This window comes from Comamonas sp. FG99, assembly GCF_057808605.1.
The window spans coordinates 1-95,243 of record NZ_JBMDII010000023.1; the positions used below are offsets into that span (position 1 = coordinate 1).

General features: G+C 68.2%; 90 protein-coding genes. 39 read left to right on the plus strand and 51 right to left on the minus strand.

Features of this window, described 5'->3' with window-relative positions; all coding sequences use genetic code 11:
* Positions 1 to 186: 186 nt before the first annotated feature.
* From ACODRX_RS15950 to ACODRX_RS16000, 11 genes are all read right to left on the minus strand, one after another.
* The gene (locus ACODRX_RS15950) at positions 187 to 1,002 is read right to left on the minus strand and encodes a 5'-methylthioadenosine/adenosylhomocysteine nucleosidase (RefSeq protein WP_488872508.1); all 816 of its coding nucleotides are present in this window, start codon (positions 1,000 to 1,002) and stop codon (positions 187 to 189) included.
* 75 nt (positions 1,003 to 1,077) lie between these two features.
* Positions 1,078 to 3,243 (minus strand): TonB-dependent receptor, encoded by a 2,166-nt coding sequence (locus ACODRX_RS15955; protein WP_488872509.1) that lies wholly within the window; start codon positions 3,241 to 3,243, stop codon positions 1,078 to 1,080.
* A gap of 195 nt (positions 3,244 to 3,438) precedes the next feature.
* Positions 3,439 to 5,130, minus strand: coding sequence for an AMP-binding protein (locus tag ACODRX_RS15960; RefSeq protein WP_488872510.1), 1,692 nt, complete (start codon positions 5,128 to 5,130; stop codon positions 3,439 to 3,441).
* 265 nt (positions 5,131 to 5,395) lie between these two features.
* Positions 5,396 to 6,226 carry a hypothetical protein gene (locus tag ACODRX_RS15965; RefSeq protein WP_488872511.1) on the minus strand — a complete coding sequence of 277 codons (831 nt, stop codon included), beginning with the start codon at positions 6,224 to 6,226 and terminating at the stop codon, positions 5,396 to 5,398.
* Positions 6,227 to 6,412: 186 nt separating this feature from the next.
* The gene (locus ACODRX_RS15970; RefSeq protein WP_488872512.1) at positions 6,413 to 7,615 is read right to left on the minus strand and encodes a M48 family metallopeptidase; all 1,203 of its coding nucleotides are present in this window, start codon (positions 7,613 to 7,615) and stop codon (positions 6,413 to 6,415) included.
* A gap of 49 nt (positions 7,616 to 7,664) precedes the next feature.
* A complete protein-coding gene (gorA, locus tag ACODRX_RS15975; protein WP_488872513.1) occupies positions 7,665 to 9,077 on the minus strand; it encodes a glutathione-disulfide reductase in 1,413 nt (470 codons plus the stop codon).
* 108 nt (positions 9,078 to 9,185) lie between these two features.
* Positions 9,186 to 10,250 (minus strand): class II fructose-bisphosphate aldolase, encoded by a 1,065-nt coding sequence (fba, locus tag ACODRX_RS15980; RefSeq protein WP_488872514.1) that lies wholly within the window; start codon positions 10,248 to 10,250, stop codon positions 9,186 to 9,188.
* A gap of 106 nt (positions 10,251 to 10,356) precedes the next feature.
* Positions 10,357 to 11,751 carry a histidine kinase dimerization/phospho-acceptor domain-containing protein gene (locus ACODRX_RS15985; RefSeq protein WP_488872515.1) on the minus strand — a complete coding sequence of 465 codons (1,395 nt, stop codon included), beginning with the start codon at positions 11,749 to 11,751 and terminating at the stop codon, positions 10,357 to 10,359.
* The gene (locus ACODRX_RS15990; protein WP_488872516.1) at positions 11,752 to 12,432 is read right to left on the minus strand and encodes a response regulator transcription factor; all 681 of its coding nucleotides are present in this window, start codon (positions 12,430 to 12,432) and stop codon (positions 11,752 to 11,754) included.
* 165 nt (positions 12,433 to 12,597) lie between these two features.
* The gene (gene pyk / locus ACODRX_RS15995) at positions 12,598 to 14,046 is read right to left on the minus strand and encodes a pyruvate kinase (protein WP_488872517.1); all 1,449 of its coding nucleotides are present in this window, start codon (positions 14,044 to 14,046) and stop codon (positions 12,598 to 12,600) included.
* Between the two features lie 226 nt (positions 14,047 to 14,272).
* Positions 14,273 to 15,688: an aminopeptidase P N-terminal domain-containing protein gene (locus ACODRX_RS16000; RefSeq protein ID WP_488872518.1), complete on the minus strand. Its 1,416-nt coding sequence runs from the start codon at positions 15,686 to 15,688 to the stop codon at positions 14,273 to 14,275.
* Between the two features lie 275 nt (positions 15,689 to 15,963).
* Between ACODRX_RS16000 and ACODRX_RS16005 the strand changes: the two genes are divergently transcribed.
* The 7 genes from ACODRX_RS16005 to mnmA all read left to right on the plus strand — a co-directional run bounded on the left by ACODRX_RS16005 (position 15,964) and on the right by mnmA (position 21,115).
* Positions 15,964 to 16,764 carry a transporter substrate-binding domain-containing protein gene (locus ACODRX_RS16005; protein ID WP_488872519.1) on the plus strand — a complete coding sequence of 267 codons (801 nt, stop codon included), beginning with the start codon at positions 15,964 to 15,966 and terminating at the stop codon, positions 16,762 to 16,764.
* Positions 16,764 to 17,417, plus strand: coding sequence for an amino acid ABC transporter permease (locus ACODRX_RS16010; protein WP_488872520.1), 654 nt, complete (start codon positions 16,764 to 16,766; stop codon positions 17,415 to 17,417). Before ACODRX_RS16005 ends, ACODRX_RS16010 begins: the two co-directional genes overlap by 1 nt.
* A gap of 12 nt (positions 17,418 to 17,429) precedes the next feature.
* Positions 17,430 to 18,080: an amino acid ABC transporter permease gene (locus ACODRX_RS16015; RefSeq protein WP_488872521.1), complete on the plus strand. Its 651-nt coding sequence runs from the start codon at positions 17,430 to 17,432 to the stop codon at positions 18,078 to 18,080.
* A 33-nt stretch (positions 18,081 to 18,113) separates the two neighbouring features.
* On the plus strand, positions 18,114 to 18,872 hold the full coding sequence (locus ACODRX_RS16020) for an amino acid ABC transporter ATP-binding protein (RefSeq protein ID WP_488872522.1): 759 nt from the start codon (positions 18,114 to 18,116) through the stop codon (positions 18,870 to 18,872).
* Between the two features lie 63 nt (positions 18,873 to 18,935).
* The gene (locus tag ACODRX_RS16025) at positions 18,936 to 19,439 is read left to right on the plus strand and encodes an NUDIX hydrolase (RefSeq protein ID WP_488872523.1); all 504 of its coding nucleotides are present in this window, start codon (positions 18,936 to 18,938) and stop codon (positions 19,437 to 19,439) included.
* Positions 19,415 to 19,915 carry a flavodoxin family protein gene (locus ACODRX_RS16030; protein WP_488872524.1) on the plus strand — a complete coding sequence of 167 codons (501 nt, stop codon included), beginning with the start codon at positions 19,415 to 19,417 and terminating at the stop codon, positions 19,913 to 19,915. Before ACODRX_RS16025 ends, ACODRX_RS16030 begins: the two co-directional genes overlap by 25 nt.
* A 48-nt stretch (positions 19,916 to 19,963) precedes the next feature.
* A complete protein-coding gene (gene mnmA / locus ACODRX_RS16035) occupies positions 19,964 to 21,115 on the plus strand; it encodes a tRNA 2-thiouridine(34) synthase MnmA (protein ID WP_488872525.1) in 1,152 nt (383 codons plus the stop codon).
* 27 nt (positions 21,116 to 21,142) lie between these two features.
* Here the strand turns inward: mnmA and ACODRX_RS16040 are convergent, their stop codons facing one another.
* From ACODRX_RS16040 to speB, 3 genes are all read right to left on the minus strand, one after another.
* The gene (locus tag ACODRX_RS16040) at positions 21,143 to 22,696 is read right to left on the minus strand and encodes an amino acid ABC transporter permease/ATP-binding protein (RefSeq protein WP_488872526.1); all 1,554 of its coding nucleotides are present in this window, start codon (positions 22,694 to 22,696) and stop codon (positions 21,143 to 21,145) included.
* Between the two features lie 38 nt (positions 22,697 to 22,734).
* Positions 22,735 to 23,565, minus strand: coding sequence for a transporter substrate-binding domain-containing protein (locus ACODRX_RS16045; protein WP_488872527.1), 831 nt, complete (start codon positions 23,563 to 23,565; stop codon positions 22,735 to 22,737).
* A 118-nt stretch (positions 23,566 to 23,683) separates the two neighbouring features.
* Positions 23,684 to 24,655, minus strand: a complete 972-nt coding sequence (speB, locus tag ACODRX_RS16050; RefSeq protein WP_488872528.1) for an agmatinase — start codon at positions 24,653 to 24,655, stop codon at positions 23,684 to 23,686.
* Positions 24,656 to 24,759: 104 nt separating this feature from the next.
* On the opposite strand from speB, the gene ACODRX_RS16055 reads away from it, so the two are divergent.
* The 3 genes from ACODRX_RS16055 (at position 24,760) to ACODRX_RS16065 (ending at position 26,517) form a co-directional block, all read left to right on the plus strand.
* Positions 24,760 to 25,641, plus strand: a complete 882-nt coding sequence (locus ACODRX_RS16055) for a LysR family transcriptional regulator (RefSeq protein WP_488872529.1) — start codon at positions 24,760 to 24,762, stop codon at positions 25,639 to 25,641.
* Between the two features lie 187 nt (positions 25,642 to 25,828).
* A complete protein-coding gene (locus tag ACODRX_RS16060) occupies positions 25,829 to 26,086 on the plus strand; it encodes a type II toxin-antitoxin system Phd/YefM family antitoxin (RefSeq protein WP_488872530.1) in 258 nt (85 codons plus the stop codon).
* A 2-nt stretch (positions 26,087 to 26,088) separates the two neighbouring features.
* Positions 26,089 to 26,517, plus strand: coding sequence for a type II toxin-antitoxin system VapC family toxin (locus ACODRX_RS16065; protein ID WP_488872531.1), 429 nt, complete (start codon positions 26,089 to 26,091; stop codon positions 26,515 to 26,517).
* A gap of 88 nt (positions 26,518 to 26,605) precedes the next feature.
* On the opposite strand, the gene ssb is transcribed toward ACODRX_RS16065, so the two are convergent.
* Positions 26,606 to 27,187, minus strand: a complete 582-nt coding sequence (gene ssb, locus ACODRX_RS16070) for a single-stranded DNA-binding protein (RefSeq protein ID WP_488872532.1) — start codon at positions 27,185 to 27,187, stop codon at positions 26,606 to 26,608.
* Between the two features lie 193 nt (positions 27,188 to 27,380).
* Between ssb and ACODRX_RS16075 the strand changes: the two genes are divergently transcribed.
* Together ACODRX_RS16075 and ACODRX_RS16080 are read left to right on the plus strand one after the other, a co-directional pair.
* Positions 27,381 to 29,063, plus strand: a complete 1,683-nt coding sequence (locus tag ACODRX_RS16075) for a GMC family oxidoreductase (RefSeq protein WP_488872533.1) — start codon at positions 27,381 to 27,383, stop codon at positions 29,061 to 29,063.
* A 272-nt stretch (positions 29,064 to 29,335) separates the two neighbouring features.
* Positions 29,336 to 30,094 (plus strand): sulfite exporter TauE/SafE family protein, encoded by a 759-nt coding sequence (locus ACODRX_RS16080; RefSeq protein ID WP_488872534.1) that lies wholly within the window; start codon positions 29,336 to 29,338, stop codon positions 30,092 to 30,094.
* 68 nt (positions 30,095 to 30,162) lie between these two features.
* Here the strand turns inward: ACODRX_RS16080 and ACODRX_RS16085 are convergent, their stop codons facing one another.
* From ACODRX_RS16085 to ACODRX_RS16125, 9 genes are all read right to left on the minus strand, one after another.
* Positions 30,163 to 31,809 carry a hypothetical protein gene (locus tag ACODRX_RS16085; protein WP_488872535.1) on the minus strand — a complete coding sequence of 549 codons (1,647 nt, stop codon included), beginning with the start codon at positions 31,807 to 31,809 and terminating at the stop codon, positions 30,163 to 30,165.
* 143 nt (positions 31,810 to 31,952) lie between these two features.
* The gene (locus ACODRX_RS16090; RefSeq protein WP_488872536.1) at positions 31,953 to 32,603 is read right to left on the minus strand and encodes a response regulator; all 651 of its coding nucleotides are present in this window, start codon (positions 32,601 to 32,603) and stop codon (positions 31,953 to 31,955) included.
* On the minus strand, positions 32,581 to 34,908 hold the full coding sequence (locus tag ACODRX_RS16095; RefSeq protein ID WP_488872537.1) for a hybrid sensor histidine kinase/response regulator: 2,328 nt from the start codon (positions 34,906 to 34,908) through the stop codon (positions 32,581 to 32,583). Before ACODRX_RS16095 ends, ACODRX_RS16090 begins: the two co-directional genes overlap by 23 nt.
* On the minus strand, positions 34,908 to 35,981 hold the full coding sequence (locus ACODRX_RS16100; protein WP_488872538.1) for an ABC transporter substrate-binding protein: 1,074 nt from the start codon (positions 35,979 to 35,981) through the stop codon (positions 34,908 to 34,910). Before ACODRX_RS16100 ends, ACODRX_RS16095 begins: the two co-directional genes overlap by 1 nt.
* A gap of 26 nt (positions 35,982 to 36,007) precedes the next feature.
* Positions 36,008 to 36,412 carry a hypothetical protein gene (locus ACODRX_RS16105; protein WP_488872539.1) on the minus strand — a complete coding sequence of 135 codons (405 nt, stop codon included), beginning with the start codon at positions 36,410 to 36,412 and terminating at the stop codon, positions 36,008 to 36,010.
* Between the two features lie 278 nt (positions 36,413 to 36,690).
* A complete protein-coding gene (mrdA, locus tag ACODRX_RS16110; RefSeq protein WP_488872540.1) occupies positions 36,691 to 38,634 on the minus strand; it encodes a penicillin-binding protein 2 in 1,944 nt (647 codons plus the stop codon).
* Between the two features lie 3 nt (positions 38,635 to 38,637).
* The gene (mreD, locus tag ACODRX_RS16115; protein ID WP_488872541.1) at positions 38,638 to 39,156 is read right to left on the minus strand and encodes a rod shape-determining protein MreD; all 519 of its coding nucleotides are present in this window, start codon (positions 39,154 to 39,156) and stop codon (positions 38,638 to 38,640) included.
* Between the two features lie 22 nt (positions 39,157 to 39,178).
* On the minus strand, positions 39,179 to 40,120 hold the full coding sequence (mreC, locus tag ACODRX_RS16120) for a rod shape-determining protein MreC (protein ID WP_488872542.1): 942 nt from the start codon (positions 40,118 to 40,120) through the stop codon (positions 39,179 to 39,181).
* Between the two features lie 106 nt (positions 40,121 to 40,226).
* A complete protein-coding gene (locus tag ACODRX_RS16125; protein WP_460483073.1) occupies positions 40,227 to 41,273 on the minus strand; it encodes a rod shape-determining protein in 1,047 nt (348 codons plus the stop codon).
* A gap of 212 nt (positions 41,274 to 41,485) precedes the next feature.
* Between ACODRX_RS16125 and gatC the strand changes: the two genes are divergently transcribed.
* The 11 genes from gatC to ACODRX_RS16180 all read left to right on the plus strand — a co-directional run bounded on the left by gatC (position 41,486) and on the right by ACODRX_RS16180 (position 50,430).
* Positions 41,486 to 41,794: an Asp-tRNA(Asn)/Glu-tRNA(Gln) amidotransferase subunit GatC gene (gatC, locus tag ACODRX_RS16130; RefSeq protein ID WP_488872543.1), complete on the plus strand. Its 309-nt coding sequence runs from the start codon at positions 41,486 to 41,488 to the stop codon at positions 41,792 to 41,794.
* 79 nt (positions 41,795 to 41,873) lie between these two features.
* A complete protein-coding gene (gatA, locus tag ACODRX_RS16135; protein WP_488872544.1) occupies positions 41,874 to 43,343 on the plus strand; it encodes an Asp-tRNA(Asn)/Glu-tRNA(Gln) amidotransferase subunit GatA in 1,470 nt (489 codons plus the stop codon).
* Between the two features lie 104 nt (positions 43,344 to 43,447).
* Positions 43,448 to 44,893 (plus strand): Asp-tRNA(Asn)/Glu-tRNA(Gln) amidotransferase subunit GatB, encoded by a 1,446-nt coding sequence (gene gatB / locus ACODRX_RS16140; RefSeq protein WP_488872545.1) that lies wholly within the window; start codon positions 43,448 to 43,450, stop codon positions 44,891 to 44,893.
* Positions 44,890 to 45,024 carry a hypothetical protein gene (locus tag ACODRX_RS16145; protein ID WP_488872546.1) on the plus strand — a complete coding sequence of 45 codons (135 nt, stop codon included), beginning with the start codon at positions 44,890 to 44,892 and terminating at the stop codon, positions 45,022 to 45,024. Before gatB ends, ACODRX_RS16145 begins: the two co-directional genes overlap by 4 nt.
* On the plus strand, positions 45,021 to 45,860 hold the full coding sequence (locus tag ACODRX_RS16150) for an alpha/beta hydrolase (protein WP_488872547.1): 840 nt from the start codon (positions 45,021 to 45,023) through the stop codon (positions 45,858 to 45,860). The genes ACODRX_RS16145 and ACODRX_RS16150 overlap by 4 nt, the downstream gene beginning before the upstream one ends.
* 115 nt (positions 45,861 to 45,975) lie before the next feature.
* On the plus strand, positions 45,976 to 47,235 hold the full coding sequence (gene sorA / locus ACODRX_RS16155; RefSeq protein ID WP_488872548.1) for a SorA family sulfite dehydrogenase catalytic subunit: 1,260 nt from the start codon (positions 45,976 to 45,978) through the stop codon (positions 47,233 to 47,235).
* 14 nt (positions 47,236 to 47,249) lie between these two features.
* Positions 47,250 to 47,582, plus strand: a complete 333-nt coding sequence (gene sorB, locus ACODRX_RS16160; protein ID WP_488872549.1) for a SorB family sulfite dehydrogenase c-type cytochrome subunit — start codon at positions 47,250 to 47,252, stop codon at positions 47,580 to 47,582.
* A gap of 96 nt (positions 47,583 to 47,678) precedes the next feature.
* Positions 47,679 to 48,104, plus strand: coding sequence for a PaaI family thioesterase (locus ACODRX_RS16165; RefSeq protein WP_488872550.1), 426 nt, complete (start codon positions 47,679 to 47,681; stop codon positions 48,102 to 48,104).
* A gap of 83 nt (positions 48,105 to 48,187) precedes the next feature.
* Positions 48,188 to 48,745, plus strand: coding sequence for a nitroreductase family protein (locus tag ACODRX_RS16170; protein WP_488872551.1), 558 nt, complete (start codon positions 48,188 to 48,190; stop codon positions 48,743 to 48,745).
* 129 nt (positions 48,746 to 48,874) lie between these two features.
* A complete protein-coding gene (locus ACODRX_RS16175) occupies positions 48,875 to 49,165 on the plus strand; it encodes a helix-turn-helix transcriptional regulator (protein ID WP_488872552.1) in 291 nt (96 codons plus the stop codon).
* A 2-nt stretch (positions 49,166 to 49,167) separates the two neighbouring features.
* Complete coding sequence (locus tag ACODRX_RS16180; RefSeq protein ID WP_488872553.1) at positions 49,168 to 50,430, plus strand: HipA domain-containing protein; 1,263 nt, start codon at positions 49,168 to 49,170, stop codon at positions 50,428 to 50,430.
* A 16-nt stretch (positions 50,431 to 50,446) separates the two neighbouring features.
* Here ACODRX_RS16180 and ACODRX_RS16185 read toward each other — a convergent pair whose 3' ends face one another.
* Positions 50,447 to 51,226 (minus strand): GntR family transcriptional regulator, encoded by a 780-nt coding sequence (locus ACODRX_RS16185; RefSeq protein WP_488872554.1) that lies wholly within the window; start codon positions 51,224 to 51,226, stop codon positions 50,447 to 50,449.
* Positions 51,227 to 51,361: 135 nt separating this feature from the next.
* On the opposite strand from ACODRX_RS16185, the gene ACODRX_RS16190 reads away from it, so the two are divergent.
* Complete coding sequence (locus ACODRX_RS16190) at positions 51,362 to 52,531, plus strand: acyl-CoA dehydrogenase family protein (RefSeq protein ID WP_488872555.1); 1,170 nt, start codon at positions 51,362 to 51,364, stop codon at positions 52,529 to 52,531.
* Between the two features lie 24 nt (positions 52,532 to 52,555).
* Here ACODRX_RS16190 and ACODRX_RS16195 read toward each other — a convergent pair whose 3' ends face one another.
* From ACODRX_RS16195 to ACODRX_RS16205, 3 genes are all read right to left on the minus strand, one after another.
* Positions 52,556 to 54,622 (minus strand): DUF7507 domain-containing protein, encoded by a 2,067-nt coding sequence (locus ACODRX_RS16195; RefSeq protein ID WP_488872556.1) that lies wholly within the window; start codon positions 54,620 to 54,622, stop codon positions 52,556 to 52,558.
* 114 nt (positions 54,623 to 54,736) lie between these two features.
* Positions 54,737 to 55,735 (minus strand): aldo/keto reductase, encoded by a 999-nt coding sequence (locus tag ACODRX_RS16200; protein WP_488872557.1) that lies wholly within the window; start codon positions 55,733 to 55,735, stop codon positions 54,737 to 54,739.
* Between the two features lie 23 nt (positions 55,736 to 55,758).
* Positions 55,759 to 56,487, minus strand: a complete 729-nt coding sequence (locus tag ACODRX_RS16205; protein WP_488872558.1) for a MarC family protein — start codon at positions 56,485 to 56,487, stop codon at positions 55,759 to 55,761.
* A 91-nt stretch (positions 56,488 to 56,578) separates the two neighbouring features.
* Between ACODRX_RS16205 and ACODRX_RS16210 the strand changes: the two genes are divergently transcribed.
* From ACODRX_RS16210 to ACODRX_RS16230, 5 genes are all read left to right on the plus strand, one after another.
* Positions 56,579 to 56,986 carry a glycerate kinase gene (locus tag ACODRX_RS16210; RefSeq protein WP_488872559.1) on the plus strand — a complete coding sequence of 136 codons (408 nt, stop codon included), beginning with the start codon at positions 56,579 to 56,581 and terminating at the stop codon, positions 56,984 to 56,986.
* 181 nt (positions 56,987 to 57,167) lie between these two features.
* Positions 57,168 to 58,103 carry a branched-chain amino acid transaminase gene (locus ACODRX_RS16215; protein ID WP_488872560.1) on the plus strand — a complete coding sequence of 312 codons (936 nt, stop codon included), beginning with the start codon at positions 57,168 to 57,170 and terminating at the stop codon, positions 58,101 to 58,103.
* A 5-nt stretch (positions 58,104 to 58,108) separates the two neighbouring features.
* On the plus strand, positions 58,109 to 58,315 hold the full coding sequence (locus tag ACODRX_RS16220) for a zinc-finger domain-containing protein (RefSeq protein WP_488872561.1): 207 nt from the start codon (positions 58,109 to 58,111) through the stop codon (positions 58,313 to 58,315).
* A 35-nt stretch (positions 58,316 to 58,350) separates the two neighbouring features.
* Complete coding sequence (locus ACODRX_RS16225; protein ID WP_488872562.1) at positions 58,351 to 59,157, plus strand: glycosyltransferase family 2 protein; 807 nt, start codon at positions 58,351 to 58,353, stop codon at positions 59,155 to 59,157.
* On the plus strand, positions 59,154 to 60,440 hold the full coding sequence (locus ACODRX_RS16230) for an O-antigen ligase family protein (RefSeq protein ID WP_488872563.1): 1,287 nt from the start codon (positions 59,154 to 59,156) through the stop codon (positions 60,438 to 60,440). The genes ACODRX_RS16225 and ACODRX_RS16230 overlap by 4 nt, the downstream gene beginning before the upstream one ends.
* A gap of 11 nt (positions 60,441 to 60,451) precedes the next feature.
* Here the strand turns inward: ACODRX_RS16230 and ACODRX_RS16235 are convergent, their stop codons facing one another.
* Together ACODRX_RS16235 and ACODRX_RS16240 are read right to left on the minus strand one after the other, a co-directional pair.
* On the minus strand, positions 60,452 to 61,507 hold the full coding sequence (locus ACODRX_RS16235) for an NAD(P)H-dependent flavin oxidoreductase (protein WP_488872564.1): 1,056 nt from the start codon (positions 61,505 to 61,507) through the stop codon (positions 60,452 to 60,454).
* On the minus strand, positions 61,491 to 62,381 hold the full coding sequence (locus ACODRX_RS16240; RefSeq protein WP_488872565.1) for a LysR substrate-binding domain-containing protein: 891 nt from the start codon (positions 62,379 to 62,381) through the stop codon (positions 61,491 to 61,493). Before ACODRX_RS16240 ends, ACODRX_RS16235 begins: the two co-directional genes overlap by 17 nt.
* A gap of 72 nt (positions 62,382 to 62,453) precedes the next feature.
* Between ACODRX_RS16240 and ACODRX_RS16245 the strand changes: the two genes are divergently transcribed.
* Complete coding sequence (locus tag ACODRX_RS16245) at positions 62,454 to 63,704, plus strand: YbfB/YjiJ family MFS transporter (RefSeq protein WP_488872566.1); 1,251 nt, start codon at positions 62,454 to 62,456, stop codon at positions 63,702 to 63,704.
* A 90-nt stretch (positions 63,705 to 63,794) separates the two neighbouring features.
* Here the strand turns inward: ACODRX_RS16245 and ACODRX_RS16250 are convergent, their stop codons facing one another.
* From ACODRX_RS16250 to ACODRX_RS16260, 3 genes are all read right to left on the minus strand, one after another.
* Entirely contained in the window at positions 63,795 to 65,045 is a 1,251-nt protein-coding gene (locus ACODRX_RS16250; protein ID WP_488872567.1) for a sensor histidine kinase, read from the minus strand.
* Between the two features lie 47 nt (positions 65,046 to 65,092).
* Positions 65,093 to 65,821 (minus strand): response regulator, encoded by a 729-nt coding sequence (locus ACODRX_RS16255; protein WP_488872568.1) that lies wholly within the window; start codon positions 65,819 to 65,821, stop codon positions 65,093 to 65,095.
* 111 nt (positions 65,822 to 65,932) lie between these two features.
* Positions 65,933 to 67,255, minus strand: coding sequence for an AmpG family muropeptide MFS transporter (locus tag ACODRX_RS16260; RefSeq protein ID WP_488872569.1), 1,323 nt, complete (start codon positions 67,253 to 67,255; stop codon positions 65,933 to 65,935).
* 78 nt (positions 67,256 to 67,333) lie between these two features.
* On the opposite strand from ACODRX_RS16260, the gene ACODRX_RS16265 reads away from it, so the two are divergent.
* Both ACODRX_RS16265 and ACODRX_RS16270 read left to right on the plus strand, forming a co-directional pair.
* The gene (locus ACODRX_RS16265; RefSeq protein ID WP_488872570.1) at positions 67,334 to 68,017 is read left to right on the plus strand and encodes a helix-turn-helix domain-containing protein; all 684 of its coding nucleotides are present in this window, start codon (positions 67,334 to 67,336) and stop codon (positions 68,015 to 68,017) included.
* Positions 68,018 to 68,275: 258 nt separating this feature from the next.
* Entirely contained in the window at positions 68,276 to 69,217 is a 942-nt protein-coding gene (locus tag ACODRX_RS16270; protein WP_488872571.1) for an EamA family transporter, read from the plus strand.
* Positions 69,218 to 69,235: 18 nt separating this feature from the next.
* Here ACODRX_RS16270 and ACODRX_RS16275 read toward each other — a convergent pair whose 3' ends face one another.
* Both ACODRX_RS16275 and pyrF read right to left on the minus strand, forming a co-directional pair.
* Complete coding sequence (locus ACODRX_RS16275; protein WP_488872572.1) at positions 69,236 to 70,222, minus strand: Bug family tripartite tricarboxylate transporter substrate binding protein; 987 nt, start codon at positions 70,220 to 70,222, stop codon at positions 69,236 to 69,238.
* Between the two features lie 16 nt (positions 70,223 to 70,238).
* Positions 70,239 to 71,066, minus strand: a complete 828-nt coding sequence (pyrF, locus tag ACODRX_RS16280) for an orotidine-5'-phosphate decarboxylase (RefSeq protein WP_488872573.1) — start codon at positions 71,064 to 71,066, stop codon at positions 70,239 to 70,241.
* Between the two features lie 77 nt (positions 71,067 to 71,143).
* Between pyrF and ACODRX_RS16285 the strand changes: the two genes are divergently transcribed.
* Positions 71,144 to 72,037, plus strand: a complete 894-nt coding sequence (locus tag ACODRX_RS16285; RefSeq protein ID WP_488872574.1) for a DMT family transporter — start codon at positions 71,144 to 71,146, stop codon at positions 72,035 to 72,037.
* Between the two features lie 32 nt (positions 72,038 to 72,069).
* Here ACODRX_RS16285 and ACODRX_RS16290 read toward each other — a convergent pair whose 3' ends face one another.
* From ACODRX_RS16290 to def, 6 genes are all read right to left on the minus strand, one after another.
* Complete coding sequence (locus tag ACODRX_RS16290; protein WP_488872575.1) at positions 72,070 to 73,263, minus strand: phosphoglycerate kinase; 1,194 nt, start codon at positions 73,261 to 73,263, stop codon at positions 72,070 to 72,072.
* Between the two features lie 139 nt (positions 73,264 to 73,402).
* Positions 73,403 to 73,735 carry an AzlD domain-containing protein gene (locus ACODRX_RS16295; RefSeq protein ID WP_488872576.1) on the minus strand — a complete coding sequence of 111 codons (333 nt, stop codon included), beginning with the start codon at positions 73,733 to 73,735 and terminating at the stop codon, positions 73,403 to 73,405.
* Positions 73,732 to 74,556, minus strand: coding sequence for an AzlC family ABC transporter permease (locus ACODRX_RS16300; protein WP_488872577.1), 825 nt, complete (start codon positions 74,554 to 74,556; stop codon positions 73,732 to 73,734). Before ACODRX_RS16300 ends, ACODRX_RS16295 begins: the two co-directional genes overlap by 4 nt.
* The gene (fmt, locus tag ACODRX_RS16305; RefSeq protein ID WP_488872578.1) at positions 74,553 to 75,536 is read right to left on the minus strand and encodes a methionyl-tRNA formyltransferase; all 984 of its coding nucleotides are present in this window, start codon (positions 75,534 to 75,536) and stop codon (positions 74,553 to 74,555) included. The genes ACODRX_RS16300 and fmt overlap by 4 nt, the downstream gene beginning before the upstream one ends.
* Positions 75,537 to 75,570: 34 nt before the next feature.
* Positions 75,571 to 76,071 (minus strand): hypothetical protein, encoded by a 501-nt coding sequence (locus tag ACODRX_RS16310; protein WP_488872579.1) that lies wholly within the window; start codon positions 76,069 to 76,071, stop codon positions 75,571 to 75,573.
* A gap of 3 nt (positions 76,072 to 76,074) precedes the next feature.
* Positions 76,075 to 76,590 carry a peptide deformylase gene (gene def / locus ACODRX_RS16315; RefSeq protein WP_488872580.1) on the minus strand — a complete coding sequence of 172 codons (516 nt, stop codon included), beginning with the start codon at positions 76,588 to 76,590 and terminating at the stop codon, positions 76,075 to 76,077.
* A 188-nt stretch (positions 76,591 to 76,778) separates the two neighbouring features.
* On the opposite strand from def, the gene ACODRX_RS16320 reads away from it, so the two are divergent.
* A complete protein-coding gene (locus ACODRX_RS16320; RefSeq protein WP_488872581.1) occupies positions 76,779 to 77,735 on the plus strand; it encodes a LysM peptidoglycan-binding domain-containing protein in 957 nt (318 codons plus the stop codon).
* A gap of 2 nt (positions 77,736 to 77,737) precedes the next feature.
* A complete protein-coding gene (gene dprA / locus ACODRX_RS16325; protein ID WP_488872582.1) occupies positions 77,738 to 78,904 on the plus strand; it encodes a DNA-processing protein DprA in 1,167 nt (388 codons plus the stop codon).
* 60 nt (positions 78,905 to 78,964) lie between these two features.
* Here the strand turns inward: dprA and secF are convergent, their stop codons facing one another.
* From secF to ACODRX_RS16345, 4 genes are all read right to left on the minus strand, one after another.
* Entirely contained in the window at positions 78,965 to 79,915 is a 951-nt protein-coding gene (gene secF / locus ACODRX_RS16330) for a protein translocase subunit SecF (RefSeq protein ID WP_488872583.1), read from the minus strand.
* A 16-nt stretch (positions 79,916 to 79,931) separates the two neighbouring features.
* The gene (secD, locus tag ACODRX_RS16335; RefSeq protein ID WP_488872584.1) at positions 79,932 to 81,824 is read right to left on the minus strand and encodes a protein translocase subunit SecD; all 1,893 of its coding nucleotides are present in this window, start codon (positions 81,822 to 81,824) and stop codon (positions 79,932 to 79,934) included.
* Between the two features lie 65 nt (positions 81,825 to 81,889).
* Entirely contained in the window at positions 81,890 to 82,222 is a 333-nt protein-coding gene (gene yajC, locus ACODRX_RS16340; RefSeq protein WP_488872585.1) for a preprotein translocase subunit YajC, read from the minus strand.
* A 212-nt stretch (positions 82,223 to 82,434) separates the two neighbouring features.
* Positions 82,435 to 86,025, minus strand: coding sequence for an indolepyruvate ferredoxin oxidoreductase family protein (locus ACODRX_RS16345; protein WP_488872586.1), 3,591 nt, complete (start codon positions 86,023 to 86,025; stop codon positions 82,435 to 82,437).
* Between the two features lie 202 nt (positions 86,026 to 86,227).
* On the opposite strand from ACODRX_RS16345, the gene ACODRX_RS16350 reads away from it, so the two are divergent.
* Positions 86,228 to 86,701 carry an Lrp/AsnC family transcriptional regulator gene (locus ACODRX_RS16350; RefSeq protein WP_488872587.1) on the plus strand — a complete coding sequence of 158 codons (474 nt, stop codon included), beginning with the start codon at positions 86,228 to 86,230 and terminating at the stop codon, positions 86,699 to 86,701.
* 107 nt (positions 86,702 to 86,808) lie between these two features.
* On the opposite strand, the gene ACODRX_RS16355 is transcribed toward ACODRX_RS16350, so the two are convergent.
* The gene (locus ACODRX_RS16355) at positions 86,809 to 87,816 is read right to left on the minus strand and encodes a zinc-dependent alcohol dehydrogenase family protein (protein ID WP_488872588.1); all 1,008 of its coding nucleotides are present in this window, start codon (positions 87,814 to 87,816) and stop codon (positions 86,809 to 86,811) included.
* Positions 87,817 to 87,958: 142 nt separating this feature from the next.
* On the opposite strand from ACODRX_RS16355, the gene ACODRX_RS16360 reads away from it, so the two are divergent.
* Positions 87,959 to 88,336, plus strand: a complete 378-nt coding sequence (locus ACODRX_RS16360) for a winged helix-turn-helix transcriptional regulator (RefSeq protein WP_488872589.1) — start codon at positions 87,959 to 87,961, stop codon at positions 88,334 to 88,336.
* A 19-nt stretch (positions 88,337 to 88,355) separates the two neighbouring features.
* On the opposite strand, the gene mltA is transcribed toward ACODRX_RS16360, so the two are convergent.
* Positions 88,356 to 89,561, minus strand: a complete 1,206-nt coding sequence (gene mltA, locus ACODRX_RS16365) for a murein transglycosylase A (protein WP_488872590.1) — start codon at positions 89,559 to 89,561, stop codon at positions 88,356 to 88,358.
* On the opposite strand from mltA, the gene ACODRX_RS16370 reads away from it, so the two are divergent.
* Together ACODRX_RS16370 and ACODRX_RS16375 are read left to right on the plus strand one after the other, a co-directional pair.
* Entirely contained in the window at positions 89,521 to 89,649 is a 129-nt protein-coding gene (locus ACODRX_RS16370) for a hypothetical protein (protein WP_488872591.1), read from the plus strand. The genes mltA and ACODRX_RS16370 overlap by 41 nt on opposite strands.
* A gap of 152 nt (positions 89,650 to 89,801) precedes the next feature.
* Positions 89,802 to 90,449: a YiaD family glycine zipper/OmpA-like lipoprotein gene (locus ACODRX_RS16375; protein WP_488872592.1), complete on the plus strand. Its 648-nt coding sequence runs from the start codon at positions 89,802 to 89,804 to the stop codon at positions 90,447 to 90,449.
* 43 nt (positions 90,450 to 90,492) lie between these two features.
* On the opposite strand, the gene ACODRX_RS16380 is transcribed toward ACODRX_RS16375, so the two are convergent.
* The 4 genes from ACODRX_RS16380 to ACODRX_RS16395 form a co-directional block, all read right to left on the minus strand.
* The gene (locus tag ACODRX_RS16380) at positions 90,493 to 91,137 is read right to left on the minus strand and encodes a response regulator transcription factor (RefSeq protein WP_488872593.1); all 645 of its coding nucleotides are present in this window, start codon (positions 91,135 to 91,137) and stop codon (positions 90,493 to 90,495) included.
* The gene (locus ACODRX_RS16385; RefSeq protein WP_488872594.1) at positions 91,137 to 93,185 is read right to left on the minus strand and encodes a sensor histidine kinase; all 2,049 of its coding nucleotides are present in this window, start codon (positions 93,183 to 93,185) and stop codon (positions 91,137 to 91,139) included. The genes ACODRX_RS16380 and ACODRX_RS16385 overlap by 1 nt, the downstream gene beginning before the upstream one ends.
* Positions 93,179 to 93,994 (minus strand): carbon-nitrogen hydrolase family protein, encoded by an 816-nt coding sequence (locus tag ACODRX_RS16390; RefSeq protein WP_488872595.1) that lies wholly within the window; start codon positions 93,992 to 93,994, stop codon positions 93,179 to 93,181. Before ACODRX_RS16390 ends, ACODRX_RS16385 begins: the two co-directional genes overlap by 7 nt.
* The coding region (locus ACODRX_RS16395; protein WP_488872596.1) for a YhdP family phospholipid transporter at positions 93,991 to 95,243 on the minus strand (1,253 nt) is incomplete at its 5' end. The genes ACODRX_RS16390 and ACODRX_RS16395, both read right to left, overlap by 4 nt.

Below are 95,243 nucleotides of genomic sequence, written 5' to 3' on the forward strand. Positions count from 1 at the left end.
CATCGCAGCTTGCCCCAGCGCCTTCAGGCGCTGGGGTCACGGATAGCCGGGGCGCATTTCTTTGCCCCCTTTCTTGCTGCGCGGCAAGAAAGGGGGTCGCCCGCCGGGGCGAGTCCCGGCCTCTGGCCTCAAAACAAGGCTCCATGCTTGCCCGCTACGCTGGAGCACCCGAGGAGCTCATGCCGTTCACTGGCCTAAGTGAACGGCATTACAGCTCAGCGGCAGGCTGCGCAGAAAGCCGTCGACGATGCGCAGCGCGTAGCGGCTGGCCACGCTGCGCACGAATTCGGCAAAGTCCACATGGGCGCTGTCGTCGGCGCGGTCGGAGATGGTGCGCATGGCGGCGAACGGCACGCCATAGTCCAGGCAGGCCTGGGCCACGGCGGCCCCCTCCATCTCCACCGCCAGCACCTCGTGGCCGGCGGCGCGCAGCCCCTGCGCCAGCGCGCGCGAGGCCGCGGCCGTGCCCACGAACTGGTCGCCGCTGGCAATCAGCCCGCAATGCGCGCGCGGCGGGTGCAAGGCATGGCGGGCGCGCAAGGCCGCGGTGTCGCCCGCCACGCAGGCCTGGGCCGCCGCCAGCAGCGCGCCCGACATGGCGGCATCGCAGGCCAGCCGCGTGCGGCCGTAGCCGGGCATTTCCCAGCGCGGGAACAGCGGCGAGGCGTCGAGGTCGTGCTGCAGGTAGTCGCTGGCGATCACCACGTCGCCGACCTGCACGCCCTCGCCCACGCCGCCCGCCACGCCGGTGAAGACGATGCGGCGCACGCCAAAGCGCTCGATCAGCGCGGCGGCGGTGGTGGCCGCCGCCACCTTGCCTATGCCCGACAGCGCGCAGACCAGCTCATGCCCATGCAGCCGGCCGCGCCAGAACTGCCGCCCCGCATGGGCCACGGCGTCTGCGCCGTGCATGGCCTGCACCAGGCCGTGCTGCTCCTGCGGCAGCGCGCTGAGTATCGCGATCGCGGGATTGGCGGCAGGGGCGGCGGAGGCAAGGGTCATGATGGCAGGCGTCTGAAGGCGGGGCGGCCGCCATTCTCGCCCGAAACACCTCGCCGCGCGGCAAGATGCCCGGGCTCAGAAGTCCACCGCGACCGAGGCCGATACGGTACGCCCCTGCCCCAGCGTGGCGATGGGCGTGGTGTCGCTGAATACGCCGGAGAAATAGCGGCGGTTGAACAGGTTGGCCAGGTTCAGGCGGAACACCGTCTTGTACCCGGACAGCTGGGTGGCGTAGCGCGCGCCGACTTCCACCTCGCTCCAGCCGGGCAGCTGCAGCGTATTGGCCGCATTGAGCTTCTGGCTGGAGCTGGCGACGATGCGGCCGCTCAGCGTCAGGCCGGGGGCGGCATCCCATTCGGCGCCCAGGTTGCCCTGCCAGCGCGGCGCGCCCACGGCTTGGTAGCCGTCGTAGGCGCCCTTGGCGGTGCGGGTCTGCACGCCCTGCGTATAGGCGGCGCCGCCCAGCAGGCGCACGCCCCGCGCCACCTCGCCGAAGGTATTCCATTCCAGGCCGCGGATGCGCTTCTCGCCTTCGTCCGAGGCGTCGTTGCCGTTGACCGATATGAGCATGGGCTTGGTGATCTCGAACAGGCTGGCCGTGTTCGCGAAGCTGCCGGCATTCCACTTGATGCCGACTTCCTTTTGCTTGGTCTTGTACGGCGCGAAGGTGAAGTTGCGCACATAGGTGGGCGTGGAGATGGTGTCGCCCTTGCTCAGGCCCTGCACATAGTTGGCATACAGCGAAATGCCCGGGCCCCAGGGCTTGAGCACCACCGCGACGGCCGGCGTCACCGCGCTCTTGTCGTAGCTGCCGGTCACCGAGCCGTTGGCCGCGCTGAAGTTGGTGGTCTTGACGGTCTGGTGGCGTGCGCCCAGCGTCAGGCGCAGCCGGTCGTCCAGGAAGGTCATGGTGTCCACCAGCGCCACGCTGGACAGCGTGTTCTCGGCACTCTTGGGCGAGCTTGCGGGCAGCGCCGGCATGTCGTGGTAGACCGGCGCGTAGATGTTGGTGGTGAAGGCGGAGGTGGCGCTGGCCGCGCCGGACTCCATCTCCAGCCGCGAGGCCTGCAGCACCAGCTCGTGGCCCACCGCGCCGGTATTGAAGTTCATGCGCAGCCCCGCCTCGGAGGAGACGCTGTCGTCATAGCCCAGCGAGGCCACGGTGACCGTGTTCGTGCTGGTGCCGCTGGCGTTGAGGCTGCGCACGTGCGAGCCGTTGATGAAGCCCGAATAATTGTGCTTGCGCACGCCGATGCCGGCGAAGGCGGACAGGTTCGGGTTGAACGTGTATTCCGCGCGCGCGATGACGGCCTTGCTCTGCAGATCGGCCCACGCGGCAGGGAACTGGTTCACGCTGGCGTCCGGCGCCCGCAGCACGACCGTGGGCATCCAGAACATGGCCGGCGTGCCGCCCTTGTAAGACTCTTTGCTGTAGTAGGCGTCGATCGAGGCCTTCAGCCCGCCGCTGCGGTAGTCGAGCGCGGCCGAGAGGAATTCGCGCTTCTTGGACTGGCCGTCCAGCTCGGTATCGCCATTGGTGAACGCGCCATTGATGCGCAGGCCCCATTCCTTGGACTCGCCGAAGCGGCGGCCCAGGTCGAACTTGACGCCGAGCTGGCTCTGCGACTGGTAGTCCAGCGAGGCGCGGTTCAGCGGCTCGTCATCGGCGCGCTTGGGCACCAGGTTGACCATGCCGCCCACCGCGCCGCTGGGGGACATGCCCGAGAACAGCGCGCTGGGCCCCTTGAGCAGCTCCACCCGCTCGAACATCTCGACCGGCGTGTGGCCGACCGGCATGAGGCCGTACATGCCGTTGATGGCCAGGTCGTTCTGGTTGACGTCGAAGCCGCGAATGCGGAAGTTCTCGTAGGCATGGCCGCTGGACGTGGTGAAGCGCACCGAGGGGTCGTTGCTCAGCACGTCGCCGACGGTGCGGGCGCCCTGGTTCTCGATCAGCTCGGAGGTATAGCTGGTCACGTTGAACGGCGCGTCCATCACGTCCACATTGCCCAGCGCGCCCAGGCGCGCGCCCTTGGCCACCTGCCCGCCGGCATAGGTGCCGGGCAGGGCCTCGGGCTGCACGGTGTCGGCGGTCACCGTCACCGCCGGCAACGAGGCCTCGCCCTGGGCCGCCGTCTGCGCCTGCGCGGCCACCGACACCAGCATGGCGCCCGCACATGCCAGCGGCGTGGTACGGCGAGAAAATTGGCGCCCCTGCACGCCACCCTGCTTTCGAGACATATTGGATCTTCCTGTTGTGTTTTGGATTCTTGGCTTCCCGGCGCAGCAGCCGTGTGCGCCTTCAATACGCACAACGACAATAATGCAAATGAGAATTGTTTCTATTCTAGTTTGAAACAAAACGAATCCCGGGCGCCGCAGCGGCGCCTGAGCGCAAAAAACAACAGTCTCCGGACTGGCGGCCGGCCGCGCGGGCTACGCCTTCATCTTCGCCAGCTCTTCGTCGCGCAGCTCGCGGCGCAGGATCTTGCCCACCGGCGTCTTGGGCAGCGCATCGCGGAACTCGATGTACTTGGGGCGCTTGTAGCCGGTCAGGCGCTCGCTGCAGAAGGCGCGCAGCTGGGCCTCGGTGAGATCGGCCGACTTGCGCACCACCACCAGCTTGATGGCCTCGCCGGTCTTGTCGTCGGGCACGCCGATCACCGCGCATTCGGCCACGCCCGGGCAGGCCGATGCCACGTCCTCCACCTCGTTGGGGTAGACGTTGAAGCCGCTGACCAGCACCATGTCCTTCTTGCGATCAACGATGTGAAAGCGCCCGTCGGCATCCATCACGCCGATGTCGCCGGTGCGGAAGAACCCGTCCTCGGTCATCACCTTGGCGGTTTCGTCGGGCCGCTGCCAGTAGCCGGCCATCACCTGCGGCCCGCGGATCGCGACCTCGCCGCGCTCGCCCTGCGGCACGGCATGGCCGGCGTCGTCGAGGATGGCCATGTCGGTGCTGGGCATGGGCAGGCCGATCGAGCCGTTCACCGGCTGGCCCACCACGCTGCAGCTGGCGACCGGGCTGGTCTCGGACAGGCCGTAGCCCTCGATGATGGGCGTGCCGGTGCGCGCCAGCCACTGCTCGGCCACCGCGCTTTGCACCGCCGCGCCGCCGCCCACCACCACGCGCAGGTGGCTCCAGTCCACCGTGTCGAAGTCCGGGTGGTTCATCAGCCCGTTGAACAAGGTGTTGACCGCCGGAAAGGTGTGGAAGGGCTGGTGCCGCAGCTCGGCCAAAGTGGCCTTGATGTCGCGCGGGTTGGGAATCAGCAGCACATGGTGGCCACAGCGCAGCGACAGCAGCAGGCAGACCGTGAACGCGAAGATATGGTAGAGCGGCAGCGCGCACACGCACAGCGGCTGCACCTCGGCCGGGATGGTCTTGAGCGCCGGCGCATACCAGGCCTGGACCTGCATCACATTGGCCCCCAGGTTGCGGTGCAGCAGCACCGCGCCCTTGGCCACGCCGGTGGTGCCGCCGGTGTACTGCAGCGCGGCCACGTCGTCCAGGTGCACCTCGGGCGGAGTGAACTTGTGCTGCTCGCCCTGGCGCAGCGCGGCATTGAAGGCGATGCTGCGCGTGAGCTGGAACGGCGGCACCAGCTTTTTGGAATGCCGCACCACCCAGTTGACGAGCGCGCCCTTGAACAGGCCCAGCATGTCGCCCATGCTGCAGACGATGACCTGCGCGAGCTGCGCATGCTGCGGGCATTGCTGCACCGTGGCGCAGAAGTTCTCCAGCACGATCATCACCTTGGCGCCGCTGTCGACGAGCTGGTGCTCCAGCTCGTGCGGGGTGTAGAGCGGGTTGACGTTGACCACCACCAGCCCGGCGCGCAGCACCGCCGCCACCGCCACCGCGTACTGGGGCACGTTGGGCATCATCAGCGCCACGCGGTCGCCCTTGGCCAGCGGCAGGGTCTGCAGGTAGGCGGCCAGCGCCAGGCTGAACTGGTCCAGCTGGCGGTAGCTCCAGCTGTTGCCCATGAAGTGCAGCGCCTCGCGGTCCGCATGCTGGATGAAGGCCTGGTTCAGCAACTGCGCCAGCGTGGGAATGTTGGCCAGGTCGATGTCCGCAGGTACATCGGCGGGATAGCCCTGCAGCCAGGGGCGTTGAGTCATGCACGGTCTCCTGATGGAATGGCGGCGCCTGGCGAGCCACGGGGGCTGAGCCGCTCCTGTACGCGAAGCGAGGCGCTATGAATTTCTGCAAAACCGGTATTGTGCGCAACCCGCGCCATTCGCGATTCTGGAATTACCCTGGGATCGGCTGCTGTTACGCGGCATCCGGTTTCGCCATCCAGCGAGAACGCGCCGCGCAGCCGCAGGCTGTACCGATAGTACGGCCAGGCGCAGCAACCAAGTTAGCGTTGGATGGCGAAACCGTTCAAGGCTGGTCCGGCGGCACGGGCTGGCCCGCCCGCGCCCGCCGGCCGGCCCGCGGGTTCGCCACCTGGGTGTCCTGCGCCTCCTGCGTCTGGTAGTAGGGCTTTTGCTCGATGGAGTAGGGGAACGGCGGCACGTTGAACACCCCGTTCATGAAGCCGGTGCTTTGGCGCACGGCCAGCGACAGGTCCTGCGCCCAGGTCAGCAGCGGCCGGCCGGCCGAGAAGAAGTCGATGCTGTTGTGGGTTTCGGGCCGCACCAGGCGGTGGTCGGCCAGCACCTGCACCTCGACGTAGCCGCCATTGCCGGTGGTGTACTGGTAGGACACGTGCGACATGGGCCGCGCGAAATAGATGCCGGCCGCATTCAGCCGCGCCTCCATCCGCGCATCGTTCTGCGCCAGCCACTGTTCGCTGTTGGCGGTGCGCTTGATGCGCAGGCAGTCCACGCGCCCCACGTTCAAGCCCTGGGTGCGCTCCACCAGCACGCCCTGCTGCTTGGGGCAGTCCTGCGTCCAGACCGTGGGCTGGCGATTCAGGTCGTCCACGTTGGAGCGCACCGCCATCACCGCCACCAGCTCGCCCAGCGAAGTGCGCATCTGCCAGACCTTGGCCTGCAGCGGCTCGTCGTGGGCCAGGTCGCTCGGCGCGACCGGGATCAGGTCGCTGTCCGAGCCCCAGTAGCGCCACTGCATCTGCGGCGCCTCGTCGAACGCCACCTGCGTGCGGCCGACCGGGTAGGTCTGGGGCGTGACCGGCGCACACGCCACCAGAGCCATGGCAGCAGACGACAGCGCCAGCACCGCCATCATCTTGCGAACAGCAAAAACCATAAACACCAATCCTGTAGAGCGAGCCCGGGCCTGCGGCGCAGGCCCGGCCGGGAAATACCGCCGCCATGATAGCAAGCGCCAGGCCGGCACCGGCGGCGAAGCATTGTCGCCCGGCATTGCGCAGGCATTGCGGCTAATCGTGAAGAAATGTTGTGCTGGCGAGCCGCCGGCCCCCATCCAGCGGCCCTAGTCCAGATCGTCGTCGCCGTCCTCCCGGCATTCGTCGGGCAGGGCCTCGGCCACCGGGCCGCTGCCGCTGCAGTGCCAGACGACCTTGCCGTCCTGCTCCGACGGCACCATCGTGAAGGCGCCGCGCTGCAGGTGGTAGGTAAGGCTCATGGTGTCGCTGTCGTATTCCCACTCGCCCGCCTGGGCGAGCGTGACGCCGGCGCTGGGCAGGTCGTCGGGCACGTCCTGCCTCTGCTCGTAGTAGCTGCCCAGCGTGGCGCGCAGCGGCGCGGCCTCGAGCCACAGGCGCTGCAGCCCGGCGCGCTCCTGGTAGCGCTGCAGCTCGGGCATGCCCACCGCCACGAGCAGGCCCGCGCCGGCGGCCACCAGCGCCAGCGTGAACAGGCCGGCCGCGCCGCCCACGCGCCCGATGTAAGGCACGCAGCCGGCCAGCAGGTACGACCAGGGGTTGCGCCCCGGCATCCGGGTGTCGGGGTTGAGCATGCGCACCACGCGCTTGGTCAGCCAGGGGTAGCCGGATATCAGCTCATGGAAGTCGGGGAAGAAGCCGCGGTTGGCCAGGGTCTGGCGCGCGTAGGTGGCGAGGTTGACCTGCTGCCATTTCTCGGCACCGGCGGCCAGCACCGCCAGCGCGCGCGCCGCCGACTCGCTGTGCTCGCAGCAGGCGCGCCCGTGCATGTCGCAGGTGTATTCCTTGGCGCGCGAATAGGCCGCGCCCAGCAGTGGCAGCCACAGCGCCGGCATGCGCCAGAAGTGGCCGGTGAGGTGGCCGCGGCGGATATGCCCCAGCTCATGGCCGAAATAGAAGTTGATGCCGTCGGGCAGCGCGCGCAGCGCGTCCAGCGTATCGGCCAGCACGATGACGTAGTTGCGCCCCAGAAAGCGCGTGGCAAATGCATTCATCATGCCGCCGCCCTGCAGCACATAGGCCTCGGGCGGGTCGTTGACGCCGAGCTTCTGGCAGCACTGCAGGTATTGCAGGTACAGCTCGGGCAGCTGGTCTTCGGACAGCCGCACGCCCGTGCCGCGCAGCCAGGCGATCAGGCCGGACTGGGCGAACAGGTAGCCGACGAAGCCCAGCAGCACATAGGCCAGCGCCACGCCGAGCGTGCCCAGCACCAGCAGCAGCCAGACGATGAGGCCCAGCACCAGTGTGATGGCGCCCAGCGGCTTCTCGCGCGGATAGACCAGCGGATCCATGCATTCCCCTCCAAATCCGCCCCATCATACGGAGGAAATACGGGCCGATTCAGCGCCGCGCCACTTCCCGCAAGGTAACAAACTCCTCGGCGCTGGTCGGGTGGATGCCGATGGTTTCGTCGAACACCGCCTTGGTCGCGCCGGCGCGCAGCGCCACCGCAAAGCCCTGGGTGATCTCGCCGGCATCGGCGCCCACCATGTGCAGGCCCAGCACGCGGTCGCTGGCGTCATCCACCACCAGCTTGACCAGGGTGCGCTCGCTGCTGCCGCTGAGCGTGTGGCGCAGCGGCTTGAAGTCGCTGCGGTAGATGCGCAGCGCGCCATGCCTTTCGCGCGCGGCCTCTTCGGAGAGGCCCACGCTGCCGATCGGCGGATGGGTGAACACCGCGGTGGGAATGAGTGCGTAGTCCACCGTGCGCGCCGCCTTGCCCGGCTGCGGGCCGAACACATGGTCCACCCAGGCCATGGCCTCGGCCAACGCCACCGGCGTGAGCTCCAGGCGGCCAACCACGTCGCCCAGGGCGTGCACACCCGCAACACTGGTGGCATAGTGCTCGTCCACCACGATGGCGCCGTGCTCATCCTGGCGCACGCCCACGCGCTCCAGCCCCAGGCCCTCGACATTGGGCCTGCGGCCAGTGGCATAGAGCACCGCGTCGCAGCGCAGCTCGCCGCCCTCCTTCAGCTGCAGCACGCGCTCGCCGCTCGCGGCATCGAGCGCGATCGCCGCCACGTCGCTGCGCACGCGGATGTCGACGCCGGCCTTGCGCATCTCGCCGGCGGCGAAGTCGCTCACCTCGCGGTCGAAGCCGCGCAGCACCTGCTCGCCGCGGTACAGCAGCGTGACCTGCACGCCCAGGCCGTGGAAGATGCTGGCCATCTCGCAGGCGATGTAGCCGCCGCCCACCACCACCAGGCGGCGCGGCAGCTCGGGCAGCTCGAACATGTCGTCGGACACCAGCGCATGCTCGCGCCCCGGCAGCTCGGGCACCCAGGGCCGCCCGCCGGTGGCGATCAGGATGTGGCGCGCGCTGAGCCGCTGCTCCTGCATCCGGCCATTGGGCTTGGCGGTGACGAGCACGCTGTGCGCATCGAGCAGCGCGCCGTGGCCGGCCAGGCGCTGCACCTGCGCGCCGCTCATCAGCCCTTCGTAGATGCCGTTGAGGCGGCCGATCTCCTTGGCCCGCGCGGCCTTGAGTGCCGGCCAGTCGAGCGCCAGGCCTTCGGGCACCTGCCAGCCGTAGCCGCGCGCCTCGGCAAAGGCCTCGGCATAGCCGGCGCCGTAGCTGTAGAGCTTCTTGGGAATGCAGCCCACGTTCACGCAGGTGCCGCCCATGGCGCCCGACTCGACCAGCGCCACGCGCGCGCCGCGCCCGGCGGCCATGCGCGCGGCGCGCACGCCGCCCGAGCCGCCGCCGATCACGATGAGGTCGTAGTCATGGGATGTGGAGGAAGTGCTCATGTCTTGTCTCGCCTGGCATCAAAACAAGCCATTGTGGCCATCCAGCAAAAAACCGCCCTCACGGGCGGTTTCTCGGGGGGCCGGCGCGGCAGGCGCCGGTGGGCGGGCTTACTGCACCACCTGCGCCAGCTCGCCGGCGGCGTACTTGCGCGCCATGTCGGCCAGCGGCACGCCCTTGACCTTGGGGCCCTGGCCTTCGCAGCCGAACTCCAGGTAGCGCTGCTTGCACACCAGGCGGGCGGCTTCGCGCGCGGGCTTCATCCATTCGCGCATGTCGAACTTGTCGGGGTTCTCGGCCTGGAACTTGCGCACCGCGCCGGTCATGGCCAGGCGGATGTCGGTGTCGATGTTGATCTTGCGCACGCCGTGCTTGATGGCTTCCTGGATCTCCTCCACCGGCACGCCGTAGGTTTCCTTCATCTTGCCGCCGAACTGGTTGATGATGGCCAGCAGCTCCTGCGGCACCGACGAGGAGCCGTGCATCACCAGGTGGGTGTTGGGCAGGCGGGCGTGGATTTCCTTGACCCGCTGGATCGACAGGATGTCGCCCGTGGGCTTGCGGCTGAACTTGTAGGCGCCGTGGCTGGTGCCGATGGCGATCGCCAGCGCGTCGAGCTGGGTGGCCTTGACGAACTGGGCGGCTTCCTCGGGGTCGGTCAGCAGCGCCGAGTGGTCCAGCACGCCTTCGGCGCCCACGCCGTCTTCCTCGCCGGCCATGCCGGTCTCCAGCGAGCCCAGGCAGCCCAGCTCGCCCTCGACGGTGGCGCCGATCTGGTGCGCCATGGCCACGACATCGCGCGTGACCTTGACGTTGTAGTCGAAGTCGGCCGGGGTCTTGCCGTCCTCGCGCAGCGAGCCGTCCATCATCACCGAGCCAAAGCCCAGGTTCAGCGCGCCCTGGCAGATGGCGGGCGAGGTGCCGTGGTCCTGGTGCATGACCAGCGGCACATGGGGATAGGCCTCGACGGCGGCCTGGATCAGGTGCTTGATGAAGCTTTCGCCCGCGTACTTGCGCGCGCCGGCGCTGGCCTGCAGGATCACCGGCGCGCCCACTTCGTCCGCGGCCGCCATCACTGCCTGCACCTGCTCCAGGTTGTTCACGTTGAAAGCGGGAATGCCGTAGTTGTTGGCTGCGGCATGGTCGAGCAATTCGCGCATCGAGACGAGAGCCATGGTGGAGAGTCCGTTAGAGAAATAGTGGGGAAAGAGCCGGAGCCTGGGCTTCGGCCACGAGGGCTACGGGAGCCGCGGCGTGGTAACCGCTTGGTAACCCATCATTTTAACCATGCGCCGCAACCCCGCCCTGCGGCAAAGTCAGGCGGTAGCAGGTGGTATGTGGCGGCGGCGCGGCCTGTGGGCCGAAGCGCCCGCCGTGCAGCTGGGCCACGCGGGCGACGATTTCATGGCCCAGGTGCAGGCTGTCCACCGGCTCGGGCGGGCGGGCGGCGCCGTCGCGCCCGCCGTCGTCGCAGACCTGCAGCCAGCATTCGCCGCTGGCGCCCGTGCGGCCGCCCTGCACTTCGATCTGCGTGCCCCGCGGCGTGTGGCGCAGCGCGTTTTCGACCAGGTTGCGCAGCGCCATCTCCAGCAGCAGCGCATGGCCGGATACCGCCAGCGGCTCGGGCAGCTCCACCGACAGGCTGCTGCCGTGCTGCCAGGCCGCCTGGGCGTAGTCGGCGGCCACGCCGCGCGCCAGCCGGCCCAGCTCGACGGTGGCGGCCTGCTGGGTCATCTGCACCCGCCCGGCCCGCGCCAGCGCCAGGATCTGCTGCAGCACATGGCCGGCGCGCAGCGCATCGGCCTGGATGCGCTGCGCCGCGGCCGCCTGCTCTTCGGCCGGCAGGCCGCCTTGCAGGGCCTGGGCGTGCAGGCTGATGGACGACAGCGGCGTGCGCAGCTCGTGCGCCACCTCGTTGGCCAGCTTGCGCTCGTGCTCGACCGCCGCCTCGCTGCGGTCGAGCAAGGTGTTGATCGCCTGCGTGACCGCATGGAACTCGCGCCAGTTGTCGGCGCGGCGCAGGCGCTGGCCTTCGGCCAGCTCGAGCCGCTCCACGTCGGCGGACAGCTGCTGCAGCGGCTTGAGGCCGGTGCGTATCGTCAGGCCCAGCACCAGCGTCACCACCGGCAGCAGCCACAGGCCGGGCAGGATCATCTGGCCGGCGATGTCTTCGGCCAGGTCGTCGCGCTCCTTGAGCGCGACCAGCACCGTGACCCGGTGGCTGCGCTCGGCGTCCCACTGGGTGAAGCTGCGCCAGACTTCGCCCTCGTGGCCAAGCGCCGCCTGCGAGAAGCCTTCGCGCTGCGCGCCGAATTCCACCACCGGCGCGGCGCCCGCATGCATGGCCAGGCGGCCGGCCGCATCCCACAGCTGGATGTCCATGGACTGCTGGTAGTCATGCGCGCGCAGGCCCGGCACGGTGACGCGGCGCGTGGGCGCCAGCTCGGCGCCGGTTCCCGGGCGCAGCGGCATGTTCAGCACCAGCGCGGCCACGCTGGCCAGGTGGCCGTCGGTGAGCTCGTCGGCCTCTTGCACGCCGGCCTGGTAGGCCCAGAAGACGAAGCAGCCCCACACCAGCACCAGCGCCGCCAGAATCCATAGCAGCAGCCGCGTCTGCAGGCGCGGCAGCCCCTGGGCGGGGCCCAGCCAGCTGGTGGCGGCCTGTGGCTCGGCCATCTATACCTGCGGCATGAAGTAGCCCACGCCGCGCATGGTGTGGATGTAGTCCGCCCCCAGCTTCTTGCGCAGGTGGTGGATGTGCACCTCGACCGCGTTGCTCTCCACCGACGCGTCGAAGCTGTAGAGCCGCTCCTCCAGCTGCTGGCGCGACAGCACCCGGCCGCGCGCCTCCAGCAGGATCAGCAAAATGGTGAAGGCGCGCGGCGGCAGCTCCACCGCCTCGCCAGCCAGGCGCACCTGGTGCAGCGCCGGGTCGAGCACCAGCTCGCGGTACTGGATCAGCGGGTTGGCGCGCCCGGCGGCGCGGCGCAGCAGCGCGCGCAGCCGGGCCTGCAGCTCCTGTGCGTCGAAGGGCTTGGCCAGGTAGTCGTCGGCGCCCAGGTCCAGGCCTTCGATGCGGTGGTGCACGCCGTCGCGCGCGGTGAGGATGATGACCGGCGTGGCCGGATCGGGCCGGCTGGTGCCCGGCGGCGCATTGCGCAGGCGCTGCAGCAGGCTGGTGCCGTCGCCGTCGGGCAGGCCCAGGTCGAGCAGCACCGCATCGAAGCTTTCGGTGGTCAGCGCATTCCAGGCCGCGGCCAGCGTGCCGCACCAGTCCACCGCATGGCCGCGCTGGCGCAGGTTGGCGCGCAGGCCCTCGGCAATCCCAGCGTCGTCTTCGACCATCAGTATCCGCATGCAGCGCATTGTGCATGAAGCGCGCGGGCCGGCCGGATTGGCTTCAATAGAAAAAACAATAGCTGCCAGCGTTTACCACACAATATTTTCAGATAGTTTTGTATCCAAAAACATGGCGCAGCAAGCGCTGGCAGCTATCAGGATTGCAGTACGGCTTTTAGCCTTTTATTCCACGCGGCAGATCTTCATCATGTTGGTGCCGCCGGGCGAGCCCATGGGTTCGCCGCAGGTGATGGCGTAGACATCGCCGCTTTGCACGATGTCGCGGCTCTTGAGGTGGGCCTCGGCCTGCAGCAGCGCGGTGTCGCGGTCGGCGCTGGTGTCCATCAGCAGCGGGCGCACGTTGCGGTACAGGGCCATGCGGCGCTGGGTGGCGATCTTGGGCGTGAGCGCGTAGATCGGGATCTGGGTGCGGTGGCGGCTCATCCACAGCGCGGTGGAGCCGCTGTCGGTCATCGCCACCAGCGCCTTGGCGCCCAGGTGCGTGGCGGTGAAGAGCGCGCCCAGCGCGATGCTCTGGTCGATGCGCTGGAAGGTCTTGCCGACGAAGTCGGTGTCCACGTCCCAGTCGGCGGCGGCCTCGGCGGCGGCGCAGATGGCGACCATCTCCTGCACGGTCTCGAGCGGGAACTTGCCGGCCGCAGTCTCGGCGCTGAGCATCACCGCGTCGGTGCCGTCGAGCACCGCGTTGGCCACGTCGCTCACCTCGGCGCGGGTGGGCACGGGGTTGGTGATCATGCTCTCCATCATCTGCGTGGCGGTGATGACGGCCTTGTCCATCTCGCGCGCCATGCGGATCATCTTCTTTTGCAGCGCGGGCACCGCGGCATGGCCCACTTCCACCGCCAGGTCGCCGCGCGCCACCATGATGCCGTCGGACACGCGCAGGATTTCCTCCAGGCGCGGCACGGCCTCGGCGCGCTCGATCTTGGCGATCAGGCCCGGGCGGTGGCGGAATTCGGCCGCTGCCACCAGGCAGAGCTGGCGCGCCATTTCCATGTCGGAGGCGTTCTTGGGGAAGCTCACCGCCACGTAGTCGGCCTGGAAGCTCATCGCGGTCTTGATGTCTTCCATGTCCTTGGCAGTGAGCGCCGGCGCCGTGAGGCCGCCGCCCTGCTTGTTGATGCCCTTGTTGTTGGACAGCTCGCCGCCGAGCTTGACGGTGGTGTGCACCGCTTCGCCGCGCACCGCATCCACGATGAGCACGATCAGGCCGTCGTTGAGCAGCAGCACGTCGCCGGGCTTGACGTCGCGCGGCAGCTCCTTGTAGTCGAGGCCCACGCCGTCGATGTCGCCCGGCTCGGTGCGGCTGGCATCGAGCACGAAGCGCGCGCCCGGCTCCAGGAAAACCTTGCCCTCGGCGAACTTGCCGACGCGGATCTTGGGGCCCTGCAGGTCGGCCATGATGGCGACTTCGCGCCCGGCGCGCTGCGCGGCGGCGCGCACCATGTTGGCACGGTCCACATGGTCCTGCGCCTTGCCGTGGCTGAAGTTCAGGCGCACCACGTTGACGCCGGCGCGGATCATCTCCTCCAGGATCTGCGGGTCGCTGGAGGCGGGGCCCAGGGTGGCAACAATCTTGGTGGCACGGCGGGTTTTGGTCGGTGCGTTCATGGCTTGTCTCGGTCGGGTGGTGGACTGGCGCCGGCAGCACAGGCCGGCGCCTTGTAATTCAGTTTCTATTCTGCGGCCATTCCGGTTACATAGGGGCTTCAATCGGCAGGCCCCCGCCGCAGCAGATTCTCAATCAAATCCACAAATAAACCATACCCTGATTACGCAAACAGCTATCAAATCAGAAGCAAATAACAGATATGCCAGCGCGCATGGTGCGGCTTGTTTACGACAGCTCGGGCGCGGCCGCGCCTTCGCGCATCAGCGCCTCGATCTCGTCGGCGCGCACCGGCACGCCGCGGGTCATCAGCTCGCAGCCGTCGTCGGTGATGAGCGCGTCGTCCTCGATGCGGATGCCGATGTTGTGGAACTGCTCGGGCACGCCCTCGGCCGGGCGCACGTAGATGCCGGGCTCGATGGTGGTGACCATGCCGGCGCGCAGTATGCGGCTCGGGCGGTTCAGGATCAGCTCGCCCGACAGCGGGTCGCGCCGCTCGCTGATGTGGCCGATCTCGGACGGCTCCACGTAGCTGCCGCAGTCGTGCACGTCCATGCCCATCCAGTGGCCGGTGCGATGCATGTAGAACGGGAAGTAGCTGCGGTTGTCGATCACGTCCTGCACGCTGCCGACCTTGTTCTTGTCGAGCAGGCCCAGATCGAGCATGCCCTGCGCCAGCACCGCCACGGTGGCATCGTGCGGGTCGTTGAAGCGCTGGCCGGGCCGGGTGACGGCCACGGCCGCGTCCTGGCTGGCCAGCACCAGCTCGTACAGCGCGCGCTGCGGGCCGCTGAAGCGGCCGTTGGCCGGGAAGGTGCGGGTGATGTCGCTGGCATAGCCGTCGAGCTCGCAGCCGGCGTCGATCAGCACCAGCTCGCCGCTCTTGATTGGCGCCGCATCGGCGCGGTAATGCAGCACGCAGGCATTGGCGCCGGCCGCGACGATGGAGCCGTAGGCGGTGTACTGCGAGCCGTGCTCGCGGAAGGCGTGCAGCAGCTCGGCGTCGAGGTGGTATTCGCGCACGTCCTGGCCGGCGCGCAGCATGCGGGCCGAGCGCTGCATGGCCAGCACATGGGCGCGCGCGCTGATGGCACAGGCGCGGCGGATGGTGGCCTGCTCGTGCGCATCCTTGAGCAGGCGCATCTCGTCGAGCACGGCGCACAGGTCGCGCTGCTGCTCGGGCACCAGCGCACCGAAGCGGCTGCGCGCGCGCACCACGTTGAGCCAGCGGGCCACGCGCCCTTCAAAGCCGCTGTGGATGGCGAACGGATACCAGACCACGGCACGGTTTTCCAGCATCCTGGGCAGGCGCAGGTCCAGCTCGGCGAACGAGAAAGCCTCGTCCAAGCCCAGCGCCGCCACCGCCGCGTCGGGGCCGAGGCGGTAGCCGTCCCAGATCTCGCGCTCCAGGTCCTTGGGTGCGCAAAACAGCGTGCTCTTGCCATCGGCCGCGATCACCAGGCAGGCATTGGGCTCGGTGAAGCCGGTGAGGTAGTAGAAATAGCTGTCGTGGCGGTACTGGTAGTCGCTGTCGCGGTTGCGCAGGTGCTCGGCTGCCGTGGGGATGATGGCGATGCCGCCGTCGCCGAGCTGCCGGGCGACGCGGGCGCGGCGCTCGGCATGGATGGTTGTATCGGGTTGCATGGGCCCTATCGTAGCGCTTTGGCAGTGTTCGTGGCGGCAGGGCATTGGCGCCCCCGCACGGCGTTCACCTCCCCAACTTGGTGCGGCCCGCATCTGACTGCCTGCCAAGCCCATATGGCGCGATGCGGCTCCATGCGGCGCCTGCCCGCCCCCGGTGCGTTCGAGATCAATGATCTCCATGGAAACAAGGCCTTGCATTGAATTCCGCGCAAAACGTTTTCGCCCTGGCACGCAAACTGCTAGCCGGAAATCCATTCCATTGACCGGAGGTTTCCATGTTTCTGACCAAGCGCACCATCCTGACCTGCCTGCTGGCCACCCTTGGCTCGGCCCTGGGCGCCAGCGCGGCCTGGGCCGATGACGGCGCCCTCAAGCTTGTGCTGGAGAAGAAGTCCATCACCATCGGCATTCCCACCGATTACCCGCCCTACGGCTACATGGGCCCGGACTTCAAGCCCACCGGGGTGGACGTGGCGGTGGCGCAGCTGATCGCCGACAAGCTTGGCGTCAAGGCCAACCTGGTGCCGGTGACCACGCCCAACCGCATCCCGTTCCTGGAGGCCAAGAAGATCGACCTGATCGTCTCGGCGCTGGGCAAGACGCCCGAGCGCGAGAAGGTGATCGATTTCTCGGTGCCCTACGCGCCCTTCTTCCAGGCGGTCTTCGGCCCGAAGAACCTCGTGGCCAAGTCGTTCGACGACCTGGCGGGCAAGAGCATCGCGGTCACGCGCGGCACCATCCAGGACGATGCGCTAGTCAAGATCGCGCCGCCCACGCTGAAGATCCAGCGCTTCGAGGACGACAACGCCACCATGGCCGCCTTCATGACGCAGCAGACCCAGTTCGTGGCCGTGGGCGCGGCGGTGGCCGCCGCCGCGCTGCAGAAGAATCCCAAGGTCGAGGCCGAATACAAGCTGCTCATCAAGGACTCGCCCAACTACGTCGGCATCCGCAAGGGCGAGACCTCGCTGCTGGACAAGGTCAACTCCATCCTGCGCGCCGCGCGCAAGGACGGCACGCTCGAAGGCTATTCGCAAAAGTGGCTGGGCCGCGGCCTGGGCAACATCCCCGAGTAATGGAGTTCTCCCCCATCCTCGCCGCATGGCCCATGCTGCTCAAGGGCCTGCTGCTGACCGGCCTGCTCACGCTGTGCGCGGTGCCGCTGGGCCTGGGCCTGGGCATCTGCTGCGCCTGGAGCCGGGTGCACGGCCCGCTGTGGCTGCGCACGCTGGTGGCGGCGTATGTGGAGCTGTTTCGCAATACGCCCTTCATCATCCAGCTGTTCTTCCTGTTCTTCGGGCTGCCGTCGCTGGGCCTGCGCCTGCCGCCCGAGGCCGCCAGCATCCTGGCGATGATGCTGAACCTGGGCGCCTATGCCTGCGAGCAGATCCGCGCCGGCATCGAGGCCACGCCGCAAGGCCAGATCGAGGCGGCGCAATGCCTGGCGCTGTCGCCCTGGCAGATCTTCTCGCGCGTGGTGCTGCCGCCCGCGCTGGGGCGGGTATGGCCGGCGGTGGTGGGGCAGATCGTCATCGTGATGCTCGGCTCGTCGGTGTGCAGCCAGATCTCTACCGAAGAGATCTCGTATGCCGCCAACCTTATCGCCAGCCGCAGCTTCCGCAGCTTCGAGGCCTACATCACCGTCACCCTCGTCTACCTGGCCCTGGCGGTCATGCTGCGCTGGCTGCTCAGCTGGATCGGCCCGCGCTTCATCTTCGCCAGGCGCTGAAAGGAGTCCACCATGGTCGAGTTCAGCAATGCCATGATCGCCACCCAGCTGCTGCTGGCCCTGCGCTGGACGGTGGGGCTGTCGCTCATCGCCTTCGCGGCCGGCGGCGTGCTGGGCCTGCTGCTGCTGACGCTGCGGCTCAGCCACCTGCCCGGCGGCGAGCGCGTGGTCGCGCTGTATGTGCAGCTCTTTCAGGGCACGCCGCTGCTGATGCAGATCTTCCTGGCCTACTTCGGCCTGGCCATGCTGGGGCTGGATGCATCGCCCCTGCTGGCCGCCAGCGTATGCCTGGCGCTGTACGCCGCCGCCTACCTGAGCGACATCTGGTACGGCTCGGTGCGCTCGGTGCCCAAGGGCCAGTGGGAGGCATCGGCCTGCCTGGCGCTGAGCTTCACCGAGCAGCTGCGCCATGTGATCCTGCCGCAGGCGCTGCGCCTGTCCATCGCGCCCACCACCGGCTTCGCGGTGCAGATCGTCAAGGCCACCGCGCTGACCAGCGTGATCGGCTTCGTCGAGATCACCAAGGTCGGGCAGCTCATCGCCAACGCCACCTACGAGCCCTTCAAGATCTACGGCCTGGTCGCGGCGCTGTACTTCGCGCTGTGCTTTCCGCTGTCGATCTGGAGCCAGCGGCTGGAAAAGCGCCTGCGGCCCCGGCGCTGAAGATCGATACCGCCACCAACCCCAGACCCCATCATGAGCACCACCATCCAAGCGCCCACCCAGCCGCTGGTCGAGATACGCCAGCTGCGCAAACGCTACGGCAGCAACGAAGTCCTCAAGGGCGTGGACCTGCAGATAGAGCGCGGCGAAGTCGTCTGCATCATCGGCAAGAGCGGCTCGGGCAAAAGCACCCTGCTGCGCTGCATCAACGGGCTGGAGGACTACCAGGAAGGCAAGCTGCTCGTCTACGGCACGCAGGTGGACAACCAGAACCCCCAGCAGCTGCGCGAGCTGCGCCGCAACGTGGGCATGATCTTCCAGAGCTTCAACCTCTTTCCGCACCTGAGTACCGGCAAGAACGTGATGCTCGCGCCGCGCCTGGTCAACGGCGAGCCGGGCGAGTCCGCGCAGCAGACTGCCCGGCGCCTGCTGGCGCGCGTCGGCCTGGCCGACAAATTCGACGCCATGCCCGATCAGCTCTCCGGCGGCCAGCAGCAGCGCGTGGCGATTGCCCGCGCGCTGGCGATGGGGCCGGAGATCCTGCTGTGCGACGAGGTGACCTCGGCGCTCGATCCCGAGCTGGTCGGCGAAGTGCTGAGCGTGGTGGAAAACCTGGCCGAGCAGGGCATGACCCTCATCATGGTCACCCACGAAATGAACTTCGCCCGCAAGGTCAGCGACCGCATCGTCTTCATGCACCACGGCAAGGTGCACGAATCGGGAGCGCCCGAACAGCTCTTCGGCAACCCGCAGACCGCCGAGCTGCGGCAATTCCTCGGCAGCACGCACTGAGCGCGGCCCACCCGGCGAATCAGCAAATCGTGCCTTGCGGCGACTTGCCCCATAATCGCGCCCATGCCCAACCGCTGGAAACCCAATGTCACCGTGGCAGCCGTCATCGAGCGAGATGGCCGCTTCCTGCTCGTCGAGGAGGACACCTCCGACGGCCTGCGGCTGAACATGCCGGCCGGCCACCTCGACCCCGGTGAATCGCTGGTGCAGGCCTGCGCCCGCGAGGTGCTCGAGGAAACCGCCCATGACTTCAAGCCCACCGCGCTGCTGGGCGTGTACATGAACCGCTTCGTGCGCACCAGGAGCGGTGCCGACACCACCTACATGCGCTTTTCGTTCACCGGCACGCTGGGCAGCCTGCACGAGGGCCGGCCGCTGGACGACGGCGTGCTGCGCACCGTCTGGCTCAGCGCCGACGAAATGCGTGCCGAAAGCCAGCGCATGCGCAGCCCGCTGGTGCTGCAGTCGCTGGGCGACTACCTGGCCGGCCAGCGCTTTCCGCTCAGCCTGATCTACACCGACCCCTCGGTGCTGCAGGAGCCATGCCCGGCCGCCCCACGCTCCTGATCGTCTACCACTCGCTGACCGGCGGCACGCGCCAGATGGCGGAGGCCGCGCGCTGCGGCGCCGCCGCCGAGGCCGGCGTGCAGGTGCGCCTGCTGCAGGCGGCGCAGGCCCAGCCCGCCGACGTGCTGGCCGCGCAGGGCTACCTCTTCGCCACGCCCGAGAACCTGGCCGCCATCAGCGGCATGATGAAGGACTTCTTCGACCGCAGCTACTACGCGGCGCTGGAGCACATCAACGGCCGGCCCTATGCCAGCCTGGTATGCGCCGGCAGCGACGGGCACAACGCCGCGCGCCAGATCGAGCGCATCGCCACCGGCTGGCGGCTCAAGCCCATTGCCGAGCCGCTGATCGTCTGCACCCATGCGCAGACGCCCGAGGCGATCCTGGCCCCCAAGCAGATCGCCGCCGCCGAGCTCCAGGCCTGCCACGCGCTGGGCGAGGCGCTGGCCGCCGGGCTGGCGCTCGGCGTTTTTTAGAAAACCCGCTGCCGGCAGGCGCCGGCCACCCGGGCGGATAATTGCGCCATGGCAAAACAACGTATCGTGGTGGGACTCTCCGGCGGGGTGGACTCGGCCGTCACCGCCTACCTGCTCAAGCAGCAGGGGCATGAGGTGGTCGGCATCTTCATGAAGAACTGGGAAGACGATGACGACAGCGAATACTGCTCGTCCAACATCGACTTCGTGGACGCGGCCGCGGTGGCCGACGTGATCGGCATCGAGATCGAGCATGTGAACTTTGCCGCCGACTACAAGGACCGGGTGTTCGCCGAGTTCCTGCGCGAATACCAGGCCGGCCGCACGCCCAACCCCGACGTGCTGTGCAATGCCGAGATCAAGTTCAAGGCCTTCCTCGACCACGCCATGCGCCTGGGCGCCGAGAAGATCGCCACCGGCCACTACGCCCGCGTGCGCCAGAACCCCGACACGCAGCTTTTCGAGCTGCTCAAGGGGCTGGACCCGGCCAAGGACCAGAGCTACTTTTTGCACCGCCTGAACCAGGCGCAGCTGGCCAAGTCGCTGTTTCCGGTGGGCGAGCTGAAGAAAACCCAGGTGCGCCAGATCGCCGAGGACATCGCCCTGCCCAATGCCAGGAAGAAGGACTCCACCGGCATCTGCTTCATCGGCGAGCGGCCGTTCCGCGATTTCCTCAACCGCTATATCAGCAAGGAGCCCGGCGCCATCGTCGACGAGCAGGGCCGCAAGATCGGCCGCCACGAAGGCCTGTCGTTCTACACGCTGGGCCAGCGCCAGGGCCTGGGCATCGGCGGCGTCAAGGAAAAAGGCGCGCCGCGCGGCGGTGGCGAGCATGCGCCGTGGTTCGTGGCGCGCAAGGACATGCAGAAAAACCAGCTCGTCGCGGTGCAGGGCCACGAGCATCCCTGGCTGCTGTCGCACCGGCTGCAGGCGCTGGACGCCTCGTGGTGCGCCGGCCATGCGCCCGCCCCGGGCCGCTACGCCGCCAAGACGCGCTACCGCCAGGCCGACGCCGCCTGCACGCTCGCCCAGGGCGACGCCGAGCGCTTCAGCCTGCAGTTCCCCGAGGCGCAATGGGCCGTCACGCCCGGCCAGTCGGCCGTGCTGTACGACGGCGAGGTCTGCCTGGGCGGCGGCATCATAGAGACGGTGGATGCGGCGGCGCAGCAGGCGCCTGAAAAGATGGCGCTCGGCGTCTGAGGGACCCCGAACAGCCCATTGCCAAGCCTAGGCGGCGGCTGCCGCGCCCCGGGCCGGCAAGCGGATCGATGGCTTTTCCACGCCCATGAAGCGCCGCAGGCGCAGGAAGACGGGGGCATCGTTGTGCGCATCGAGAATCTCAGCGGGAGAGGCATCGACCTGAACGACCCCGCGATCCATGAACACCACGCGGTCGGAAATCGAGAGCGCGAACTCCATTTCATGCGTCACGATCAGCATCGTCATGCCCTCGCGCGCCAGGTCCTGGATGACACGCAGCACGTCGCCGACGAGTTCGGGGTCCAGCGCCGATGTGGGTTCGTCGAAAAGCATCACGTCCGGCGACATGGCCAGCGCACGCGCGATGGCGACCCGCTGCTGCTGCCCGCCCGAGAGCTGATGCGGGTACTTTTCCATGTGCGCGAGCAGTCCGACCTTGTCGAGCAGCCGCAACGCCTGCGTTCGACTGGGGCGGCCGTGGTAGCGCGGCGCCAGCATGACGTTGTCGAGAATCGTTCGATGGGGAAAGAGGTTGAAATTCTGGAACACCATCCCGATGCGGCGCAGGCGCTGGTGCGCATCTGGCGCGATGCCGGCGCCATCGGCGTCGAAAAGCGTCTCTCCAAAAAGCGAGATCCGCCCCCGGTCTATGCGCTCCAGCCCATTGACGGTGCGAATCATCGACGTCTTGCCCGAGCCGGAAGGCCCGATGATCGAGATGACTTCGCCTGCGCGCACCCGAAGGCTGACCCCCTTGAGGACTTCGTGCGCGCCATAGGCCTTGTGGATGCCGTCAATGGCCAAGGCGGGCAGCACGGCCAGGTCGCCGCCGGGCTTTTTCGGCCCTGATGCAGGCAGGCCCTCGCGGATCGCCGCGCATGCCTGCTCGCCGAGGGTGCCCGGCTTGCGTGCCTGCAGATCGAGGCGGCGCTCCAGCAAGCGAAACAGCAAGCCGAAGGCGGAGACGATCATCACGTAGTACACGGCCACGGCCAGCAGTGTCTCCAGCACCTGGAAGGTCTGCGCATACAGGCACTGCCCGGTCATCAGCAACTCGGGCAACGAGATCACCGACACCAAAGAGGTCAGCTTGACGATCGTGACGTACTCGTTGATCAAGGTCGGCAGCGCAACGCGGATGGCCTGCGGGATCACGATCAATCGCTTGATGCCCACAAAGCCAATGCCCAGCGCGCGCCCCGCCTCCCGCTGCCCAGGCGACACCGAGAGCAGTCCGGAGCGGTGGATCTCCGCCATATAGGCAGTCTCGGTCACGATCATCGCGATCAGGCCCGAGATGAACGGATTGCCCAGGAGCGGGCCGCTCGCGGGAATCAGCTGCGGCAGGTTGTAGACGAAAACGAGCAGAACCAGCAGCGGCACGCTGCGGAAGAACCAGATATAGCACGCTGCGGGCAGGTACAGCCAGCGCCTTGGAGAAAGCCTCGCGCTGGCCACCAGGAAGCCGAATACGGCCCCGATCGACCATGACAAGGTGCTGAGTACGACGACCGTCACGCATGCCCGCCAGAAGGCCGCCATCTCGAACAGGGAAAAGAAGTAATGCCAATCGAAGGCCATGCGTACGCTCCCGAAGCTGCTGGACAAATGAGGCTTGACTACTGCGCCGCGGGTACGGCTTCGAGCTCGTATTTCTTGATCAGCGCCGCATACTCGCCGCTCGCCCGCAGGCGCCCGAGAGCCTGCTCGATCGCCTGGCGCAGCGGCGTATTGCCCTTCTTGATGTAGATGCCCAATGTCTGCGGATAGATCAGCTCGGGTGAACTGATCGCAAGGCGGTTGCGCGTACGCTCGGCAAACATGCGCGCAGTGCCTGCAATCTCGATCTGCGCCTCGACGTTCCTCGACAGCAGCGCCTGCGTCACCTCCGGGCCGGTCGGAAACTCGCTGACGCGCACCGGCGGCTTGCCATGGCCCACGCAGTAGGCTTCGGACAGCTTCTTGATCGCGCTGATCCAGGCCGTGCCTTGCTGCAAGCCGACCTTCAGGCCGCAAAGATCCCGCTCCGTCTTGGGTTGAACCGGGCCGCCTTTGGCGACAAGAATGAGGGCGCCGGTGCTGGCATAGGGAATCGCGTCGGCGATCGCGCTACGCTCAGGCGTGATGTACAGGGCGGAGATCACGGTGTCGAACTGGCCGGCACCCAGCCCCAGGATCAGGCCCGCCATCTTGGTGTCCATGAAGATCGGCCTGGCCTTCATCTCGCGCGCGAGGAGCTCGGCCAACTCCGGATCAAAGCCGACGATCTTGTCGCCCTGCCACGACTCGAAAGGCGGATAGGCAACCTCGATACCCACCTTGAGCTCACCCGCAGCCATCAGGGGAGCACTCTGTGCGCCAGCATGGCCGGGCATCCACGCGGCACAAGCCGCGAGCAAGCCCCAAGGGATGTGGCGGCGCAGGGAACCTGCCTTCTTGAAAATCGTCATGGCTATCTCCTTGGTGGGGCTACAGGGGAAGGCTGGGTAGATTTCGCGCAGTCCGCGGCAGACGGCGCTTCGCATGGGCTTGGAAGCCGGCGGGCGGGGAAGCTGCTGCGCCCCGCTGCTACGCGGCCGTTTCTGCAGTGCGTCGCCGATGCGCATCCGCCAGGACGCACAGCAGCTCGAACATGATCGTGGCCCCCACCAGCGATGTCGCGCCTCCGACATCGAAGGGGGGAGCAACCTCGACGACATCCGCCCCAATCAGGTCGAGGCCTTGAAGGCCTCTTATCAGCTGCTGGGCCTGCAGCGTCGTCATCCCCCCGATCTCGGGCGTGCCAGTGCCCGGCGCGAAGGCGGGATCGAGCACGTCGACGTCGAAGCTGACATAGGTCGGCAGATCGCCCACGGTGCGCCGTGCTTCGGCGAGCACCGCATCGACCCCCAGGCGGCTGAACTCCTCCATGTGGATGACGCGTATGCCGGCTTCCTCGGCGAAGCGTTCATCCTCCGCCGAATAAACCGAGCCCCGTATACCGATCTGCACCGTGCGCAGCGGATCGATCAGCTTTTCCTCGACCGCGCGGCGAAACGGTGTTCCATGCGTGTACATCTGATCGCCGAAGTAGCGGTCGTTGGTGTCGGAATGCGCATCGAAGTGGATCAGGCCCACCGGCCCGCCAGCGGCAATGGCCCGAAGAATCGGCAGCGCGACCAGGTGATCGCCGCCGACCGACAGCGGCACCGTGCCGGCGGCATGCACCTTGCGATAGAACGCCTCGATGCCAGCAAGGGACGCCATCAGGTCAATGGGATTCACCGGCGCATCGCCAAGATCGGCAACCCGCGCAAGATCGTATGGCGCGATATGGCTGACGTGATGCACGCGGCGCATCAGGCTCGATTGGCTGCGCACCTCCCTCGGCCCATGGCGGGCCCCCGCCCGATTGGTGGTGCCCCCATCCCACGGAATGCCAATCAGCCCGATGTCCAGCTCGGATGGATCGCCGCACATCGGCAGCCGCATGAAGGTAGGCAGGCCCGCGAATCGAGGAATCACCGAGGCATCTTGAGGTTGGGGGTTGGGCTGGTTCATGGTGGTCGCTGGAGTGCTTTGCTGCAGGGCATTGTGGGTTTGCCCCCTGGCACGACAAATAGCGCACTCGAAATAATCACTTCAGAGAAATCAAAACTATCGCCATGACCGCACCGACCGTTCCCGATCTGAAGCTGCTGCGCATATTCATCGCGGTGGCACGCCACAGCGGGTTCGCCAATGCCCAGGAAGAGCTCAACCTGACCACTTCGGCCATCAGCACCTACATGAGCCAGCTCGAAGCGCAGTTGGGTTTCGTGCTCTGCCAGCGCGGGCGCGGCGGTTTCGCGCTGACCGCGAAAGGTGAAATGCTCCTGGGCGAAGCACTTCGATTGCGTGGAGAGCTGGAGGCCTTCGGCCACTACACGGCGGCGCTCAAGGGGGATCTGAGCGGCAAGCTGAACATCGGCGTCATCGACTCGACCGTCACCGACGCGGCGCTGCCATTGGCCACCGCCCTCGGCACATTCAGCAAGACGCATCCCGCGGTCTACCTGAGCCTGTTCGTGCGCTCACCCTACGACCTGCAGCGGGGCGTGCTGGAAAACACCTACGATCTCGCGATCGGCTTTTTCCCCACGCCGATGAGCGGGCTCATCAGCCATCCGCTCTACCAGGAACAGCAGCGGCTCTATTGCGGCAACCAGCACCCGCTGTTCCACGACCTTGGCGCAACACCCGAGCAGATCATGGAGCAACCGGTGGTACGGCGCAGCTACTGGAGCCGATCCGACATGGGACGGCATGGTTTCAAACGAAGTGTTGCGACCGTGGAAAGCATGGAGGCCGAGCTGATCCTTCTGCTGTCAGGCGGCTACATTGGCTACCTGCCCGAGCACTATGCACAAAGCTGGGTCGACCAGGGACGCCTGCGGGTCTTGCTGCCAGAAACCTTCGGCTACCAGTCCCCGTTCTCCTTGATCACGCGCCGGGGCCGCAGCCGCGAGGCTGCGATTCGCACCATGTGCGACCTGCTGGTGCCATAGCAAGGCCTTGCCAATCTCGCAGTTGTTAGCACCCGGGAAATAGCTGGCAGCATTTGAGGCCGGCGCGGTTACCGGGCTCACATCCCATCGCCTCGAAGTTGCATCAGCCACTCCCGCGCACAATTGCATGTACATTGCTACATCAGCTAAAATGTAGCAACATACAAGCACTTGATGGAGGTGCGCCATGCAGATTTCGACTTTCAGCAGCCGCGAGTTCAACCAGCATGTGGCCGCCGCCAAGAAAGCGGCCAGCGGTGAAGATGTGGTCTATATCTTGGACAGGGGCCAGCCCGCGCATGTCCTCATGAGCATCGAGAAATTTCGTGAGCTGTCCGGCCAGAAGCAGGACATTCTCCAGATGCTGGCCATGCCCGAAGCGGCGGATATCGATCTTGATATCGAACGCGCCCAGGATCTGCCGCGTTCCGTGGACCTATCCTGAAGATGTACCTGCTCGACTCCAATATCATTTCCGAGTTTCGCAAAGCGCCCTCAGGCCGGGCGAATCCAGGCGTGGTTGCCTGGGCGCGAACCGTGCCGCCTGAATCCCTCTTCATCAGCGCCATCACCTTGATGGAGCTGGAAAAGGGCGTGCAGCTGAAAGCTCGTACAGATCCCGCGGCTGGGGACGTGCTGCACCGCTGGCTAGCGGAACAGGTGCGCCCAGCTTTCGCGGGCCGAGTGCTGGCAGTGGACGAGTCCGTGGCCTTGGAGAATGCGGGCTACCATGTCCCCAACCCGCGCCCCCTGGCCGACAGCCTGATCGCCGCCACGGCCAAGGTTCACGGTCTCTGCCTGGTTACGCGCAACGTGAAAGACTTCGCCCCCTTCAAGCAAATGCATGGGCTGCGGATTTTGAATCCCTGGACATAGCACCCCAACCTGGCGGACAGAGCCCACAAAGAAGAGAAGCCCGCATGCTCCTTGGCCTGCGGGCTTTGCGCTGTCGCCAGGCCAGGCTTCAGAACGGGATATCGTCGTCCATGTCGTCGAAGCCCGAGGCCGCGCGCGGTGCCGGGGCCGGCATGGGCGCGGGGGCCGGGCGCGGCGCCGGTGCGGGGCGCGGCGCCATGGCCGGGGCGGGCGCGCGGCGCTGCTGGTAGCCGCCCTGGTCGCCATAGCCGCCCTGGCCACCGCCCTGCCCGCCACCCTGGTCGCCATAGCCGTAGTCGTCGCCACCGCCCTGGTTGCCCTGGCCCATGCCCTGGCGGCTGCCCAGCATCTGCATGGTGTCGGCGCGGATTTCGGTGGCGTAGCGCTCCTGGCCGGTCTGCTGGTCGGTCCACTTGCGGGTGCGCAGGCTGCCTTCCACATAGACCTGGCTGCCCTTGCGCAGGTACTGGCCCACGATCTCGGCCAGGCGGCCATTGAACACCACGCGGTGCCACTCGGTGGCTTCCTTGTTCTCGCCGGTGTTCTTGTCGCGCCAGCGGTCGGTGGTGGCGATGGTGACGTTGGCTACCTGGTCGCCGCTGGGGAAGGTGCGCATCTCGGGGTCGCGCCCGAGGTTGCCGACGATGATGACTTTGTTGACCGATGCCATGGTGGTGTATTCCTCTTGAAAAAACAGGCGCCTGCTCGGCGGTGGCTGAAAGCGCCCATCACAAATTTGCAAGCCGCATATCCTACCGCATTGCCGCGGGCGCCGCGCACGGGTTCTGTGCGCCAGCGCAGAGGCACCAGGCGCCCGCAGCCGTTACGATGCCAGCATCCGCTTTTGCTGCTGCCCATTCCTCATGCAAGCTTCAGACAACACGACCTTCGACTACATCGTGATCGGCGCCGGCACCGCGGGCTCGCTGCTCGCCAATCGGCTCAGCAGCCAGCCGCGCAACCGGGTGCTGCTGCTCGAGGCGGGCCCCAAGGACGACTACCACTGGATCCATATTCCGGTGGGCTATCTGTACTGCATCGGCAACCCGCGCACCGACTGGCGCTACCAGACCGAGGCCGAGCCGGGCCTCAACGGCCGCGCGCTGCTGTACCCGCGCGGCAAGACGCTGGGCGGCTGCAGCAGCATCAACGGCATGATCTACATGCGCGGCCAGTCGCGCGACTACGACCACTGGGCCGAGCTGACCGGCGACGCCCGCTGGCGCTGGAATGAGAGCCTGGCGTATTTCCGCCGCCACGAAGACCACTGGCGCCTCGACGAGGAAGGCAATGCCAGCCCCAGCTTCGCACAGCTGCACGGCAACCGCCGCACCGGCAGCACCGGCGAATGGCGCGTGGAGCGCCAGCGCCTGCGCTGGGACATCCTCGATGCCTTCGCCCAGGCCGCGCAGCAGGCGGGCATACCGGCCACCGACGACTTCAACCGCGGCACCAACGAGGGCGTGGGCTATTTCGAGGTCAACCAGAAGGCCGGCTGGCGCTGGAACACGGCCAAGGCCTTTCTGCGCCCGACCTGCTACGGCCGGCCCAATGTGGAGCTGTGGACCGGTGCCCAGGTCATGCGGCTGCTGTTCGACAACACGGCCGGCGGCGAGCCGGTGTGCACCGGCGCCGAGGTCTGGACCGGCACCGAGACGGTGACCGTGCGCGCCACCAAGGAAGTGATCCTGAGCGCGGGCGCCGTCAATTCGCCGCAGATCCTGCAGCTGTCGGGCATTGGCCCCGGCGAGCTGCTGCAGCGGCACGGCATAGCCGTGATGGTGGAGCACCCCGGCGTGGGCGCCAACCTGCAGGACCACCTGCAGATCCGCGCGGTGTTCAAGGTGCAGGACGTGCCCACGCTCAACACCATGGCGAATTCGCTGTGGGGCAAGGCCAAGATCGGGCTGGAGTACCTCGCCCGGCGCAGCGGCCCGATGAGCATGGCGCCTTCGCAGCTCGGCGCCTTCACCCGCAGCAGCGCGGAGCATGCCTTTCCCAACCTCGAATACCATGTGCAGCCGCTGTCGCTGGATGCGTTCGGCCAGCCGCTGCACGGTTTTCCGGCCTTCACCGCCAGCGTGTGCAACCTCAACCCCACCAGCCGGGGCAAGGTAGAGATCAAGAGCAACCGTTTCCAGGACGCGCCGGCGATCGCGCCCAACTACCTCAGCACCGGAGAGGACCGCCAGGTCGCGGCCGACAGCCTGCGCCTGACGCGCCACATCGCCGCCCAGCCCGCGCTGGCCCGCTACCGGCCCGAGGAATACAAGCCCGGCGTGCAGTACCAGAGCGACGAGGAGCTGGCCCGGCTGGCCGGCGACATCGCCACCACCATCTTCCACCCGGTGGGCACCACCAAAATGGGGCACGATGGCGATCCCCTGGCCGTGCTGGACAGCGAAATGCGCCTGCGCGGCGTGCGCCGCCTGCGCGTGGTGGACGCCGGCGCCATGCCCACCATCACCAGCGGCAATACCAATTCGCCCACGCTGATGATGGCCGAGCGCGCCGCCGAATGGATTCTGGCGGCGCATGCCCTATAGGCCGCGGGAATAGCACCGATACGCCCCGGGAATGGCCCTGATCGGGTTAATCCCGATGCACCGACGCAGTGCAGCCCCTACATTAACGGCACTCGACGCACCCAAGCGGTGCCAACGAGAGGACCGAGGAGACAAACCTACCATTCGAACATGCACCAAACATCGGCAAAGATGTACTTTCTTGAAGCGCCTTCGGGCGCTTTTTCTTTTTTCTGGTGCGAATCCGGGCGGCGCGGCCCGGGCGCGCCATGGGCGGTGCGACAATTCCGGGCATGGAATGGATCGTGGTTACGCTCGCCTCGCTGCTCGCGGGCTTTGTGGATGCAGTGGTGGGCGGCGGCGGCCTGATCCTGGTTCCGGCCCTGTTTTCGGCATTTCCCTCGGCCCCGCCGGCCACCTTGCTGGGCACCAACAAGAGCGCCTCGGTCTGGGGCACGCTGTTCTCGGCGCGGCAGTACAGCCGCCGCGTGCAGTTCCGCTGGGGCGCGATCGCGCCCGCCATCGTCGCGAGCTTCTCCTGCTCGCTGCTGGGCGCCTGGGCGGTGACCCAGGTCTCTGCCGACTTCCTGCGCAAGCTGCTGCCGCTCATCCTGGTGGCGCTGCTGGTCTATACCCTGGCCAAGAAGCAGCTCGGCCAGCACCATGCGCCGCGCTACGAGGGCCGCCAGGAGGCCTGGGTCGCGGTGCTGATCGGAACGGGTGTCGGCTTCTACGACGGCTTCTTCGGCCCTGGCGCGGGCAGCTTCTTCGTCTTCCTGCTGGTTCGGCTGCTGGGCTACGACTTCCTGAACGCCTCGGCCAGCGCCAAGCTGCTCAACATCGCCACCAACGCGGCGGCGCTGATCCTGTTCAGCGCCAAGGGCCATGTCTGGTGGCACATGGCCCTGCCGCTGGCCGTGGCCAACGTGGCGGGCAGCCTGCTCGGCACCCATGTGGCGCTGAAGAAGGGCTCGGGCTTTGTGCGCGGCATGTTCGTAGTGGTGGTGAGCGTGCTGATCGTCAAGACCGGCTATGACGCTTTTCTGCGCTAACCCCCACCAGCACCAGCCGCTCCCGGCCTGATGGCAAGCCCCGCGCAAGGCGGGGCTGCCCACGGGGCCTACAGGCCCAGCTGCGCCCTCATTGCATCCCAGGCAGCCTGGTTCAGGCGGTTGGTCAGCGAGCGGCGCGAGGCCAGGTCGGGCTTGAGTTCGTGCGCGCGGTAGACCCATTGGTTGCCGCTGCCGCCCCAATCCACCTGCGCATAGACGACCTGGTAGTTGACTGCCGGGGTTGCCGGATGGCCGGCAAAGCGCAGCAACCGCTGGCCGTTCACGGTATCGATGGCGTAGGTGCCGATGGTAGTTGCCACGCAGTTGGATGCCACCGTCTGGGCGGCGTTCAGATCGCAGTCATAGAAAGCAGCCACGCCAGGGCTGGTGAACGAGACGCGCAGGTTCTTGGATGCGCCGGTGGAGAGCCCCATGCTCAGCGTGCCGCCGGGTGCCGGCAGCTTGACACCCGCGCTCGGGTAGCTGGCGATGACCGCCTCCAGCGTATTGCGGTCCTGCGACAGGCCGCGGCGCGACACATCATCGATCATGATGCTGGAGCCCAGCACCACATTGGTGCGCTGCAACTCCTCCGCACTCGCGGGGAATGCGGCGCCGCCCAACGCCCCTTTCAGGGCCTGTGTCGACGTACTGGTATTGATGGTGTTGGCAGGCATGCCCTGCCAGCGCTCCACCAGCGCGGCCATGGCCTCGCCGGCCACGCTGGTGGCGCGCGTCAAACCCAGCGAGGTTTCACCGCCGCAATACGTCGAGCGGCTTGGATTGCCAAGCGTGTCCTGAATGGGTACGCTGCGGCCGCAGACTGTCCAGCCGCCGGGCGCGAGATAGGCTCTGGCGCCATAAAGCGAATCGTCCGTCAGGTCCACGCCGCCGCTTTTACCGAGGCGGGCATCGATCGTCTGCGAACCGGCGCCGCCCTCTGCCTTGGCCTGCCGCTCCAGCATGCGCACGTAGTAGTCGCCCGCGCCGCCGTAGTCCAGTACGCGCAGCGTGCTCGATCCCGCCACAGCCGCCTTCTGCTCGCCCACCCGCAGCGCAACCCTCTCCCTCAGCATGCCCGATACCAGCGCCGCGGCGGTGCGGGCGCTGTCCTTCACATCGGCCTCGCTCCAGGCCGGATCGTCCTGGTAGGCATCGATCTTGCCAGTGGCAATCGCCAGTTGCAGCGCGACATTGTCGCGCGCCGCGGCCTCGGCCATGCCCGCAGCCACGCCCGCCTGCACCAGCGTGGTCAGCGGATTGATGGCGCCGGCCGAGCCGGCCGGGCGCTGCAGCACATAGTCGGCGCTGGTGGCGGCCACCTGCGGCGTGGCCGAGTCGATGGCCGTGCCCGCGGCCGCCACATCGCCCGTGCGCACCGGCGCGATCAGGCGCGCCGCCTCCACCTGCGCCTGCGGCAGCTTGGCCGGGTCGTAGCTCAGCGTGTACCGGCCATCGGCCCCGGTGGGCGCAGAGGCCGGCTCACCGGTATCGCAGGCATCGTTGCCATTGAGATCCAGGCACACGACCACGTTCTTGAGCATGCCGATGCGTGCCACCTCCCCGGACATGGAGACCGGCGCCGGCGTGGGCGCGGGGGGCGGCGTGGGCGCGGGGGCCGGCGCATCGCTGCCACTGCCGCCGCAGGCGGTCAGCGCCATTGCTGCAACGCTTGCGAAAGCGTGGGCCAGCAAGTCTTTCTTGCGGATATCCATGGGTCTCTCTCCTGATCGCTGTTTTCGGGTTTCTCGTCATGCGCGGCAGCCAGCACCTCCAGCGTGAGCGTCCTCGCTGTATCCAACGGTAAAAGAAACCTGCTGCGCCTGCATCACCCATACGGGTGATGCAGGGCAAGCCCTCAGCAAACGTCTTCGCCCAGCACCAGGCCCATGCGGTTGGCGGCCACGATCGCCTGCGTGCGCGTGGTGACGGCGAGTGCGCGCAGCACCGCGCTGACATGGGTTTTCGCGGTGTTCTGGCTGAGGCCCAGCTCGCGCGCGATCAGCTTCATCGGCTTGCCCTCCAGGATCAGCCGCAGCACCTGCGTCTGGCGGGGGGTGAGCCCAAGCTCGGCCGGGCTGGTGCACGGGCGCCGCGGCATGGGCAGCGCCATGCCCGCCAGGCTGAGCGACGGCACGTAGATGCCGTGCGCCAGGATGGTGCGCAGCGCCTCGAACATCTGGTTCGACGAGGCCGATTTGGGGATGAAGCCCATCGCGCCCAGCTGGATCGTGCGCAGCACGGTGACCTGGTCTTCCAGCGAAGACAGCATGACCAGCGGCACGCCGGGATGGCGCTCGCGCAGCATCTCCAGCGCCTGCAGCCCGTGCGTGCCCGGCAGCATGAAGTCGAGCAGGATCAGCTCGACGGCCGCGCCCCCGCCAAGAACCGCCAGCGCCTCGTCGAGGTTCGACGCATGCCAGACCTGCACCGCCGGATCGAGCTCCTTGAGCAGCAGCGCAACACCTTCGCGGAACAAGGCGTGATCATCGACCAGCAGGATCTTCATGTTCCGAGTCTGCATCGGTTTGCTCCGGCCTGCCTCCCCCGGATGGGTGAGCTTCCAGCAAGGCTTCGATTGCCGCCAGCAGCCGCTCGGCGCCGACCGGCTTGTGCAGCAGCGGCAGGCCTGCGTCGGTGACGCGCCGCAGGTCGGCGGCCGCAATGTCGCCGGTGATGATGATCGCCGGCACCGCCTGGCCTATGCACGCACGTACCTGCCCGACCGCCGCCAGGCCGTCGTGGCGGTCGCGCAGCCGGTAGTCGCACAGGATCAGGTCGGGATGGCGCAGATGCTCGCCAAGCCGGGCCAGGCATTGCTCGGCCGAAGCTGCGATGAGCACATGCGCCCCCCAGCTGTGGCACAGCGCCTGCATGGCGCGGCGCGTACCGGCTTCGTCGTCGATCACCGCGATGAACGCACCAACGATACGCCGCCCGCCCACAAGGGCATCGGGCCGGGCCGGCGCCAGCGGCGGCACCTCGGCCCACGGCAGCAGGATAGAAAAACAGGTGCCGCGGCCGGGCGTGGAGCGCAGCGCATACGGGTGCTCCAGCAGCTCCAGCGTACGCTTGACGATGGCCAGGCCCAGCCCGAGACCCTTGCCGCGGTCGCGCTCCGGGTTATCGATCTGAAAGAATTCCTCGAACACATGCGGCAGCTGCTGCGGCGCGATGCCGACGCCGGTATCCCAGACCTGCAGTTCGACGCCGCCGCTGCGCCGCCGGCACCCGAGCAGGATCTTGCCGCGCTCGGTATAGCGGATCGCGTTCGACACCAGGTTGCCCAGCACCCGCTCCAGCAGCATGGTGTCGGTGCGTACCGCGCAGCGCGTGGGCGCCACCGCCAGTTGCAGCTGCTTGCGCGCGGCTTGCGGCCCATGGCTGGCCCCCACCCGGTGCAGCAGTTGCGCCAGCGCATGGTCGGCGAGGTTGGGCCGGGACATGCCGGCATCCAGCTTGGAGATGTCGAGCAGGCTGCCGAACAGGGCTTCCATGGCGGAAACCGATACCTGGATGCTGTCCACCAGCCTGCCCACCTCGGGCGCAACCGGCTGCCGACGCAGCACGCCCACCAGCAGGCTGATGGTGTGCAGCGGCTGGCGCAGGTCGTGGCTGGCCGAGGCCAGGAAGCGCGTCTTGGCCTTGCTGGCCTGCTCGGCCTCCTCGCGCTTGGCGCGCAGCAGCGCATTCGCCCCGAGCAGTTCGCGCGTGCGCTCGGCCACGCGGGCTTCGAGCAGCTGGTACGAGTCGTGCAAGTGCGCGGCCATCTGGTTGAAGCGGGCGGCAAGCTGGCCCAGCTCGTCGTTGCGCGCCAGCTCGATCCTGTGGTCGAGCCGGCCTTGGCCGATGCGGTCGGCGCCCTCGGCGAGCTGCTGGATAGGCCGCACCACCCGGCGCGCCAACACGATGCCAACGGCCGAGCCCGCCAGCACCGCGAACAAGAGTATCAACAGCGCGGTAGCCAGCGCGCGGTGCAAGGGCGCATAGGCCTCGCCGCGCGGCTGCTCGGTGATCAGCTGCCAGCGGGGCACGCTCAGCGGCGCGGCCCGGGCGACCATGGCGCGGCCCCCGGGCGCCTCGAATTCAATCAGCGCGCCCCCGGCAGCCACCTGCCCGTCGGCCGCACGCACCGGCGCCCGCTCGGCCAGGTCGGGGCGCGCCAGCACCTGCAGAAAGTCGGGATGCGCCAGCAGCCGCCCATCGCCATCGACCACATAGGCATAGCCCTCGCGGCCAAAGCGGGTGTCGTTGATGATATTGCGCAGCTGTGCCAGATCGAGCTGCGCGGCGAGCACGCCGCTTTCCAGCCGCCGGCCGCGACGCGCCATCACCACGCGCGGCTGGTTGACTTCGAACGTGGCGGGGCCAAACCATGGGGCCGTGGCACGCGCGTGCAGGAATTCGGGCGACTGGCTGCGATCCTCGTGCAGGCCGCTACGATCCAGCCCCATGCGCGAGACGCGCACGCGCTCGATGCCCTGCTGGTCAAGCCAATAGAGCTCCTGGATCGCGGCCGACTGCTTCATCAGCCGGTACAGCTCCATCTGGATCTCGGCATCCGCGCCGCCGATATGGCCAGAGTCCAGCAGCGACAGGCTGGAGCGCAGCAGCGCATCGGCCTCGCCGATGAAGCGGTCGATGCGGGCCGAGGCCTTGGTGGCCTCGAGCGCCTGCAGCATCTCCACCGCGGTGCGGGTCTCGCGCCGGATCAGCCATAGCTGCGCGATGCCGCTGGCCAGCAACGCCAGCGTGACCAGCATCGCAAAAGACAAGGCGTAGGTGCGCCACAGGCTGTGGCGGGGCAGGCGCATCAGGGTACTTTCCCCGCACCGGCGCCGGCATTGCCGCCGACGGGCAGCGCAGGCGCCTGCGATCTGACCAAGCGATCGGCGCGCGCGATCAGCGCGGCTGGCAGCTTCACGCCCAATTGCTGCGCGGTATCGAGATTGATGTTCAGCCCCGCCTCATACAGCTGCTGCACCGGCAGCTCGGCCACGGGACGGCCGCGCAGCAGCTGATCGACGTAGTGCGCCGCGCGGGCGCAGAAATTGATGCGCCCGATGACGCCATAGCTGAGCAGGCCGCCATAGCGGTTGCTGAACCAGGTGTTGTGCGAAATCGCCGGCAACCGCAGCCGCAGGGCCTGCCGCGCATGCTCGGCGAGCAGCGGCGGCGAGTCGGGCCGCACCATCACCGCATCGACCTGGAGCCGGGCCAGCTGCTCCCAGGCGCCGGCAATGCCGGCCTCGCCCGAAAAGTGCACCCGCAACAGCTGCGCGCCGGCCCGCTGCACCATGTCCTGGATGGGACCGATACCGCCTGGCTTCACATGCAGCGGGTTGCCATTGTTCTCGATCATGCCGATGCGGCGGGCGCCCGGGAACGCCTGCAGCAGCACCTCCATCGGCTTGATCACATGCTGGCCCGTCAGGCTCAGCGCAACGCCGGTCACATTGGCCAGCGGACGCGCCTGCGCATCGACGACCCGGCCGAGGTTGCCGGTGCCGATGGCGACGATCGGCAACTCCTGCGTGGCCTGCATCAGGGCTTCGAGCGGCGCGACCTCGTTGCTCAAGAGTACGTCGGGGCGGCGCGCCGCCAGCGCCTGGGCCATGGGCTTGAGCCGCGCCGGCTCGTGGCCCGCGTCTTGCCATTCGAGCCTCAGCTGTCCGTCGAACGACCAGCCGGCCTTTTCCAGGGCCGCCCGCAGCTCGGCCATGCAGGCCCACTCGGAGTCGCTCGGGCCGTTGCCCAGGTAGGCGATGACGCGGGGCTCAGGGGCCTGCGCTGCAAGCGGCGGGCTCGCCGCCAGCAGTGCAGCGGCCGCCAGCGCGGCAATCGCACATGGCAAGGCACATGGCAGGGCGCATGGCGGGTCAGCCATGCGGCGCTGGGTTGGGGCACGAGAGGCTATTTGCGCGGCTCCATCTTGATCACGTTGCCGCTCGTCTGCTTGAGATAGAGGTCGGCACCGACCAGCCGCACGTCATTGCAGACCGCGGGCAGGCGCTTGAAATCCATGCAGACGCGGCCGGGCTCGGCGCGCCAGCTGCCGGTGTCCGCGCCGCCGGGGTAGAAGATGGCCAGGCCATTGGCTTGCTTCGCATAGTCCACCCGCAGGATGCCGTTGCGCGCCGGCACGTCGAACGACTTGCCGGCCAGCGCAGCCGAAACCTCCTGCGCGGTCGGCACACGGTTGCCGGCGGGGAATTCCGTCATCGGCGGCGTGGAGGCGCAGCCCCACAGCAAGGCACTGGCCAGCGCCGCAGCGGCGGTGAAAGCCTGGCCCGGCAGGCTTTTCTTACGGGTATTCATGGATGGCTCTCCTGGTAAGTGATGATGTCGATCGGCGCTGGCCGGCAATGGCTCCGGTGCATGGCCGCGCTGGCTACCACGGTAGAAGAAGCGCCTGCGGGCCGCATCACCCGAACGGGTGATGGACGGCGCCGGCGCCATCAGGAGAATTGTGTTATGTGAGACTTGACAATGGCATCACTTTAGATGCCCGCCGCGACGCGGGCAATACCGCAGTTGCGGTATTGCCGGTACCCGCCATTTCTGCTTGGCGGGCGCGCGCAGCAGCGCCCTGAAGCTCAGGGCTCGCTGCCCGGCAGCGGCACGTCCTGCGCGCGGCGCGGCATGCCTATGGGCGCATTGGCCTGGCCGCGCTGCATGGCGGCGATGTCGGCCTCGCTGGGGTAGTCGCCCTGCAGCCAGTAGTCGACGATGCGCCGCGCGATCGGCGCGGCGGTGGCGGCGCCGAAGCCGGCGTTCTCGACGATCACGCCCACCGCGATCTGCGGGTCCTGCGCCGGCGCGAAGGCCTCGTACAGCGCATGGTCGCGCTGGCGCTCGGCCAGCCGGGCGGCATTGTATTTTTCGTTCTGGCCAATGCTGATGGCCTGGGCCGTGCCCGTCTTGCCGCCCGAGAGGTAGCGCGCGCCGGCAAAGGCCCGCGAGCCGGTGCCGGCCTGCACCACCGACACCATGCCGCGCTTGACCGCATCGATGTTGGCCTGCTTGTAGCCCAGGTTGACCGGCGGCGGCAGCTCGACCAGCGTGCGCTCGCCATTGACCGCATCCACCAGCCGCTTGCCGACATGCGGCGTAAAGCTGATGCCGTTGTTCACCAGCGTGGCCAGCGCATGCGTGAGCTGCAGGATGGTGAAGCTGTTGTAGCCCTGGCCGATGCCCAGCGAAATGGTTTCGCCGGCGAACCATTGCTGCTGCGCCGGGCGCTTGTAGGTGTTGCGCTTCCACTCCTTGCTGGGCAGCACGCCGCGCACTTCGCCCGGCAGGTCGACGCCGGTGATCTGGCCGAAGCCCAGCGGCTTCATGAAGTCGTGGATGGCGTCGACCCCCATTTCGTTGGCCAGCGTGTAGAAGTACACGTTGCTCGAATGCTGGATCGCGCGGTTCAGGTCCACCGGCCCCAGCGCATGGCCCGAGCGGAAGGTGTGGCCGCCGAAGGTCCACGAGCCGCCGTCCTGGATGATGGTCTGCGCGCTGCGCTTGCCGGTCTCCAGCCCGGCCAGGCCCATGAAGGGCTTGTAGGTGGAGCCCGGCGGGTAGGTGCCGCGCAGCGCGCGGTTGAGCAGCGGGCGGTCGATGGACTCGTTCAGCGCCTTCCAGTTCTCCTGGTCTATGCCTTCGACGAACAGGTTGGGGTCGTAGGTGGGCTTGCTCACCATGGCCAGGATCTCGCCGCTGCGCGGATCGATGGCGACGGCCACGCCACGGCGTTCGCCGAACAGGTCCTCGATCATCTTCTGCAGCTTGATGTCGACGGACAGCACCACGCTCGATCCGGGCGTGGCCGGGTTGCTGCCGAGCTTGCGCACCGCAAAGCCGCCGGCGGTGGTTTCGAGCCGCTCGAAACCGGTCTGGCCGTGCAGCTGCTGCTCGTAGCTGGCCTCGACGCCGGTCTTGCCGATGTATTCGGTGCCGCGGTAGTTGGCGGCGTCGTCGGAGTCGTCGATGCGCTCTTTCTCGCGCTGGTTGATGCGGCCGATGTAGCCGATGATGTGCGCGCCCACCTCGCCCAGCGGGTAGGTGCGGAACTGCCGCGCCTTCACGTCCACGCCGGGAAAGCGGTAGCGCTGCGCGGCAAAGCGCGCGACTTCGTCCTCGGTGAGCCGCGAGCGTATCGGCAGCGAGTCGAAGTTGCGCGAGTCCTCCTGCAGGCGCTTGAAGCGGCGCCGGTCGCGCGGCGTGATCTCGATGAGCTTAGACAGCTCGTCGATGGTCTCGTCCAGGTCGCCCACCTTGTAGGGCGTGATCTCCAGCGTGTAGGCCGAGTAGTTGGTGGCCAGCACCACGCCGTTGCGGTCGTAGATCTGCCCCCGGCTGGGCACGATGGGCACGACCGCGGTGCGGTTGCTCTCGGCCTGCGCGGCCAGGTCTTCGTAGCGCTCCACCTGCAGCACATACAGCCGCGCCACCAGCAGGCAGAACGCCAGCAGTACCACCAGGCCGATCACCACCACCCGCACGCGAAAGCGCACCAGGTCTCGTTCGGCGTTGTGGATCTCGGTCATGCGCTACAGCGGGCGGTCGTCGTCGCTCGCCAGCGGCTGGCGCTGCGGCAGCAGCAGCAGCCAGCCCAGCAGCGGCCACAGCAACGCCTGCCACAGCCCCGGCGTGAGCGCGCCCCAGCCGGGAAAGCCCCCGCGCATCAGCATGCGCATCAAGAGCTGCAGCACATCGGCCGCGATGAACAGCGGCAGCATCTGCACCGCCTGCTCCAGCAGGTTGAGCCACACCATGCGCCGGCGCAGCAGCCCCACGCCGAACATCACCAGCGCATACACGATGGCATGCTGCCCGAGCAACGCGGCCTGGTGCACGTCCATGCACAGGCCGAGCACGAAAGCCCAGCCCATGCCCACGCGCTGCGGCTCGCGCACGCCCCAGATGGCCAGCACCAGCAGCAGCATGTCGGGCACCCATACCCCGCGGCCCAGCGGCAGCAGGTTGCACATCAGCGCCAGCAGCAGCGTGACGGCGATGAATCCCGGGTTGACCGGCAGCAGCAGCGGCTGCCCGCGCGGCATGATCATGGCAGCATCTCCCTTGGCGGTTTCATCCTCGCCGTCCCTTGCGCGGCGTCGAGGCCGGGCCGTCGGGCTTTTTCTCGGGCGGCGGCGGCTTGGCCGGCAGTGCGTCTTCGCCCAAGGGCTTGAGCACCATCACGAACTGCACGCCATGCACCTGCGCCAGCGGTTCGCAGTACACGCGCGAGAACTGCGAATCGGCCCGGCGCTCGATGCGCGCGATCCTGGCCACCGGCAGGCCGGGCGCGTACACGCCGTCCACGCCGCTGGTGGTGAGCAGGTCGCCCTCCTGGATATCGGCATTGCTGGGCATGAAGCGCAGCTCCATGCCTCCGCCCGAGCTGGCCAGCGGATCGCCGTAGGCCACGCCGCGCGCGCCGGTGCGCGGGTTGAGCACCGGAATGCTCTGCTCGCGGTCGATCACCAGCGTGACCTCGCTGGTCATGGTGAACACCCGCGTCACCTGCCCCAGCACGCCCAGCTCGTCCATCACCGGCGAGCCGAGGGCAACGCCGGCGACTTCGCCCTTGTCGATCACCACGCGGCGGGTATAGGCATCGGCGGTTTCGTAGATCACCTGCGCGGCGACCGCCGAGGTGGCCAGGCGCGGGCGCAGCTCGAGCAGTGCGCGCAGCCGCTGGTTCTCCAGCTGCATGGCTTCGACCTGGTTGGCGCGCAGGCCCCATTCGGTCATCTTCTTCTCGGCGTTCTGCACACGGCCCTGGGCCTCGGCCAGCGACTCGAAGTAGCGCGCGCCCTCGTGCACCAGCTGCACCGGCTGCAGCATCACCCATTGCAGCGGATACAGCACGGTGGCGACCGCGCGGCGCACCGGATCGGTGAGCTTGAAGCGCACGTCCGCCACCATCAGGAACAGCGCCAGCGCGCCATAGACCGCCAGCCGTATCAGCGGCGACGGACCTTGCTGGCGAAACGCCGGTACACCACTGTCAAAGGAGTTGGTGGGCATGCGGGCTCATCTATAAACCAAAAGCGCAGGCCGCTATGGTAACCATAGTGACCTGCGCCTGCCATTATTGCGCCGAGCGGCGTTTCTGGCTCCGGGGAATCGTCAATTATTCACTGGTGAAGATACTGCTGCCCTTGCGGTCCAGCGTATCCAGGGCCATGCCGCAGCCGCGCACCACGCAGGTCAGGGGCTCCTCGGCCACCAGCACCGGCAGGCCGGTTTCCTCGGCCAGCAGGCGGTCCAGGTCGCGCAACAGCGCGCCGCCACCGGTCAGCATCATGCCGCGGTCGGCAATGTCGGCGCCCAGCTCGGGCGGAGTCTGCTCCAGCGCGTTCTTGACCGACGAGACGATCTGGTTGAGCGGCTCGGTCAGGGCCTCCAGCACTTCGTTGGAGCTGATGGTGAAGCTACGCGGCACGCCTTCGGAGAGGTTGCGGCCCTTGACTTCGATCTCGCGCACCTCGGAGCCGGGGAAGGCCGAGCCGATGCTTTTCTTGATGAGCTCGGCCGTGGGCTCGCCGATCATCATGCCGTAGTTGCGGCGGATGTAGTTGATGATGGCCTCGTCGAACTTGTCGCCGCCCACGCGCACGCTGCCCTTGTAGACCATGCCGCCCAGCGAGATCACGCCGACCTCGGTGGTGCCGCCGCCGATGTCGACCACCATCGAGCCCGAGGCCTCGGACACCGGCAGCCCGGCGCCGATGCCGGCGGCCATGGGCTCCTCGATCAGCTCGACGATGGTGGCGCCGGCCTTCAGCGCCGCGTCCTTGATCGCGCGGCGCTCCACCTGGGTGGAGCCGCAGGGCACGCAGATGATGATGCGCGGGCTGGGCGTGAACAGCGTGCGCGGGTGCACCATCTTGATGAACTGCTTGATCATCTGCTCGGTGATCAGGAAGTCGGCGATCACGCCGTCCTTCATCGGGCGGATGGCCTCGATGTTGCCGGGAACCTTGCCCAGCATGGCCTTGGCCTCGCGGCCCACGGCCTGGATCACCTTGCGGCCGTGCGTGCCGCCCTCGTGGCGGATGGCGACCACCGAGGGCTCGTCCAGCACGATGCCCTTGTCGCGGGCAAAGATCAGCGTGTTGGCGGTGCCCAGGTCAATGGCCAGGTCGGTGGAAAAGTAGCGGCGGAACGCTCCGAACATTCAGGATTCCTCTGGGCACAAGCGGCACTTCGGCGCGCTGTCGCCCGGTTCTTGGATCAAAATAAGGGGTGCAGATGGAAGGATTGGCGCAAAAGACCGAGGTTAAGCCCATGCTGCGCCAAAGGCGGGATAATACCGCATCCCCTGTGAATAACTCGCTTGACCGGGTACCCGTTATGGGGTATTTACGACCGGTTTACACATACCCAGCTATGGCACTCACCCAAGACGACATCGGCCGCATCGCCAACCTGGCGCGGCTTGAACTCTCCGGCCCCGAAAGCGAGCGCATGCTCGCGCAACTGAACAGCTTTTTCGACGTGGTGGAGCAAATGCGCGCCGTGGACACCGCGGGCGTCACTCCGCTGGCGCATCCGGTGGCCGCCATCGAGCAGGTGCGGCTGCGCCTGCGCGAAGACCTGGCGAGCGAGCCCCAGGGCCCGGACGTGCGCGCGGCCAACCAAAAGAGCGCGCCGGCTGTGGAAAAGGGCATGTTCCTGGTGCCCAAGGTCATCGAATAGGCTGCCCAGCCCCCTCCCCGCCCGATCCGGGCCGCAGGCCGCAGCGCCTGCCGCCCCACCCCATGACAACGAGATCCGCATGAGCATTCCTACCGATTTGCACGAGATGAGCGTGGCCCGGCTGGCCCAGGCGCTCAAGGGCCGCGAGCTGTCCGCCACCGAGGCGGCACAGCACTTCCTGGCCCGTGCCGCCGCGCACCAGCACCTGGGCGCCTACGTGTCCATCAACGAAGAAGTGACGCTGGCCCAGGCCAAGGCCGCCGACGCCCAACTCGCCGCCGGCACGGCCGCGCCGCTGGCCGGCGTGCCGATCGCGCACAAGGACCTGTTCGTCACCAAGGACTTTCCCACCACCGCCGCCAGCAAGATGCTGGCCGGCTACCGCTCGCCGTTCGACGCCACCATGGTCAGCCGCCTGGCCGAGGCCGGCTGCGTGACGCTGGGCAAGCTGAACATGGACGAATTCGCCATGGGCTCGGCCAACGAGAACTCGGCCATCGCCAAGGTGGCCAATCCCTGGGATACCAGCCGCGTGCCCGGCGGCTCGTCCGGCGGCTCGGCCGCCGCGGTGGCCGCGCTTCTCACGCCCGCCGCCACCGGCAGCGACACCGGCGGCTCCATCCGCCAGCCCGCGTCGTTTTGCGGCATCACCGGCATCAAGCCCACCTATGGCCGCGCCAGCCGCTACGGCATGATCGCCTTCGCCTCCAGCCTGGACCAGGCCGGCCCCATGGCCCGCAGCGCCGAAGACTGCGCGCTGCTGCTGTCGGCCATGTGCGGCCCCGATGCGGACCGTGACTCCACCAGCCTGGACATGCCCGCCGAAGACTTCAGCGCCCGGCTGAACGACAGCCTCGACGGCCTGCGCATCGGCATCCCCGCCGAATTCTTCGGCGACGGCCTGGCCGACGACGTGCGCGCCGCCGTGGACGGCGCGCTCAAGGAATACGAGAAGCTCGGCGCCAAGCTGGTGCCCATCAGCCTGCCGCGCACCGAGCTGTCGATCCCCGTGTACTACATCATCGCGCCGGCCGAGGCCTCGTCGAACCTGTCGCGCTTCGACGGCGTGAAATTCGGCCACCGCGCCAAGGACTACGCCGATCTGCTCGACATGTACAAGAAGACCCGCGCCCAAGGCTTTGGCGACGAGGTCAAGCGCCGCATCATGATCGGCACCTATGTGCTCTCGCACGGCTACTACGACGCCTACTACCTGCAGGCGCAGAAGATCCGCCGCATGATCGCCGACGACTTCCAGGCCGCGTTCCAGCAGTGCGACCTGATCGCCGGCCCCGCCGCGCCCACCGTGGCCTGGCAGCTCGGCGGCAAGAGCGACCCGCTGGCCAACTACCTGGCCGATATCTACACCCTGCCCGCCTCGCTGGCCGGCCTGCCCGGCCTCTCGGTGCCGGCCGGTTTCGGCGAAGGAGGCATGCCCGTGGGCCTGCAGCTCATCGGCAACTACTTTGCCGAAGGCCGGCTGCTCAACGCCGCGCACCGCCTGCAGCAAGCCACCGACCACCACCTGCGCCAGCCCGCTGGCATCTGAAAACCATAGCTGGCAGCGCTTGATACATATTGTTTTCAATAACAAAACCATCTGAAATCAATATACAACAAGCGCTAGCAGCTCACTTTTTTATATCGCCTGATATGACCGCCCAACTCATCAACGGCTACGAAGTGGTGATCGGCTTCGAGACCCACACGCAGCTCGCCACCCAGTCCAAGATCTTCAGCCGCGCCAGCACCGCCTTCGGCGCCGAGCCCAACACCCAGGCCTGCGCGGTGGACCTGGCCCTGCCCGGCACGCTGCCGGTCATGAACCGCAAGGCGGTGGAATGCGCCATCAAGCTCGGGCTGGCCCTGGGCTCGCACATCGCGCCCACCAGCATCTTCGCGCGCAAGAACTACTTCTACCCCGACCTGCCCAAGGGCTACCAGATCAGCCAGTTCGAGATCCCGGTGGTGCAAGGTGGCGAAGTGGGCTTCTTCGTTGGCGACGAGAAAAAAACCGTGCGTCTGGTGCGCGCCCACCTGGAGGAAGACGCCGGCAAATCGGTGCACGACGAATTCATCGGCCAGTCGGGCATCGATCTGAACCGCGCCGGCACGCCGCTCCTGGAGATCGTGACCGAGCCCGACATGCGCTCCACCGCCGAGGCCGTGGCCTACGCCAAGGAGCTGCACAAGATCGTCACCTGGATCGGCATCTGCGACGGCAACATGCAGGAAGGCTCGTTTCGCTGCGACGCCAACGTCTCGGTGCGCAAGCCCGGTGCGCCGTTGGGCACGCGCCGCGAGATCAAGAACCTCAACAGCTTCAAGAACATGCAGATCGCGATCGACTACGAGATCCGCTGGCAGATCGAGGAGCTGGAGGACGGCCGCGCCATCCAGCAGGCCACTGTGCTGTTCGACCCCGACAGCGGCGAGACCCGCGCGATGCGCACCAAGGAAGACTCGGCCGACTACCGCTACTTCCCCGACCCCGACCTGCCGCCGCTGGTGGTGGCCGAGAGCTGGGTGCAGCAGGTCAAGGCCGCCATGCCCGAGCTGCCGCGCCAGCGCGCCGAGCGCTTCGTCGCCGACTACCAGCTGCCCGAATACGACGCCACCACGCTGACGCAAAGCCAGGCCATGGCCGACTACTTCGAGGCCGCCGCCAAGGCCTGCGGCCAGCCCAAGCTGGCCAGCAACTGGGTGATGGGCGAGATCTCGCGCCGCCTGAACCACGAGGAAATCGGCATGGACGCGGTGAAGGTCAGCGCCGTGCAGCTCGGCGCGCTGATCGCCCGCATCCAGGACGGCACCATCAGCAACAACGCCGCCAAGCAGGTGTTCGAGGCGCTGTGGACAGGCGAAGGCCAGGACGTGGACGCCGTGATCGACGCCAAGGGCCTCAAGCAGATGAGCGACAGCGGTGCGCTGGAGCAGATCATCGACGCGGTGATCGCCGCCAATGCCGCGAACGTCGAGCAGTACAAGGCCGGCAAGGACAAGGCCTTCAACGCCCTGGTCGGCCAGGTGATGAAGGCCTCGAAGGGCAAGGCCAATCCGGGGCAGGTGAACGAGATGCTGAAGGCCAAGCTGGGGTGAGCATGCCCGAGCGCTGCTCGCTGGGCAAATTGCTGCTGCTGGTGCAAGGCCTGGGCCTGGGCATGGAGGTGAGCGGCTGGTCCGATGAAGGCGTAACGCAGCCCGAGGCACCGGACAGCGGCCCCCCATGACCAGCCTGCCCGCCACCATCGCCCTCTGGGGCGCGGCCATTGCCGCGCTGCTCTATCTCGCCGCATGCCTGCTGATGCTCGTGCTGCAGCGCCGGCTGATGTACTGGCCGCAGCTCACGCGCGTGGAGGCGGCGCAAACCAATCTGGCGCTGGCGCGCGGCGGCGTGGTGCTGCGCGGCTGGCAAAGCCACCCCGGCCCGGCACCGGCCGCCGACGCGGCGATCTACTTGGGCGGCAATGCCGAAGCCATAGAAGGCAACCTGGCGCGCCTGCGCGCATGGCTGCCGGCGCACAGCCTGTACCTGCTGGCCTACCGCGGCTACGGCGCAAGCGATGGCGTGCCCACCGAGGCCATGCTGGAGCAGGACGCCATCGCGCTGTTCGACGAAGTGCGGCGGCGCCACCCGCTCGGGCGCATTGCCGTCATCGGCCGCAGCCTGGGCAGCGGCGTTGCGGCGGCGCTGGCCGCGGCCCGGCCGGTGGCGCAGCTGGCACTGGTCACGCCTTTCGACAACATGCTGAACACGGTGCGCGACCACTATGGCTGGCTGCCGGTGGCGCTGCTGCTGCGCGACCGCTACCCCAGCGACGAGCGGCTGCGGCGCTATGCCGGGCCGGTGCTGGTGCTGCGCGCGGGGCAGGACACGCTGGTGCGGCCGGCGCGCACCGATGCGCTGCTGCAGTCGCTGCAGGGCCGCGGCGGCCCGCCGGCGCAGGTGGCGGCCTTTGCCAAGGCCGGCCACCTGGACATTCTGGATGCGCCCGGCTTCGGCGCTACGCTGCGGGCGTTCGTGCAGCAGGGTGGCTCCATGGATTGGTGCGGCGTGGCTCCATGAGCGGGCTATCGGCAACGCCCCAAGCTGCGTAACATGGGCAACCGCAGCCCTATGCGTGCAGGCATGCACAGGGCTGCGCTGTCGGTTCATAACCAGCATTCTCAGGAGACCACCGATGAAAAGCCACGCCCATCCGCCCCCAACCGCACTGCCGGCCCACGGCAGCCGCCGCCACTGGCTGCAGGCCGCCGGCGCGGGCGCAGCACTGCTGAGCCCCACCATGCGGGCACTGGCCGCCACCACGGCGCCCGCGCAAGTCACGCTGCCGTTTGCCAACGGCGTGCGCGAGATGGTGAGCTTTCCGCAAAAGCGCCCGCTGATCCTGCAAACCAGCCGCCCGCCGCAGCTGGAGACGCCGTTCGAGGTGTTCAACGACGGGCTGATCACGCCCAACGACGCATTTTTCGTGCGCTACCACTGGAGCGGCATTCCCACCGACATCAAGCCCGAGGAATTCCGCGTCAGCATCGGCGGCCTGGTGAACACCCCGCTCACGCTGTCGCTGGCCGAGTTGAAAGCCCTGGGCGAACCGGTGAGCCTCGTGGCGGTGCACCAGTGCTCGGGCAACAGCCGGGGCTTTTTTGCGCCGCGCGCCAATGGCGGGCAGCTGGGCAACGGCGCCATGGGCAATGCCAAGTGGACCGGAGTGCCGCTCAAGCGCGTGCTGGAGAAGGCCGGCCTCAAGCCCGGCGCGGTGCAGGTCAGCTTCAACGGCATGGACAAGCCCCCGATCGACGGCGGCCCGGACTTCGTGAAGGCGCTGGACATCGACCACGCGATGGACGGCGAGGTCATGCTGGCCTGGGCGATGAACGACCAGGACCTGCCCATGCTCAACGGCTACCCGCTGCGCCTGGTCGTGCCCGGCTACTACGGCACCTACTGGATCAAGCACGTCAACGACATCCAGGTGCTGGACAAGGTGTTCGACGGCTTCTGGATGGCTTCGGCCTACCGCATCCCGGCCAATGCCTGCGCCTGCACGCCGCAGGGCAAGGGACCTACCAAGACCGTGCCGATCAACCGCTTCAACACGCGCTCGTTCATCACCAGCCACCAGGACGGCGCCCGGCTCAAGGCCGGCAAGGAGGTGGTGCTGCGCGGCATCGCCTTCGACGGCGGCCAGGGCATTGCCGAGGTCAGCATCTCCAGCGACGGCGGCAAGAGCTGGCAGGCGGCCAAGCTGGGCGACGAGGTCAGCCGCTACTCGTTCCGCGAGTGGAAGGCCAGCTTCAAGCCTCCAAAGAAGGGCACCTACGAGCTCAAGGTGCGCGCGGTCAACCGCGCCGGCCAGGGCCAGCCGATGGAGGCGCTGTGGAACCCCGCGGGCTACATGCGCAATGTGGTGGAAACCGTGCGCGTGAGCGTGGTGTGAGGAGGAGGCCGATCATGAAAACCACCATCCTGAAGAGCGCCTTCCTGCTGGCCGCGGGCCTGGGCCTGGGCCAAGCCCAGGCGCTGGAGATCACGCTGCCGGCCGAGACCGCCATCTACAAGGAAAGCACCCTGCCCGGCTACCAGCTGGCGCTGGCCAACTGCCTGATGTGCCACTCGGCCCAGTATGTCCAGACCCAGCCCCACACCTCGCCGCGCAGCTACTGGGAGGCCACGGTCAAGAAAATGAAGACGCCGTTTGGCGCGCCCTTCCCCGAAGCCGACATCGCGCCCATCGTGGACTACCTGGTCAAGACCTACGGCGCCGAGAGCGCGGCAGCCAAGTAGGCGACAGGCCGGGGCGGCCGCACTGCGCCACCCCGGCCTTTATCGCGCAAAATCGCCGCTGGCGCCGCCCTGCGCGCCGGCAGCTTTTCCCTATCCATGACCGACACCACCCACCACTCCGAGCCCGACCATGTGATCTTCGGCCTGCCCATGGCCATGGCCGCGGCCTTCCAGCTCAAGGGCGAAGCCATCGGCGGCGACAGCGCGCGCGTGCGCATGCCCTACCAGCAGCAATACACCAACAGCCGCGGCGACATGCACGGCGGCGCCATCGCCACGCTGCTGGACGTGGGCCTGTCGTGCGCGGCGCGCGCGCACGACCCCGCCCGCTATGGCGTGGTGACGGTGGACCTCACCATCCACTACATCGCGCCCGCCGCGGGCGACGTGATCTGCACCGCGGTATGCGAAAAGCGCGGCAAGAGCCTGTCCTTCGTGCGCGGCGAGCTGCGCAACGACGCCGGCGACCTGCTGGGCATGGCCACGGGCACGTTCAAGCTGGTGGAGCGCGTTCGCGGCTGATCGCAGCTGAGGGCATGGCGCGGCTGCCGCGCAGCCCTGGCGAGGCTATGGCATGCTTGGCGCTTTTGTACGAGCCAAGCACCATGCAAGCACCCCGCCATTCCCCGCATCCCATCCACAGCCAGTTCCTCGACCGCTTCTCGCCCCGGGCCTTCTCGGGCCGGCCGCTCAGCGCGCAGCAGATCGAACAGATGGTGGAGGCCGCGCGCTGGGCGCCCTCGGCCAGCAACAAGCAACCCTGGCACTTTGCCTATTCGCTGCACGGCGATGCGCATTGGGCGGAATTCTCTACCATCCCCAATGAAGGCAACCGCCGCTGGTGCCTGAATGCGGGCGCGTTGCTGGTGGTGCTGTCCGACCGCAGCGCCTCGGGCAAGCACAGCTTCGACACCGGCTGCGCCTGGGGCTACCTGGCGCTGCAGGCCCACCACATGGGCCTGGCCACGCACGCCATGGGCGGCATCGATGCCGAGGCCGCCCGCCGGGTGCTGCGGCTTGGCGAGCAATGGGCGGTGGAATGCCTGGTGGCCATCGGCGAGCGCGGCGACAAGGCCACGCTGCCGCCGGACCTGGCCGAGCGCGAAACACCGTCGCCGCGCAAGCCCCTGGGCGAGATCCTGTCGGCCGGCCCGCTGGCCTGAGCAGCGCAAACCCAATCGATTACCGATCGGGAACAAATCCCTCTCAACTCCGCTGAAAATCCCGCTCGGTAATCAAAAAGCCGCAATACCCGCTATAGTCGAGCATTATTCCCGTACGGTAATCATGCCATGACCACCTTCGACTCCACGCCGCTCACGCCCCAGGGCATAGGCGCCATCGTGCGGGCGCGGCGCAAGCGGCTGGGGCTGACCAGCGCCGACCTGGCCGGGCTGGCAGGCACGGGCAACCGTTTCGTCGTGGAACTGGAAGCCGGCAAGCCCACGCTGCAATTGCAGAAGGTGCTGGACGTGCTGCAGGTGCTGGGCATAGACCTGATCGCCCAGCCGCGCACGCTGCTGGCGGGCGAGAGTGGGCCGGCCCCCTACCACACTGGCCCAGCCGCCGCGAAGGGGGCCTGAACATGGCGGCGCCGGCAGCGCAGCTGCAGGTATTCAAGGACGGCATTTGCCTGGGCTTGCTGCGCAGCGCGCCCGAGTTCGGCTTTGCCTATGCCGAGGCCTACCTGGCCACACCTTCGGCAGGGCTGCTTGGCCAGTTGCCGCTGCAGCCCGGCTGGCACGCAGGCGCCGCAGTGCAGGCGCTGTTCGAGAACCTGCTGCCCGAAGGCCGCATGCGCGAGCTGCTGCAAATGCGGGCCCAGACCACCACGCTTTTCGGCATGCTGCGCGCAGTGGCTGGCGACACGGTGGGCGCCTATGTGCTGGTGCCGCAAGGCCGCCTGCCCGACGATGAGCACTATGCGCCCACCAGCTGGGCAGCGCTGCGCGATCACCTGCAGGGGCAGGCCAGCCTGCCGGCATTGCAGGACACGCGCATTTCGCTATCCGGCGCGCAGTACAAGCTGTCGGTGGCACTGTGGGATGCATCGGCGGCGCCCTGGGAGGCCGCAGTATTCCTGCCCGAGAACACCGCGCCCAGCACGCACATCGTCAAGCCCGACATGCGGCTCGAAGGCGTATGGCAGTCCGCCGCCAACGAAGCCTTTGTGATGCAGCTGGCAAGCCGCTGCGGCCTGCGCGTGGCCGAGACCTTCTATGAGCCGCTCACGCAGGCCTGCGTGGTGCGGCGTTTCGACCGCGTGGGCGCGGCGGCGGGCCTGATGCGGCGGCTGCCGCAGCTCGACATGTGCCAGCTGCACGGCCTGCCGTCCACGCTCAAGTACGAGGCCGACGGCGGCCCGTCGCTCGCGCAGTGCGCCGCCCAGGTGCGCGACAGCAGCGCGGTGCCGGCCGAGGACTTGCAGCAGCTGGCGCGCTGGGTTTTCTTCAACCTGTTCGCCGGCAACCTCGACGCACATGCCAAGAACCTGTCCATGCAGCAGACCGAGGCCGGGGCATGGCGCCTGGCGCCGTTCTACGACCTGATGTGCACCCGGCTCTATCCCGGCCTGGCCGGCACCCTGGCCATGCGCATCGGCGGCGCGGCCACGCCTGCGCAAGCGGATGCAAACGCGCTCGCCCGCCTGGCCAAGGATTTGCGCCTGTCTCCCACCCTGCTGCGGCGCACCGCCCAGGACGTCGCCACCCGGCTGCTGGCCCAGCTGCCCGCGCAGCCGCCCGGCATGCCGCTGCTGCAGCCCCGGGCCCAGGCGCTGCTGCAGCGGCTGCGCCAAAGGCTGGCATCGCAGACTGGCCAGTACCTGCGGCGCTGGGGCTGGAATTAACACCAGGACTCACACCCTAACGCCGGATCACCGCCTTGTAGCTGAACCTGTCGGGCCGGAAGAACATCTCGGCAAACAGCAGCGGCCGGTCCTCGATGTCGTGCGGCACGAAGCTCATGCGCAGCAGCGGGGCCGCGGGCGCAACACCCAGCGCCCGGCCGCGCTCCACCCCCGCGGCCACCGCACTGGCCTCGATATGGGTGCTGTCCAGCCGGTAGCCGAGCCGCGCCTCGAGCACGGCCATCGCGTCCGCGGTTTCCAGATCGTGCGCCAGCAGCCTTTGCGCCAGCTCGGGCTGCATCACCAGCCTGCCGATCACCACCGCCTCGCCGTCGGCCAGGCGCACGGTGGAGATCGAGGTCAGCTGCGCGCCAGCCCCGGTGCGCAGCACATGCGCCAGGCGGGCCGTGGCCTTGACGGTGCGCACCGAAAGAATCCGCCCCTCGGCGCTGTGCCCCTTGGCGCGCATATGGTCGTAGAAGCCGGTGAGCATGCCCAGGCGCGGCGCATTCGCGGGCTGGGTGACAAAGCTGCCCCTGCCGTTGAAGGTCTCGATCAGCCCCTCGGCCTGCAGCGCCGACAGCGCCTGCCGCACCGTGATGCGGCTCACCTCGAACTGCGACTGCAGCTGCGACTCCGACGGCAGCTTCTGCCCCGGGGCGAGGCGCCCTTGCAGGATGCCCTGGCGCAGGCTGTGCTGCACCTGCGCGAACAGCGGCAGTTCGGATTCGGAAGGCCCGGCCTCAGCCGGCGAACCGGGGGGCTCCCGGCGGTCATTGAGCTTGGATGAAGGCATGGTGTGACCCGCACTATAAAGCGAAAACACGGCGCATCGCATTGGGCCCGTCACATGCTGTCATAACAGGTATTGCTCAACAAGGCCAATCAACCTATCATGACAGGTACGCCATATTGACCAAGACATCCAGCGATGAAGACACGCACAGACCACGAATTCCAGGCCCTGATCGCCAGGCTGCGGGATTTCATCCAGACCCAGGTGATCCCGCAGGAGCAGCTGCTCGCGGCCGGCGATGCCGGCGCGGTGCATGCGGCCACGCTGGAGCTGCAGCGCCAGGCGCTGGCGCGCGGCCTCGGCCCGGCACGGGGCCGCGCCGCCGACGGCGGGCTGGTGCTGTCGTGGGAGGAGTGCTGCAGCTACCTCGAAGAAGCGGGCCGCAGCTTTCTCGGCCCGGCCGCGCTGCAATGCGCACCGCCCACCCAGCCCGACATCTTCGCGCTGGAGAAACTCGGCTCGCCCGAGCAGCAGCGCCGCTACCTGGAGCCGCTGCGCCTGGGGCGGCTGCGCTCGTGCTTCGCGATGACCGAGCCGGCGCCCGGCGTGGGGTCCGATCCGCGCATGCTGGAAACCACCGCACGGCGGCTGGACAACGGCGGCTGGGAGCTCAACGGCCACAAATGGTTCATCACCGGCGCGGTGCAGGCCCAGGTGGCGATCGTGGTGGCGCGTACCGAGGCCGGCGCCTCCTGGTTCCTGGTGGATACCGACACCCCCGGCTACCGCCTGGTGCGCGACATACCCAACCTGGAGCCGTTCGCGCTGAGCAGCCATGGAGAAATCGTGCTGGAGAACTGCCGCGTGCGCGCCGAGGCGCTGATCGGCGAGGAAGGCCGCGGGCTGGAATACGCCCAGCTGCGGCTAGAAGGCGCGCGGCTGTTCCATTGCATGCGCTTCATCGGCCTGGCCTCGCGCGCCATGGACATCGCGCAGGACTACGCCGCGCGCCGCGAGTCCTACGGCGCCAGGCTCGGCGACCACCAGATGGTGCAGGCCATGATCGCCGATGCGCATATCCAGCTCTATGCGGCGCGCATGGTCACGCGCGACGTCGCCCGGCGCCTGGACGCGGGCGAATCCATCCGCCACCATTCGTCGATGGCCAAGGTCTTCGTCTCGGAAGCCGTGGGCGCGGTGGCCGATTCGGCGGTGCAGATCTGCGGCGCGCTCGGCATCTCCAGCGACACGCCGGTGTCCATGATCTACCGCCAGGTGCGGCCGTTCCGCATCTACGACGGCGCCTCCGAGGTGCACCGCAGCGCGATCGCCAAGCGCGCGCTGCTGCACCGCATTTCCGCCTGAGCGAGCTCTACGGCGCTGCGTGCACTAGCGCTTGGCCGCAGCCTGCAGCCGCACAGCAGCGGCCAGCACGCCCAAGGCAGCCATCAGCAGGGCCCAGGCCGCATTCGCCGGCACCGGAGTGGGAGAAGAAGCCGGCGTATTCGCTACCTGGCTCGACGCCTGGGCGCTGCAGGAATCGGCACTGCCATTGCAGCTGCCGCCAGCCGCAGGATCAAGGCCCAGCACCGCAGTATTGGTGATGGTGCCGCTGGCCGCCTTGTCCACCACCGCCTGGATGGTATAGACCAGCGACTGCCCCGCGGGCCAGCTGGCGATGCTGGCTGCCAGCGGCAGGCTGCCCGATGCCGCCGGGCAGGCGCTGCCCACGCAGGTCCAGGTGCCCGAGGCAATGCCCGCCGGCAGTGCGTCGGCCAGCTGCGCGCCCTGGATCGCGACCGTGCCGGTATTGGTTGCGGTCACCGTGTAGACCAGGCTCTGGCCGGGCTTGACCTGCTCGCTCGCATTCACCTGCTTGGCCAGGCTCGCCACCGGCCGGGCCGACAGCAGCACATCGGCCGAGGCCTGGCAGGGCGCGCTGCTGCTGGCCTGGGTGGCCGCGTTGTAGCAGCTGGCGGCCAGCGCTTCGGGCGGCGCGAGCTGGGCGGTGTTGGTGACGGTGGACTGCCCGGCATACGCCGGATCGACCACCGCATTCACGGTGAACAGCAGGCGGCTGTGCGCGGGCAGCTGGGTGATCGTCTGCGAGAAGCTGTTGCCGCTGAAGCTGCCGGAGGCCGGCGAGGGGCAAAGCGCCTGGCTGCCGGGCGGCGACTGGCAGGTCCAGGTGCCATCGACCAGCCCCGTAGGCAAGGTGTCGGAAATCTGGCTGCCAGATGCATCCACCGAGCCCACATTGCTGGCTTCGAGCGTGTAGCTGAGCGCCGCGCCGGGGAAGAACGGCCCGCTGCCGCTGGCCTGCTTGGTCAGCGCCACCACCGCGCCGGTGGACACACTGGCGCTGGATTCACACGGAGATGGCATGGCCGGCGTGGGCTTGCAGGCATCGGGCGCCGAGGCTGGCGGCGCCAGGGTGGCGGTATTGGTGATCACGCCGCTCGCGGGCAGATTCGCTTGCTGGGCCACCAGCGCATTGATGGTGAACACCAGTTCGCTGCCACTGGGGAACTGCCCCAGCGTCGCATTCAATGGCAGGCTGCCGCTGGCGGGCGTCGGGCAGGCCGCGGCTCCGCCCGAAGGCACCTGGCAGCTCCAGCTGCCCGAGGCCAGCCCTGGCGGCAGCGCATCGCTGAGCTGCGTGCCGCTGGCATCGGTGGTGCCGGCATTGCGCACCTTCAGCGTGAACGGCACCGACTGGCCGGCTTGCACCGGCTGGGTCTGCGTGGTGGTCTTCTCGACACTGATCGGCGCCGCGCACAGGCCACTGCCGCTGGCCTGCACCAGCAGGCCGGTGGGCATCAGGTAGTTGGAGGTCTGCAGCAGGATGGTATTGCTGCCCGTCTGCCAATGCTGGTTGATCAGCAGCGGATAGCGGCCTGCCGCCGAAAAGCCCGACACCCCTTCCGTGTAGACGTTATTGGGCGTGAAGTCCTTGTAGAGCTGCCCGTTGACGTACACCTTTTGCAGGAGGTCATCGGCATACATGTCGAAATTCAGGTTGAAAGTGCTCGGATCCACCGAAGGGTCGAGCGTGAAGGTATAGCGGTAGAGGATCGGCTGGTAGGTCCTGCTGCCCTGGCCATTGGGCCACGCCACCCATTGCGCATTGCCGAACGGCGAATCGACCCAGGCCCACGGTGCCTGGTTGCCGGTGACCGTGGCGGGCATCCAGCTGAAGCCAACGGCCGGGTCCGGCGGCGGATTGAACGCCGCGTTGTTCGCGGTGGAAATGCCGACTTCCCAGTTGTTGTCGCTGCTGTTTATGGCCAACGTGGGGCTGTTGACCGAAAAGCCGTTGCTGCCATCGATGCCGGTATTGAAGACCGAGGTGTCCGTGGTGCACGACACGACCGGCTGCACCGCCCACGCTGCCGCACCGAGCATGCATGCCGCGCCCACCAGCATGCCACGCGCCAGAGTGTGTACCTTGCCCATACCGCCGCCCTATCGAGAAATCAACCAATTGGGGGCCAATTTTATTTACTTAATTAATAAATAATTACTCATCAATGTTAAAAATCAATAATCAAGCACGGCCTCCAGGGCGGCTCAGCGCCCCGACTCCCACAGATAGGCCGGGTCGTTGTAGCCCGGGGTGGAGGGATGGCCGGGCGTGACCAGGCCGTCGATGAAGGCCTCGTCGTCCGGCGTGAACGCGTAGTCCGCCGCGGGCGCATAGTCCTGCCACTGCTGCAGCGTGCGCGGCCCGGCGATGACCGCGCTGACCGCGCGGTGCGCCAGCACCCAGGCGGTGGCGAACTGCGCGGCGGTGAGGCCGCGCGCGCGGGCATGCTGCTGCACCTGCTGGGCGATGGCGAGCGATTCCTGGCGGAACTCGGTCTGCATCATGCGCCGGTCCTGGCGGCCGGCGCGGCTGTCGGCCGGTGGCTGCTGGCCCGGCAGGTATTTGCCGCTGAGCACGCCGCGCGCCACCGGGCTGAACGGCACCACGCCGATGCCGTAGTGCTGGCAGGCGGGCAGGATGTCGGTCTCGGGCCCGCGGTTGAGCAGGTTGTAGTAGGGCTGGCAGACCACCGGCTGCGGCATGCCGATCTGGCGTGCCAGGTGCGCCGCCTCGGCAATGCGCCAGCCGCGGAAGTTGGAGATGCCCCAGTAGTGGATCTTGCCCGCGTCGAGCAGCGCCTTGAGCGCCCGCAAGGGCTCCTCCAGGTTCAGTCCCACATAGTCGCGGTGCAGGTAGAGGATGTCGATGTGCCCGGTCTGCAGCCGCCGCAGGCTGGCCTCGGCCTCGCGCAACACCCAGGCGCGCGAGTAGTGGCCGTGGTTGGGCTGCGCGTCCATGGCGTTGCCGAGCTTGGTGGCGACGATCCAGTCGTCGCGCTGGCCCTGCAGCAGCCGGCCCAGCATGGATTCGGAGCCGCCCTTGCTGTAGACATCGGCGGTGTCGACGAAGTTGACGCCGCGCTCGCGCGCATCGGCCAGGATGTCCGCGGCGGCGGCCTCGTCGGTCTGGTCGGCGAACATCATCGTGCCCAGGCACAGCGCGGATACTTTCAGGGGGCTGCTGCCCAGTTGGCGGTATTGCATGGAATCTCCCAGGAGTGGAACGATCAGCGTGCACGCACGCCGGAATGCTGGAACGCCTCCAGCACGCCGTGCCGGATCGCGTCGCTGATAAGGTTGCCCATGCCGCTCCAGGCAATTTGTATGCCCAGGCATAGCAGGATGAAGGCCGAGATGCGCAGGAAAACGACGGTACCGGTCTCGCCCAGGGGCCGCAGCAGCTTGTCGGCATAGCGGTTGCACAGCAGCAGCACCCCGCCCACGACCACGCTGCCCAGGGCGGCGCCGACCACGCTGACGACGGTGGCGACCGGCTCGCGGTCGATCAGGCTCACGCCCACGGTGATGGTGGCGGCCAGACTGCCCGGCCCGTAGGTGAGCGGGAAGGTCAGCGGGTAGAAGGCCCGGCGGCGCGCCATCTCGGGGGTGAAGGCGTCGGCCAGCTTCTCGGTGCGGCCTTCGGACGAGCTGGCGTTGATCATGTTCCAGCCGATATAGGCCACCAGCAGGCCGCCGCCCACGCGCACGATGTCGATCGACAGGCCGAACACGTCCAGCATGTACGAGCCGACCAGCATGAAGAAGATGGTCAGCAGCGTGACATTGACCGCGATGCGCGTGGCCAGGCGGCGGCGGGTGGCGACCGAGGCGCCCTCGGTCAGCGTCAGGAAGACCGCCGAGGCGCTCACCGGATTGAGAATGGGCAGCATGGTGGCCACCACCAGCAGAAAGCTCTTGCTGAAGGCGGCGAACAGGGTGGCGAAGCTCAGGGACATGCGCGGCGAAGGTGGACAGGAAAGCGACTGGCACGAAGTGTAGGAGATATATTGCCGCCCCGGCGCGCTTGCGCATTGCACAATAGCGCCCATGAACGTGCGAAACCTGTTGATCCCGCTGGGCCTGCTGATCCTGCTGTGGGCGGCCTACCAGAACTACCAATGGATGGGGGTGCTGGCCGTCTCCGGCGGCATCATGATGTGGCTGCTGCTGCACTTCACCCGGCTGCTCACCGTGATGAAGCGGGCCGCCGAGCGGCCCATTGGCTATGTGGGCAGCGCGGTGATGCTCAATGCCAAGCTCAAGCCCCGCCTGCCGCTGGTGCATGTGGTTGCCATGACGCGCTCGCTGGGCGAGCGCCTCTCGCCCGAAGGCGAGCAGCCCGAGGTCTTCCGCTGGCGCGATGGCACCGAATCCTTCGTGAGCTGCGAATTCGTGCAGGGCCGGCTCACCCGCTGGACGCTGGAGCGCCCGGCGCAGGATGCCGGCAATTCATGAATTTTGTGCCTGTTTTTGTAACATTTTCGGAAATCGGCGTATATCCCAGCAAGCAACGCTGTCGGCTTTGTCACACAGGGGCGCAACGGCTCGTAAAATCAGGCCCACTTCACCAATCCAAGCCGCCCGGTGCCCGTGACCATGGTCGCGCCAGGCGGCTTTCCACCACCACAGGTGTGTCATGAATATTGCTCCCTCCATGTCCGACCGCGACGGCAAGATCTGGATGGACGGCCAATTGGTCGACTGGCGCGATGCCAAGATCCACGTGCTCACGCACACGCTGCACTATGGCTGCGGCGCGTTCGAGGGCGTGCGCGCCTACCAGACGGCGGACGGCACGGCCATCTTCCGCCTGCACGACCATACCAAGCGGCTGTTCAACAGCGCCAAGATCCTGCGCATGCAGATCCCGTTCACGCCCGAGCAGGTGAACCAGGCGCAGATCGACGTGGTGCGCGCCAACGGGCTGGATTCGTGCTACCTGCGCCCGCTGACCTGGATCGGCGACCGCAAGCTGGGCGTCTCGCCCAAGGGCAACACCATCCACCTGATGGTCGCGGCCTGGGCCTGGGGCGCCTACCTGGGCGAGGAAGGCATGAAGCGCGGCATCCGCGTCAAGACCAGCAGCTACACGCGCCACCACGTCAACATCACCATGAGCCAGGCCAAGGCGGTGAGCAACTACACCAACTCCATCCTGGCCAACACCGAGGCGCTGGACGACGGCTACGACGAGGCCGTGCTGCTGGATGCGGCGGGCTTCGTGTCCGAAGGCTCGGGCGAGAACATCTTCGTGGTCCGCGATGGCGTGGTCTACACGCCCGACCTGTCGGCCGGCGCGCTCAACGGCATCACCCGCAACACCGTGTTCCACATCTGCCAGGACCTGGGCCTGCAGGTGGTGGAAAAGCGCATCACGCGCGACGAAATCTATATCTCTGACGAAGTGTTCTTCAGCGGCACCGCGGCCGAGATCACGCCGATCCGCGAGATGGACCGCGTGAGCATCGGCACGGGCGAGCGCGGCCCGATCACCGAGAAGATACAGAACGCATTTTTTGACATCGTGAATGGGCGCAATCCGAAATACGCCCATTGGCTGACGAAAGTTTGATCACCATGACGCAGGCAGTTGTAGAGTTATTGGCCAAGGATCTGAATGCCCAGGGCGGCGTGTTCTGCCCCAGCCCCAAGGCCGACATGAAGCTGTGGAACAGCCACCCCAAGGTCTACCTGGACGTGGCCCACACCGGCAGCGCCAAGTGCCCGTACTGCGGTACCGAATACCGCCTGAAGGCCGGCGAGCATTTCCAGGGTGGCCATTGACTGCAGGCACGATCTGAAGCAGCCATCGAGGGCATGTGTCGTCCGTTCCCATCGCTGAAGCCCCGCAGGCGCCCACGCTCACCGTCGCTATCCTGACGCTGAACGAGGAGCACAACATCGAGGCCTGCATCCGCAGCGCCTCCTTCGCCGACCAGATCTTGGTGGTGGACAGCGGCAGCACCGACCGCACGACCGCCATTGCAAGCACCCTGGGCGCCCAGGTCTACCGGTATGCCGACTGGCAGGGCTTTGCCGTGCAGCGCAACCGGCTGCTGGCGCACGCCACCGGCGACTATGTGTTCTTCCTCGACGCCGACGAGGTCATCTCGCCCGCCTTCCAGCGCGAACTGCAGGGCATCATGGGCTCGGGCGAGCAGGCGGTGTGGATGATCCGCTGGCGCATCGTGGCGTTCGGGCGGGAGCTCAAGTACCTGCGCTCCACCTCGGCGGTGGAGCGCCTGTTCTGGCGCGGCCTGCTGCGCGAATACTCGGGCGTGGTGCACGAGGAGGCCCAGCTCAGCCGCGAAGGCGTGGCACGCCACCTGATGCGCACGCCGCTGCTGCACCACTCCCGCGACACCGTGCATTCCAGCCTCGGCAAGCTGACCCAGTACGCCATGCTTGGCGCCGCCAAGCGCGCCAAGCTGGGCAAACAAGGCGGCATCCTGCGTGGCATGGCCTCTGGCGGAGCCATGTTCCTGCGGCTCTATATCTGGCACCTTGGCATCCTCTGCGGCGGCGCCGGCTTTCTGTACTGCATGTTCGTCGCACTGGAAGGATTTTTCCGCTACGTGGCACTGGCCTACGATCGCCCGCACCTGAGCGAGGACGTGCGCCGATGACGCGGCCCACGGCCACACCGCCGGCGGCTTCGGCCTGGGCCGGCCGCAGCACCCAGCTCGCCACCTTCATGGTGCCGGGCATCGCGCTGAGCCTGCCATCCGGCTACTCCTGGGGCCCGGCCCTGCTGGTGCTGACGGCCCTGGCCTTTGCGCGCCGCTGGTGGCCCCTGCCCTGGGACCGCCGCGCCAAGGCGCTGGCGGTGCTCTTCGCCGCGATGGGCATGCTGTGGACGCTGAGCTTCGACGGCTGGGGCCTGACGCCGCGCAGCGACCAGATCTACAAATACCTGCTCGCGCTGGCCGGGCTGGGCCTGGTGCAATGGCAGGCCCCCCAGGTGCGCCCGCTGGGCTGGGGCCTGCTCGCCGGCGCGCTGGGCGCCGGCGCGGTGGCGCTGGCGCAATGCGGCTGGCAGGGGCTGCCGCGCGCCAGCGGCTTCACCAATGCGATCCAGTTCGCCGGGCTGGCCTTCGTGCTCACGCTGGGCTGCTGCTTCGGCGTCATGCTGCTGTGGCGCTCGCTGGCGCTGTGGCAGCGGGCCCTGGGCGTGCTGTGCAGCCTGGCCGGCGTGGTGGCGGTGCTGCTGTCCGACACCCGGGGCGCTTGGATCATGGCGCCGCTGGTGCTGGGCCTGGGCGCGGTGCTGCTGTGGCGCTGCGGCCTGCGCCAGCAGGTGCTGGCCGGCCTGGCCAGCCTGGTGGTGGTGGGCGGCGCCCTGGGCCTGCTGCGCGGCGCCGACATCGAACGCCGCTACGACATGGCGCTCAACGAGGTCAGCCAGTATGAACAGGACGGCGAAGCCAACACCTCGGTGGGGCAGCGCCTGGCGCACTGGAAGCTGGCCTGGAACATGGGCTGGGAACGCCCGCTGACCGGCTGGGGCATGCAGGGCTACAGCAACGAGAAGGCGCGCCGCGCAGCGGCCGGCCTGGTCGACCCCTTCGTGCTGCAATTCGGCCATGCGCACAACGAACTGCTCGACCAATTCGCCAAGCGCGGCCTGGTGGGCGTGGCGCTGATGCTGCTGTTCTACAGCATCCCCATCGCGATCTTCTGGCCTTCGCGCCGGCGCATGCTGGCCTGCGGCCGCAAGCCCATGGACCGGCAGATCCTGTTCCTGCGCGTGCTGGGCGTGATGCTGCCGGTGAGCTATGCCGGCTTCGGGCTGACGCAGGTATTCTTCGCGCACAACAGCGGCCACCTGTTCTATGTCTACATGCTGGTGCTGCTGCTCGGCGCGCTGATCGGGCGCGAGAGGGCACTGCACGCGGCTACTGCCGCGTGATTTCCGGTACCTCAGGCCACCAGCGCCTTCGCAACCTGGATCTCTTGCGCCAGTTGCGATAACAGCTCGGCCGCCGGCATGGGCCGCGCCTGCGCCACCCCCTGCCCGGCCCACAGCGACAGGTACTGTGCATCACCCTTTTCAGCCGCCAGGCGCCGCAGCGGGCCGGTCAACGCGTTCTGTATCGGATACGGCGCAATCGCATCCTCATCGGGTGCCAGCGCCTCCATCATCGCGTTGACGATGCCGCGCGCCGGGCGGCCCGAGATGGTGCGGGTGGTACGCGTATCGCAGGCCTGGGCGCCCGCCAATGCCGCGCGGTAGGCCGGGTTGATGCCGGATTCGGGGCACACCAGGAAGGCGGTGCCCATCTGCACCGCCTGCGCGCCCAGGGCCAGCGCGGCGGCGATGCCCGCGCCGTCCATGATGCCGCCGGCCGCAATCACCGGCACCGCGAGCCGCTGCACGCAGTCGCGCACCAGCGGCAGCGTGGCGATCATCGAGGCTTCGTAGCTGCCCAGGAAGGTGCCGCGGTGCCCGCCCGCCTCGCAGCCCGAGGCGCAGACCGCATCAGCCCCCACCGCCTGCCAGGCCAGCGCCTCCTGCACCGTGGTGGCCGTGCCGATCACCGTGCAACCGGCATCGTGCAGGCGCTGCACCTGGCCGGCCGTAAGGATGCCGAAGGTGAAGCTCGCCACCGCCGGGCGCAGCTCGATCAGCACTTCCAGCTGCGTGGCGAAATCCTCGCACCACTGCGCCGGCAGTGCGGGCTCGGCATCGAAGCGGGCATACAGCGGCGCGAGCCGGCGCAGCGCCGCCTCCAGCTGCGCGGCATCGGGCTTGGGCGTGGGCTGCACGAAGAGATTCAGCGCAAAAGGCCGGTCGGTGGCGGCGCGCACCGCCGCCGCGGCCGCGCGCATGGCCTGCGGCGAGCGCATGCCGCAACCCAGCGAGCCCAGCCCCCCGCCGGCCGACACGGCGGCGGCCAGCGCCGGGCTGTCGGCACCGGTCATCGGGCCCTGGATGATGGGCAGGCGCAGGCCCAGGGTATCAAGCAGACGGGGCATCGTTTTCTCCTGTGGAAAGCAGACAAGCAAGCAGCGCATCGAGCGCCGGTGACTGGTATTCGGCGCGCCGCACCAGCATGGTGGTGCAGGCCGGCAGCGGCACGGCCTGCACCGGCGGCGCGGTGCGCATCAATTGCAGGATGGAGCGCGGCGCCACCGCCGCGCAGCTGCCGGCGGCCACGCAGGCGACGATGGCATGGTAGGAGGCCAGCTCCAGCACCGACCAGCGGCCCGCGCCCGGGGCGCCGCCATGCATCTCGCGCATCCACGCCTCGCCCAGGCGGCGGTAGGTGCAGCCCTCGCTGAACGCCGCCAGCGTATCGAGCGCCAGCGGCCGCGCCGCCAGATCCAGGCCCTGGGGCACGATCACGCACAGCGCCTCTTCGTACAGCGGCGTGCAGGCCAGCGGCGCCTGGGCATCGATCTCGGGCGCGGGCCAGGCCACCAGCGCCGCATCCAGCTCGAAGGCCAGCACCCGCTCCACCAGCTGGCGCGAGGGCGCGGTGGACAGCTCCAGTTGCACCTGGGGCCAGGCCTGGTGAAAGCGCGCCAGCGGCTGCGGCAGCCGCGCGGCGGCGGTGCTCTCCATCGAGCCCAGGCGCAGCCGCCCCTGCGGCAGGCCGGGCTGCAGCGCCTGGCGCGCCTCCTCGGCCAGGGCCAGCAGGCGCGTGGCATAGCTCTGCAGCAGCAGGCCTTGCGGCGTGGGCACCATGCGCCGCGCCTCGCGCACGAACAGCGGCACACCCAGCGACTCTTCGAGCTGCTGGATGCGCGTGGTCACATTCGACTGCGCCCGCGCCAGCTGCTCGGCCGCGCGCGTGATGCTGCCGGCTCGGGCCACCTGCAGAAAGATTTCGAGGGAAGGTAAATCCATGGCGACAACACAAACTATCTTTTTTTAGGATGATAAATTAATATTCAATCTCAAATCAAGATTTATTCAAGCATGACCACCCTTGCCTCCCCCCGCAGCAGCACCTGGAGCCAGTCCCCCGTTGCCGTGGCCGCCACCGGCATGCTGGCGCTGGCCGCCGCGCTGGGCATCGGCCGCTTCGCCTTCACGCCGCTGCTGCCGATGATGCTGCACGACGGCACGCTCACCCTGGTGCAGGGCAGCTGGCTGGCGATGACCAACTACATCGGCTACCTGCTGGGCGCGGTGCTGTGCACCGTGCTGCCCTGGGTGGCGCCGGGTTTCGTGCAGCGCTGGCATCCAGCGCGCATGGTGCGCTGGGGGCTGGCCAGCTGCGTGCTGCTCACCGCGGTGATGGCCTGGCCGCTGCCCGCCGCCTGGCCGGCGCTGCGGCTGCTGGCCGGGGTGGTGAGCGCCATGGTATTCCTGAATGCGACGCAGTGGTGCATGACACAGCTGCAGCTGCTGGGCCGCCCGGCGGTGGGCGGCATGATCTTCTGCGGCCCGGGCCTGGGCATCGCGCTGACCGGCCTGGCCACCAGCGCCATGGTCGCCTGGCACTGGAGCGCGGCCTCGGGCTGGACGGCCTTCGCCGTGCTGGCGCTGCTGCTCGCACTGCCGGCGGCGGCCGTGATCCAGGGGCGGCATGCGGCGCCGGCGGCGCCAGCGGCGGCCGGCGCCAATGCCGCGGCACGGCCCACCGCCGAAGGCCCCTGGGACCGCGCGCTGCTGACCGCGGCCTACGGGCTGGCCGGTCTGGGCTATATCGTGACCGCGACCTTCCTGCCGGTGATCGCGCGCACTGCGCTGCCCGGCGGCTCGGTCTGGCCCGACCTGTTCTGGCCCATCTTCGGCATCGGCGTGATGGCGGGCGCCTATCTGTCCACTCACCTGCCGGCGCGCTGGGACCGGCGCTGGCTGCTGATGGCCGGCTACGCCATGCAGGCGGGCGCCATCCTCATCTGCCTGCTGCTGCCCACGCGCACTGGCTTCGCGCTCAGCAGCCTGCTGCTCGGCCTGCCGTTCACCGCCCTCACCTTCTTCGCGCTGCACGAGGCGCGGCGCATCTGGCCCACGGCGATCAGCAGCTTTCCCGGACTGATCACCGCCGCCTACGGCGTGGGCCAGATCGTCGGCCCGCCGATGGTGGCCTGGTGCCTGGCGCATAGCGGCAGCGAGCAAATGGGTTTCTACTATGGGCTGGGCGCCGCGGCGCTGGCGCTGGTGGCCGGCATGGGCCTGTATGCGCTGATGCTGTGGCGGCATCCGCCACGGCGGCATTGACATCAAATTTGATAGCTTTTAACGCCCTTCAGTATTGGTTTTCAATATGAAAACCACCTAAAAACCATACTCCATCAGCGCTAACAGCTATTATTTTCCACTTGGCTGCGTCGCCTGCGCGGCGCCGCTGAGCGGCAGCCGCAGCACGAACACCGCGCCGCCACCCTCGCGCGCCTCGCAATGCACGGTGCCGTCGTGGCGCTCGGAGATCGAGCGCACCAGAGCCAGCCCCAGGCCCACGCCGCCATGCTTTTCGCTGGCGCCGGGCATGCGGTAGAACGGCTCGAAGATGCGCTCGCGCTGCTCGGGCGGCACGCCCGGCCCGCGGTCGGCCACGCGGATCTCGGCATAACGCCCCTGGCGCGACAGCGCCAAGGTGATCGGCCCCTGGCTGTAGCGGCGCGCGTTCTCGAGCAGGTTGCGCACCGCGCGGCGCAGCAGCTTGGAGATGCCGCGCACCTCCATTTCATCGCCCTGCACCTCCAGCTCGGCATCGACGCGCACCGCCTCTTCGGCGCACAGGCCGATCAGGTCGACCGTCTCGGCCGTGCCCACGTCCACCTCGCGCACGTCGAGCCGGCTGGCGAGCAGGATCTCGTCGACCAGCTGGTCGAGCTCGGTGATGTTGCGCTGGATCTCCTGCTTGAACGCCGGCGAGGGCTTGCCGCCGTCCATCAGCTCCAGCCCCATGCGGATGCGCGTGAGCGGCGAGCGCAGCTCGTGCGAGGCATTGGCCAGCAGCGACTTGTGCGACTTCACCAGGGTTTCGATGCGCGCCGCGGCCGCGTTGAACTGCCGCGCCAGCTCGCCCACCTCGTCGTCGCCGTGCAGGTCCACCCGCACCGACAGGTCGCCGTCGCCGAACTGCTTGACGCCGTTGCGCAGGCGTTCGAGCCGCATCATCATGCGGCGGATGATGGGGAACACCCCGACCGCGACGACGATGCCCACCAGCCCCAGCATCCACAGGAAGCCGAACGGCGGCCGCGTCCAGAACGCCCAGGGGCTGCGCAGGTCGGGCGGCGGCACGCGATGGCGGCGCGGGTCGCTCAGGCGCGAAATCTCCATCTCGTAGCCGCGCCCCGCGTCGTCCTCGATCAGGTAGCTGGACTTCTCGCTCGGCGGCCCGGGCTGGCGCACCGCAATGCCCTGCAGCAGGATGCTGCCGTCCGCGCTGCGGATGAAGATCTCGCGCGTGGGCGGCTGCATGGGTATGGCGTTTTCCTCGGCCGCCACCTGCCAGGCCCAGCCCACGACCAGGATCAGCACGGCCACGCCGCCCACCACCGTCAGCCAGATGCGCAGGTACAGGCGCTCGGCAAAATATTTGTACAACTGCATGGAACTGGCAGGCCTGCGCTAATGCCCTCGTTGGCGGCGAATCGGCATCAGTCCTGCTGCTTGGCGAAGACGTAGCCCACGCCGCGCACGGTGAGGATGCGGCGCGGGTTCTTCGGATCGGTCTCGATGGCGGCGCGGATGCGGCCCATGTGCACGTCGATGGAGCGGTCGAACGCCTCCAGCTCGCGGCCGCGCACCGCCTCCATGATCTGGTCGCGGGTGAGCACGCGGCCGGCGCGCTCGGCCAGCGTCACCAGCAGGTCGAACTGGTACGAGGTCAGGTCGCAGATCTGGCCGTGCACGCTGACCGTGCGCGCATCGCGGTCGATCTCCAGGCTGCCGAAGCGCAGCGCCTGGCTGGCCTGCATCGCGGCCGCCATGCCGCCTTCGCGGCGGCGCAGGATGGCGCGGATGCGCGCCAGCAGCTCGCGCGGCTCGAAGGGCTTGGGCAGGTAGTCGTCGGCGCCCACCTCCAGGCCGATCACCCGGTCCATCGGGTCGCCCTTGGCGGTGAGCATCAGGATCGGCACATGCGCCGCCGGGCCCGACAGCGTGCGGATGCGGCGGCAGACCTCGAGGCCGTCCATGTCGGGCAGCATCAGGTCGAGGATCACCAGATCGGGCAGCGGCTGGCCCGCCGGCTCCTGCAGCGCGGCCAGGCCGCTGGCGGCATCGGCCATGTGCGCCACCTGCATGCCCGACTGGCCCAGGTACTCGCTCACCATATGGGCCAGGCGCTCATCATCCTCGATCATCAACAATTGGTTGGTATTCATTGCTCTTTGGGCTGAATAGGGATTGAGGCCATCTTTACATAGCGGCTTGCTAGGGCCTTGTCGCAGCCGTAAAGTTGGGTAAACCGATGTGGCCAGCTTAACCGATGAAGCTTACTGCGCGCTTGCCTGCGCCGGCCGCATGCGCGCGGCCAGCCCCACCAGCAGCAGCACCGGCAGGCCCAGCAGCGCGGTCGAGGTGAAGAAGGCGGCATAGCCGTGCGCATCCACATAGGCGCCCGAAAATCCCGCCAGCCACTTGGGCAGCAGCATCATCATCGAGCTGAACAGCGCGTACTGCGTGGCCGAGTACTGCACATTGGTCAGGCTGGAGAGATAGGCGATGAAGGCCGCCGACGCGATGCCGCCGGCCAGGTTGTCGGCCGAGACCACGCAGATCAGCCCCGTCAGGTCGTGGCCGCGCGTGCTCAGCCAGGCAAACAGCAGGTTGCTCGCGGCCGACAGCACCGCGCCCAGCATCAGCACCCGCATCACGCCGATGCGCATCGAGACCACCCCGCCCACGAAGGCGCCCGCCAGCGTCATCACCACGCCGAACACCTTGCTGACCGCCGCCACCTCCTCCTTGGTGTAGCCCATGTCCACATAGAACGGATTGGCCATGATGCCCATCACCACGTCGCTGATGCGGTAGATCGCGATCAGCGCCAGGATCAGCGCCGCATGCCAGCCATAGCGGCGGAAGAAATCGGCAAACGGCTCCAGCAGCGCGCCGCGCAGCCACTCCTGCGCGTTGCGCGCCGGCGCCAGCGCGCGCGCCGCCGGCTCGGGCGACAGCAGCACCGTGAGCACGCCCACCAGCATCGAGGCCGCCATCACCATGTAGGCCACGCGCCAGCCCTGCTGCTGGTAGCCACCGCCGGCCGGCTCGGCCAGCGCGGCCAGCCACAGCACGCCGGCGCCGGCCCAGATCATCGCCACGCGGTAGCCCGTCTGGTAGGTGGCGGCCAGCGCCGCCTGCCGGTCGGCATCGGCGGACTCGATGCGGTAGGCATCGAGCGCGATGTCCTGCGTGGCCGAACCGAAGGCCACCGCCAGCGCGCACCACACCATGTGGTGCAGGTGGGTCTGCGGATTGGTGACGGCCATGCCCAGCAGGCCGGCCATCACCAGGCACTGCGCCAGCAGCAGCCAGCTGCGCCGCCGCCCCAGCAGCCGGTGCAGCAGCGGCAGCGGCAGCCGGTCCACCAGCGGCGACCACACCCACTTGAAGGCATAGGCCAGCGCCACCCAGCTCAGGTAGCCGATGGTGGCGCGGTCGATGCCGGCCTCGCGCAGCCAGAACGACATCGTGCCCAGCACCAGCAGCAGCGGCAGCCCGGCCGAAAAGCCCAACGCCAGCATGCGCAGGCTGGCCGGCTCGGCATAGACGCGCACGGTCTCGCTCCAGGATCGGCGCGGGGCGGAGGAAGGCATGGAAGATGGAGGCATGGAAGGCGATCGACGGACAAGCGCCGCCAATATACCCCGTCGCCAGCCGATAATGGCAAAGCCATGAGCTCCGCCACCCGCCTGCACGCCGCCGAATACTCGGTTCGCCACTACGATGGCGAGATGCATGCGCACCAGCATGCCCATGTGCAGATCCTGTATGCGCTGCAGGGCCGCATGGAGCTGGAGGTGGACGGCCGCGCCGCCTTCGTCGACACCGCCAGCGGCCTCGTCATCCCCGCGGGCGCGGTGCACCGCTACCTGGCCCAGCCCGGCAGCGCCATCGCGGTGGTGGACGCACCCGAGCAGCCCCAGCTCGCCCGCCTGCGCCGCTTTGCCGCGCCGCCGCCCGCGCTGCGCGCCGCGCAGGCCTCGGCCCAGGCCCTGGCCGCCGCCCACCTGGCCTGGCTGCAACAGGCGCCGCAGCTGCTGCCCCGGCGCCAGCTCGACATGCGCGGCGTTGCCCGCGCCGTGCAGGCCGACCTGGCGGGCGACTGGCCCACCGCCCGCCTGGCAGCGCTCGCGCACCTGAGCGCGCAGCGCTTCCATGTGCGCTGGCAGGAGCTGAGCGGCGCCACGCCCCAGCAATGGCTGCGCGGCCTGCGGCTCGATGCGGCCGTGGCGGCGCTGTCGCGCGGCGAGCCGCTGGAGACCACGGCACTGCGCTGCGGCTACCGCAGCGCCAGCGCGCTGGCCTACGCGCTGCGCCGCGACCGCGGCGTGGGGGCACGCGCGCTGAGGAAATAAGCTCAGCGCGCGCCGCGCATCGCCCACCTGGCTCTCGCGCCGCACCAGGCCCTTGGCCAGCAGCGCCGTGACGACGCGCGAGGTACGCGTACGGTCGAGATGGGCCTGGCCTGGCAGGCCTGGGATGCCTGCCACCCATCCCCGAGCCAGCCAATGTCTCGCTGGTCTTCACCCGGCAGGACCTGCCTGCGGCCACGTTTTGACAAAAACCCGGCATGGCGGCGCAAGAGGGGTGCGCTGGCGCTATAAGATCCCCCGATGCCCCCATCCGCCCCGCCGCTGCGCCGCATTGATCTCTTGTCCGCCTTGCTCGTGGTGCTGCTGTGGGGCGTGAACTTCGTGGCGATGAAATGGGGCCTGCGCAGCTTCACGCCGCTGCAGCTGGGGGCCGTGCGCTACCTCTGGGCCGCGCTGCCGCTGGTGTTTTTCGTGCGGCCGCCACGGGTGGCCTGGCAGCATGTGCTGGCATTCGGCCTGCTGCAGGGCGTGGGGCAGTTCGGTTTTCTGTTCACCGCGCTCAAGGTGGGCATGACCGCCTCGCTGGCCAGCGTGATCCTGCAGACCCAGGTGTTCTTCACCGCGCTGTGGACCCTGGCGCTGCTGCGCGAGCGCCCCGGCCGGCCGTTGCTCGCCGGCATGGGCATCGCCGCGCTGGGCCTGGTGTGCTTCGCAGTGAATGAGCTGCAAGCCAGCGCCAGCGCCAACACCAGCCTGCTCGGCCTGCTGCTGGTGCTGTGCGCGGCCGCATCCTGGGCCTGCTCGAACGTGGTGGTGCGGCTGGCGCAGCGGCAGAACGCGGCCTACGACCCGCTGGCCTTCATCGCCTGGAGCAGCCTGGTGCCCATCCTGCCCTTCATCGCGCTGTCGGCGCTGCTGGACGGCGATGCCGCCCGCTGGCTGCAGGCGGATGCGTGGCGCGCAGTGCCCTGGCTGTCGTGGGCCTCGGTGGGCTACCTGGGCTGGGTCGCGACCATCGTCGGCTATGGCCTGTGGACCCGGCTGATCCAGCGCTATTCGGCCAACCGCATCGCGCCGTTCAGCCTGTGCGTGCCGGTGGTAGGGCTGACCGCCGGCATGCTGGTGCTGGGCGAGCCAGTCACGCACTGGCAATGGGCCGGCTCGGCCCTGGTGGTGGCCGCGCTGGTGGTGGTGGTCTGGGGCGGCAAGATCGGCGCCGGTGGGACCAGCCAGGGCGCCTGAGGCGCCCGCGCCGCCTGCTCACTCCTCGATCTTCGCGACCTCGACGATCTTGCGGTACTTGGCCACCTCGGCCTGCAGGTACTTGCCCAGGTCCACCGACGGCGAAGCCACCACGTTGCCGGTGGCTTCGAGCTTCTTGCGGAATTCGGGCGACTGCAGCGTCTCGCGCAGCGCGGCCTGGAGCCGGGCCACGACCGCCTGGGGCAGATGGGCCGGCCCCATCACCGCGAACCAGGAGTTGATGTCCACCGCCTTGAACTGCGGCGACTCGGCCAGCGCCGGGATATCGGGCGCCGCCGGCGAGCGCTTGGCCTCGGTGGTGCCCAGCGCCACCACCTTGCCGGCCTTGATGTGCGGCAGGCCGCTGGAGAGTACGAAAACGCCGAACTCCAGGTTGTTGCCCACCAGGTCGTTGGTCAGCGGCGCCACGCCCTTGTAGGGCACATGGGTCATCTGCAGGTGGCCGCTGTCCTTGATCATCTCGCCCGCCAGGTGCAGCGCCGTGCCCACGCCCGAGCTGCCGTAGCTGTACTTGCCGGGGTTGGCGGCCACGAGCTTGATGAACTCGGCCGCGTTCTTGACGCCGGCCTTGGGCGAGGCCACCAGCACCATCGGCTGGCTGGCCACCAGGCCGATGGGCGTGAAATCCTGGGCCACCTTGTAGCGCACCGCCTGGTTGATCAGCGGCGCGATGGCCAGCTCGTTGTTGGCGCCCACCAGCAGCGTATAGCCGTCGGGCGCGGCCTTGGCCACCTTCTGCGCGCCGATCGCGCCGCCGGCGCCGCCCAGGTTCTCGATCACCACCGGCTGGCCCAGGCGCTGCGACAGCTCGGTGCCCACCAGCCGCCCCACCAGGTCGGTGCTGCCGCCCGGCGGGTAGCCAACGACGATGGTGATGGGCTTGGAAGGATAGGCGTCCTGCGCCAGTGCGGGCGCGGCGGCGCCGGCGGCAATGGCGCAGGCACTGGCGAGCAACGCGCGGCGGGTGTGGACAGTGGTCGGCATGGGAAATCTTTCTGGATCAGGCAGGTTTGGCGGCGTTGAGTATGTCGCGCGTCTGTTGTGCCACGCGGCGCGCGGCCGCGGCAAAGTCGTCGCCCTGCGACGCATACAGCACCGCGCGGGAAGAATTGATGATGATGGGCCCGCCGCCGACGCTGGCCGCGCGCACGGTGGCCAGCGCATCGCCGCCCTGCGCGCCCACGCCGGGGATCAGCAGCGGCAGCGCCGGCGCCAGCGCGCGCACCCGCTCGATCTCGCTGGGCCGGGTCGCGCCCACCACCAGGCCGAGCTGGCCGTTGGTGTTCCACGGCCCCTGGGCCATCTGCGCCACATGCTCGAACAGCTGCGGGCTGCCCGGCACATCGGCCAGCACGCGGGCCTGCAGGTCGTCGCCGCCGGGGTTGGAGGTGCGGCACAGCAGGAACGCGCCCTTGCCGTGGTAGGCCAGGTAGGGCTGTATGGTGTCGAAGCCCATGAACGGCGACAGCGTGACCGCATCGGCGCCATAGCGCTCGAAGGTCTCGATCGCGTATTGCTCGGCGGTCGAGCCGATGTCGCCGCGCTTGGAGTCGAGGATCACCGGCACCTGCGGCGCGGCGCGGCGCATGTGCGCGATCAGCTTTTCGAGCTGGGCTTCGGCGCCGCGCGCGGCGAAGTAGGCGATCTGGGGCTTGAAGGCGCAGACCAGGTCGGCGGTGGCATCGACGATGGCCGCGCAGAAGTCGTAGATCCTGGCGGCATCGCCCCGCCATGCGCCGGGAAAGCGCGCAGGCTCGGGATCCAGGCCCACGCACAGCATGGAGTCGCTTCGGGTGCCCGCGGCACGCAGTTGCTCAAGAAATTGCATGGGGTGCAATTGTAATTGGCAGGGCCATCCCGGCGGGCCGCTGCAGGAGTGCGGCGCGATGGGCACAATCGCCTCCCATGCTCAAGCTCTCCAAACAACAACTGATAACACTGGTGCTGGTCACGCTGGTCTGGGGCATCAACTGGCCGGTGATGAAGCAGGGGGTGCAGCATTTTCCGCCGCTGACCTTCCGCGCCATCTGCATGCTGCTGAGCCTGCCGGTGATGGGCGCGGTGCTGGTGGCGCAGAAAGTGCCGTTTCGCCTGCCGCGCGCCTACTGGGGCCAGCTGGCGCTGCTGGGCCTGGTCAACATGGTGCTGTGGCATGCGCTGATCATCGTGGCCGTGCCCATGCTCTCCAGCGGCCGGGCGGCGATCCTGGGCTACACCATGCCCATCTTCTCGGCCATGCTCGGCGCCTGGTTCTGGGGCGACCGGCTCTCCAGCCGCGCCTGGCTGGGCGTGGGCGCCGCGGCCTGCGGCGTGTTGCTGCTGCTGTGGAACGAGTTCGACAAGCTGGGCGGCCGCCCCACCGGCGTGGCGCTGATGCTGCTGGGCGCCAGCTCCTGGGCCCTGGGCACGCAACTGCTGCGCCGCGCGGCCATACCCCTGCCCACGCTGACGCTGGCCTTCTGGATGACGGTGGAGACCGCCATCTGCCTGGTGGTGCTGAGCGCGGCCTTCGAGCACGGGCGCTGGCATGCGCCCAGCGCGGTCACGCTGGGCGCGATCGGGTTCAACGCGGTGCTGGTGATCGGCTTTGCGCAGGCGGCCTGGTTCTACCTGGCCCGCAGCCTGCCGCCGCTGGCCTCGACGCTGAGCGTGATGATGATCCCGGTGCTCGGCGTCTTCACCGGCGCGCTGTGGCTGGGCGAGCAGCTGCACTGGCAGGACTGGGCCTCGGTGGGGCTGATGATGGTGGCCATCCTGTCGGTGCTGTGGCCCTCGCGGCCGGCGGCGCCCGGCCAGTAAGCCGCCCGCCAGCCCCGGCGGGCGTGGCGGTCTCAGGCCGCTGCGCGCTTTTCCAGGATCTCGAACGCCGGCAGCTGCTTGCCCTCAAGCACTTCGAGGAACGCGCCGCCGCCGGTGGAGATATAGCCCACCCGGTCCTCGATGCCGTATTTGGCGATCGCCGCCAGCGTGTCGCCGCCGCCGGCGATGCTGAACGCCGCGGACTCGGCGATCGCCTGGGCGATGGCCTTGGTGCCGCCCGCGAACTGGTCGAACTCGAACACGCCCACCGGGCCGTTCCAGACGATGGTGCCGGCGCTCTTGAGCTGCGCCGCCAGGCGGGCCGCGGTCTCGGGGCCGATATCGAGGATCATGTCGTCATCGGCCACCTCGCTGGCCGGCTTGACGGTGGCGGGCGCATCGGCGGCAAAGGCCTTGGCCACGACCACATCGGTCGGGATCGGCACATCGGCGCCGCGCGCGGCCATGGCCGCGATCACCTCCTTGGCCTCGCCGACCAGGTCGGCCTCGGCCAGGCTCTTGCCGATCGGCAGGCCCGCGGCCAGCATGAAGGTGTTGGCGATGCCGCCGCCGACGATGAGCTGGTCCACGTTCTTGGCCAGCGACTGCAGGATGGTGAGCTTGGTCGAGACCTTGGAGCCGGCCACGATGGCGGCCAGCGGGCGCTTCGGGTTGGCCAGGGCCTGGGTGATGGCGTCGATCTCGGCCGACAGCAGCGGACCGGCGCAGGCCACCGGCGCATATTCGGCGATGCCATAGGTGGTGCCCTCGGCGCGGTGGGCGGTGCCGAAGGCATCGTTCACATAGATGTCGCAAAGCCTGGCCAGCTTGCGGGCCAGCTCGGGCTGGTTCTTCTTCTCGCCCACGTTCAGGCGGCAGTTCTCCAGCAGCACCACCTGGCCGGGCGCCACCTGCACGCCATCGACCCAGTTGGCGAGCAGCGGCACCTCGCGGCCCAGCAGTTCGGACAGGCGCCTGGCCACCGGGGCCAGCGAGTCCTCGGGCTTGAACTCGCCTTCGGTGGGGCGGCCCAGGTGGCTGGTCACCATCACGGCGGCGCCGGCCTTAAGCGCCATCTCGATGGCCGGCACCGACGCGCGGATGCGCGTATCTTCGGTGATGTTGCCGGCATCGTCCTGCGGCACGTTCAGATCGGCACGGATGAAGACGCGCCGGCCCTGGACTTTGCCCTGGGCGCAGAGGTCGGAGAAGCGAAGAATGTTCATGGCACGGTTCTCAAGTCAAAGCAATTGGGCGGCATTGTAGAAGCCTGATCGCCGCTATCCAGTCGCCGCGGCAGCGCCATTGCTGGTCAAATCCGGGCGTAACGCTTGGCACAAAAGCGCCAGCAGCTATCAATTTTAACTACCAACCCAGGCCAATATGCAGTGGCAGGTATATCGCCATGCCCACCACGATGGTGCCGAGGATGCCGCGCCGCTTGAAGTAGTACCAGCTGGCGCCCAGCACCGCGGGCAGGCGCGCATCGGCCAGCGTGGAGATCAGCTGGCCCTGGCTCATCAGCACCTCGGGCGCGATCACCGCGGTGAGCGCCGCCAGCGGTGCGTACTTGAGGCCGCGCTTGAGCCAGTCCGGCATGGGCAGCTCGCGCTCCGGGATCATGAAGAACGCGCGGGTGACCACGGTGATCGCCGTCAGCCCGGCGATGGCGATGATCTGCCACAGCTCCTCGCTCATCGCCAGTGCTCCTCGCGCAGCGGCACCTCGCTGCTTTCGCCGCTGGGGCGCTCGGGCCCGGGCGAAGGCAGCGAGCCGCTCTTGGGGATGACCACCACCTTGGGCTTGCGCCCGGGATGCGCGGCCATCTCCATCAAGAGCCCCACGGCCACCGCGCAGACGATGGCCACCAGGATGTTGAGCTTGAGCGGCAGCCCGTAGGCCGCCACGGCCGCCGCCGCGGCAACCAGCGCGGCGGCGTGCGAGGCGCGGTCGAACAGCATGGAGTACAGCACCCCCATCAGCGCCAGCACGCCGGCAAAGCCCAGGCCCCACGACAGCGGCACCACGTTGGCCAGCAAAATGCCGGCGATGGAGAACGCCTGCCAGACCAGGAAGTTGGTCAGCGCCGCGCCCCAGAAGAAATAGATCTGCTGCGGCTTGGCCACCGGCGCGTGGTAACGCTTCATGAAGGCGACGAAGATCACATCGCCGCTGAAGTAGCCGATGGCCAGCCGATGGCGCAGTGGCAGGTGGGCAAAATACGTGCGCCACATGCTGGAGAGGATCACGAAGCGCAGGTTCACGCAGGCGGCAGCGAACCAGACCACCCACAGCGGCGCGCCCGCCGTCATCAGCGGCAGCACCGCCAGCTGGGCGCTGCCGGCATAGACGGTGAGTGTCATGAAGATGGCCACCGGCACCGACAGCCCGGTCTTGACCATGGCCACGCCGGTGACCAGCGCCCAGGCCGCGATGCCCACCGCGGTGCCCGCCATGTCGGCCGCGCCGGCGCGAAAGCTCAGGTGCTGGGTGGCACGCCGCAGCGCCTGCCAGCTCATGCCGGGGCGCAGCCCAGGCGCATGCCGGCGGCCAGGGGAAAGCCGCGCAGGAAATCAGCCGCCGGCAGGCGCTTGCCGCCGGCGCGCTGCAATTGCGTGAGCCGCAGCGCGCCGTCGCCGCAGGCCACGGTGACACCCTGCTCGCCCACCGACAGGATCTGGCCGGGCTGCGCGCCGCCCGCGGGCAGGCCGCCATCGCCCTCTTGCAGCGGGGCATAGTCCCAGAGCTTGATGGTTTCGCCATTCGCCTCGGTCGAGGCCCCCGGGAACGGGTTGAAGGCCCGGATGCGCGCGCCGATCTGCGCCGCGCCCTGGCTCCAGTCCACCGTGCTCTCGGCTTTTTCTATCTTGTGCGCGTAGCTCACGCCCTCGCTCGGCTGCGGCGTGCGCTGCAGGCCGCCGCAGGCGGCGACCTCCAGCGCTTCGACGATCAGCCGCCCGCCCAGCTCGGCGAGCCGGTCGTGCAGCGATGCGGTGGTGTCGTGCGCTGCGATGGCGAGCTTTTCGAGCAGCAGCATGTCGCCGGTATCGAGGCCCGCATCCATCTGCATGATGGTCACGCCGGTCTCGGCATCGCCGGCCTCGATGGCGCGGTGGATGGGCGCCGCGCCGCGCCAGCGCGGCAGCAGGCTGGCGTGGATGTTGAGACAGCCCTTGGGCGGCACATCCAAAACCCATTGGGGCAGGATCAGGCCGTAGGCCGCCACCACCATGACGTCGGCCTGCGCCGCCTCGATGGCGGCCTTGGCGGCCGCCGCCTCATCGGGGTACTTGCCATCGAGGCGCAGGCTGCGTGGCTGCTGCACCGCGATGCCGTGCTCCTGCGCGCACTGCTTGACGGCCGAGGCCTGCAGCTTCATGCCGCGGCCGGCGGGCCGGTCGGGCTGGGTCAGCACCAGCGCAATCTCGAATCCGGCGGCCAGCAGGCGCTGCAGGGCCACACGGGCGAAGTCCGGCGTGCCGGCAAAGACGACTCTCATGTCAACAGCAAAAGAACAGGGAAAGAAGCGCCGCTCATCGCGGATCGGGCGGCTCGGGCATGGGCTCGTCGGTGAACATCAGCTTGCGCGCCACGCCCTGGCGATCCACATGCACATGGGCCAGGCGCTTGATGTTGTCCTGCCACAGGCGGTAGCTGTAGACCTTGCCGTCGAAGCTGTACACGCCGGTGATCTCCATCGGCGGCCCAAAGTCCTGCAGCAGCTGCTGCACGGTGTAATGGCCCAGCGGGATGGCGCCAAAGCGCTCGGCGGTGAGCACCTGCTCGGTCTTCACCAGACGGCCGCCCTGGTCGAAGCTCAGCTGGAAGGCCTCGCGCCCCATGGGCTGGGTGGAGTAGGTCAGGCGCTGGCCGCCGCCGGGCAGCGGCACCGTGGCCGCCGGCGGCCCGAGCTTGGCCTGCACCTGCGCCGCGGAATCGCCGGGCTTGAATTGCGTGGGATAGGCGCAGCCCGCAAGCAGCGCCGCCAGCCCGAGGGCCAGGGCCACCGTTGCGCGCAATAGATTCGCTGCCATGGCTCAGGCCTTTGCGAGCTCGCGCTTTTGCTGCTTGAGCAGCTTGGTCTTGATACGGTTCTTCTTGAGCGGCGACAAGTATTCGACGAAGACCTTGCCCATCAGGTGGTCCATCTCGTGCTGGATGCAGATGGCCTTGAAGCCCTCGGCCTCGATCACGCGCTCCTGGCCGTGCTCGTCGAGCGCCCTGACCTTGACGGCCACCGAGCGCTCCACGCCGTCGTAGATGCCGGGCACCGACAGGCAGCCCTCGTCGCCGACCTGCTTTTCGTCGCTGGCCCACAGCAGCTCGGGATTGATCAGCACGAAGGGCTGGTCGCGCTCCTCCGAGACGTCGGCCACGATGATGCGCTCGTGCACATCCACCTGCGTGGCCGCCAGGCCCACGCCGTTGGCATCGTACATGGTGGCGAACATGTCCTTGACCAGCGCCCGCACGCGCTCATCCACCGCCGCCACGGGTTTGGCGACTTTGAACAGACGAGGATCGGGATAGCAAAGAATGGGCAAAATGGGCATGGCGGAATCCGTGAATGGCGCTATTTTCGCTACTTTCGCCGGCCGGCGCTGGCCGGCCTTGCAATAATCATTGATCGATCAAGGGCTTGGACCGAGAATCCACGACCATACCAACGATTCGTTGCCGACGCCACTAAACCATACCTATCCAGGCGCAGCACCGGCTCCAGAGAGAGGGAGTTTTCGCCATGCAGGCACCGTTGTCGCCCACCAGGGGCATAGCCGCGCGCGCCGGCGCGCGCATCGCGGCCTGGCTGCTGCTGGGCGCCTGCGTCCAGGCCGCCGCCGGGCATCCGGCCGCGCCAGCGGATGCCGGCGCGGCAATCCAGGTATCGCCGCAGGCCCGGGTGCTCGGCCTGGCCGAGCCTGCCCTGCCCATGCTCAGCCAGCAGCTGATCGACACCTTCATGGCCGAGCCCGAGGTGCTCACCGAGGCCGAGATCGAACGCGCACCGCGCCTGGTGGCCGCCGCGCACACGCGCACGCTGCTGTCGGCGGGCGACCTCGTCTATGCCCGCAGCAGCGCCGGCCCGGCGCTGCGCACGCCCGGCGGGCCCAAGCTGTACCGCATCTTCCGCCAGGCCGTGCCGCTGAAGGACCCGGAGAGCGGCGCCATCCTGGGCCACGAAGCCCAGTACCTGGGCAAAGCCCGGCTGCTGCGCGGCGAGTCCACGCTCAGCGCGTTCCATGCGAATGGCCGGCGCACCATCGAACCCGTGCCGGCGACGCTGGAGCTGGTGTCCGCCAGGTCGGAGATCCGCATCGGCGACCGGCTGCTGCCCATGCCGAGCAACGACTTTCCCCGCTACGCAGCGCGCGCGCCGCACGCCGGCATGCGGGCCAGCGTGGTGTCGGTCTATGGCAGCGACACGCCGGGCCTGGCGGCCAGCAACCAGGTGATCGCGATCAACCGGGGCAGGCGCCACGGCCTCGAACCCGGCCATGTCCTGCACCTGGTGAGCCGCGGCGCGCGCATGCAGGACCGGAGCGATGCCCGCAAGAGCGCCATCCAGCTGCCCAGCGAGTACAACGGCCTGGCCATGGTGTTCCGCATCTTCGACCACGTCGCCTACGCGCTGATCCTCGATACTCGCACAGGTGTGCGCACCGGCGATGCGCTGGTTTCGCCCCACGACAGGCCCTGAACATGGCACCCGATGAATTGCAAGACTGGCTGCGCCTGCTGGCGACTCCAGGTGTCGGCAGCGGCACGGCGCGGCGCCTGCTGGCGCGCTTCGGGCTGCCCGGCGCAGTCTTTGCCCAATCCGCCGCCAACCTGGAGCACTGCGTCTCGCCGGCCGTGGCCCAGGCGCTGCTGCAGCCACCCGAGGGCCTGGCGCCGCTGCTCGAGCGCACCACGCACTGGCTGGCCGACGGCGCGCCGCCGGGCTTGCGCCGCCACATCGTGACGCTGGGCGATCCAGACTACCCGGCGCTGCTGCTGGAGACCGCCGACCCGCCGGTGCTGCTCTACCTGCTGGGCGCCGAGCGCTGCTTCAGCGGCGCGGGCGCGGCCCCGCGCCTGCGCGCCTGGCCCGCGCCGGCCCTGGCCATTGTCGGCAGCCGCAACCCCACGCCGCAGGGCCGGCAGAACGCCCAGGCCTTCGCGCGCGAGCTGGCCGCGCGGGGCTTTGGCATCATCTCGGGCCTGGCGCTGGGCATAGACGCGGCCGCGCACGAGGGCGCGCTCGAACATGCCGGCGCCCAGGCTCCCTGCACCATTGCCGTGGTCGGCACCGGGCTGGACCGCGTCTACCCGCGCGCCAACCATGCGCTGGCCCAGCGCGTCGCGGCCGAGGGGTTGATCGTCAGCGAATACCCGCTGGGCACGCTGCCGCTGGGCGCCAATTTTCCGCGCCGCAACCGCATCATCTCCGGGCTGGCGCAGGGCACCCTGGTGATCGAGGCCGCCACCGAGTCGGGCTCGCTGGTCACCGCGCGCCTGGCCAGTGAGCAGGGGCGCGAGGTGTTCGCCGTGCCCGGCTCCATCCATGCGCCGCAGTCGCGCGGCTGCCATGCGCTGATCCGCCAGGGCGCAAAGCTGGTGGAGCGGGTGGACGACATCCTCGAAGAGCTGGCCGCGCCCGCCAGCCCGCCGCGGCCAGCGCCACCCGCCACGCCGACATCGGCGCCGCCGCAGCCCGCCGGCGAGCTGCTGGCGCAAATGGGCTACGAGGCGGTGCATCTGGACGAGCTGGGCGCGCGCACCGGCCTGGACACGGCACACCTGCAGGCGCAGCTGCTGGAGCTGGAATTGCAGGGCCTGGTGGCGCGCATGCCCGGTGGCTGGTTCCAGCGCCTGGGGCAGGCTTGATTTTCAAGGGCCGCCGCAGCAACGGCAGCGGCCCGGAGCGCTCAGAACGTGTTTACGTTCTCAGACCGTCGCCCCCGCGTTGGGATCGTTCGGGTCCAGGTCCTTCTTGACGGACTTGACCAGGTCCTCGCGCTTGACGCCCAGCCACATTGCGATGGCGGCGGCCACGAAGACCGAGGAGTAGATGCCGAACAGGATGCCGATGGTCAGCGCCAGTGCGAAATAGTGCAGGCTGGGGCCGCCGAAGAAGAACATCGACAGCACCATCGCCTCGGTCGAGGCGTGGGTGATGATGGTGCGGCTCATGGTCGAGGTGATGGCGTGGTCGATCACCTCCGAGGTGGAGAGCTTGCGGAACTTGCGGAAGGCCTCGCGGATCCGGTCGAAGATCACCACCGACTCGTTCACCGAGTAGCCCAGCACCGCCAGGATGGCCGCCAGCACCGACAGCGAGAACTCCCACTGGAAGAAGGCGAAGAAGCCAAGGATGATCACCACGTCGTGCAGGTTCGCGATGATGGCCGCCACGCCGAACTTCCATTCGAAGCGGATCGCCAGGTACACCGCGATGCCCAGCACCACCATGCCCAGCGCCATCAGGCCGCCGTGCACCAGCTCGTCGCCCACCGAGGGGCCGACGAATTCGCTGCGCTGCAGCGTGACCGCGGGGTCGGCCGCCTTCAGCGCGCCCATGACTTTCTCGCTTTGCTGCGACGAGGTCACGCCCTTTTCGGAGGGCAGGCGGATCATCACCCGGTCGGCGCTGCCCACGTTCTGCACCAGCACGTCCTGGTAGCCCAGGCTGGCGACCTGCGTGCGGATCTTGCCCACGTCGGCCGGCTGCTGGTAGGCCACCTGCATCACGGTGCCGCCGGTGAATTCCACCGACAGGTGCAGGCCGCGGGTGACCAGGAAGAACACGGCCAGCGCGAAGGTGATGAAGGAGATGGCGTTGAAGATCAACGCATGCTTCATGAACGGGATATCCCGCTTGATTCGGAAAAATTCCATGGTGCGGCTCCCTTCTTTACTTCTTGACCGCTGCCACCGAGCGGTGCTCGTCGCCCTCGGGCTTCCAGACCTGGCCGATGGACACGCTCTTGAGCTTCTTGCGCCGGCCGTACCACAGGTTGACCAGGCCGCGCGAGAAGAACACGGCCGAGAACATGCTGGTCAGGATGCCGATGCAGTGCACCACGGCAAAGCCGCGCACCGGACCGGAGCCAAATGCCAGCAGCGCCAGGCCGACGATCAGCGTGGTGACGTTGGAGTCGAGAATGGTGTGCCAGGCATGTTCGTAGCCGGCATGGATGGCTGCCTGCGGCGAAGCGCCAGCGCGCAGCTCCTCGCGCACGCGCTCGTTGATCAGCACGTTCGAGTCGATCGCCACACCCAGCGCCAGCGCCATGGCGGCGATGCCCGGCAGCGTGAGCGTGGCCTGCAGCATCGACAGGATGGCCAGCAGCAGCAGCAGGTTCACGATCAGCGCGATGGTCGAGATCACGCCGAAGATCATGTAGTACAGGCACATGAAGGCCGCCACCGCGATCAGGCCGCCGACCACGCTGTGGATGCCGGCCTCGACGTTTTCCTTGCCCATGCTGGGGCCGATGGTGTATTCCTCGATGATCTCCATCGGCGCGGCCAGCGAGCCGGCGCGCAGCAGCAGCGCGGTGTCGCTGGCTTCCTTGGTGCTCATGCGGCCCGAGATCTGCACGCGGCCGCCACCGATCTCGGAGCGGATCACCGGCGCCGTCACCACCTGGCCCTTGCCCTTCTCGAACAGCAGGATGGCCATGCGCTTGCCGATGTTCTCGCGGGTCACGTCCTTGAAGATCAGCGCGCCCTTGCCATCCAGCGTCAGGTTCACCGTCGGCTCCTGGGTCTGGCTGTCGAAGCCGGGCTGGGCGTCGTTGAGGTTCTCGCCGGTCAGCACCACCTGCTTCTTGACGATCAGGGGCTGGCCGTTGGTGTCGTTGTACTTCTCGGAGCCGAAGGGCACCGCGCCCGAGCCCAGCTCGGCGGAGCGCGCCTCGGCGCTTTCGTCCACCATGCGCACTTCCAGCGTCGCGGTGCGGCCCAGGATGTCCTTGGCCTGCGCCGGGTCCTGCACGCCCGGCAACTGCACCACGATGCGGTCCAGCCCCTGCTGCTGGATCACCGGCTCGGCCACGCCGAGCTCGTTGATGCGGTTGTGCAAGGTGGTGATGTTCTGCTTGAGCGCCTGCTCCTGCACCTTGCGCAGCGACTCGGGCTTGATGGAGGCATGCACGGTGTAGATCGTGCCGGCGCTGTCCACGCTGGACTGCAGGTCGGGCATGGTGTCGGTGATCAGGTTGCGCACCGCGGTGGCGGTGGCTTCGTCCTGCACGCGCACTTCGAGCGACTGGCCTTCGCGGTTCACGCCGCCATGGCGGATCTTCTTGTCGCGCAGCGCCAGGCGCAGGTCGCTGACCAGCGTGTCGATGCGCTTGGTGATGGCCGCCTGCATGTCCACCTGCATGGTGAAGTGCACGCCGCCGCGCAGGTCCAGGCCCAGGTACATGGGCTTGGCGTGCAGCGCGGTCAGCCAGGCCGGCGAGCGCGAGATCAGGTTCAGCGCCACGATGTACGAGGGGTCGGCGGCATCGGGGATGAGCGCCTTCTCCAGCACGCCCTTGGCCTTGAGCTGCTCGTCCTCGGTCTCGAAGCGCAGGCGGATCGAGCCATTCTCAAGCACCATGCCGGTCTGCTGCACGCCCGCATCCTTGAGCACGCCTTCCACGCGCTTTTCGAGCGCGGTGTCCACCACCACGGTGGACTTGACCGAGGCGACCTGCACCGCAGGCGCCTCTCCAAAAAAGTTCGGCAGGGTATAGATAATCCCCACCAGAAGCGCGATCACGATGATCGCGTACTTCCAGACCGGATAACGGTTCATGATCGCGCTGTAGCCTTACGCAAAAAAGGGCGTGCCCGCATGGCCACGCCCCTTGTCCATCCCAATTACTTCATCGTGCCCTTGGGCAGCACCTGGGTGACGGCGCTGCGCTGGACCTGCACCACCACGCCGCTGGCCACTTCCACCTGCAGGAACTGCTCGGCCATGCCAGTCACGCGGCCGATCAGGCCGCCGGCAGTCGCCACTTCGTCGCCCTTGGCCAGGGCCTCGATCATGGCGCGGTGTTCCTTTTGGCGCTTCATCTGCGGACGGATCATCAGGAAGTACAGCACCACGAACATCAGCACCAGCGGCAGCATGCTGGTGAGCGAGGACATCATCCCGCCACTGGCAGCGGCGGCGGGGGCGGTCTGTGCAAATGCAGAGGAAATGAACAAGAGAGACTCCAACAAGGGAATGGATGTACATGGCGGCCACGCCGGGCCGCCAAAGGAGTGCATTGTAGGGCCTCACATGCGGGCCGGCCGGAGGCAAAACCCATGCCGGCGCCGGTTTTTGCCCTGTTTTCAAAGCACTACCAACAACAACAAAGCCGCCAGCGCAATGGCTGGCGGCCTGGAGCCGGCGATTGCGCCGGCCATTGCTCCGGCTATACCGTGGCTGCGAGGCGGCTTGCCGCGGGCTGCTGCGCCGCGCCGCCCTGGCGCCATTGCGCCATCAGCCGCGCCCATTTGGCGCGGGCGGCCTGCAGGTGGCGCTCCTTCACATGGCCAAAGCCGCGGATGTCCTCGGGGATCGAGGCGATCTCCACCGCCAGCGCCAGATTGCCGGCCTCCAGCCGGGCCAGCAGCTCTTCGATGCAGCTGCGGTATTCGGCGATCAGCGCGCGCTCCATCCTGCGCTCCTCGGTGCGGCCGAAGAGGTCGAACACGCCGCCGCGCAGGCCCTTGAGGCCGGCCATGAAGCCGAAGGCCTTGCGCATCCAGGGACCGTAGGCCTGCTTGATCAGCTCGCCCTTGTCGTTCTTCTTCGCGGTCAGCGGCGGCGCCAGGTGGTGGACGATGCGGTAGTCGCCTTCGAACATCGACGCGATCCGGTCGGTGAATTCCTTTTGCGTATGCAGCCGGGCCACCTCGTACTCATCCTTGTAGGCCATGAGCTTGAACAGGTAGCGCGCCACCGCCTGCGACAGCCGGGTGCTGTTGCCAAGCTTGGCTTCCGCGGCCTGCACCTGCTCGACAAAGGCTTGGTATTCGGCGGCATAGGCCGCGTCCTGGTAGTCGGTGAGGAAGGCGACGCGCTTGCCCACCAGCTCGGCCAGCGAAGGCTTCTTGACCAGCTGGATCACCTGCGCGGCCTGGAACAGCGACTGCACATGGGCCATGTCGTGGGCGCAGTGGCGGCCCCATTCGAACGCGGCCTGGTTGTTGTCCACCTGCACGCCGTTGAGCTCCATCGCGCGCATCAGCGCCGCATGGCTCAGCGGGATCATGCCCTTTTGCCAGGCGTAGCCGAGGATCAGCGGGTTGGTGTAGATGCTGTCGCCCAGCGCCTGCGTGGCGATGCGCTCGGCGTCGAACATGCCCACGCCGCCCTGGCCCACCGCGGCGATGATGGCGGCCTCGCAGCTGGCCTCGGGGAATTGCCAGTCGGGGTTGGTCACGAACGCGGCGGTCGGCGTGTTGTGCGTGTTCAGCGCCACGAAAGTGCGGCCCTGCTGCATCGCGGCCAGCGTGGTCTTGGTGGCGGCCACGATGGGGTCGCAGCCGATGATAAGGTTGGCCTTGGCGGTATCGACCTTGGTGGTGTAGATGGCCTCGGGGGTGTTGGCGATCTGCACATGGCTCCAGGTGGAGCCGCCCTTTTGCGCCAGGCCGGCCGCATCCTGGGTGACCACGCCCTTGCCTTCGAGGTGCGCGGCCATGCCCAGCAGCGAGCCGATGGTGATCACGCCGGTGCCGCCCACGCCGGCCACCACGATGCCCCAGGCCTGCTCGGCCGCCGGCAGCACCGGCTCGGGCAGCGCGGGCATGCTGGCGAGGTCGCCCTTCTTTTCCTGCCTGGCCTTCTTCAGCTTGCCGCCCTCGATGGTGACGAAGCTCGGGCAAAAGCCGTTCAGGCAGGAGTAGTCCTTGTTGCAGGTGCTCTGGTTGATGCGCCGCTTGCGGCCGAACTCGGTCTCCAGCGGCTCGACCGACAGGCAGTTGGATTGGCTGGAGCAGTCGCCGCAGCCCTCGCACACCGCCTCGTTGATGAGGACCGTCTTGTCCGGCGTGGCCAGGGTGCCGCGCTTGCGGCGGCGGCGTTTTTCGGTGGCGCAGGTCTGGTCGTAGATGATGGCCGTGGTGCCCTTGAGCTCGCGGAACTCGCGCTGGATGCGGTCGAGCTCGTCGCGGTGGTGCACGGTCACGCCCTCGGCCAGCGGCACGCCGGCGTATTTCTGCGGCTCGTCGGTCACGATCACCAGCTTGGCCACGCCCTCGGACTTGAGGCTGTTCATGATCTGCAGCACCGAGTGGCCCTCGGGCCGCTCGCCCACGCGCTGGCCGCCGGTCATGGCCACCGCGTCGTTGTACAGCAGCTTGTAGGTGATGTTCACGCCGGCCGCGATGCTCTGGCGTATCGCCAGCAGGCCGCTGTGGAAGTAGGTGCCGTCGCCCAGGTTGGCGAAGATGTGCTCGTCCTTGGTGAACGGCGCCTGGCCCACCCAGGTCGCGCCCTCGCCGCCCATCTGGGTGAAGGTGGAGGTGCGGCGCTCGGGCATCCAGTTGACCATGTAATGGCAGCCGATGCCGGCCACCGCGCGGCTGCCCTCGGGCACGCGGGTGCTGGTGTTGTGCGGGCAGCCGCTGCAAAACCACGGCACGCGGTCGCCGGAATCGGACTTGAGCTCGGCGATGCCGCGCTCGCGCGCATCGAGCACCGCCAGGCGCTCGTCCATGCGCGCCACGATGTCGCCGGGCACGCCCAGCTTCTTCAGCCGCTTGGCGATGGCGCGGGCGATGATGGCCGGCGTCAGGTCGGCCTTCGGGCGCAGCAGCCAGTTCTTGCTGGGGTTGGGCATGGACCATTCGCCGCCGGAGTTGTCGCCCTCCTGCTCGTCGAACTTGCCCAGCACGTTGGGGCGCACGTCCGAGCGCCAGTTGTACAGCTCTTCCTTGAGCTGGTATTCGATCACCTGGCGCTTTTCCTCGACCACCAGGATCTCCTGCAGGCCCATCGCGAAGTCGCGGGTGATGGAGGCCTCCAGCGGCCACACCACGTTGACCTTGTGCAGGCGGATGCCGAGCTGGCGGCAGATATCGTCCGACAGGCCCAGGTCGGCCAGCGCCTGGCGCGTGTCGTTGAAGGCCTTGCCGCTGGCGATGATGCCGAAGCGGTCATGCGGCGTGGCGATCACGTTGTGGTTGAGCTTGTTGGCGCGCACGTAGGCCAGCGCGGCATACCACTTGTAGTCCATCAACCGCGCTTCCTGCTCCAGCGGCGGATCGGGCCAGCGGATGTGCAGGCCGCCGGGCGGCATCTCGAAATCCTCGGGGATGACGATGTTCACCCGGTCGGGATCGACCGAGATGCTGGCCGAGGATTCGACGATCTCCTGGATGGTCTTCATGCCCGACCACACGCCGGCGAAGCGGCTCAGCGCGAAGGCGTGCAGGCCCATGTCCAGGATGTCCTGCACGCTGGACGGAAAGAACACCGGCGAGCCCACGGCCTTGAAGATGTGGTCGCTCTGGTGCGCCGCGGTGGAACTTTTGCTGATGTGGTCGTCGCCCGCCAGCGCGATCACGCCGCCGTGCCTGGCCGTGCCCGCCATGTTGGCGTGCTTGAACACGTCCACGCTGCGGTCCACGCCCGGGCCCTTGCCATACCAGATGCCGAACACGCCGTCGAACTTCTTGCGCTCCGGGTACAGGTCGAGCTGCTGCGAGCCCCATACCGCGGTGGCGCCCAGCTCTTCGTTGACGCCGGGCTGGAACTCGATGTGGTTTTCCTTCAGGTACTTCTTGGCGGCCCACAGCGCCTGGTCGTAGCCGCCCAGCGGCGAGCCGCGGTAGCCGCTGATGAAACCCGCCGTGTTCAGGCCCTGCAGCGCATCGCGCTGGCGCTGCAGCATGGGCAGGCGCACCAGGGCCTGCACGCCGCTCATGAAGGCACGGCCATGGTCCAGTGCATATTTGTCATCCAGGCTGACGGTCTCCAGCGCCTTGCGGATGTGGGCGGGCAGTGAGGCATTCATCGTGCAGTCTCCATCGTGGGGAGGATGGCGGCCAGGATCGCCGGCCGCTTCTTGCTGTTGGATACCCGGGCCCGGGGCATGTTCCACTCCGGGCGCCAGGTTCTGATTTTGCAGTGTATGCCGGGGCAATGGAATAAAGTATTCTTTTTATTGCCGTGTTTCCGCTAGTATTTGAAAGAATCTTGCTACATAAACCCTAAAAATGAACAGTCTTGACAAATACGACCTCGCCATCCTCGAAGCCTTGCAGCAGGACGCGCGTTTGACCAATGCCGAGCTGGCCCAGCGCGTGGGCCTGTCGGCCGCGCCATGCTGGCGGCGCGTGCGGGCGCTGGAGCAGTCGGGCTTCATCAAGGGCTACCACGCGGAGATCGACCGCCACAAGATCGGCCTGGGCGTGCTGGCCTTCGTGCGCCTGGATGCGGCGCAGAACACCGCCGGCATCACGCAGAAGATGGAGGACGCGATCCGCCAGCTGCCCGAGGTCACCTCCTGCCACTACATCAGTGGCACCGGCACCTTCGAGCTGCAGGTGGTGGCGCCCGACCTCGACAGCTTCTCGCTCTTCGTGCGCAATGTGCTGCTGCACCTGCCGAACGTGAAGGATGTGCACACCAGCTTCTCGCTGGGCGAAGTCAAGGCCAGCGGCGCGCTGCCGCTCAAGCACTTGCAGTAGCGGCCTGCCTCATAAAACAATAGCTGCACGCGCTTGCCAATATTGAATTTCAAATACAAAACACATTGAAATCAATATATATAAAGCGCTTGCAGCTCTCTTTTTTATCAATAGCTCAGGCAGATCTTGCCGAAGTGCCGGGCTGCCTGCTGGTGCGCAAAGGCGGCGCCGATCTGCTCCAGCGGGTAGCTGCTGTCGATCACCGGGCGCCAGGCGAACTGCTCCAGCGCGCGCACCATCTCCTGCTGCTGTTCGCGGCTGCCGACGATCAGGCCCTTGAGCGTCTGCTGCTTGCGCATCAGCTCCACCGTCGGCACATCGCCGGCAAAGCCGGTGAGCACGCCGATCAGCGCAATATGGCCGCCCGGCGCGCAGGCGCGGATGGACTGGGGCAAGGTGCCGGGGCCGCCAACCTCGACCACGATGTCGGCGCCGCCCCCGCCGGTGGCGGCCAGCACCGCTTCGCCCCATTCGGGGGTGTCGCGGTAGTTGATCACCACATCGGCGCCCAGCGCCCGCAGCTGCTCGGCCTTCGCGCCGCTGGAGGTGGTGGCGATGACGCGCGCGCCCATGCTCCTGGCCATCTGCAGCGCGAAGATCGAGACGCCGCCGGTGCCCAGCACCAGCACCGTGTCGCCCGGCTGGATCCGGGCATCCACCACCAGCGCGCGCCAGGCGGTGAGGCCCGCGGTGGTCAGCGTGGCGGCCTCTTCGTGGCTGTAGCCCCGGGGCGCATGGGTGAAAGCCGTGGCCGGCAGGTTGACCCGCTCGCGGGCGAAACCGTCCACGCCATCGCCGGGCACGAGCTTGAAATCGAAAGGCACCTTGCCGCCCGACTGCCATTGCGGAAAGAAGCAGGACACCACCGCATCGCCCACGGCGAACTCCGCCACGCCCTCGCCCACCGCGGTGACCACGCCGGCGCCGTCGGCCATGGGGATGCGGCCGTCGGCCGCGCCGGCGCGGCCCAGCACCACGCCCAGGTCGTGGTAGTTGAGCGAGCTGGCATGGATGCGCACCTGGATCTCACCGGCGCGGGGCGCGCCGGGCGCGGGCAGATCGGCCAGGCGCAGGTGGTCCAGGCCACCGGGTTGCTGCAGTTGAATGGCTTTCATGGCGACTCCTTGCTTGAAGAAAAACGGATGCCGTGCATGGTGCATTCAAAGGGTGATCTGTGCCAGAACCAACATATTTGTGGCCTAGTATTAAAAATGTAAGTATTGGGCTCGCACGGGGATTGAATTAGAGTCCAGGCCTATGAAACGTCTGAACAGCAAGAGCGGCTGCGCGGTGGAGGTGACGCTGTCGGTGATGGGCGGCACCTGGAAGCCCATCATCCTGTTCCACCTGCTGCACGGCAAGAAGCGCTTCAGCGAGCTGAGCCGCACCATAGGCGGCATCACCCAGCGCATGCTGACGCTGCAGCTGCGCGAGCTCGAAGAGGCCGGCATCGTGCAGCGCACCGTCCATGCCGAGGTGCCGCCGCGCGTGGACTACGCGCTGACCGAGCTGGGCCGCTCGCTGCAGCCGGTGCTGATCGCCATGCGCGACTGGGGCACGGCCTATGCCAGCCGCCACCTGCAGCAAGAGATGCCGGCCAGCTGCCTACCGGAGCCGGCCAGAAAGTCGGCCTGAGATCCGGCCCGAGGGGGCTTCAGCGCAGCGCTGTCTTGCGCGGCCACAAGGCCCACAGCCGCAGCGGCTGCTTCACGCGCCCGGCGAAATCGCCGGCCTCGTGGCCCCAGCCGGCGAAGTAGTCGGCGCGCACCGCGCCGACGATGGCGCTGCCCGTGTCCTGCGCCAGCACCAGGCGGCTGAGCTGCGCGGTCGGGCCGGGCGAGGCCAGCCACACCGGCGTGCCGTAGGGAATGCTCTGGCGGTCGACCGCGATGGAGCGGCCGGGCGTGAGCGGCACGCCCTGCGCGCCGTTGGGGCCGAACTCGGCGTCCATGCCCACCAGCGGCTCCTCGCGGAAGAACACGTAGCGCGGGTTGCTCCACATCAGCTCGTTGATGCGGCCCGGGTTCTGCGCGATCCAGGCCTTGATGCCGGGCCAGGTGGCATCGCGGATCAGGCCCTGGTCGAGCAGCCACTTGCCGATGCTGCGGTAAGGCTGGTCATTGGTGGCGGCATAGGCCACGCGGATCAGGCGCTGCGAGCCGTCGGGCTCGGTGATGCGGATGCGGCCCGAACCCTGGATGTGCAGGATCATCGCGTCCACCGGGTCGTTGACCCAGGCGATCACCTTGTCCTGCAGCTCGGCCTGCACCTGCGGCAGCGTCTCGATCTGCTGGCGCGTGAACCAGGGCTTCCTGCTGCCCAGGCTGGCCGGCGCGCGGTAGATCGGGATGGCAAAACCGTTGCCCGGCAGGCGGCTGCCGTCCAGCATGGGCTCGAAATAGCTGGTCAGCATGCCGTCGGGGTTGCCGTCCAGCGACTCGATGCGGTAGGGCTGGAAGCGCGCCATCAGCCAGGCCTTCTGCTCCTGGTCGGTGGCCAGGCTCATGCGCCGCACCTCCGAGCACAGCGCGGCGAACGGCGCCACCGGGCGGCCGCAGCTCTTGATCCAGGCGTTCCAGGCCTCGTGCAGCGCATCGCCGTCCACGCCCGGCACGGACGACCAGTGCACTGCAATCCAGCGGCTCTTGAGCTGCTGGATGGGCGGCGGCAGCGGCTCGTTCGCATCGGGCGGCACCACCTCGATGCTGCCCGAGACCGGCGGCAGCGGCCCGGACGGCGGCGGCAGCGGCACATGCGTGCTGGAGCAGGCCGAGAGGATGCCTACAATCAGCGCCATCCCCGCATTGCGTAGAGAGACCATGGTTTTGATTCTTTTGGAAGCGCTGCTGGCCTTGGCCATACTGGTGGCTATCGTCTGGTGGACCATGTTTGCCGGGCGGAAAAAAGGTGAAATCGTACGCAAAGAAGACGAGCCGCCGAATGAATAGGCCTACCAGCGCGTAGGACTGGGCCGCTTGTTCGGCGTTTTTTACCATTATTAAGCATTAGCGCTGGCATTCGCCGTGGCCGCTGTTCACAATCCAAAGCCGTACGGACCGATTCGGTCGATTCCGTTATTGCTTTTCAAGAGGAGTGAGTCATGAGCAAGAAAATCCTGATCTGCACCGTAGCCAGCATCGCCGTGCTGAGCGGCTGCGCCAACATGTCCGACACGCAGCGCCGCACCGCCACCGGCGCGGGTGTGGGTGCGCTGGGCGGCGCGGCCGTGGGCGCCATCGCCGGCGGCCATGCCGGCACCGGCGCGGTGATCGGCGCCGGCGTGGGCGCGCTGGGCAGCTACATCTGGTCGCAGCACATGGAAAAGCAGAAGCAGGAAATGCAGCAGGCCACCGCCGGCACCGGCGTGGTGGTGACGCAGACTGCCGACAACCAGCTCAAGCTCGACATCCCGAGCGACATCTCGTTCCAGACCAACCGTGCCGACATCCAGGGCAATTTCGCGCCCATCCTGGACCGCTTCGCCGAAGGCCTGCGCAACAACCCGAATGCGCAGGTGCGCATCATCGGCCACACCGACAGCACCGGCAGCGACGCGATCAACAACCCGCTGTCGCTGCAGCGCGCCGAGAGCACGCGCAACTACCTGACGGCGCGTGGCGTGAGCGGCGCGCGCGTGCAGGTCGAGGGCATGGGTTCGCGCCAGCCCATCGCCACCAACGACACGGCCGAGGGCCGTGCCCGCAACCGCCGCGTGGAAATCTTCGTGGGCGAGGTCAAGCCCTCTTGAGAAGGTTGAGCGTTTTGCGTTGAGCGTGTAATCCGCAAAACGCTCAACGCTCAACGCCATACTGGATATCGCGCAGCAGGTTGGCCAGCTCCACCGCGGACTTGACCTGCATCTTGTCGAACACGCGCGCGCGGTGCACCTCGACCGTGCGCACGCTGATCGCCAGCTGGTCGGCGATGAGCTTGTTGGGCAGGCCATCGATCACCAGGCGCATCACCGCCTGCTCGCGCTCGGTCAGCTCGTCCACGCGCGAGCGCACCTGCGCCTGCTCGCGCATGCCGGCCAGAAAGGCCGCCGACGCGGCCAGCGCCTGTTCCACCCGGTCGACCAGGGCATTGTCGGAAAACGGTTTTTCGCAGAAGTCGAAGGCACCGCGCTTGACGGTGGCCACCGCGGTCGGCACGTCGGCATGGCCGGTCAGGAAGATCACCGGCAGGCCGGCGATGTCGCCGCGCCCGGCCATGCGCTCGAACAGCGCCAGCCCGCTCATGCCGGGCATGCGCACGTCGAGCAGCACGCAGGCCGGATCGCGCTGCGGACTGCAGCGCGCGGCCAGCATCGCCTCGAAGGCCTCGGCCGAATCGAAGCTCTCGCTCAGCAGCCGCCGAGAGCGCAGCAGCCAGGCCAGCGCCTCGCGCACGCCGGCGTCGTCGTCCACGATATATACGGTTGCGTTCAAAAGGGACATCACTCTCCAGAATCATTGCGCCAGGCAGGCATGGTAAAGCTGAACACGGTGCCGCGCGGCTCGTTGCTGCGGTAACTGAGGTACCCGCCGTGCTGCTCCACCACGGTGCGGCACAGGCTCAAACCCAGGCCCATGCCCTCCTCCTTGGTGGTGAAGAAGGGGGTGAACAGGCGTTTTTCCACGTCGGCCGGAATACCCTCGCCGCTGTCTTGCACCACGAACTCCACCCAGGCCTTGCTCGCCGCGCTGGATGCGCGGCGCACCGCCAGCCGCAGCCGGCGCTCGCTGCAGTCGGGCACGTCCATCGCCTGCATGCCGTTGCGGCTCAGGTTCAGCAGCACCTGCTCGACCATGGTGCGGTCGCAGTACACCGGCGGCACATCGGCGGCGACATCGACCACCACGTCGACGTGCAGCTTCTGCGCCTGCAGCCGCACCAGCGGCAGTATCGCATCGATCAACTGCTGCGGCGGCACCGACTCGCGCGACTGGCCGCGCCGGCGCACGAAATCGTGCACGCTCTTGATGACCTTGCCCGCGCGCTCGGCCTGCTGGGCGATGCGCTCGATGGCCATGCGCACGTCGGGCAGGTTGTGCACCAGGGCCTGTTCGTCGGCGCCGGCCGGCAGCAGGTTGAGCGTGCCGGTGGCGTAGCTGGCGATCACCGCCAGCGGCTGGTTCAGCTCGTGGCTGAGCAGCGAGGCCATCTCGCCCACCATGGCCAGGCGGGCCGAGGCCTGCAGCCGCTCCTGCTGGGCGCGCGAGAGCTCCTCGACGCGGCGCTGCTCGCTGATGTCCACCACCGCGCTCATCCAGCCGGTGTGCTGGCCGGTGGCGGTGATCAGCGGCGCCTCGAAGATCAGCACCGGAAAGCGCGTGCCGTCCTGGCGCATGAATACCGATTCGTAGCGCTCGCGCGGCGGCTCCAGGTCGGTGTAGCGCGTGCGGTGGCGCTGCAGGTACTCGTTCACCTGCTCGGGCGGCCAGTAGCGCGCAGGGATGTGCTGCTCCAGAATCTCCTCGGCCGACAGTCCCACCATGTCGCAGAACGCGGGGTTCACATAGGTGGTCTGGCCGCGCAGGTCGCGCGCGCGCAGCCCGGTGACCAGCGAGTCCTCCATGGCCTTGCGAAAGGCCAGCGCATCGCCCAGGTCGCGCTCGGCCTTGAGGCGGCGGCGGTTGTCGCGCACCAGCACCACCAGCACGGTGACCAGCGCGATCGACATCACCGCCACCAGCGCGGTGAGCACATTGGGAAACAGGTTGGGGGCCGCATGCCAGCTGTCCACGCGCAGCACCAGCGTGGTGCCGGGCAGGTCCACCAGCTGCTGCGAGGTGAACACGCGGGTGCCGCGCCGCGTGGTGCTGAGGCTGGCCAGCCGCGTGCCGTCGGGCTCGGTGAACGAGATCTCGTGGTTGCGGCGCAGGTTGTCGCTGACCAGGTCGGTGAGCACGTTCTGCAGCACATAGGTGGCCACGACGAAACCGTGCAGCTGGCCGTTGCTGGCCACCGGCACGCACAGCTCCAGCAGCTCGGCGCCGGTGCCGTTGCCCAGCGAGAGGAAATAGCTGCCCGAGTACGAGGGCGCGCCCGAGCGCTGTGCGCGCACGCAGGCGGTGTTGCTGTCGGAGTTGGGGTCGGTGCGGTCCACCGTCTGCCACTGCAGGTTCAGGTACGGCGTCTCCTCCATCGCCACGATGCGCTGGCGCGGGGTGCGCCATTCGAGGTGCGCCAGCTCGCGGTGGCTGCGCAGCATGTCGGCCGCATCCACGCCCCAGGCCATCACGTCGCCATCGGGCCGGTACAGCGCGTGCAGCTGCACCGCGTTGCGGGCAAAGGCCTCACGGATGTCGGCCACCGCATCGGCCACGTCGCGGTCCAGCCGCTGCTGCACCTGCGAGACCTCGTAGCGCCCGGTGAGCCAGACCTGGGTGACCAGCGTGCCCAGCACCAGCACCACCAGCGCCAGCCACAGCGACCAGCGGCGCCAGGCCTGGTGCCAGTGGCGCGCGCCCCAGGCCGCCACTCCCTCCAGCGCCTTCAGCATACGCGGTGCTGCAGGGCCGGCAATTGTTCGCGCGCCTGCGCCAGGGCCGCGAAATCGAGCTCCGCCAGCACCACGCCTGGGCCTTGCGCCTGCTGCGCCAGCACCTGGCCCCAGGGGTGCACCGCCATGCTGTGGCCCCAGGTGCGGCGGCCATTCTCATGCTCGCCGCCCTGCGCCGCGGCCAGCACGAAGGCCAGGTTCTCGACGGCGCGCGCGCGCAGCAGCAGCTCCCAGTGCGCCTGGCCGGTGGTGTAGGTGAAAGCGCTGGGCACCAGCAGCAAATGCGCGCCGGCCGCGGCGTGCCGGCGGTACAGCTCGGGAAAGCGCAGGTCGTAGCACACCGACAGGCCAACGCGCCAGCGCTGCCCGTCACGGCTGGCCAGCTCGAACTGCACCGGCTCGCGCCCGGCCGCGATCACCCGGCTTTCGTCATAGGCCTCGCGCTCGTTCGCATAGCGGAACAGATGGATCTTGTCGTAGCGCGCCACGCATTGCCCGCCGGGGCCGTAGACGCAGTTGCTGTTGTAGACATGCTGGGCATCGGGGCCGGCCATCGGCAAGGTGCCGCCGACCAGCCACAGGCCCAGGCGCTGCGCGGCCCCGGCCAGGAAATCCTGCACCGGCCCGCGGCCCGGCTGCTCGGCCAGCGCCAGCTTGTCGGTGTCGCGCCGCCCCATGGCGCAGAAATACTCGGGCAGCACCGCCAGCTCGGCGCCGGCATCGGCCGCCTCTTGCAGCAGGCCCAGGGCCTGGTCGCGGTTGTGCGGCCAGCTGGTGGCCGAGACCATCTGGATGGCGGCTGCTTTCATGGTGTGCTCCCCGGGGATGCTGATGCTGGTTCGAGCACCTGATTATCGGCGGCCCGCTCCACGGTTTTCCTGCTGCCGCGCGCCAGGCGCTCGACCTCGGGGTTGCTCCAGGAGCCGGTGATGGAAAACTCCTGTGTGGCGGCCTGCATCAGCGGCCCGCGCAGGAAGGCCTGCGCCAGGAAGCTGCCCAGGCCGATCACCGGGTTGATGGCGGTGGCCACCAGCGAGGCCGTCATCGCATTGATCTCGGGGATCACCACCACATGCAGCTGCTGGGTCTCGTTTTGCAGGAAGGCCTTGCCCTCCAGCAGCACCGCGGCGCTCACGCCCTTCATCTGCAAATTGTTGGTGGCGGCCACGCCGGCAGCGATCTGCACGTCGCCGCGCACGAAGTCGAATGCGAAGCCGGAGCTGAACACGTCCTTGAAGTCCAGCGTCAGCCGGCGCGGCAGCGACTGCAGGCTCAGCACGCCGAGTAGCTTGGCCAGGCCCGGCTCGGCCTTCAGGAACTGGCCCTGGCCCATGTCCATGTTCAGGTGGCCGTCCATGCTGCGGTAGTCGGGGTTGAACGGGCTGCCCATCCAGCCCAGCGTGCCGGTGAGCTGGCCCTTGCCCTGGCGCACCACGCCGGGCATGCCCAGCCGCGCCAGCAGCGCGCCGCTGTCGCGCAGCGCAAGGCGCATCTCCAGCTGGGTGCGCCGCGGCCCATCACCCTGCACCGGGCCGGCCGCTGCGGCAGGACGGCCCCAGTCGCCGCTGGCCTGCAGGCTGGCATCGTCGTTCTGGATGTTGAAGCTGGTCAGATGCCACCAGGGCCGCGCCGCGCTGCCCTGGTTGACGGCCTGCAGCGCCAGCCGGCCGGCCGCATGCCCATGCCAGCGCAGGTCGTCGACCACCACGTCGAGCGCCGGCAGCCGCTGCGGCTCGCGGCCGGGCTCGCGCGGCGCTTCGGCGTCGGGCGCATCGGCCTCGTCCGCCTGGATGCGCAATTGCGTCAGCCGCGCAATGATCTTGCCCGGGCCGCCGGCCTCGTGCTGGTATTCCAGCGTGCCATCGGCCAGGCTGGAGCTGAGCTGGCTCATCCAGCGCCTGCCGCTGCGGCTGCCGCGCAGCTGCAGCTGGGCCAGGTCCAGTGACTGGTAGCGCAGCTGGCCCAGCTCCACATCCCAGCGGCTGGGCAGGTAGTCCATCCAGGGCGCCTCGGCCACCGCCTGCGGCCGAGCCTGCGCGGACGGGGGGGGGGGGGGGG

What these genes read in the sequence shown, in the direction of transcription:
- ACODRX_RS15950 (WP_488872508.1), bottom strand. Translation starts at nt 1,002, where the DNA reads ATGACCCTTGCCTCCGCCGCCCCTGCCGCCAATCCCGCGATCGCGATA.
- ACODRX_RS15955 (WP_488872509.1), bottom strand. Translation starts at nt 3,243, where the DNA reads ATGTCTCGAAAGCAGGGTGGCGTGCAGGGGCGCCAATTTTCTCGCCGT.
- ACODRX_RS15960 (WP_488872510.1), bottom strand. Translation starts at nt 5,130, where the DNA reads ATGACTCAACGCCCCTGGCTGCAGGGCTATCCCGCCGATGTACCTGCG.
- ACODRX_RS15965 (WP_488872511.1), bottom strand. Translation starts at nt 6,226, where the DNA reads ATGGTTTTTGCTGTTCGCAAGATGATGGCGGTGCTGGCGCTGTCGTCT.
- ACODRX_RS15970 (WP_488872512.1), bottom strand. Translation starts at nt 7,615, where the DNA reads ATGGATCCGCTGGTCTATCCGCGCGAGAAGCCGCTGGGCGCCATCACA.
- gorA (WP_488872513.1), bottom strand. Translation starts at nt 9,077, where the DNA reads ATGAGCACTTCCTCCACATCCCATGACTACGACCTCATCGTGATCGGC.
- fba (WP_488872514.1), bottom strand. Translation starts at nt 10,250, where the DNA reads ATGGCTCTCGTCTCGATGCGCGAATTGCTCGACCATGCCGCAGCCAAC.
- ACODRX_RS15985 (WP_488872515.1), bottom strand. Translation starts at nt 11,751, where the DNA reads ATGGCCGAGCCACAGGCCGCCACCAGCTGGCTGGGCCCCGCCCAGGGG.
- ACODRX_RS15990 (WP_488872516.1), bottom strand. Translation starts at nt 12,432, where the DNA reads ATGCGGATACTGATGGTCGAAGACGACGCTGGGATTGCCGAGGGCCTG.
- pyk (WP_488872517.1), bottom strand. Translation starts at nt 14,046, where the DNA reads ATGAACGCACCGACCAAAACCCGCCGTGCCACCAAGATTGTTGCCACC.
- ACODRX_RS16000 (WP_488872518.1), bottom strand. Translation starts at nt 15,688, where the DNA reads ATGCAACCCGATACAACCATCCATGCCGAGCGCCGCGCCCGCGTCGCC.
- ACODRX_RS16005 (WP_488872519.1), top strand. Translation starts at nt 15,964, where the DNA reads ATGTTTCTGACCAAGCGCACCATCCTGACCTGCCTGCTGGCCACCCTT.
- ACODRX_RS16010 (WP_488872520.1), top strand. Translation starts at nt 16,764, where the DNA reads ATGGAGTTCTCCCCCATCCTCGCCGCATGGCCCATGCTGCTCAAGGGC.
- ACODRX_RS16015 (WP_488872521.1), top strand. Translation starts at nt 17,430, where the DNA reads ATGGTCGAGTTCAGCAATGCCATGATCGCCACCCAGCTGCTGCTGGCC.
- ACODRX_RS16020 (WP_488872522.1), top strand. Translation starts at nt 18,114, where the DNA reads ATGAGCACCACCATCCAAGCGCCCACCCAGCCGCTGGTCGAGATACGC.
- ACODRX_RS16025 (WP_488872523.1), top strand. Translation starts at nt 18,936, where the DNA reads ATGCCCAACCGCTGGAAACCCAATGTCACCGTGGCAGCCGTCATCGAG.
- ACODRX_RS16030 (WP_488872524.1), top strand. Translation starts at nt 19,415, where the DNA reads ATGCCCGGCCGCCCCACGCTCCTGATCGTCTACCACTCGCTGACCGGC.
- mnmA (WP_488872525.1), top strand. Translation starts at nt 19,964, where the DNA reads ATGGCAAAACAACGTATCGTGGTGGGACTCTCCGGCGGGGTGGACTCG.
- ACODRX_RS16040 (WP_488872526.1), bottom strand. Translation starts at nt 22,696, where the DNA reads ATGGCCTTCGATTGGCATTACTTCTTTTCCCTGTTCGAGATGGCGGCC.
- ACODRX_RS16045 (WP_488872527.1), bottom strand. Translation starts at nt 23,565, where the DNA reads ATGACGATTTTCAAGAAGGCAGGTTCCCTGCGCCGCCACATCCCTTGG.
- speB (WP_488872528.1), bottom strand. Translation starts at nt 24,655, where the DNA reads ATGAACCAGCCCAACCCCCAACCTCAAGATGCCTCGGTGATTCCTCGA.
- ACODRX_RS16055 (WP_488872529.1), top strand. Translation starts at nt 24,760, where the DNA reads ATGACCGCACCGACCGTTCCCGATCTGAAGCTGCTGCGCATATTCATC.
- ACODRX_RS16060 (WP_488872530.1), top strand. Translation starts at nt 25,829, where the DNA reads ATGCAGATTTCGACTTTCAGCAGCCGCGAGTTCAACCAGCATGTGGCC.
- ACODRX_RS16065 (WP_488872531.1), top strand. Translation starts at nt 26,089, where the DNA reads ATGTACCTGCTCGACTCCAATATCATTTCCGAGTTTCGCAAAGCGCCC.
- ssb (WP_488872532.1), bottom strand. Translation starts at nt 27,187, where the DNA reads ATGGCATCGGTCAACAAAGTCATCATCGTCGGCAACCTCGGGCGCGAC.
- ACODRX_RS16075 (WP_488872533.1), top strand. Translation starts at nt 27,381, where the DNA reads ATGCAAGCTTCAGACAACACGACCTTCGACTACATCGTGATCGGCGCC.
- ACODRX_RS16080 (WP_488872534.1), top strand. Translation starts at nt 29,336, where the DNA reads ATGGAATGGATCGTGGTTACGCTCGCCTCGCTGCTCGCGGGCTTTGTG.
- ACODRX_RS16085 (WP_488872535.1), bottom strand. Translation starts at nt 31,809, where the DNA reads ATGGATATCCGCAAGAAAGACTTGCTGGCCCACGCTTTCGCAAGCGTT.
- ACODRX_RS16090 (WP_488872536.1), bottom strand. Translation starts at nt 32,603, where the DNA reads ATGAAGATCCTGCTGGTCGATGATCACGCCTTGTTCCGCGAAGGTGTT.
- ACODRX_RS16095 (WP_488872537.1), bottom strand. Translation starts at nt 34,908, where the DNA reads ATGCGCCTGCCCCGCCACAGCCTGTGGCGCACCTACGCCTTGTCTTTT.
- ACODRX_RS16100 (WP_488872538.1), bottom strand. Translation starts at nt 35,981, where the DNA reads ATGGCTGACCCGCCATGCGCCCTGCCATGTGCCTTGCCATGTGCGATT.
- ACODRX_RS16105 (WP_488872539.1), bottom strand. Translation starts at nt 36,412, where the DNA reads ATGAATACCCGTAAGAAAAGCCTGCCGGGCCAGGCTTTCACCGCCGCT.
- mrdA (WP_488872540.1), bottom strand. Translation starts at nt 38,634, where the DNA reads ATGACCGAGATCCACAACGCCGAACGAGACCTGGTGCGCTTTCGCGTG.
- mreD (WP_488872541.1), bottom strand. Translation starts at nt 39,156, where the DNA reads ATGATCATGCCGCGCGGGCAGCCGCTGCTGCTGCCGGTCAACCCGGGA.
- mreC (WP_488872542.1), bottom strand. Translation starts at nt 40,120, where the DNA reads ATGCCCACCAACTCCTTTGACAGTGGTGTACCGGCGTTTCGCCAGCAA.
- ACODRX_RS16125 (WP_460483073.1), bottom strand. Translation starts at nt 41,273, where the DNA reads ATGTTCGGAGCGTTCCGCCGCTACTTTTCCACCGACCTGGCCATTGAC.
- gatC (WP_488872543.1), top strand. Translation starts at nt 41,486, where the DNA reads ATGGCACTCACCCAAGACGACATCGGCCGCATCGCCAACCTGGCGCGG.
- gatA (WP_488872544.1), top strand. Translation starts at nt 41,874, where the DNA reads ATGAGCATTCCTACCGATTTGCACGAGATGAGCGTGGCCCGGCTGGCC.
- gatB (WP_488872545.1), top strand. Translation starts at nt 43,448, where the DNA reads ATGACCGCCCAACTCATCAACGGCTACGAAGTGGTGATCGGCTTCGAG.
- ACODRX_RS16150 (WP_488872547.1), top strand. Translation starts at nt 45,021, where the DNA reads ATGACCAGCCTGCCCGCCACCATCGCCCTCTGGGGCGCGGCCATTGCC.
- sorA (WP_488872548.1), top strand. Translation starts at nt 45,976, where the DNA reads ATGAAAAGCCACGCCCATCCGCCCCCAACCGCACTGCCGGCCCACGGC.
- sorB (WP_488872549.1), top strand. Translation starts at nt 47,250, where the DNA reads ATGAAAACCACCATCCTGAAGAGCGCCTTCCTGCTGGCCGCGGGCCTG.
- ACODRX_RS16165 (WP_488872550.1), top strand. Translation starts at nt 47,679, where the DNA reads ATGACCGACACCACCCACCACTCCGAGCCCGACCATGTGATCTTCGGC.
- ACODRX_RS16170 (WP_488872551.1), top strand. Translation starts at nt 48,188, where the DNA reads ATGCAAGCACCCCGCCATTCCCCGCATCCCATCCACAGCCAGTTCCTC.
- ACODRX_RS16175 (WP_488872552.1), top strand. Translation starts at nt 48,875, where the DNA reads ATGACCACCTTCGACTCCACGCCGCTCACGCCCCAGGGCATAGGCGCC.
- ACODRX_RS16180 (WP_488872553.1), top strand. Translation starts at nt 49,168, where the DNA reads ATGGCGGCGCCGGCAGCGCAGCTGCAGGTATTCAAGGACGGCATTTGC.
- ACODRX_RS16185 (WP_488872554.1), bottom strand. Translation starts at nt 51,226, where the DNA reads ATGCCTTCATCCAAGCTCAATGACCGCCGGGAGCCCCCCGGTTCGCCG.
- ACODRX_RS16190 (WP_488872555.1), top strand. Translation starts at nt 51,362, where the DNA reads ATGAAGACACGCACAGACCACGAATTCCAGGCCCTGATCGCCAGGCTG.
- ACODRX_RS16195 (WP_488872556.1), bottom strand. Translation starts at nt 54,622, where the DNA reads ATGGGCAAGGTACACACTCTGGCGCGTGGCATGCTGGTGGGCGCGGCA.
- ACODRX_RS16200 (WP_488872557.1), bottom strand. Translation starts at nt 55,735, where the DNA reads ATGCAATACCGCCAACTGGGCAGCAGCCCCCTGAAAGTATCCGCGCTG.
- ACODRX_RS16205 (WP_488872558.1), bottom strand. Translation starts at nt 56,487, where the DNA reads ATGTCCCTGAGCTTCGCCACCCTGTTCGCCGCCTTCAGCAAGAGCTTT.
- ACODRX_RS16210 (WP_488872559.1), top strand. Translation starts at nt 56,579, where the DNA reads ATGAACGTGCGAAACCTGTTGATCCCGCTGGGCCTGCTGATCCTGCTG.
- ACODRX_RS16215 (WP_488872560.1), top strand. Translation starts at nt 57,168, where the DNA reads ATGAATATTGCTCCCTCCATGTCCGACCGCGACGGCAAGATCTGGATG.
- ACODRX_RS16220 (WP_488872561.1), top strand. Translation starts at nt 58,109, where the DNA reads ATGACGCAGGCAGTTGTAGAGTTATTGGCCAAGGATCTGAATGCCCAG.
- ACODRX_RS16230 (WP_488872563.1), top strand. Translation starts at nt 59,154, where the DNA reads ATGACGCGGCCCACGGCCACACCGCCGGCGGCTTCGGCCTGGGCCGGC.
- ACODRX_RS16235 (WP_488872564.1), bottom strand. Translation starts at nt 61,507, where the DNA reads ATGCCCCGTCTGCTTGATACCCTGGGCCTGCGCCTGCCCATCATCCAG.
- ACODRX_RS16240 (WP_488872565.1), bottom strand. Translation starts at nt 62,381, where the DNA reads ATGGATTTACCTTCCCTCGAAATCTTTCTGCAGGTGGCCCGAGCCGGC.
- ACODRX_RS16245 (WP_488872566.1), top strand. Translation starts at nt 62,454, where the DNA reads ATGACCACCCTTGCCTCCCCCCGCAGCAGCACCTGGAGCCAGTCCCCC.
- ACODRX_RS16250 (WP_488872567.1), bottom strand. Translation starts at nt 65,045, where the DNA reads ATGCAGTTGTACAAATATTTTGCCGAGCGCCTGTACCTGCGCATCTGG.
- ACODRX_RS16255 (WP_488872568.1), bottom strand. Translation starts at nt 65,821, where the DNA reads ATGAATACCAACCAATTGTTGATGATCGAGGATGATGAGCGCCTGGCC.
- ACODRX_RS16260 (WP_488872569.1), bottom strand. Translation starts at nt 67,255, where the DNA reads ATGCCTTCCTCCGCCCCGCGCCGATCCTGGAGCGAGACCGTGCGCGTC.
- ACODRX_RS16265 (WP_488872570.1), top strand. Translation starts at nt 67,334, where the DNA reads ATGAGCTCCGCCACCCGCCTGCACGCCGCCGAATACTCGGTTCGCCAC.
- ACODRX_RS16270 (WP_488872571.1), top strand. Translation starts at nt 68,276, where the DNA reads ATGCCCCCATCCGCCCCGCCGCTGCGCCGCATTGATCTCTTGTCCGCC.
- ACODRX_RS16275 (WP_488872572.1), bottom strand. Translation starts at nt 70,222, where the DNA reads ATGCCGACCACTGTCCACACCCGCCGCGCGTTGCTCGCCAGTGCCTGC.
- pyrF (WP_488872573.1), bottom strand. Translation starts at nt 71,066, where the DNA reads ATGCAATTTCTTGAGCAACTGCGTGCCGCGGGCACCCGAAGCGACTCC.
- ACODRX_RS16285 (WP_488872574.1), top strand. Translation starts at nt 71,144, where the DNA reads ATGCTCAAGCTCTCCAAACAACAACTGATAACACTGGTGCTGGTCACG.
- ACODRX_RS16290 (WP_488872575.1), bottom strand. Translation starts at nt 73,263, where the DNA reads ATGAACATTCTTCGCTTCTCCGACCTCTGCGCCCAGGGCAAAGTCCAG.
- ACODRX_RS16295 (WP_488872576.1), bottom strand. Translation starts at nt 73,735, where the DNA reads ATGAGCGAGGAGCTGTGGCAGATCATCGCCATCGCCGGGCTGACGGCG.
- ACODRX_RS16300 (WP_488872577.1), bottom strand. Translation starts at nt 74,556, where the DNA reads ATGAGCTGGCAGGCGCTGCGGCGTGCCACCCAGCACCTGAGCTTTCGC.
- fmt (WP_488872578.1), bottom strand. Translation starts at nt 75,536, where the DNA reads ATGAGAGTCGTCTTTGCCGGCACGCCGGACTTCGCCCGTGTGGCCCTG.
- ACODRX_RS16310 (WP_488872579.1), bottom strand. Translation starts at nt 76,071, where the DNA reads ATGGCAGCGAATCTATTGCGCGCAACGGTGGCCCTGGCCCTCGGGCTG.
- def (WP_488872580.1), bottom strand. Translation starts at nt 76,590, where the DNA reads ATGCCCATTTTGCCCATTCTTTGCTATCCCGATCCTCGTCTGTTCAAA.
- ACODRX_RS16320 (WP_488872581.1), top strand. Translation starts at nt 76,779, where the DNA reads ATGCAGGCACCGTTGTCGCCCACCAGGGGCATAGCCGCGCGCGCCGGC.
- dprA (WP_488872582.1), top strand. Translation starts at nt 77,738, where the DNA reads ATGGCACCCGATGAATTGCAAGACTGGCTGCGCCTGCTGGCGACTCCA.
- secF (WP_488872583.1), bottom strand. Translation starts at nt 79,915, where the DNA reads ATGGAATTTTTCCGAATCAAGCGGGATATCCCGTTCATGAAGCATGCG.
- secD (WP_488872584.1), bottom strand. Translation starts at nt 81,824, where the DNA reads ATGAACCGTTATCCGGTCTGGAAGTACGCGATCATCGTGATCGCGCTT.
- ACODRX_RS16345 (WP_488872586.1), bottom strand. Translation starts at nt 86,025, where the DNA reads ATGAATGCCTCACTGCCCGCCCACATCCGCAAGGCGCTGGAGACCGTC.
- ACODRX_RS16350 (WP_488872587.1), top strand. Translation starts at nt 86,228, where the DNA reads ATGAACAGTCTTGACAAATACGACCTCGCCATCCTCGAAGCCTTGCAG.
- ACODRX_RS16355 (WP_488872588.1), bottom strand. Translation starts at nt 87,816, where the DNA reads ATGAAAGCCATTCAACTGCAGCAACCCGGTGGCCTGGACCACCTGCGC.
- ACODRX_RS16360 (WP_488872589.1), top strand. Translation starts at nt 87,959, where the DNA reads ATGAAACGTCTGAACAGCAAGAGCGGCTGCGCGGTGGAGGTGACGCTG.
- ACODRX_RS16370 (WP_488872591.1), top strand. Translation starts at nt 89,521, where the DNA reads ATGGTTTTGATTCTTTTGGAAGCGCTGCTGGCCTTGGCCATACTGGTG.
- mltA (WP_488872590.1), bottom strand. Translation starts at nt 89,561, where the DNA reads ATGGCCAAGGCCAGCAGCGCTTCCAAAAGAATCAAAACCATGGTCTCT.
- ACODRX_RS16375 (WP_488872592.1), top strand. Translation starts at nt 89,802, where the DNA reads ATGAGCAAGAAAATCCTGATCTGCACCGTAGCCAGCATCGCCGTGCTG.
- ACODRX_RS16380 (WP_488872593.1), bottom strand. Translation starts at nt 91,137, where the DNA reads ATGTCCCTTTTGAACGCAACCGTATATATCGTGGACGACGACGCCGGC.
- ACODRX_RS16385 (WP_488872594.1), bottom strand. Translation starts at nt 93,185, where the DNA reads ATGCTGAAGGCGCTGGAGGGAGTGGCGGCCTGGGGCGCGCGCCACTGG.
- ACODRX_RS16390 (WP_488872595.1), bottom strand. Translation starts at nt 93,994, where the DNA reads ATGAAAGCAGCCGCCATCCAGATGGTCTCGGCCACCAGCTGGCCGCAC.